The sequence below is a fragment of the Phytohabitans kaempferiae genome, assembly GCF_042433955.1.
GTDB classification, from domain to species: Bacteria; Actinomycetota; Actinomycetes; order Mycobacteriales; family Micromonosporaceae; genus Phytohabitans; species Phytohabitans kaempferiae.
Map to the genome: position 1 here is coordinate 1 of NZ_JBHLUH010000007.1, position 109466 is coordinate 109466.

Annotated in this window: 120 protein-coding genes, 1 tRNA gene and 1 pseudogene (1 of these 122 running past the window's edge); 67 read left to right on the plus strand and 55 right to left on the minus strand. The window is 70.7% G+C overall.

The genetic code is table 11. The features are described 5' to 3' along the window. The 5 genes and pseudogenes from ACFFIA_RS05700 to ACFFIA_RS05720 form a co-directional block, all read right to left on the minus strand. Positions 1-215, minus strand: a 215-nt coding sequence (locus ACFFIA_RS05700) for a hypothetical protein (RefSeq protein WP_377246494.1), incomplete at its 3' end; no start/stop codon positions are given. Positions 216-1016: 801 nt separating this feature from the next. Further along, positions 1017-1271, minus strand: coding sequence for a discoidin domain-containing protein (locus ACFFIA_RS05705; protein WP_377246497.1), 255 nt, complete (start codon positions 1269-1271; stop codon positions 1017-1019). Then, positions 1268-1540, minus strand: coding sequence for a hypothetical protein (locus ACFFIA_RS05710; protein ID WP_377247048.1), 273 nt, complete (start codon positions 1538-1540; stop codon positions 1268-1270). The genes ACFFIA_RS05705 and ACFFIA_RS05710 overlap by 4 nt, the downstream gene beginning before the upstream one ends. 80 nt (positions 1541-1620) lie before the next feature. Then, positions 1621-1965: pseudogene (locus ACFFIA_RS05715) on the minus strand (DUF1996 domain-containing protein); the annotation flags it as partial. 140 nt (positions 1966-2105) lie between these two features. After that, entirely contained in the window at positions 2106-2636 is a 531-nt protein-coding gene (locus ACFFIA_RS05720; RefSeq protein WP_377246499.1) for a discoidin domain-containing protein, read from the minus strand. A gap of 301 nt (positions 2637-2937) precedes the next feature. Between ACFFIA_RS05720 and ACFFIA_RS05725 the strand changes: the two genes are divergently transcribed. The 3 genes from ACFFIA_RS05725 (at position 2938) to ACFFIA_RS05735 (ending at position 4425) form a co-directional block, all read left to right on the plus strand. Further along, positions 2938-3132: a hypothetical protein gene (locus ACFFIA_RS05725; RefSeq protein WP_377246502.1), complete on the plus strand. Its 195-nt coding sequence runs from the start codon at positions 2938-2940 to the stop codon at positions 3130-3132. Further along, a complete protein-coding gene (locus ACFFIA_RS05730; protein ID WP_377246506.1) occupies positions 3129-3788 on the plus strand; it encodes a response regulator in 660 nt (219 codons plus the stop codon). Before ACFFIA_RS05725 ends, ACFFIA_RS05730 begins: the two co-directional genes overlap by 4 nt. Before the next feature lie 136 nt (positions 3789-3924). Further along, positions 3925-4425 carry a hypothetical protein gene (locus ACFFIA_RS05735; RefSeq protein ID WP_377246509.1) on the plus strand — a complete coding sequence of 167 codons (501 nt, stop codon included), beginning with the start codon at positions 3925-3927 and terminating at the stop codon, positions 4423-4425. On the opposite strand, the gene ACFFIA_RS05740 is transcribed toward ACFFIA_RS05735, so the two are convergent. From ACFFIA_RS05740 to ACFFIA_RS05755, 4 genes are all read right to left on the minus strand, one after another. Then, positions 4420-4656, minus strand: a complete 237-nt coding sequence (locus tag ACFFIA_RS05740) for a sigma-70 family RNA polymerase sigma factor (RefSeq protein ID WP_377246512.1) — start codon at positions 4654-4656, stop codon at positions 4420-4422. The two genes, ACFFIA_RS05735 and ACFFIA_RS05740, sit on opposite strands and share 6 nt — an antisense overlap. 14 nt (positions 4657-4670) lie before the next feature. Then, complete coding sequence (locus tag ACFFIA_RS05745) at positions 4671-5945, minus strand: hypothetical protein (protein WP_377246515.1); 1275 nt, start codon at positions 5943-5945, stop codon at positions 4671-4673. A gap of 79 nt (positions 5946-6024) precedes the next feature. Then, on the minus strand, positions 6025-6360 hold the full coding sequence (locus tag ACFFIA_RS05750) for a discoidin domain-containing protein (RefSeq protein WP_377246518.1): 336 nt from the start codon (positions 6358-6360) through the stop codon (positions 6025-6027). Positions 6361-6522: 162 nt separating this feature from the next. Next, positions 6523-7839, minus strand: coding sequence for a hypothetical protein (locus ACFFIA_RS05755; RefSeq protein WP_377246521.1), 1317 nt, complete (start codon positions 7837-7839; stop codon positions 6523-6525). 207 nt (positions 7840-8046) lie between these two features. On the opposite strand from ACFFIA_RS05755, the gene ACFFIA_RS05760 reads away from it, so the two are divergent. Beyond that, positions 8047-8790: a carbohydrate-binding protein gene (locus ACFFIA_RS05760; RefSeq protein ID WP_377246524.1), complete on the plus strand. Its 744-nt coding sequence runs from the start codon at positions 8047-8049 to the stop codon at positions 8788-8790. A 64-nt stretch (positions 8791-8854) separates the two neighbouring features. Beyond that, positions 8855-9529, plus strand: a complete 675-nt coding sequence (locus tag ACFFIA_RS05765; protein ID WP_377246527.1) for a hypothetical protein — start codon at positions 8855-8857, stop codon at positions 9527-9529. Between the two features lie 47 nt (positions 9530-9576). Here ACFFIA_RS05765 and ACFFIA_RS05770 read toward each other — a convergent pair whose 3' ends face one another. From ACFFIA_RS05770 to ACFFIA_RS05785, 4 genes are all read right to left on the minus strand, one after another. After that, positions 9577-12318, minus strand: coding sequence for a right-handed parallel beta-helix repeat-containing protein (locus tag ACFFIA_RS05770; RefSeq protein WP_377246530.1), 2742 nt, complete (start codon positions 12316-12318; stop codon positions 9577-9579). Between the two features lie 7 nt (positions 12319-12325). Beyond that, positions 12326-13084 carry a S8 family serine peptidase gene (locus ACFFIA_RS05775; RefSeq protein WP_377246533.1) on the minus strand — a complete coding sequence of 253 codons (759 nt, stop codon included), beginning with the start codon at positions 13082-13084 and terminating at the stop codon, positions 12326-12328. Between the two features lie 128 nt (positions 13085-13212). Beyond that, complete coding sequence (locus ACFFIA_RS05780) at positions 13213-13767, minus strand: sigma-70 family RNA polymerase sigma factor (RefSeq protein ID WP_377246536.1); 555 nt, start codon at positions 13765-13767, stop codon at positions 13213-13215. A 92-nt stretch (positions 13768-13859) separates the two neighbouring features. Next, positions 13860-16910 carry a hypothetical protein gene (locus tag ACFFIA_RS05785; protein WP_377246539.1) on the minus strand — a complete coding sequence of 1017 codons (3051 nt, stop codon included), beginning with the start codon at positions 16908-16910 and terminating at the stop codon, positions 13860-13862. Between the two features lie 160 nt (positions 16911-17070). On the opposite strand from ACFFIA_RS05785, the gene ACFFIA_RS05790 reads away from it, so the two are divergent. After that, complete coding sequence (locus ACFFIA_RS05790) at positions 17071-17688, plus strand: LuxR C-terminal-related transcriptional regulator (protein WP_377246542.1); 618 nt, start codon at positions 17071-17073, stop codon at positions 17686-17688. Positions 17689-17839: 151 nt separating this feature from the next. On the opposite strand, the gene ACFFIA_RS05795 is transcribed toward ACFFIA_RS05790, so the two are convergent. The 9 genes from ACFFIA_RS05795 to lepB all read right to left on the minus strand — a co-directional run bounded on the left by ACFFIA_RS05795 (position 17840) and on the right by lepB (position 26790). After that, positions 17840-20593 (minus strand): discoidin domain-containing protein, encoded by a 2754-nt coding sequence (locus ACFFIA_RS05795; RefSeq protein ID WP_377246545.1) that lies wholly within the window; start codon positions 20591-20593, stop codon positions 17840-17842. Between the two features lie 64 nt (positions 20594-20657). Beyond that, complete coding sequence (locus ACFFIA_RS05800) at positions 20658-20969, minus strand: WXG100 family type VII secretion target (protein ID WP_377246548.1); 312 nt, start codon at positions 20967-20969, stop codon at positions 20658-20660. Between the two features lie 36 nt (positions 20970-21005). Next, on the minus strand, positions 21006-21341 hold the full coding sequence (locus ACFFIA_RS05805; protein ID WP_377246551.1) for a WXG100 family type VII secretion target: 336 nt from the start codon (positions 21339-21341) through the stop codon (positions 21006-21008). 505 nt (positions 21342-21846) lie between these two features. Beyond that, a complete protein-coding gene (locus ACFFIA_RS05810) occupies positions 21847-22050 on the minus strand; it encodes a hypothetical protein (protein ID WP_377246554.1) in 204 nt (67 codons plus the stop codon). Further along, positions 22047-23252, minus strand: a complete 1206-nt coding sequence (locus tag ACFFIA_RS05815; protein ID WP_377246557.1) for a sensor histidine kinase — start codon at positions 23250-23252, stop codon at positions 22047-22049. The genes ACFFIA_RS05810 and ACFFIA_RS05815 overlap by 4 nt, the downstream gene beginning before the upstream one ends. A gap of 9 nt (positions 23253-23261) precedes the next feature. After that, positions 23262-24011 carry a carbohydrate-binding protein gene (locus ACFFIA_RS05820; RefSeq protein WP_377246560.1) on the minus strand — a complete coding sequence of 250 codons (750 nt, stop codon included), beginning with the start codon at positions 24009-24011 and terminating at the stop codon, positions 23262-23264. Positions 24012-24478: 467 nt separating this feature from the next. Beyond that, on the minus strand, positions 24479-25084 hold the full coding sequence (locus ACFFIA_RS05825) for a hypothetical protein (RefSeq protein WP_377247051.1): 606 nt from the start codon (positions 25082-25084) through the stop codon (positions 24479-24481). Next, a complete protein-coding gene (locus ACFFIA_RS05830) occupies positions 25071-25640 on the minus strand; it encodes a hypothetical protein (protein WP_377246563.1) in 570 nt (189 codons plus the stop codon). The genes ACFFIA_RS05825 and ACFFIA_RS05830 overlap by 14 nt, the downstream gene beginning before the upstream one ends. 733 nt (positions 25641-26373) lie before the next feature. Continuing rightward, on the minus strand, positions 26374-26790 hold the full coding sequence (lepB, locus tag ACFFIA_RS05835) for a signal peptidase I (protein WP_377246566.1): 417 nt from the start codon (positions 26788-26790) through the stop codon (positions 26374-26376). A 320-nt stretch (positions 26791-27110) separates the two neighbouring features. On the opposite strand from lepB, the gene ACFFIA_RS05840 reads away from it, so the two are divergent. The 3 genes from ACFFIA_RS05840 (at position 27111) to ACFFIA_RS05850 (ending at position 29075) form a co-directional block, all read left to right on the plus strand. Further along, a complete protein-coding gene (locus tag ACFFIA_RS05840) occupies positions 27111-27659 on the plus strand; it encodes a YceI family protein (RefSeq protein ID WP_377246569.1) in 549 nt (182 codons plus the stop codon). 322 nt (positions 27660-27981) lie between these two features. Beyond that, the gene (locus tag ACFFIA_RS05845; protein WP_377246572.1) at positions 27982-28374 is read left to right on the plus strand and encodes a VOC family protein; all 393 of its coding nucleotides are present in this window, start codon (positions 27982-27984) and stop codon (positions 28372-28374) included. A gap of 116 nt (positions 28375-28490) precedes the next feature. Next, positions 28491-29075 carry a hypothetical protein gene (locus tag ACFFIA_RS05850; protein WP_377246575.1) on the plus strand — a complete coding sequence of 195 codons (585 nt, stop codon included), beginning with the start codon at positions 28491-28493 and terminating at the stop codon, positions 29073-29075. A gap of 274 nt (positions 29076-29349) precedes the next feature. Here the strand turns inward: ACFFIA_RS05850 and ACFFIA_RS05855 are convergent, their stop codons facing one another. Together ACFFIA_RS05855 and ACFFIA_RS05860 are read right to left on the minus strand one after the other, a co-directional pair. Then, positions 29350-29862: a hypothetical protein gene (locus ACFFIA_RS05855; RefSeq protein WP_377246578.1), complete on the minus strand. Its 513-nt coding sequence runs from the start codon at positions 29860-29862 to the stop codon at positions 29350-29352. A gap of 61 nt (positions 29863-29923) precedes the next feature. Then, complete coding sequence (locus tag ACFFIA_RS05860; protein WP_377246581.1) at positions 29924-30205, minus strand: hypothetical protein; 282 nt, start codon at positions 30203-30205, stop codon at positions 29924-29926. A 128-nt stretch (positions 30206-30333) separates the two neighbouring features. Between ACFFIA_RS05860 and ACFFIA_RS05865 the strand changes: the two genes are divergently transcribed. The 6 genes from ACFFIA_RS05865 to ACFFIA_RS05890 all read left to right on the plus strand — a co-directional run bounded on the left by ACFFIA_RS05865 (position 30334) and on the right by ACFFIA_RS05890 (position 35897). Beyond that, a complete protein-coding gene (locus tag ACFFIA_RS05865; protein ID WP_377247033.1) occupies positions 30334-30828 on the plus strand; it encodes a YcxB family protein in 495 nt (164 codons plus the stop codon). Between the two features lie 308 nt (positions 30829-31136). Next, the gene (locus ACFFIA_RS05870) at positions 31137-31760 is read left to right on the plus strand and encodes a M15 family metallopeptidase (protein WP_377246584.1); all 624 of its coding nucleotides are present in this window, start codon (positions 31137-31139) and stop codon (positions 31758-31760) included. Positions 31761-31900: 140 nt separating this feature from the next. After that, the gene (alr, locus tag ACFFIA_RS05875; RefSeq protein ID WP_377247036.1) at positions 31901-32995 is read left to right on the plus strand and encodes an alanine racemase; all 1095 of its coding nucleotides are present in this window, start codon (positions 31901-31903) and stop codon (positions 32993-32995) included. Beyond that, the gene (locus tag ACFFIA_RS05880) at positions 32992-33951 is read left to right on the plus strand and encodes a D-alanine--D-alanine ligase family protein (protein WP_377246587.1); all 960 of its coding nucleotides are present in this window, start codon (positions 32992-32994) and stop codon (positions 33949-33951) included. Before alr ends, ACFFIA_RS05880 begins: the two co-directional genes overlap by 4 nt. Positions 33952-33960: 9 nt before the next feature. Beyond that, entirely contained in the window at positions 33961-35229 is a 1269-nt protein-coding gene (locus ACFFIA_RS05885; RefSeq protein WP_377246590.1) for a sensor histidine kinase, read from the plus strand. After that, entirely contained in the window at positions 35226-35897 is a 672-nt protein-coding gene (locus tag ACFFIA_RS05890; RefSeq protein ID WP_377246593.1) for a response regulator, read from the plus strand. Before ACFFIA_RS05885 ends, ACFFIA_RS05890 begins: the two co-directional genes overlap by 4 nt. A 141-nt stretch (positions 35898-36038) precedes the next feature. Here the strand turns inward: ACFFIA_RS05890 and ACFFIA_RS05895 are convergent, their stop codons facing one another. After that, positions 36039-39368 (minus strand): endo-1,4-beta-xylanase, encoded by a 3330-nt coding sequence (locus ACFFIA_RS05895; RefSeq protein WP_377246596.1) that lies wholly within the window; start codon positions 39366-39368, stop codon positions 36039-36041. A 216-nt stretch (positions 39369-39584) separates the two neighbouring features. Between ACFFIA_RS05895 and ACFFIA_RS05900 the strand changes: the two genes are divergently transcribed. Both ACFFIA_RS05900 and ACFFIA_RS05905 read left to right on the plus strand, forming a co-directional pair. Continuing rightward, entirely contained in the window at positions 39585-39956 is a 372-nt protein-coding gene (locus ACFFIA_RS05900; protein WP_377246599.1) for a hypothetical protein, read from the plus strand. A 63-nt stretch (positions 39957-40019) separates the two neighbouring features. Beyond that, a complete protein-coding gene (locus ACFFIA_RS05905; protein WP_377246602.1) occupies positions 40020-41945 on the plus strand; it encodes a S9 family peptidase in 1926 nt (641 codons plus the stop codon). A 218-nt stretch (positions 41946-42163) separates the two neighbouring features. Here ACFFIA_RS05905 and ACFFIA_RS05910 read toward each other — a convergent pair whose 3' ends face one another. Further along, entirely contained in the window at positions 42164-43801 is a 1638-nt protein-coding gene (locus tag ACFFIA_RS05910; protein ID WP_377246605.1) for an ABC-F family ATP-binding cassette domain-containing protein, read from the minus strand. A 333-nt stretch (positions 43802-44134) separates the two neighbouring features. Between ACFFIA_RS05910 and ACFFIA_RS05915 the strand changes: the two genes are divergently transcribed. Further along, positions 44135-45595 carry an RICIN domain-containing protein gene (locus ACFFIA_RS05915; RefSeq protein WP_377246608.1) on the plus strand — a complete coding sequence of 487 codons (1461 nt, stop codon included), beginning with the start codon at positions 44135-44137 and terminating at the stop codon, positions 45593-45595. Between the two features lie 93 nt (positions 45596-45688). Here ACFFIA_RS05915 and ACFFIA_RS05920 read toward each other — a convergent pair whose 3' ends face one another. The 4 genes from ACFFIA_RS05920 to ACFFIA_RS05935 form a co-directional block, all read right to left on the minus strand. After that, positions 45689-46345 carry an ABC-2 transporter permease gene (locus ACFFIA_RS05920; protein WP_377246611.1) on the minus strand — a complete coding sequence of 219 codons (657 nt, stop codon included), beginning with the start codon at positions 46343-46345 and terminating at the stop codon, positions 45689-45691. 1 nt (position 46346) lies between these two features. Next, entirely contained in the window at positions 46347-47189 is an 843-nt protein-coding gene (locus ACFFIA_RS05925; protein WP_377246615.1) for an ATP-binding cassette domain-containing protein, read from the minus strand. Then, on the minus strand, positions 47186-47560 hold the full coding sequence (locus tag ACFFIA_RS05930; protein ID WP_377246618.1) for a GntR family transcriptional regulator: 375 nt from the start codon (positions 47558-47560) through the stop codon (positions 47186-47188). Before ACFFIA_RS05930 ends, ACFFIA_RS05925 begins: the two co-directional genes overlap by 4 nt. Before the next feature lie 131 nt (positions 47561-47691). After that, positions 47692-48405 carry a MerR family transcriptional regulator gene (locus ACFFIA_RS05935; protein WP_377246621.1) on the minus strand — a complete coding sequence of 238 codons (714 nt, stop codon included), beginning with the start codon at positions 48403-48405 and terminating at the stop codon, positions 47692-47694. Positions 48406-48460: 55 nt separating this feature from the next. Between ACFFIA_RS05935 and ACFFIA_RS05940 the strand changes: the two genes are divergently transcribed. Further along, a complete protein-coding gene (locus tag ACFFIA_RS05940) occupies positions 48461-49186 on the plus strand; it encodes a hypothetical protein (protein ID WP_377246624.1) in 726 nt (241 codons plus the stop codon). On the opposite strand, the gene ACFFIA_RS05945 is transcribed toward ACFFIA_RS05940, so the two are convergent. Together ACFFIA_RS05945 and ACFFIA_RS05950 are read right to left on the minus strand one after the other, a co-directional pair. Then, positions 49154-54283, minus strand: a complete 5130-nt coding sequence (locus ACFFIA_RS05945; protein WP_377246626.1) for a trypsin-like peptidase domain-containing protein — start codon at positions 54281-54283, stop codon at positions 49154-49156. The genes ACFFIA_RS05940 and ACFFIA_RS05945 overlap by 33 nt on opposite strands. A gap of 22 nt (positions 54284-54305) precedes the next feature. Then, complete coding sequence (locus ACFFIA_RS05950; protein ID WP_377246629.1) at positions 54306-54629, minus strand: trypco2 family protein; 324 nt, start codon at positions 54627-54629, stop codon at positions 54306-54308. 158 nt (positions 54630-54787) lie between these two features. Here ACFFIA_RS05950 and ACFFIA_RS05955 point away from each other — a divergent pair, with 158 nt between their 5' ends. Further along, entirely contained in the window at positions 54788-55120 is a 333-nt protein-coding gene (locus ACFFIA_RS05955; protein ID WP_377246632.1) for a hypothetical protein, read from the plus strand. Positions 55121-55154: 34 nt separating this feature from the next. Beyond that, entirely contained in the window at positions 55155-55319 is a 165-nt protein-coding gene (locus tag ACFFIA_RS05960) for a hypothetical protein (RefSeq protein ID WP_377246635.1), read from the plus strand. A gap of 252 nt (positions 55320-55571) precedes the next feature. Here the strand turns inward: ACFFIA_RS05960 and ACFFIA_RS05965 are convergent, their stop codons facing one another. The 7 genes from ACFFIA_RS05965 to ACFFIA_RS05995 form a co-directional block, all read right to left on the minus strand. Next, positions 55572-58250: a fumarate reductase/succinate dehydrogenase flavoprotein subunit gene (locus tag ACFFIA_RS05965; protein ID WP_377246638.1), complete on the minus strand. Its 2679-nt coding sequence runs from the start codon at positions 58248-58250 to the stop codon at positions 55572-55574. Positions 58251-58262: 12 nt separating this feature from the next. Then, a complete protein-coding gene (locus ACFFIA_RS05970; RefSeq protein ID WP_377246641.1) occupies positions 58263-58988 on the minus strand; it encodes an ABC transporter ATP-binding protein in 726 nt (241 codons plus the stop codon). Then, entirely contained in the window at positions 58985-59845 is an 861-nt protein-coding gene (locus ACFFIA_RS05975) for an ABC transporter permease (RefSeq protein WP_377246644.1), read from the minus strand. The genes ACFFIA_RS05970 and ACFFIA_RS05975 overlap by 4 nt, the downstream gene beginning before the upstream one ends. Continuing rightward, complete coding sequence (locus ACFFIA_RS05980; protein WP_377246647.1) at positions 59842-61251, minus strand: ABC transporter substrate-binding protein; 1410 nt, start codon at positions 61249-61251, stop codon at positions 59842-59844. The genes ACFFIA_RS05975 and ACFFIA_RS05980 overlap by 4 nt, the downstream gene beginning before the upstream one ends. A 14-nt stretch (positions 61252-61265) precedes the next feature. Then, complete coding sequence (locus tag ACFFIA_RS05985) at positions 61266-61493, minus strand: 4Fe-4S dicluster domain-containing protein (protein ID WP_377246650.1); 228 nt, start codon at positions 61491-61493, stop codon at positions 61266-61268. Positions 61494-61506: 13 nt separating this feature from the next. After that, positions 61507-62256, minus strand: coding sequence for a GntR family transcriptional regulator (locus ACFFIA_RS05990; protein ID WP_377246653.1), 750 nt, complete (start codon positions 62254-62256; stop codon positions 61507-61509). 473 nt (positions 62257-62729) lie between these two features. Continuing rightward, positions 62730-63524: a hypothetical protein gene (locus ACFFIA_RS05995; protein ID WP_377246656.1), complete on the minus strand. Its 795-nt coding sequence runs from the start codon at positions 63522-63524 to the stop codon at positions 62730-62732. 159 nt (positions 63525-63683) lie between these two features. On the opposite strand from ACFFIA_RS05995, the gene ACFFIA_RS06000 reads away from it, so the two are divergent. Together ACFFIA_RS06000 and ACFFIA_RS06005 are read left to right on the plus strand one after the other, a co-directional pair. Further along, a complete protein-coding gene (locus tag ACFFIA_RS06000) occupies positions 63684-64097 on the plus strand; it encodes a cellulose binding domain-containing protein (protein WP_377246659.1) in 414 nt (137 codons plus the stop codon). 270 nt (positions 64098-64367) lie between these two features. After that, positions 64368-64697, plus strand: coding sequence for a hypothetical protein (locus ACFFIA_RS06005; RefSeq protein ID WP_377246662.1), 330 nt, complete (start codon positions 64368-64370; stop codon positions 64695-64697). Positions 64698-65386: 689 nt separating this feature from the next. Here ACFFIA_RS06005 and ACFFIA_RS06010 read toward each other — a convergent pair. Next, positions 65387-65767, minus strand: coding sequence for a hypothetical protein (locus ACFFIA_RS06010; RefSeq protein ID WP_377246665.1), 381 nt, complete (start codon positions 65765-65767; stop codon positions 65387-65389). Positions 65768-66721: 954 nt separating this feature from the next. Here ACFFIA_RS06010 and ACFFIA_RS06015 point away from each other — a divergent pair. Then, positions 66722-66901, plus strand: coding sequence for a hypothetical protein (locus tag ACFFIA_RS06015; RefSeq protein ID WP_377246668.1), 180 nt, complete (start codon positions 66722-66724; stop codon positions 66899-66901). Positions 66902-67664: 763 nt separating this feature from the next. On the opposite strand, the gene ACFFIA_RS06020 is transcribed toward ACFFIA_RS06015, so the two are convergent. Continuing rightward, on the minus strand, positions 67665-68204 hold the full coding sequence (locus ACFFIA_RS06020) for an NUDIX hydrolase (RefSeq protein ID WP_377246671.1): 540 nt from the start codon (positions 68202-68204) through the stop codon (positions 67665-67667). A gap of 4 nt (positions 68205-68208) precedes the next feature. After that, positions 68209-69300, minus strand: coding sequence for an NsdA family TPR-like regulatory protein (locus tag ACFFIA_RS06025; RefSeq protein WP_377246674.1), 1092 nt, complete (start codon positions 69298-69300; stop codon positions 68209-68211). Between the two features lie 758 nt (positions 69301-70058). Here ACFFIA_RS06025 and ACFFIA_RS06030 point away from each other — a divergent pair. The 10 genes from ACFFIA_RS06030 to ACFFIA_RS06075 all read left to right on the plus strand — a co-directional run bounded on the left by ACFFIA_RS06030 (position 70059) and on the right by ACFFIA_RS06075 (position 75792). Further along, complete coding sequence (locus ACFFIA_RS06030; RefSeq protein WP_377246677.1) at positions 70059-70991, plus strand: helix-turn-helix domain-containing protein; 933 nt, start codon at positions 70059-70061, stop codon at positions 70989-70991. Continuing rightward, positions 70988-71200: a hypothetical protein gene (locus ACFFIA_RS06035; protein ID WP_377246680.1), complete on the plus strand. Its 213-nt coding sequence runs from the start codon at positions 70988-70990 to the stop codon at positions 71198-71200. Before ACFFIA_RS06030 ends, ACFFIA_RS06035 begins: the two co-directional genes overlap by 4 nt. A 155-nt stretch (positions 71201-71355) precedes the next feature. Further along, positions 71356-72084 (plus strand): GntR family transcriptional regulator, encoded by a 729-nt coding sequence (locus tag ACFFIA_RS06040; protein ID WP_377246683.1) that lies wholly within the window; start codon positions 71356-71358, stop codon positions 72082-72084. Between the two features lie 124 nt (positions 72085-72208). Then, positions 72209-72631 (plus strand): hypothetical protein, encoded by a 423-nt coding sequence (locus ACFFIA_RS06045; protein WP_377246686.1) that lies wholly within the window; start codon positions 72209-72211, stop codon positions 72629-72631. Between the two features lie 97 nt (positions 72632-72728). Continuing rightward, the gene (locus ACFFIA_RS06050; RefSeq protein ID WP_377246689.1) at positions 72729-72911 is read left to right on the plus strand and encodes a hypothetical protein; all 183 of its coding nucleotides are present in this window, start codon (positions 72729-72731) and stop codon (positions 72909-72911) included. After that, a complete protein-coding gene (locus ACFFIA_RS06055; protein ID WP_377246692.1) occupies positions 72911-73120 on the plus strand; it encodes a hypothetical protein in 210 nt (69 codons plus the stop codon). The genes ACFFIA_RS06050 and ACFFIA_RS06055 overlap by 1 nt, the downstream gene beginning before the upstream one ends. Continuing rightward, positions 73117-73281 carry a hypothetical protein gene (locus ACFFIA_RS06060; RefSeq protein WP_377246695.1) on the plus strand — a complete coding sequence of 55 codons (165 nt, stop codon included), beginning with the start codon at positions 73117-73119 and terminating at the stop codon, positions 73279-73281. Before ACFFIA_RS06055 ends, ACFFIA_RS06060 begins: the two co-directional genes overlap by 4 nt. Further along, complete coding sequence (locus ACFFIA_RS06065; protein WP_377246698.1) at positions 73278-73682, plus strand: hypothetical protein; 405 nt, start codon at positions 73278-73280, stop codon at positions 73680-73682. The genes ACFFIA_RS06060 and ACFFIA_RS06065 overlap by 4 nt, the downstream gene beginning before the upstream one ends. Then, entirely contained in the window at positions 73682-75091 is a 1410-nt protein-coding gene (locus ACFFIA_RS06070; RefSeq protein WP_377246701.1) for an FtsK/SpoIIIE domain-containing protein, read from the plus strand. Before ACFFIA_RS06065 ends, ACFFIA_RS06070 begins: the two co-directional genes overlap by 1 nt. After that, on the plus strand, positions 75088-75792 hold the full coding sequence (locus ACFFIA_RS06075) for a DUF2637 domain-containing protein (protein WP_377246704.1): 705 nt from the start codon (positions 75088-75090) through the stop codon (positions 75790-75792). Before ACFFIA_RS06070 ends, ACFFIA_RS06075 begins: the two co-directional genes overlap by 4 nt. Here ACFFIA_RS06075 and ACFFIA_RS06080 read toward each other — a convergent pair. After that, positions 75774-76274 (minus strand): CPCC family cysteine-rich protein, encoded by a 501-nt coding sequence (locus ACFFIA_RS06080; protein ID WP_377246707.1) that lies wholly within the window; start codon positions 76272-76274, stop codon positions 75774-75776. The genes ACFFIA_RS06075 and ACFFIA_RS06080 overlap by 19 nt on opposite strands. Between ACFFIA_RS06080 and ACFFIA_RS06085 the strand changes: the two genes are divergently transcribed. The 6 genes from ACFFIA_RS06085 (at position 76181) to ACFFIA_RS06110 (ending at position 80889) form a co-directional block, all read left to right on the plus strand. Further along, entirely contained in the window at positions 76181-77887 is a 1707-nt protein-coding gene (locus ACFFIA_RS06085) for a replication initiator (RefSeq protein WP_377246710.1), read from the plus strand. The genes ACFFIA_RS06080 and ACFFIA_RS06085 overlap by 94 nt on opposite strands. Further along, complete coding sequence (locus ACFFIA_RS06090; RefSeq protein ID WP_377246713.1) at positions 77884-78171, plus strand: helix-turn-helix domain-containing protein; 288 nt, start codon at positions 77884-77886, stop codon at positions 78169-78171. The genes ACFFIA_RS06085 and ACFFIA_RS06090 overlap by 4 nt, the downstream gene beginning before the upstream one ends. A 3-nt stretch (positions 78172-78174) precedes the next feature. Continuing rightward, positions 78175-78660, plus strand: a complete 486-nt coding sequence (locus ACFFIA_RS06095; protein ID WP_377246716.1) for a hypothetical protein — start codon at positions 78175-78177, stop codon at positions 78658-78660. A gap of 46 nt (positions 78661-78706) precedes the next feature. Further along, on the plus strand, positions 78707-79510 hold the full coding sequence (locus ACFFIA_RS06100) for a tyrosine-type recombinase/integrase (RefSeq protein ID WP_377246719.1): 804 nt from the start codon (positions 78707-78709) through the stop codon (positions 79508-79510). 508 nt (positions 79511-80018) lie between these two features. Further along, a complete protein-coding gene (locus tag ACFFIA_RS06105; RefSeq protein ID WP_377246722.1) occupies positions 80019-80534 on the plus strand; it encodes a hypothetical protein in 516 nt (171 codons plus the stop codon). A 16-nt stretch (positions 80535-80550) separates the two neighbouring features. After that, positions 80551-80889 carry a hypothetical protein gene (locus ACFFIA_RS06110; protein WP_377246725.1) on the plus strand — a complete coding sequence of 113 codons (339 nt, stop codon included), beginning with the start codon at positions 80551-80553 and terminating at the stop codon, positions 80887-80889. A gap of 266 nt (positions 80890-81155) precedes the next feature. On the opposite strand, the gene ACFFIA_RS06115 is transcribed toward ACFFIA_RS06110, so the two are convergent. Together ACFFIA_RS06115 and ACFFIA_RS06120 are read right to left on the minus strand one after the other, a co-directional pair. Further along, the gene (locus ACFFIA_RS06115) at positions 81156-81512 is read right to left on the minus strand and encodes a hypothetical protein (RefSeq protein WP_377246728.1); all 357 of its coding nucleotides are present in this window, start codon (positions 81510-81512) and stop codon (positions 81156-81158) included. An 11-nt stretch (positions 81513-81523) separates the two neighbouring features. Then, on the minus strand, positions 81524-81730 hold the full coding sequence (locus ACFFIA_RS06120) for a hypothetical protein (RefSeq protein WP_377246731.1): 207 nt from the start codon (positions 81728-81730) through the stop codon (positions 81524-81526). 120 nt (positions 81731-81850) lie between these two features. On the opposite strand from ACFFIA_RS06120, the gene ACFFIA_RS06125 reads away from it, so the two are divergent. Then, complete coding sequence (locus tag ACFFIA_RS06125) at positions 81851-82066, plus strand: winged helix-turn-helix domain-containing protein (protein ID WP_377246734.1); 216 nt, start codon at positions 81851-81853, stop codon at positions 82064-82066. Here the strand turns inward: ACFFIA_RS06125 and ACFFIA_RS06130 are convergent. Continuing rightward, positions 82063-83232 (minus strand): helix-turn-helix domain-containing protein, encoded by a 1170-nt coding sequence (locus ACFFIA_RS06130; RefSeq protein WP_377246737.1) that lies wholly within the window; start codon positions 83230-83232, stop codon positions 82063-82065. The genes ACFFIA_RS06125 and ACFFIA_RS06130 overlap by 4 nt on opposite strands. Before the next feature lie 198 nt (positions 83233-83430). Here ACFFIA_RS06130 and ACFFIA_RS06135 point away from each other — a divergent pair, with 198 nt between their 5' ends. The 16 genes from ACFFIA_RS06135 (at position 83431) to ACFFIA_RS06210 (ending at position 94599) form a co-directional block, all read left to right on the plus strand. Continuing rightward, complete coding sequence (locus ACFFIA_RS06135; protein WP_377246740.1) at positions 83431-84297, plus strand: hypothetical protein; 867 nt, start codon at positions 83431-83433, stop codon at positions 84295-84297. A 74-nt stretch (positions 84298-84371) separates the two neighbouring features. Continuing rightward, positions 84372-84830 carry a single-stranded DNA-binding protein gene (locus ACFFIA_RS06140; protein WP_377246743.1) on the plus strand — a complete coding sequence of 153 codons (459 nt, stop codon included), beginning with the start codon at positions 84372-84374 and terminating at the stop codon, positions 84828-84830. After that, positions 84823-85026: a hypothetical protein gene (locus tag ACFFIA_RS06145; protein ID WP_377246746.1), complete on the plus strand. Its 204-nt coding sequence runs from the start codon at positions 84823-84825 to the stop codon at positions 85024-85026. The genes ACFFIA_RS06140 and ACFFIA_RS06145 overlap by 8 nt, the downstream gene beginning before the upstream one ends. After that, entirely contained in the window at positions 85026-85883 is an 858-nt protein-coding gene (locus ACFFIA_RS06150; protein ID WP_377246749.1) for an FtsK/SpoIIIE domain-containing protein, read from the plus strand. The genes ACFFIA_RS06145 and ACFFIA_RS06150 overlap by 1 nt, the downstream gene beginning before the upstream one ends. A gap of 66 nt (positions 85884-85949) precedes the next feature. Beyond that, positions 85950-86327: a hypothetical protein gene (locus tag ACFFIA_RS06155; protein ID WP_377246752.1), complete on the plus strand. Its 378-nt coding sequence runs from the start codon at positions 85950-85952 to the stop codon at positions 86325-86327. Between the two features lie 15 nt (positions 86328-86342). Further along, positions 86343-86675, plus strand: a complete 333-nt coding sequence (locus ACFFIA_RS06160; protein WP_377246755.1) for a hypothetical protein — start codon at positions 86343-86345, stop codon at positions 86673-86675. 241 nt (positions 86676-86916) lie between these two features. Beyond that, the gene (locus ACFFIA_RS06165) at positions 86917-87570 is read left to right on the plus strand and encodes a DUF6197 family protein (RefSeq protein WP_377246758.1); all 654 of its coding nucleotides are present in this window, start codon (positions 86917-86919) and stop codon (positions 87568-87570) included. Then, complete coding sequence (locus tag ACFFIA_RS06170) at positions 87567-87791, plus strand: hypothetical protein (protein ID WP_377246761.1); 225 nt, start codon at positions 87567-87569, stop codon at positions 87789-87791. The genes ACFFIA_RS06165 and ACFFIA_RS06170 overlap by 4 nt, the downstream gene beginning before the upstream one ends. Then, entirely contained in the window at positions 87788-88093 is a 306-nt protein-coding gene (locus tag ACFFIA_RS06175; RefSeq protein WP_377246764.1) for a hypothetical protein, read from the plus strand. The genes ACFFIA_RS06170 and ACFFIA_RS06175 overlap by 4 nt, the downstream gene beginning before the upstream one ends. Continuing rightward, positions 88090-88755, plus strand: a complete 666-nt coding sequence (locus ACFFIA_RS06180) for a hypothetical protein (protein ID WP_377246767.1) — start codon at positions 88090-88092, stop codon at positions 88753-88755. Before ACFFIA_RS06175 ends, ACFFIA_RS06180 begins: the two co-directional genes overlap by 4 nt. Continuing rightward, on the plus strand, positions 88752-88967 hold the full coding sequence (locus ACFFIA_RS06185) for a hypothetical protein (RefSeq protein WP_377246770.1): 216 nt from the start codon (positions 88752-88754) through the stop codon (positions 88965-88967). Before ACFFIA_RS06180 ends, ACFFIA_RS06185 begins: the two co-directional genes overlap by 4 nt. A gap of 6 nt (positions 88968-88973) precedes the next feature. Next, a complete protein-coding gene (locus tag ACFFIA_RS06190; protein WP_377246773.1) occupies positions 88974-90035 on the plus strand; it encodes a MotB domain-containing protein in 1062 nt (353 codons plus the stop codon). Next, positions 90032-90904, plus strand: coding sequence for a deazapurine DNA modification protein DpdA family protein (locus tag ACFFIA_RS06195; protein WP_377246776.1), 873 nt, complete (start codon positions 90032-90034; stop codon positions 90902-90904). The genes ACFFIA_RS06190 and ACFFIA_RS06195 overlap by 4 nt, the downstream gene beginning before the upstream one ends. Next, positions 90901-92649, plus strand: coding sequence for a replication initiator (locus tag ACFFIA_RS06200; RefSeq protein ID WP_377246779.1), 1749 nt, complete (start codon positions 90901-90903; stop codon positions 92647-92649). Before ACFFIA_RS06195 ends, ACFFIA_RS06200 begins: the two co-directional genes overlap by 4 nt. 72 nt (positions 92650-92721) lie before the next feature. Then, positions 92722-93075 carry a helix-turn-helix domain-containing protein gene (locus ACFFIA_RS06205; protein ID WP_377246782.1) on the plus strand — a complete coding sequence of 118 codons (354 nt, stop codon included), beginning with the start codon at positions 92722-92724 and terminating at the stop codon, positions 93073-93075. 3 nt (positions 93076-93078) lie between these two features. Next, on the plus strand, positions 93079-94599 hold the full coding sequence (locus tag ACFFIA_RS06210) for a LacI family DNA-binding transcriptional regulator (RefSeq protein ID WP_377246785.1): 1521 nt from the start codon (positions 93079-93081) through the stop codon (positions 94597-94599). A 106-nt stretch (positions 94600-94705) separates the two neighbouring features. Here the strand turns inward: ACFFIA_RS06210 and ACFFIA_RS06215 are convergent. The 3 genes from ACFFIA_RS06215 to ACFFIA_RS06225 form a co-directional block, all read right to left on the minus strand. Beyond that, positions 94706-94777 (minus strand) — tRNA-Val (locus tag ACFFIA_RS06215). A 153-nt stretch (positions 94778-94930) separates the two neighbouring features. Next, the gene (locus tag ACFFIA_RS06220) at positions 94931-95347 is read right to left on the minus strand and encodes a TIGR02611 family protein (RefSeq protein WP_377246788.1); all 417 of its coding nucleotides are present in this window, start codon (positions 95345-95347) and stop codon (positions 94931-94933) included. Positions 95348-95373: 26 nt separating this feature from the next. Beyond that, complete coding sequence (locus tag ACFFIA_RS06225) at positions 95374-95592, minus strand: hypothetical protein (protein WP_377246791.1); 219 nt, start codon at positions 95590-95592, stop codon at positions 95374-95376. A gap of 416 nt (positions 95593-96008) precedes the next feature. Here ACFFIA_RS06225 and ACFFIA_RS06230 point away from each other — a divergent pair, with 416 nt between their 5' ends. From ACFFIA_RS06230 to ACFFIA_RS06250, 5 genes are all read left to right on the plus strand, one after another. Beyond that, positions 96009-96440 (plus strand): SsgA family sporulation/cell division regulator, encoded by a 432-nt coding sequence (locus ACFFIA_RS06230; protein ID WP_173032702.1) that lies wholly within the window; start codon positions 96009-96011, stop codon positions 96438-96440. A gap of 215 nt (positions 96441-96655) precedes the next feature. Continuing rightward, entirely contained in the window at positions 96656-97567 is a 912-nt protein-coding gene (locus ACFFIA_RS06235) for an alpha/beta hydrolase family protein (protein WP_377246794.1), read from the plus strand. Beyond that, on the plus strand, positions 97459-97767 hold the full coding sequence (locus ACFFIA_RS06240) for a CocE/NonD family hydrolase C-terminal non-catalytic domain-containing protein (RefSeq protein WP_377246797.1): 309 nt from the start codon (positions 97459-97461) through the stop codon (positions 97765-97767). Before ACFFIA_RS06235 ends, ACFFIA_RS06240 begins: the two co-directional genes overlap by 109 nt. A 62-nt stretch (positions 97768-97829) precedes the next feature. Continuing rightward, positions 97830-98681 carry a helix-turn-helix domain-containing protein gene (locus ACFFIA_RS06245; RefSeq protein WP_377246800.1) on the plus strand — a complete coding sequence of 284 codons (852 nt, stop codon included), beginning with the start codon at positions 97830-97832 and terminating at the stop codon, positions 98679-98681. A gap of 7 nt (positions 98682-98688) precedes the next feature. Next, positions 98689-99144 carry an RrF2 family transcriptional regulator gene (locus ACFFIA_RS06250; RefSeq protein WP_377246803.1) on the plus strand — a complete coding sequence of 152 codons (456 nt, stop codon included), beginning with the start codon at positions 98689-98691 and terminating at the stop codon, positions 99142-99144. A 107-nt stretch (positions 99145-99251) separates the two neighbouring features. On the opposite strand, the gene ACFFIA_RS06255 is transcribed toward ACFFIA_RS06250, so the two are convergent. Both ACFFIA_RS06255 and ACFFIA_RS06260 read right to left on the minus strand, forming a co-directional pair. Continuing rightward, a complete protein-coding gene (locus ACFFIA_RS06255) occupies positions 99252-100124 on the minus strand; it encodes a hypothetical protein (RefSeq protein ID WP_377246806.1) in 873 nt (290 codons plus the stop codon). A gap of 17 nt (positions 100125-100141) precedes the next feature. Continuing rightward, entirely contained in the window at positions 100142-100663 is a 522-nt protein-coding gene (locus tag ACFFIA_RS06260; RefSeq protein ID WP_377246809.1) for a VOC family protein, read from the minus strand. Between the two features lie 56 nt (positions 100664-100719). Between ACFFIA_RS06260 and ACFFIA_RS06265 the strand changes: the two genes are divergently transcribed. Together ACFFIA_RS06265 and ACFFIA_RS06270 are read left to right on the plus strand one after the other, a co-directional pair. Next, a complete protein-coding gene (locus ACFFIA_RS06265; RefSeq protein ID WP_377246812.1) occupies positions 100720-101184 on the plus strand; it encodes a MarR family winged helix-turn-helix transcriptional regulator in 465 nt (154 codons plus the stop codon). Between the two features lie 28 nt (positions 101185-101212). Continuing rightward, on the plus strand, positions 101213-102634 hold the full coding sequence (locus tag ACFFIA_RS06270; protein WP_377246815.1) for a tetratricopeptide repeat protein: 1422 nt from the start codon (positions 101213-101215) through the stop codon (positions 102632-102634). A gap of 1 nt (position 102635) precedes the next feature. On the opposite strand, the gene ACFFIA_RS06275 is transcribed toward ACFFIA_RS06270, so the two are convergent. Both ACFFIA_RS06275 and ACFFIA_RS06280 read right to left on the minus strand, forming a co-directional pair. Beyond that, positions 102636-103952 (minus strand): sensor histidine kinase, encoded by a 1317-nt coding sequence (locus tag ACFFIA_RS06275; protein ID WP_377247039.1) that lies wholly within the window; start codon positions 103950-103952, stop codon positions 102636-102638. A 41-nt stretch (positions 103953-103993) separates the two neighbouring features. Beyond that, positions 103994-104650, minus strand: a complete 657-nt coding sequence (locus tag ACFFIA_RS06280) for a response regulator transcription factor (protein ID WP_377246818.1) — start codon at positions 104648-104650, stop codon at positions 103994-103996. A 97-nt stretch (positions 104651-104747) separates the two neighbouring features. On the opposite strand from ACFFIA_RS06280, the gene ACFFIA_RS06285 reads away from it, so the two are divergent. The 3 genes from ACFFIA_RS06285 to ACFFIA_RS06295 are packed head-to-tail and all read left to right on the plus strand — an operon-like array spanning position 104748 to position 107627. Next, a complete protein-coding gene (locus ACFFIA_RS06285) occupies positions 104748-105830 on the plus strand; it encodes a LolA family protein (protein WP_377246821.1) in 1083 nt (360 codons plus the stop codon). Beyond that, on the plus strand, positions 105827-106759 hold the full coding sequence (locus tag ACFFIA_RS06290) for an ABC transporter ATP-binding protein (protein ID WP_377246824.1): 933 nt from the start codon (positions 105827-105829) through the stop codon (positions 106757-106759). Before ACFFIA_RS06285 ends, ACFFIA_RS06290 begins: the two co-directional genes overlap by 4 nt. Further along, a complete protein-coding gene (locus ACFFIA_RS06295) occupies positions 106746-107627 on the plus strand; it encodes an ABC transporter permease (protein ID WP_377246827.1) in 882 nt (293 codons plus the stop codon). Before ACFFIA_RS06290 ends, ACFFIA_RS06295 begins: the two co-directional genes overlap by 14 nt. Positions 107628-107706: 79 nt before the next feature. Here the strand turns inward: ACFFIA_RS06295 and ACFFIA_RS06300 are convergent, their stop codons facing one another. Next, positions 107707-108450, minus strand: coding sequence for a methyltransferase domain-containing protein (locus ACFFIA_RS06300; RefSeq protein ID WP_377246830.1), 744 nt, complete (start codon positions 108448-108450; stop codon positions 107707-107709). Then, on the minus strand, positions 108447-109466 hold the 3' portion of the coding sequence (locus ACFFIA_RS06305; RefSeq protein WP_377246833.1) for an ABC transporter substrate-binding protein. The gene runs 48 nt beyond the window's last position; only the last 1020 of its 1068 coding nucleotides appear in the window; its start codon lies beyond the right edge, outside the window — the gene reads right to left on this strand; it ends in the stop codon at positions 108447-108449. Before ACFFIA_RS06305 ends, ACFFIA_RS06300 begins: the two co-directional genes overlap by 4 nt.

The following is a 109466-nucleotide window of genomic DNA, read 5'->3' on the forward strand; positions in this document are numbered from 1 at the left end:
ACGCTGGCCTCGTTGGTCACCGACGGCGCCAGTATGGTCGTGGCCCCGAACACGATGACGGTCGGCACCCAGGTGAAGACAAATGCGTACGTCGCTGCCAGCGCAAGCGTCTTCGGCAAACTGACCTGCGGCCGGACCTGCTGTTCGATCCGAGCCGTCACCTCGCTGGAGGCCCACACCAACTTCCGGCCCGTGCCATGCTCTAGGTCCGACATGCGGGCAAGCCTAGTGGTCGGTCGATCGACGGCGAAAAGTGGTGTACGACGTCGTCTCGTCTGTTGTTCGCGCGGTCCCCTGTGGACGGTATGGGGGAAGGTCGGGTACGCACGGTGGCCGGAGCACGGCACGCCGGCGGACTGGGTGATGCGGGCCCGGAAGCCTTCGCCCCGGCCACCATCTCCTGCACGGCCGCGATGTGGCCGGCCTCGGCGTCCTCCTCGTACAGCTCGCGCAGCGTCGCCACCAGCTCCGCGAAGCTGCCGGGCGGAAGCACTCTCCCGGTCGCCAGGCGTGGAGACCGAGACGAGCATGTTGTTTGCTGTCGCCCAGCGGCGACCGGTAGTCCTCCAAGATCCGATGGTGGGGTCAGCTCCCGCCCGTCCACTTCGGACTCGGGCACGCCGTGGCACACCACGGCACCGCCGAGCGCGCCGGCGTCCCGCTCCAGGTAGGGCGCGAGCCGCCGAGCCAGCACCGGGCTGAGCGCCGCCGTGGTCGCCGCCGGCCGCGCGCTGACCACCTGACGCGCGGTGACGGACCCTCGCTGGGTGTGCATCTGGTACGCACCCCGCGGTGCCGGTCACCCGGGCGACCCGGTGCGTGGCGCGCAGCTGGCGGCCCGAGGTCGCAGTAGTGCGCGACCAGGCGCCGCCAGAAGCCGCCCATCCCCTCTCGCTGGTACGGACCAGGCGGTGGTGCCGGTTCGCTCGCCGGCGAAGACAGCAAACTCCGCCACCGACCACCAACTGCTGGCCGTACCGGTCTGGACCACTCTGATGTAGCGGGCACGGCGCGGCTCAAACGTCGCCGTGGTCTGCGTTCGGTGCGCCGACCCCGACGGCGACCGGTGTGCCCCAGCTAACACCGTCGGTTGAGAGGTACACCCGGTACCCGCGGGCGTGGTCCGATCCGGTGGAGAGCAGCGAGAACCCGCCGACCGAGCGGACCGCCCGCATGTCGACGGTGATCGACTGGCCGGCGACCATCGGCGTGCCGGTGGTCCATCGGGTGCCCGCGTCACCGTCGAGCATCCTCGCCGGCACGTCAGTCACCGCCGCCGGTATCGGACGTGGTCGCGGTCCAGCCGGTCCGGTCCAGGACCTGGCGGCTGCCGGGGACCCAGTAGTACTCGTCCAGCGCCGCGCCGGCGGCCGGCGTCGCACTGCCGGCCGGCGTTGATGCAGTGCCGCACCAAGGCGGCCAGGGGCGCGGTGTCCCACGCGTTGTAGAAGTCGTAGTGGAACGAGTAGCCGCGCCCGCTGGAGAGCCGTACCCCGGACATGTCGCCGCTGACCGGGAACGCCATCTTGAACTCGACCATCGGCACCGCGACCGGATGGGCGTCGGGCAGACGCCGTCGATCGGGTACCGAAGGTGGCCCTTGTGGTCGGGCGTGTCCGGGTGCAGCCCGTCCCAGCAGCTCGGCGCCTGCATCCGGGTGTTCAGCTGGGTGCCGGACGGGCAGTTGGCCGGGAAGTCGACGTTGTCGTAGCTGTCGCCGCACTCCCAGCCCTTCTGGTAGCTGGGTGCCGACGCGAACTGGGCCGCGGTCGTCGCCGGGCTGCCGACCAGGAATCGCAGTCCCACTGGGAACGGTCGCACGCTGGTGTAGTCCCGGACCCCGCTCTTGTAGTAGACGACCTGGGGACCATCCGGTACGACGGCGCGGTCGCCGTCAAAGACGGTCGGCAGCCAGTAGCCGGACCTGTCACCTGGTACCCGGCACGGCGTCCCGCCGGCCAGCAACGACTCGGTGGTGCTCGCCGCGTTCGTCGTGGTGTGCCCAGGAACGTATGCTCGTGCGAGGCACCCGGCTGCCCGGGAAAGACGATCGGGTCGTCCGACCTACGGCGGGACGGGGCGCAGTTGGCTTGGAACTCGCGATGCTACCGGTCCGGCGGGCGCGCCGTCGAGGGCACCACCCCGGTCACCGGCGGCTCGGCCATCACGTAGCCACTGCTCCCGGAGCCGTGCCCCGGCGGGTGTGCCGAACCGGGGCTCCCGCCGCCCGGGGCGGGCGCGGACGAGGTCGGGGCGAACGGAGCGGACGGCGTGCCGGTGGCGGTGGCGGTGGGTCTGCCGGCCGCGCCCGAAGTCCCGTACACCTGGAACTCCCAGAGGGACTGGAACTCCCAGAGGGAGTAGCCGTAGCCGGTGGCTCGCTTCGTTCCATACATCCGCACGTACCGGCCCTGGCCGGACAGGTCGAGTCGCTGGGTGCCGCCAGTGCCCGCCGTGGTGCGGTACAGCGTGGTCCAGCTGGTCTCGTCCACCGAAACCTGGATCTCGAACGCGGTGGCGTAGGCGGTCTGCCAGCCCAGTACCACCTGCTCGACGCTTGCCGTGCTGCCCAGGTCGACCTGGATCCACTGCGGATCCTTGCCGGATCGCGCCGGACCGGCGTTGTCCGCGCCCATTCCCCTGTGTACGGTGGGCGCGTCACGCCCGGGGATTCATGGCTCAGTCCGTGGGGAGTCGAACGGTGCCCAACGAAGCGGTCTCCAGCGCCGCCGATCCGATCCCAAGCATCCTCGGCGGGCCGCCGGAGCCAGGGCGCTCGACCAGCCCGTGGCACTGGGTGGAGATCAGGGCACTGGCCGGCGTGATCGCGCTTTCCGCGATCCCGGTCCCACCACCGCTGAACCCGGACGACGGCCAGCCGGGCGGAACCCCGGACGGAGCCGCTCCCCCCGCGGCCACGCCAATGCGGGCTTCACCGTGCCCGGCGAACTGACCGCGCTCTCCGCAGCGGGGCGCTTCGGCAACATCGGGATAACCGAACGCGCCCGCGCGCTCGGTGGCACAGTGCGACTCGACTCCCGCAGCGGTGCGGCTACCTCGGTGGTGGCCCAGGTCCCCCGCTCCACCGCCACGGACGCCGCGACGGCCCGCCCCGGGCTGGTGAAGCGGTGATCGACGTCATGATCGTCGACGACAACCCCATCGTACGGATGGCCCTGCGCGGCTACCTCGCCGGCGCTGAGGACGTGACGGTGGTCGGTGAGGCCACCGACGGACGAACCGCGGTGACCACGGCGCAGCGGCTGCGTCCGGACGTGACCCTGCTGGACCACCGAATGCCGATCGCCGATGGGCTCAGCGTGGTCAGCCAGCTCGCGGAGCACTCCCGCGTCCTCGTCCTGACCAGTGACGCCGCCGACGAGCTGATCGCCGGGATGCTGCGCGGAGGTGCCCGCGGCTATCTGGTGCACGGCGAGTTCGAGCCGGCGGAGCTGCTGCGCGCGGTCCGGGCCGTGGCCGCCGGCCAGGGCTGGCTCTCGCCGCGCAGCGCCTCGGTCACCATCTCGGTGCTGCGCGAGCAGGCCGCCCGCGAGCGGGAGGGCGCGGACCGGGCGGAGAACGCGCGCGCGATGCGCGAGGGGTTCGGTCTGACCCGGCGTGAGGAGGACGTGATGACGTTGCTCTGCGCCGGGCATTCGAACGCGGCGATAGCCCGCCGGCTGCTGCTGACCGAGAAGACGGTCAAAAACCATCTCGCACACATCTTCGCCAAGCTGCACGCCAGAAACCGCACCGAGGCGGTGGTCCGGTGGACCGGACGGCAATAGGCCGCCCAGTGGGTCCCCATCCGTGCGCCACCGGCTGAACGCGTCGGCCCGCGCCGTCGTCGTACTGGCGGTGGCGTCCTTCCGCCCAGCGTCGCCCGGATGGGGTAGCTATGAGAGACGGATCGGCGGTCAGCCGATGAGCGACGCCAGCGAAGGCACGCACGGCCGGAGCGTGACGATCACCACGCTGGTCGCACACCCCGAGGCGTCCGAGCGGGCCGCCATCCGCGCGGTGCTCGAATCCGGCGAGCGGATCCGCGTCGTCGCCCTCACCGGTGACGGCGGCGAGGCGGTGAGCCTGGCACACCGGCTACGTCCCGCCGTGACCCTGCTGGACGACCAGGTCACCGCGCCGGGAAACCGAGATCTGGTCCGCGCCCTGGCCCGACGCTCGCGGGTTATCCTCCTGACCGGGGCCACCGACCGCCGGGCGATCGCGTCGATGCTCTGCGCGCCGGTACGCGGCTGCCTGGTGTACGGGCACTTCGAGGCGCCCGACCTGCTCGCCGCCGTCCGCGCGGTCGGCGCCGGACTGGGCTGGCTCTCGCCGGTGGCGGTGGCGGCCGCGAGCTGGGAGTTGCGTACGCGGGCGGCGGGCCGGAACGGACGACCCGGAGCGGCGTACCACCGGTCATGACACCAGCTCGTCGACGCTGACGAGGATGCCCCGCGCGGCACGCACGGCGTAGAAGGAGCGCGACCGTCCGTCCTCCGTGATCCCGATCCGGGTGGCCGCCTCGGCGACCGAGGCACCGCCGTAGTAGAGCTCGACCAGCACGGCGCGGTGCTCGGGGCTGAGCCGGCACAGCGCGTCAACCAGCGCGGACCAGTCCACCAGCTCCTCGAACGCGTCGTCCGTTGACGGCATCCGCGCGGCCCCGCTCAGGCAGGCCCGGCATCGACTTCCCCGGCCGGCGTCCCCACCCGGACGCACCAACGCGACGGTGTCACGCCGCCGAGAATCACCGGTACCTGTGCCCCGGCCAGACGCAGCTGGTGCACCACCTGACCGTCGCCGGGGTCGAGCCGGGCGCACAGCACGACGCCAGGCGTGCGCGACGGTTCCACCTCGGAGAGCGCCCCGGCCCGGGTGCAGCCGGCAGGGAGCGTCCCGCCGAGGATGTCGCCGACCACGGTCACCTCGTTGCCGGCGGCCAGCACCTGCCGGACCAGGCGGTGGGCGTACGGCTGCCCGTCGGTCGCGCGCTCCACGACGGTCAGCACGTCCGGGCATCGGGCGAGGTCGACGAAGAGGCGCCGGCCGTCTCGCTCGCCGACGAGCAGCGGCAGGGCGGCGTCCGGCAGCGCCTGCCCGGCGCGGCGCCACGCGAAGGGCGGCTCGCTCCCCCTGCCCCGGACCCCGTTCAGGGACACCGTCACCGACAGGCCCTCGGCCCACACGTCGGCGGTCAGCTCCTGCTGGCCGGCGGGCTCCGGCTGCTCCGGACGGCACGGTTCGTCCGGCGCGGTTGCCGGTGCCGGGACATGCGCCGGCGCCATGGCGCCCGGTAGGTCGGAGTCTGTCGGTGCCACTGTGCCTGGTCGGTCGGGCGCGGCTGGTCGCTGCTGCCGCCCCAGCGGCTGGAAGCGGCCGGCCAGCGACGGCTGGGCCCGCCACCCGGTGCCTCTCGCCGGCGCCGGGGCGGTGCCAAATCCGATCCGTGGTGCCGCCGGCGTCCGCGAGGGCAGCGGCGGCCGGTGAGGCGCCGGTGGCGACCGGCGTGGATCGTCCGGTCGGACCGGCGGCCCGGACCGGGGACGGGTGGCATCGGGTGGCGCCGGCTCGGCATCCTGGCGCGCGATCCGGGAATCGGCGAGTACCAGGATGCCGTCCCGGTCGGACGGTGACAGGCCCGACAGAGTGCCGGACGGTGGCCAGTCCGTGACGTCGCTCCGGCGGCCGCGCAACACCGCGATCGCGGCACCGAAGAGCAGGACCGCCACGCCGACCCCGATCGCCTGGACCACAGGTGCCTCCGGCCGGTTCGGCGGCGCCATGTGCCGATCCGCCGGCGCGGACTGCCCCAGCGTGGACAGGGACGGTATGGACTGAAACGGCGTGGATGGGGACGGCGCGGCGTGGGCCGCCGCGGTCGGCCCGGCCATAGCGAGAACCATCAGCCCGGTCGCCCCGATGCGACGCAGACTCGGCACCATCGTCCTCCTCCTTCCGGCCGCCCGGGCGGCCGCGTTATCGGCTTGACCCGGACCGCCCCGAGACGGGCACGCGGGCCTGTCAACGCACCTCGAACTCGTGGATCGAGTACCCGTACCCCGGCATGCCACGTCCGGTGCCGACCATCCGCACGTACCGGGCCGGTGTCCGGATGAACGTGATGTCGACAGCGCCGCCGGAGCCGCTGCTGGTCCGGTAGACGGCTTTCCACGTCTGCCGGTCGGTGGAGAGTTCGACGCGGTACGCCGTCGCGTACGCCCGTTCCCACAGCAGCCTGACCTGGGTCACCTGCCAGATCTCGCCGAGGTCGATCGCGAGCCACTGCGGGTCCGGGGCGAAGGCGCTGGCCCACCAGGTGCCCGATCCTCGTCGTTGGCACGCTCGGCGCCGAGCCATCCCGCGGATTCGACGCTGGAGGCGCTGGCGGTGCCGGTGACCGCAAGGTTCCGCCCGGAGCTGTTGACCCGGCCGGGCATGACGGACGACGGCGCCGGTTTCGCCGCCTCCCTGGACGGGGTGGGTGTGGGACGCCGGCTGTTTCACGCCGTCTGTCTTCGGTTAGGACCACCGCACCGAGTGTCGTGCCAGTACCCGGAACGGGGATGGACGGACCGGCGGCGGACCGACCGGCAACGGCACGGTCGTCTCTCCCAGCCATGCGGTCGCGTCCGGCGCCCCCGCACCGCTCGACGACCTCGGACCAACCGGCAACCGCACCAGGTGAACCGCCTCCGCACCCGTCCCCGGAGCAACCGGGGACGCGGGACCGTCTGGGGCGGAGCCGCCGGGCTCGAACGCCACGGACCCGGATCCACCCATTCCGGCGGCAGGCGGCGCGGGACCGTCTGGCAGCGCGGACCGCGAGTCGGCATCACCGGCCCTGGTCGGCGGTTCGCGCAGTACCAGCACCCGCTGGATCGCCGGCACAGGCACGCCGGTCGTACCTTCGACGGGATCCGCTGGGGTGTTGCCCTCGGCCGCGATGGGCGGGCGGGTGCGCACCGCTACCGGGTGATCCACCTCGCGGGCCAGTTTCGCCGCGACGCGGGCCGTCACAGTGGCCGATCCGTACGGTGCCAGGACCAGGTGCCGGCGCAGCCGGGGCGGAAGCCCGTCCAGCACGGCACTGAGCACCTCCTCGCCCGGTTCCGGCTGGCCGGGCCGGCCGACCAGCAGGAGCGGTCGGGCCGGATCCACCGGTACGCCGTAGGCGATGTCGTCCAGCTCCGGCATTGGCGTGCCGGCCGGGTGCCGGAACAGCCACATGCCCGCCGGTACGGGGAGCAGGACCAGCTCGCCGGGTGCCGTGGCGGCGGCGGCACAGCACGCGTCGACGTCCTCCTCCCAAGGGGGCCGGGGGATCCGGAGTCCGGCCGGGGCGGTTACACCGTCCGGGGTGTGACGCAGCCAGCCGTCCACCGCGAACAGCGAGCCGCCGGGCACCAGCAGCAGCTCCGTGCGGGGCGCGTCGAGGGTGGCGGTCAGCTCCCGGGCGAGCCGGCCGGCCAGACCTCCGGCCGTACCGGGCACCGCGACGCGGGCCCGGCTGCCGGGCGGTACCGCGATCGGCAGGACCGTCGCCACGACCGACCAGTCGTCGAAGGCGTCGAGCGGAGCGATGACGGTGACGACGTCCTGCTCCGACCGGATGCCGGCGGCCATGGCGGCGACCGCCCCGGCGGGATCGGCACCGACGACGACCACCCGGTCCGCCACCCAGTTCAGGGCGGAGCCAATCCGGCGAAACCGGCCGCTGTCGGTGAGCCACCCCGGGGTCGTCGCTCCGCCCGACTGCGCGGCCTCCTCGGGCGTGTCACCGGAACCGCCCGCCGGGACGCGGTCGTTGCCGGCCCGGCCTCGATCTCCACCAGTCATGCCACCACGACGTGCCCGGGCGGTGATGCGTTCACCTGCCCCACCGCAGCGGCGCGCAGGAGACCAGCTCGCCACCTCCGTACCGGCGCCCGGTGCCGCGCCGTGAACTCAACTGGCCCCCGCGATCCTGTGTGCCGTACCGCCGCTGGGCCCTGGCTGGGTCTTTCGACTCATGATCACGGCGGCGGCCGTGGCTACTGTCTGGCCATGCCCCTGGCGAACGTCGAACAACCCGGTCGGGGCCGGCCCGGGCCGTGGCGGTTGGCCGCCAGCGCGGCCCTGGCGTCCCTCGGTGTGGTCGTGCTGGTCGGCGCCGTGCGGTACGGCGCGGCCGCCACCAGCGAGCGGACGCCGGTGGCGGAGGGCGGGCCGGCGCCGACGACGCCGTACGTCCGGCCGGTGTCGCCGGAAGGCACGGTCACGCCGGTCGCCACACCGACCGGTGCGCCCGGCACCGCCGCAGGCAGCCCGCCGGTGGCGGTGTCGCCTTCAGCGGCGGCACGGCCGAAACCGTCGAGCCGCCCGGCCGGACCGGGAAGGGCTCCGGTGCCGGCGGCGTCGCCGAGCTCTCGCACGCCGGCACCGTTCACCCCGGTCAGCGTCCAGGCCGAGCACCCGGCCAACGTCCTCGACGGTGGCGCGGCCGTCACCGCCTGCGCCAGCTGTGACGGCGGTGGCCGCGTACGCTTCCTCGGCAGGGTCGTGGTCTACCTGGACGTGCCCGTCGCCGGCACCCGGACCGTCACTGTCACCTATGAGTCCGACGGCTCGCGAGAGATGAAGGTAGCCATCAACAACGGGTCACCCCGGACCTTTCCTGTCAGTGGCACCAGTTGGGAGCTTCCCCGCACCTTCCGGTTCACCGCGGCGATCCCGGCCGGACGCGTTGCCATAACGCTCTACAACGACACCTCCCCGGCCCCCGACGTCGACAAGGTGACCATCGGTTGACCGGTTTCGGCCGGCCCGCGGGACGGCGCGGTCCGGCCTCCTCACCGGCTCGTCCGGTCGCGGTGTGGCGATCGACGTCGCCAATGCGACCGGATCTTCTGTCTCGGTCTTCGCACCGGTCGCCACGCCCAGGCCAGGAACGACCTTGATATCCTTGCACACGTTCAAGCCGGGCACGGGATACCTCGCCTCGTCGCCGTTCCGTCAGAAAATGCCCCTGCCCACCTCGACCAGGTGCCGGAAGGCTCCGAGCACCCCCAGCGCCAGCGGCACCATGAGCAGGCTGGTGATCACCCCGGACCACCTCGGCCCGGCTGCGCCGACGGCCCGACGGGTGGGTGACCGGCCCGGTGCGGGGCGGCTCGGGCGCCGACGGGCGCAGCAGGCTCAGCCCCACCCCGGCTCCGGCGACGGCGATCCGCACCACCTCCCGGTGCTGGGTGAGGCTCCACGCTCCGGCGAGCAGCGCCATCCCGGCCAGGGTGAGGCCCGTCACGGTCCCGGCGCCGCCGTCGAAGCGGAACCCGGCGCTGATCGCGGCGACCGTCGTCCAGAGCAGTCCCAGGCTGAGCACGATCGCCCCGCCCCGGAGCCGTCGCTGGCGGTGCCGGTGGGTCTCGTCGGCGACGAGTTCCTCGATCTCCTCCACCAGCGGGGCGTCGCTCGGCTCCTGGGCAACGTCCCGCAGGTACAGCACCTGCCCGTCGACCACCCCGCCGGCGGCTGCCGACCACCGTGATGCGGCTCCGCTCACCGCTCATCGGCCCTCCCTCGACCGGCTCCGCCTCATCCGACCACCTCCAGGTCGTCGACGTGCAGGTCGTGGGCCTCCAGGCTGCTCAGCTCGGTGGTGCTGGGCGTGTCCAGCTCCGCGACCCGGGCGGCGTGCCGCTCGGTCATCATCTGGAAGACCTTGCGGGCGAACCGGCCGTTGCCGAAACCCTCGCCCCGGTAGATGTCGCCGAAGTACGTCAGCAGCGCGGCCCGAGCGCCCTCCGCAAGCTGGTACTGGTGCCGGCTCGCCTGCTTCTCCACGATCTCGACCAGTTCGCCGGCCGAGTAGTCCTCGAAGGTCAGCGTGTGGGAGAAGCGGGAGGAGAGGCCGGGGTTGGCCGCGACGAACTGACGCATCTCGTCCGGATAACCGGCGACGATCACTACCACCTCGTCCCGATGGTCCTCCATCAGCTTCACCAGGGTCGAGATCGCCTCCTGGCCGAAGTCGGTGCCGCCAGCGGCGGGCACCAGCGCGTACGCCTCGTCGATGAACAGCACTCCGCCCAGGGCTCGGCGGAAGGCCGCCTGGGTCTTCGGCGCGGTGTGTCCGACGTACTCGCCGACCAGCGTGCCCCGGTCCACCTCGACCAGGTGTCCGCGTTCGAGCATGCCCAGCGCGGCGAGCAGCTGCCCGTAGAGCCTCGCCACCGTGGTCTTGCCGGTGCCAGGGTTGCCGGCGAAGACCAGGTGACGGGACATCGGCGGGGGCGCGAGGCCGGCTTCCCGGCGCCGTTTGACGGTCTGCACCAGCTTGACCATCGTGCCGACGTCCCGCTTGACCCGGGCCATCCCGACCAGGTCGTCGAGCTGGCCGAGCAGCTCGGCCAGGTCCGGCGCCCGGGCGCCGGCGCCGGATCGGACGGCGGCTGTGGGCCGGCGCGGCCCGGGGCCGGCGGGTGCGGACCGGGCGGCGACCGGGTCGGTCGGCAGCGTCGCGTTGGCGACGTCGGTGCTCCAGCACTCGTCGAGCGTCGCCCGGCCCCGGCCGGACTGGTCGACATCAGCCGCGGCATCGTGGACGTGGCAGCGCAGCAACACCGGATCGGCGTCGCCCCCGACCTGCACCGCCGGGTAGTCGGTCCGGGAGATGTCGCAGTCGGTCAGGCTGCCGTGCGCGCCGTCGCCGACGTACACGCCGTTCTTGCGGCACTCCCGCACCGTCAGGCCACGGATCACCGGCGCGGCGCCCTCCCAGAGCACCAGCCCGCTGCCGCCGATGTCGGTGATCTCGCACTCTTCGAAAGTCGGAGTGGCGTACGCGTCGACCAACACACCGGCGGCGCCACAGGAGGCGATCCGGCAGTGCCGTGCCAGCAGAGCGGCGTGCGGGGCGACCTCGATGCCGGTCTGCTCGACGTCGCGGATCTCGCAGTCGGTCAGCAGCGGCCGATGCGGGGTGTCCACGCGGACCCCGGCCTGGCAGTCGGCGACGGTCAGGGTATGCAGGTCGGCGTCGGCGCCGCCGTCGATCTGCACCCCGCCGAGGCCGGCACCGGTGATGCCGCTGCCCCGCATCCGCAGCAGGGCACGGTCGGAGGCGCGCACCCCGAACTCCGGGGTATCGGCGATGGTGCATTCGACCAGCGCGACGCTCGCCGTGCCGGTGATGTGCACCGCGCTGTACTCCGAGCGACGTAGCTCGCAACCCCGCAACAGGACGCGGCCCTCGTCAGCGGCGTAGAGCCCGTTGGCGGCCGAGTCGGCGAGGACGCCGTCGGCGCAGCGGACCTCGGCACGGTCGCGGACGGCGAGCGCGGTCTGGCCGGTGTGGTTGATCCGGCTGCCGGCGATGGCCAGCCGGCTGTCGCCGCCGGCCAGCACCCCCGGCCCCCCGGCCGCGTCCACGGTCGACCCGTCGAGGTGTAGCTGGCCGTCGCCGGCGAGGAGAACCCCGGCGGAGGCCGCGCGACTGATCGTGCAGCGTCGGACGAGCACGCCGCCGGCCTCGCCGGGCTCGCCCGCTGAGGTGGCCCCGTCGTGTTCGGGCCGCAGCGGTGGCCACCAATCCGGGCCGAACGCCGCGCTGCCGCCGACCCGGACTCCGTCTCCCGCCAGGTCGTGCAGTTGGCAGTCGGTCAGCCGCGCCTGCCCACCGCTGGCTACCTCGACGCCCGCCCCGCCGGTCGGGCCGATCTCGCACCGGGTGAGCGTCAGCGAGGCGTTCTCGGTCACCACCGCGCCCCCGCCGCCGCTGCCCATCCGGCTGTCGACGAGCGTGACCCGGGCGCTGCCGCCGGCCTCGACCGCGGCTCCGCCGGTCTCCCTCACCTCGACGGAGCTGCCCTCCACCACGGCCTCACCGTCGACCGCCAGCCCGGGAGCGGCTCCGGTACGCAGGATGGCGCAGTTGCGCAGCACCGCCGACGCGTCGCCGCCGACCTGCACCGTGCCACCGGTGACCGTGGTCGACTCCAGGGCGAGCCGACCGGTGGCGGCGACGACCACGGTGTCGAAGCCGCTCAGGACGAACCCGCGGACCGTGGCCGCCCCGGCCCGGACCGCGAGCGCCGGCCCGTGCGCAGCGACCAGTTCGACGGTACCGCCGTCGTCCTCCGCCACCAGGGTGACCGTCTTGTCGACGGTCAACGATTCGCGGTACACCCCGGCCACCACCGAGACCACACCGCCGTCCCGGGCCGCCTGGATCGCCGAGCCGATGGTGCGGTGTCGGCTCCACGGTCGGGTGGAAACCCGTTCGACCCGGCCCGGCGGCACGCTGGCCGGGGCGGCGGCCGCGCGGTGCGACGTCACTCGGTGCTCACCTCATCCGCTGCGGATCGGAGGCGTCGGGCGGGCGGTTGGCGGGCAGGTCGAACTCCGGGTCGGGGTCCGGCGCGGGATCGGAGCGCAGCACGGTGCGGAGCCGGAACACCGCCAGCACCGTCACGACCAGCAACACCAACCCGATGAGGACGAGGATCGCCAGCCGGCCGCCGCTGGTCGACGACGTTCCATCACCGCTGGCGGGCGGGCCACTCGACGCGGCGGCCGGCGCCTCGTTGTCCAATACCGCGTTCACCGAGGTGAACGGGTCGATGACGCCGCTGCCGTAGGTGGCCGGGTCGGCGGTGTCGGTGGTCTTGTTGGCGGTGGTCCGGATTCGGTCGGCCACCTGGCTGGCGGACAGGTTCGGAAACGCCGACCGGACCAGGGCAACCTGGCCCGCCACGTAGGCCACCGCGTACTGGGTGCCGCTGCCGACGAACTGGCCCGCGCCGGCGCCGACCGCGTCCCACGGCAGGACCAGCCGCCAGCCGGCGCGTAGCGTGGCCGGGTCGGTGAGGGCGCCGCCGCCGGGCTGTTCCCGGCCCACGTTGAGGTTGAAGATCTCTTCCGCCCGGTCACGGTTGCCGAGGAAGCGCTCGGCGATGTCGCGCAGGCTCTCCGCCTTGCCCGCGTAGGCGGACTCCACCGTGTAGTACTTGACGTACGGTGCGGCGTGGGCGTGGGCGTGGGAGGGCAGGACGGGCAGCGCGGCCAGCAGCACGCCGAGCACCACCACCACGTACCGCCCCACCCGTGGCCACGGGGTCGGCTGACCATCATCTCCCTCGCCCCCTCGTCGTGTCCGTTTCGGTACCGGCTCACGACTCCACGACGGTCCCGGTCGCCGCGATGTTCAGCCACCGCGTCGGAAGTTTCCGGTCACGCGGCCAGTTCGCCGGAGTCGCCGATGACGCTCCGCGCGGCCCGCAGGGCGTAGAACGAACGCGACCGTACGGTGCCCTCCGGGACGCCGATCCGGGATGCCGCCTCGGCCACGGACACGTCGCCGTAGTACAGCTCGACCAGCACCGCCCGGTGCTCGGGGGTGAGCTTGCGCAGCACGTCGGCCAGGGCGAACCGGTCGAGCAGTACGTCGAACGCGTCGTCGGGTGCATGGGCCCAGCTCACGTCCACCCCATAGACCTCGGCCGGCCGGACGGCCCGGGCGCGAGCCACATCGATCGAGAGGTTTCGGGCGACGATGAACAACCACCGGCGGACCGTGGCCTCGTCGGCGGGCAGTTCCGCCAGCCGGGACCAGGCCCGCAGCATGGTCTCCTGCAACAGGTCCTCGGCGAGTTGGTGCTGTCCCCTGGTCAGCCGGAGGAGGAAGTAGTACAGCGGTTGGGCGTTCGCCGCGAAGATTCGCCGCATCCGGTGGTCGAGGTCGACGTCGGCCTCGACCCGGTCCCGCACACCAACGCTGGCATCCATCGCTGTCGTCCTCCCTGGCCCCGACGTTTCGCCCGCACCGATCAAGACGGGACGCTAGTGACCGAGCAGGCGGGCAGCGTGAGCCAAAGGACTCAGTTGGGCCCAGGTCTGGTCCCGGCCGGCGCCTCGTCGTGCCCCGGGCCATCGGCACGGCCGGCGAGAAACTCGGCCAGCGGTACCGCCGGCTCGCTCACCGTCCGCCAGCCGAGCCGCCCGGCCGCGAGCACTCGCACGACCTCGACCTGTTCGTGGGCGTCACGCGGCAGCAGAAGTCCCGCCCCCGCCGCCGACATCGGGCCGGCGGTCGAGCGGACCTGGGGCAGGTCGGCGATCTGTGCCGCGGTCGCGCGTACGTCGATGGCGCACCGCCACCGCACCCGCAACTGCACCAGCAGTCGGCCCCGACGGGCTCGCGGCCGGCCGCGCAGCAGCACCATGGCCCGCTTCGGGGCGGTGGCCCGGGGATCGCGCAGCAGCGCGTAGGCGGTCGCGTCGGCGTCGTACGGCCACCGGGGCAGGTCGGCCGGCAGCCCGTCGATGCCGTGCGCTGCCCCGACGCACCGCAGTGCCAGCGGCGGGCCGGTCGGGAAGGTGGCCCGGACCGCGTACTCGCCGGACGCGTCGACACCGTAACCGGCGACGAGCCGGGTACGCCCCAGCAGACCTCCCGGGAGCAGGTACGACTCGTCCCGGTCGAGCAGCATGTCGTGCAGCGCCGGTGGTTCGTGGACGGTGATCGAGGAGATGTCCACCGCGCCGCCCGCGAGGATCCGTACCCGAAGCAGATGCTCACCCTCGCGGAGCGCGGCGGGCACAGGCGGTCGGAGCGTGCCGACCAGGAACAGGTGCGGGGTGGGTACGCCGGTGTTGGCGGCGTCGGCCGGTGAACAGCCGCCGACCACGTAGAGCTCGACCGGTTCGGCGTTCACCGTCGGCCGCTCGGCGAGCCAGTAGATGCCGTGCCGCACGGGACGCCGGACAGTGCCGAGTCGCGGAGCGTCGCTGACCGGAAGGTCGACACCGGCCGGCGCCAAGGGACGCGCGCCGATCTCGGGACGGGCAGCCGCGGGCCGGGCAGCGGTTCCCGGCGCCCCGAGCGGCCTCGGCCCGACGACCGGTCGGGGCTCCGCGATCGGCCCGACAACCGGTTGGGGCTCCGCGATCGGCCGGACGACGCGGGTCGGCTCGGATCGGCCGGACAGCCAGCCGCCTCCCCGATCCGGGACCGGCTGAGCCGCTGCCGACGAGGCCGTGGACTGCTGCAAGGGCGGGGCCGACGCGCCCGGCGACGATTGGGTCCGCGACGGCCGAGCCGTGGATGGCCCGGCCGGCGGGGCTGGCGGGGGGAGTGCCGAGTGCACTGGGACCGGGGAGACCGGACCGGAGACCACCGTCGGCGTCCGCCCGGCTGGCGGCGGATGCGGGCGCGAGCGCGCGGCGCCTGGCGACTGTGGACCCGACCGCACCGACTGGGGCGGCTCACCCGCTCGCCGCCGCCACGCCACGGGCGACGCCGGTACGGAGGCGGCGGCCTGCTCAGCCGCGGACGATCCGGCAGCCTCAGCCACGGACGGTCTGGCTGCGGCCGTCAGATCGGCGGCGGGCGACCGCCCGGACAACGGTTGCCGGGGCGCGGGCCGCTGGGGCGCCGGTTGCCGAATTGCCGCCGTCGGCGCAGGGGTCGGCTCGCCGGTGACGGCTGGACGGCCGCCGGGGTCTGCCGCCACCAGCACCCCGTCGTCGCTCTGCCAGCGCCACTGCGAATCGTCCGGATCCAGCCGCTGCCAGGCGACCGGCCGACCACGGTCGTCGACCGCCCGGGCCACTCCGTCCGAACTGTCGAACCCGGCCTCCGGTGGCAGCACCCACACCTCGGCACGGAGCCCTTCGACCAGCCGGCTGCCGTAGCGGCGGACCCCGGCCTCGGCGCGCGCCGGATAGCTGGCCAGAAGCAACAGATCCTCACCCTGCCAGCCGGCCGTCCGGAGCATCCGTTGCAGCACGCGCGGCCCCAGCGCGTGCGGCCCGGAGTCGGCGTACTGCACCGCCCATCGACCGTCGGGAAGTATGGTCAGGTCTATCCGGAACAGCCCGTGCTGCGCCCGCAGGCCGCTGTAGCGCGAACTCATCGCCCGCTGACGCGCGGGAGCGACGCTGACCAGCGGTGCGCCTGGGTAGGTGGAGACGACCATCCGCCCGGCCGGTGACAGCCGGCCATCCTGGTCCGACTCGAAGCGCGGCGTTCCGGCCATCGGGGGCAGGTAGGTGCGCCACGCCGCCGGGCCACCGGCGCGGTCCACCGCGCTCAGGTCCTGGCAGCTGTCCAGGATCTCGACAGCGGCGGTGCGTTCCGGTGCCCAGACGATCGCACCGGTGTTCTCGGCGAACGCGGCCAGATTCCCGTGCAGTCGCTCCCGTTCCTCCGGGTCGGATGGCCAGTGCAGCCACATCCGGACCTCGCCGCCGTAGAGCGGCACCGTGGCGAGTGCCGCGGCGAGCTGGCGCCCACCGGTGACCTCGTACGAGCCGGTGTAGTCGCCGACCACGAACCCGCCGCCGCGGACCGACACACCGATCGTGGTCAGCTCGGGATGGCCGGCGGCAAGGTCCACCGCGGCGGCCCGGCGGGCCACGAAGTCGGCCCGGGTGGCCAGCGTCAGCCCACCGGGCAGGGGTGCGGTGACGACACCGGAGCGGGGGCGGAGCACGCCGTTCGTCGTCTCGTACCAGCCGGGCAGGTCGGTAGCCATCGCCGGGGGCTGGACGACGAGCCATTCCACCGGCCGATCGGTGCGCGCGTCCACCAGGGTGGGCTCCAGGGCCGCGTCGCCGTCGTAGCGCAGTCGGCTGCCGACCGGGCTGATGTGCACGTCCCGGCCGAGGATCCCGGCCAGCTCGGCGAAGATCCGCACGTGCTCCTCGGCGCCGTCCATCATGATGCGTACGTCGTCGCCGGCCCCGCCGCCGCGCCGGACCAACGCGGCGAGCTGCCCGGCGTCGAGCGGGGCGCCGGTGCCCCGTACGGCCACCGGCCGGCCATCCGCCCCGGTCCGCAGCCAGATGTCGAACAGCCCGTCGATGCGCCGGTGATCCGGGCGCCCCTGACTCGCCGTGCTCGCCGGTGGCGGCAGCCTGCCGTTCATGACGCCCGTCCGTTCCTCGATGGCCCCTTGCACACCTTCTCAACGGACGGCGGTACCTGGTTTTCTCAACGCGGTAGCCGATCATCGCCGCCGCCGGACCGCTGAACACCACGCGGCTCGCGTCCGTCTGAAGACACGGGGGCCAGAGAAGAGAACGGCCATGAAGCAGGATCTGGGTACCGTCGCGATCGTGTGCGACCAGCCGTTGTCACGGGTCGGGATGGAGCGGCTGGTACAGGACGAGCCGGGACTCGACTTCGTTCTCTCGGTCGGCTCGGTCGGTGAGCTGGAGCAGGCCGGACCAGCCGACTACCGGGTGATTTTCATCGACCTGCCCGCCCTGCCCAGCGCGGCGGTGCTGGAGCTGATCGGAAAGCTGGCCACCCATGGGGCACCGCTGGTCTGTGCCACCTGGGAACAACCGCCGGGTCTGCTCTCCGCCATGCGCGCCGGGGCCCGAGGCGTGATCACCCGGTACGCCGAGCAGCCCGCCGTACGCCTGGCGTTGCGGGTGGTCGCGGCCGGCGGGCTGCACGTCGGCGCGGAGCTGGCCGACCGGTTCGCGGCGGACCTGTCCCGGCCGACGGACGCCGACGAGAACGGCCTGGCGCCGCGCGAGGTGGAGACCCTGCGCTGGATCGCGCTCGTTCTCACTCACGCGCAGATAGCCAGCCGGATGGGCTTGTCGCAGGCGACCGTGAACACGTACGCCAAGCGCATTCGGGCCAAGCTCAACGTGAATAACAAGGCGGAGCTGACCCGGATGGCGAGCAGGTGACCGAGGTGCTCAACGACGCGATCCGGCGCATGCGGCACACGCACAGCCTGTACGTCGACGTCGAGGAGAAGAACACCCAGAACCTCACCAACAACGCCAGCTAACCGATCGATCAGGTCCACGGTTCAAGCTGGCGGCCGATCTCGCCGCCTCACCGCACCTCGAACTCGTGGATCGAGTACCCGTACCCGGTCATCGCCTTGGCGGTACCAACCATGCGCACGTACCGGGCGGGGGTCCGGGTGATCGCGATCTCGACGGATCCACCCGCGCCGCTGTTGGTCTGGTAGACCGTCCGCCACGTCCTCCCGTCTGTGGAAACCTCCACCCGGTACGCGGTCGCGTACGCCCGCTCCCATAGCAGCCGGACCTGCGTCACCTGCCAGAGTTCGCCGAGGTCGACCGCGAGCCACTGCGAGTTCGGGGCGAATTCGCTGCCCCACCTCGACTCCTGATCCCCGTCGATCGCACTGGCGGGTACGAATACCGTCTCGAAGCTCGACGCGCTGGCCGTGCCGCTGCGCGCCAGATTCCGGCCAGAGCTGTTCACCCGGCCTGGCATCGCCGACGACGCCACCGGCCTCGGCGACGGAGAAGCCTGAGCCGGAGCCTTGGGCTTGGGCTCAGCTCCTCCCGCCGTCGCGCCCCGCGTCGACGCGGCCGAGTCGGGCGGGGCACCCGTGGGGCCACCCGGTTGCGGAAGGAAACTGCCCGGTGCGGAAGCGGCTTCAGTGGGGGTGCCCGTAGCGACCGGACCGGAGATGTCCACGGCTGGTGGGCTGGGGGGAATGGCAGCCTGGACCGACGGTGGTGAAGCCTGAATCCGATCCGCGTCGACGTCGAACGGCTGAGCGGTCGGACTTAGCACGTGCCCGGTGGCGACCGCAACCGTCAGCACTCCGACCGCCGCCAGGATCTGGGCCGACAGCCGGGGCACCCGCCTCCGGCGCCCACCCTCCTGGCGTGACGAGCCGGCCGACGCGGCGACCGACGGCTGCCACTGCGGGTCGCCGTCACCCGGCGTGCCCGGCCGGCGGGACGGTACAGACACGGCGTCGTGCCGCTTCCGCGGCCAGAGGGCGAGCACGGGGTACTCCGCCGTCCGCTCGCCGGCCCGGTCGGACTCGACCGGGCCGGGCCACCCGGTCACTCGCCGCACGGGCAAGTCCGCCAGCGGTACGGTCTCGTCGTCCGCCGTCCCGGTCACGTCTGCCGTCCCGGTCAGGTTCGCCGTTCGCTCGGAGGAGTCCGGCCGCTCGGCATCGTCCGGCCGCTCCGACAGCCTTTCTGCCGCAGCGGTCGAGTCCACCGTCGACTCCACATCGACAAGCCTGGCCGAGGTGTCGCCGGCCGGCACGGGATCGGGCAGCGCGTCGCCCGCTGCGGCCGGCTGTACCTCGTACCTCGATACCGCAGCGCCACCCGGCACGGCCGGAATCCGGCCTGTCGCGCCGGACCGATCCACCAGCGGGCGCACCGGCCCGGTCGACTCATCACCAGACACACCATCCGCCGCGGGCCGTGGCTCACGCAGTACCACCGCCTGCTGGACCGCCAGCACCGCCGGTTCAACCTTGTCGGGGTCCGGAGTCGGGGCGACATCGTCCCCGGCCGCGACGGCGAACCGGGCCGGCGACAACTCCACCCGTCGGCGGGTCTCGGCGGGCATTCGGCCGAGCAGCGCCCCGAGTACCGGCAGCACGTGGTACCGAGGCGGCTTGCCGGGCAGCCCGACGAAGATCCGCACCTTGCCGGACGTCCACGAATGCGACCGCACCAGTCGGGCGCCGTGCTCCTGCTCGGGCGGTCGCACCCACAGGCCAGACTGCGTCACCTCGGCGACCCATCGCTCCCCGAGCCGGAACACGTGCTCACCGAGGTTCGGATACCCGTCAAGGCCGCGCACCGGCCCGATGGGCCGGGCCGGGCCGTCGGGTGGGAAGCTGAGGGCGGTCGCCACCGGTTCCCAGGCGGCGGCCGAGTGGTCGATCGCCAGGCTGGTCGGCTGGCCGTCGAGGGTGAGGGCCGGCAGGCCGGTGTGGACCTGGACCGGGCCACCCGACTCGCGGGCGAGGCTCGCCGCCGCCGCGGCCGTCGTGGCCGCCGATCCGTAGGGGGCCAGCGCCAGGTGCCGGCGCAGCTTCGACGGAAGGCGGCCCAGGACTTCGATGATGGCCTCCGCCGCCGGCTCCGGCTGGCCGGGCCGGCCGATCAGCAGTACCGGCCGAGCGGCGTCCATCGGGACGCAGTAGGCGGAATCGTCGTATTCCGGCATCGGCGTGCCGGGCAGTCGCCGAAACAGCCACATACCGGCTGGTACGGGAAGGAGCACCAGCTCACCAGGCCCCATGGTGGCGCACAACCCGTCGATGTCGCTTTCCCACGGCGGCCGCGGGATCCGATGGCCGGCCGAGGTGACCACCCCGTCCGAGGTGTGCCGCAGCCAACCGTCCACCGCGAACAGCGAACCGCCGGGCACCAGCAGCACCTCGGCACGGGGAACCTCGAGAGTGGCGGTCAACTCCCGGGCCAGCCGACCGGCCAGGCCCCGGTCGGCGGCCCCGGCCACGGCCACGCGGGCGTGGCTGCCCGGCGGCACCGCGATGGGTAGCACCGTCTCTAGGAACGACCAGTCTTCGGCGGTGTCGAGCGGCCCGATGACCGTCACGACACCAGGCTCCGCCGCCAGGCCGGCCGCCGCAGCGGCGACCACCCCGGCGGGGTCGGCCCCGACAACGGCGACCCGGTCGCCGACCCAGTTCAGCGCCGACCCGAGCCGACGGAACCGGCCAGTGTCCGTGAGCCAGCCCGGAGACGTCTCCCCACCGGGCTTGGCCTGCTCCGGCGGGGCGCCGTTCACCGGCGGCTGCTCGTCGGGGGTACGCCCTCGCTGCTCACGGCTCATGCCCGCTACGACGGGCCGGAAGGCCGCCGTGTTCACCGACCCCGCTTTTCGCCCGCGGCGGGCGTCAGCGCCGCCAGTTGCGGACGTTCGCCCACTCGGCGTCGGAGTAGTTGTTCCAGGCGATGTTGGCGGCGTTCGCTATATCACCCAGAGCCCCGTCGGTGCCGAACAGTCCGCGTGCCCCGGCATTCCACTGGGCTTGAAATCCCTGGTACTCGTCTTTCGCATCGCCCTGCCAGCTCTCATCGAGTGGCACCAGCCTGGCGAGCAGCGCGGCTAGCATGTCGGTCAACTCGTCAGCCGTGCTCTTGAGCCTGGCCCCGGCGAATTCCAACTCCGGCGGAACCCTGATTCGGCTACCCATGCTGTCTGACACGGAATCTCCTCTCGTCGGACGCGCTACCGATGTCGGTCAGGCGCCGGGCTCGGGGCCGAGGCGGATCGGCGGTAGCCCCGTGAAGTCGGGCATGCCCTGCACCGTTGATTCGTCGGCCCCGGCATAGTTCCCGGCGTTGCGCGTCAACCCCTCGGAAATCCCCGTCAGGGCGTCGTTGAGCATCTGGCCACAGTGGTCGTACTCTTCCATGGTCTCCTTGTATGCCCGAGAACCCGGCCCCAACCAGAACGTCGCCAGGTCGTCCACGTCCCGGCGCAGCACCGCGAGTCGCGCCTCCAACTGCGCCGCAGTGTCGGCGCAGGACTGCGAAGCCTCCAGCAGCATCTGCGGCGTGATATCAACTAGCTTCATCGACTGCTCCCGTTCGATGCCGATCGGCCTCCCGGCCGTCCGGACGGCGGTCCCGTCCCAGCTTGCCCGGTCAACGCGGGACCGGCCCAGTCACCAGTTCAGGACACCGGTCGCACCGGCCGGCGAGGACGCCCGGCGAGGACAGAAGAGGGACTACCGCCGGTCTGGTGGGCCATGTCACGGTGCGGCGGAGATGTCGTAACCACAGGCGCTCGAGTCATACCAAGTCGGGCGGCCGAGGTGTCCCGGCTCTGACGGTCCGGAGCGAACACAACCCAGCGGTGCGCCGCAGGACGTCCAGAAGCTGTCCGATCTGGTCTGGGTGGTTCGCGTAAGAGGCCAGTAGTCACCACAAAGCAACAGGTCAAAGGCGGGTTCTCGGATGATCGAGAACCCGCCTTTGGTCAGCTGACCGTTAGGCCGGCAGACGAAGCTTCGCTGTCGTTACCGCAGTCGGTGTCCATCATGGACGCGTCGAGGTCGGTGCCCGGCACCGCTTCGGGGACTACCGGCGTCCTGCCCGGGCTGACAGGATCTGGGCCCCGTACGGCGACAGTGTCGCGTCTGAGCTAATGCGGCTGCCATCCGGTTCCCGTTCCTGTGACCTCCGACGGTGCGACAGCAGCACCGTCAACACAACGATGCGCAGGTGGTTCGTGACCTGGAGCTTGGCGAAGATGTGGTTGAGGTGGTTCAGAACGTCGATCATCGGAACGCCGCCCGGTGCGGGTGGGCGGTCGGTACGGCGCCGGAGAGCGGAATCTGTGCCACCACCGTCGTGCCCGTACCGGGCCGCGACTCGACGCGCAGGATGCCACCGAGCGCCTGGGCACGCTCGGCCATGCCGATGATGCCGAAGCTGCCACTGCCCGAGAGTTCGGTCAGGTCGTCGGGCATCGGGAAACCGTCGCCGTCGTCGGTGACGGTGAGTTCCACGTGTGCCACCGACCGGCGGAGTCCTACCAGGACCAGCGTCGCCTTCGCGTGCCGGGTTACGTTCTGCAGCGCCTCGCCGAGGATCTGGGCCAGTTCGTATCGGGCCGCCACCGGTGGTTCGACCGCGACCGCGGTTACCTGGACCGGCACCCCGCTGCGCTCCGACCACGCACCGCAGATGTCCCTTACGTTGTCCGGGAAGGGCCGGTCGGGTAGGTCGCGGCGCAGCCCGGCGAGCAGGTCGCGGGCTTCCCGTACGGCGGCGTCGGCGCCCTCGGAAACGGTGCTGGCGAGCTGTTCGGCCAGGTCCGGCTGGCGGCGCAGGAGGCCGGGGAGGGCGACCGCGGCGAAGGAGACGCCGCGCAGTGTCTTGGCCACCGAGTCATGCAGCTCGCGGGCGAGCCGGGCCCGCTCCGACGCGGCCGCTAAGTGCTGGGCAGCGGTCACCGCCGTCACCGTCGCGTCGATGTACCGGGCGAGCGCGGCTGTGGCGACGGCGGCGCCGAACCCGCAGACGATGTCGATCATCGGAAAGGCGAGCATGAACGGGGCGGCGATCGAGGTGCCGGCCTCCCCGCTCTCCACCCGCAGCAACTGCGTCGCGACGGCGAGGCCGAGCGCCGCGTTGACGCCCCAGAGGGGCAGCCCGTGGGTGCCCAGCAGCGCTCCGGTGAGGGCGGCGTGACCGGCGGCGTAGCAGAAGAAGGCAATCCCTCCGCCACTCGTGACCAGCACGGTGATCATCAGAGCGGCGTCCAGCACCAGGAAACTCAACTGCCATCGGACCGCGCCCGGCCATTTGCTCAGCACCGTGACCTGTACCGCTGTGGTCACAGTGATCAGGACCAGGGTGCCGACCGTGGACCAGGTGTCATCGACCAGCCGTAGGCCGACACCGACGGCGGCGATGGTCACGACGAGCCGGCCGAGCAGCAGTGCCCGACATAGGGCGGCGTACGCGACGAACCGGCTCATCTACTGCGGTCAGCTGATGGTGACTTTGTCGATATCGGGTGCGTTTGCATGATTCGCACCGTAGAAGCGCATTGCGACACGACCCGCCGGGATGGTCGCGTCGAACTCGATGCTCTTCGGCGATTCCCAGTCCGCGCCGTTGACGTCGAAGGTTCCGACGGCGTCGTCGTTGATGGCAACCGAGAGCTCCCGCGGTTGGCCCGTGGTGTAGTACACGGTTACGGTCCGGCGGCCGGCGACGGGCACGTCGACGTAGACAGTGAGTCTACCCAGGTAGCGGACCCGAGCGCCGCCGTGACAGGCGGCACAGTCGGCGATCTGGGCGCCATCACCGGTGAGGTTGCCGGAAGCCTCCGCCTCGACATTGATCGGCCGGAACGGCACGGCCGGACCTGTCTGCGGTGGGTCGCTCGGCTTTGGCGACGGGGCGGGGCGGCCGGGATTCCGGGGCGGGCTCGGGTCCTGGCTCGCGGTCTGATTCGCTTCGGGGGAGGCCGCAGGGCTGGTACCGGCCGGATTGACCAGGGTGGGGGTGGGCAGGGCGATCGACGGGATGCGGTTTTCCTGGGCCATCTCGGGTCCGCTGTCGTCGGCCGAGAGGATCAGAGGCGGGACCACGACTGCGGCCAGGGCCATGGCGCTGGCCAGGCTCCCGATTCCGGCCCAGAGGGGCACCCGCAGGGAGCGCGCCGGATCCGGCGGGGTGTCGAGGAATCGCTGGTCCTGGTCGCCGCTGCCGGTAGGCGGGTCAGTCTGCACCGCTGGACTCCCTGAACCAGGTGTCGTAGGTCGGACGTTGGGTCCGCGTCTCCGTACACACGGCTGCGAATGTACACAACACTCAGCCGGAAATAGCCGCCGTTAGCTGACCGTGACTTTGTCGGTGTCGGGCCGCCGACCGAGACGCGGCGATCCTGTACACCCGCCGCAAACGCGCCGCGTTTCCCGCCGGTAAACCTTTGGCGACTGGGATGAAGCCGCGTCCTCGATCCCACGACCCACCCAGGACGCGCTCAAACCCTCGAATGGGTGGCACCGCAAGGGAGGGAACCGGTCCATCTGCAGCCCTTCAGGCACCGGCAAGAGCCACTTCTGTGAGGCCTCGGCCAAGCACAGGCCGTCATCCGCAAGATCAATCCGATTGTGCGGGGATGGACGGCCTACTACCGGACGGTGGTGTCCAGCCAGGTCTTCAGCGCGCTGGACCACTACATGTGGAAGCTCACCTACAAGTCGGCATCCTCCCGGATCGCCGTGCGACGCTCGCCGTCCACGACAACTCGGAACCGGCTGGGCGGCTCACCGCTCGGGTCGTCGATCCGCAACGCGCCACGGTAGGAGTAATCAGGACCGAGGATGTCGACCAGACCTTGCACGTCGCCCACGATGGCCTCGGATCGGTTGGTCTGCCGGTCGTGGTCGCGCGGGACGATACGGCTGTGGTCGCCGTGGTCGATGACGACAACTTCGCTGTCGCTGTCCGTGTCATCGGCCAAGTATCTGGTGCCGGGCAGCGTGTGGGCCGGCACCAACGGCCGGATCTCGATCTGGGCGCCGATGTAGTAGGACCCCATCTGGGTCAACTCCCGGTCGGATGTTGGTCGGCACCGGTCGGGGTGGGCTGTCTCATGTCGGTGGCGGCCTGGTCGGGGCTGGTGAACGCGATCCCGAACAGGGCGAACAGGTCGCCGGGCGCCTTGGGTGGTGTCGCTGGACCATTCGCCACCGGGTCGGCCGTTCACGTCGTACTCCAAGACCTCGAAGACGTTGCGCAGCAGGCACGCACGCTGCTCGGCGGTGAGCGCGGCGAACGCCTGCTCAGCGGCGCTCACGACGATTCACCGGTCCTTTCTGGATGTTCGTTGTACGGGCTGGCAGCCCGACCACTACGCCTTGGCACGGCTGAGCTGACGCCGCTGCACGTGGTTCGCCCGTCGGCAAGGTACTGGTAGACGCTGGCCGCGGACAGCGGATCGCCGGACCGGTTAGCCGGCTCGTGATCAGCCGCCATCCGACGGGCTCGCAGGCCAGCCATCGGCTGCCCTGTCCTGTCTGGACATGAATGACATCGCCGACTGACAGCGATCGGTGTCCAAGCAGCCGGTAGACGCAGGCAGCGAGGAAGGCGGTTCCACCGCCCGCGTGGCGCCGCCAGGTTTCCAGCTGGTCGAGGTCGGCATTGAAGGTCTGGAAGACCCATTCGCCGATGGCGACCAAGTCGTCGCCATCGGCGGGGATGTCGAGCCAGTGGCCGGTGACCGCGGTGAGCAGGTGCCCGTCCTCGTACGGCATGAACCGGGCCTCATCGTTGTGGTAGACCGTGACTTTCGCCGGCGCCGGCCGCCGCGACGCGGGTTCGCCGGCGGCTACGGTATCGATCGTGGACATGTAGAGACGACCTTCCTTCGAAGGCGTTGAGGTGTCCGGGTACAGCCTGGCTTGGCCGGTGCCCGGACGCGTAGGGTGGCCGGGCTTCGGCCGGGTGAGGTGGTGCGTTGAACCGCGTCACGAAGCGCATCGGGACGTGACAGAGGTTGCGCCGCGGGATGCGCTGTCCGATTCCGGCCGGTGTGCTAATTAGAGCGTGGAACACCGGCATCCAGTACACGCCGGTGGACTCCATCGCCACGTGGGAGACGCCTTCGGCAAGCAGCCAGGCTGTCATCTCTCGCAACGCCGCCTAGAACGTCGCGAACCGGCGTACCTGAGTCCGGCGTTTGGTTCCCTGGCCCGGGCTACGCACCGCAACCGTGATCTGTCTCTTGTGGACATCGATTCCCGCGACCCGCTCATACACGATCTCCATTAGGCCCTCCGGCAACGCGCCCCGTAACAACACCAACGGCGCGTCGCCCGCGGAACCCGCGATCAACATCAAGAAACTGACATCCGCGCTCGCAGGCGGCACCCAGGGTTCCTACCGGGCGGGTTCCAGCGTCACTCTCTCATCCGGACACGAAGTGCCAAATACGTTCGACGTCGGCGGGCGACGCATCCACCAGTTTCAGCCCCTGCGGGCGCCTCCGCCAGGAGGCATGATCTCTCTCATGCCGCCGTCCGAGCGCGCTTACGTCGAACACCTCGAACCATCTGTAGCGGGTCTCGTGGTGCGCCCTGGTCATCAGTCGGTCATGACGGCGAACACCGACGACGCCGGCACCGGCCCGGCACACCGAGAGTCGTTCGACCGGGCGCGGCTGTCGCCCATGACAAAGACGGAGTCGGCCGGCACGGTAACCGCGGCGAACCGGCGCGCCCCGCAGTGATTCGGGTCCGGCGGCTCGTCCAGCGACGCGTCCTCGGCCACGTACGGCTCGTCCAGCAGCCTACCGTCGACCGTCACCGTCCCCGCAGCACCGCAGCAGGCGACGGTTTCACCGCCGACCGCGACGACACGTTTGAGCAGCGGCACCTTGTGGTCACCCCAGAGGCCGCCAGGAGAACGGAACAGCACGACGTCGCCGCGCCGCGGCTCATACCTGCCGGTGACCGTCCGCGCAGTGATGACCTGGCCGGACCTGACCGGTCGGCTCCACACTGACGCCGCCCTGGGTGAACTGCTCGGTAGCTCCCGTCTCGGTCGCGTCACCATCGCCACAGCCAGCAACCACTATCACGAGAAGGAGCACCATCAGCCTGCGCATCCAACGGATGCTGCCAGAAACGGTGGTGCCGTGCGGTCCGCCGGGCGCGGTCCTACCCGGCACCGTCCCTACACCAAGGTCACATACGCTGTCATGCCGCTGTTCGGGCGTCGTGGGTCGTGATCGCGAGCCCTGGGCTGAACGCGCGGAGGAGTCGGTGTGAGGATGTCCTTTCGTGATACGGGCGGTGGTGGTTGCGCCTACGCTGGGCGGGGTGACAATCAGGACCGGCGAGCTGCGGTTCGGCCCGGACAACGGACGCATGCTGCTGCGCACCGGCCGTAAGGGTGTCGGCTCGACCGTCGGCCACGACCTCACGATCGAGGTGACCGACTGGTCGGTGCAGGTGAACGTTCCCGAGACCGGGCCGGCGGATGCCACGGCGACGGCTCGGGTCGAGTTGGGGTCGTTGGCCGTTCGGTCGGGTACCGGTGGGGCCCGACCGTTGACTGACAAGGACCGGGGCGAGATCGTCAACAACGCCCGGCGGACGCTGGATGTCGATCGCCACCCGACGGCAACCTTCGAGTCCACCCGCGTCGTCACCGGCGAGGACTCCGCGACGATCAGCGGGACGCTTACTTTGCGTGGGGTCGCCGCCTCCATCGACGTCGAGGTGCGTGAGGTGACGCCGGACCGGTACCGGGCCACCACAGTGGTGACCCAGTCGGCATACGGAATCAAGCCGTACTCGGCCTTTCTCGGCGCGCTCAAGGTCCGTGACGATGTCGAGGTGGAGATCGAGGTCGAACTGGGACGCTGAGCTACGGTCAGTTGGGGTCAGAACCGCCGCGACAGTCACAGATGGTGCCCTGAGTCCCGGGTCTGCCCGACTGCGGCGGGCCCAGACGACCGCCCGCACCGGACGCCGCCTGGACTCTGCCTCGGCTCGATCGACCCTCATGAAACATCAGCAGCCCGGAACCGGCAGCAGGACACGCTCCAGTCCGCCGAGAAAGTCAAGCGTCCGCCCCGTCACAACAATCCGGTCGCCGCCGGCCTCACGACGCGTCCGGCTGGCTGGCGCCGGGATGAAGCCGAGATGCGTGCAGTGCGGCGGACCTCCCGGCCGGTACATTTCGTTGATGGCGCAGATGAAGGTCTGGCTCGACCACTGCGTGATCGCGGTGAGCAACTGGGAACGGTCGACGAACTTCTATCGAGACGTGCTGGGAGCGGAGGTCGTCGACCACCCCGACGGTCGTGTCGCATTCAGGTTTGGCGATCAGCAGCTCAACGTCCACGGGCCAGGTTTGGACATCGGCACGCTGGTGGCAAGCCCGCCGGTGGTGCCGGGCGGTAGCGATCTCTGTTTCGTGTGGTCAGGGTCCGTCGAGGAGGCCACGGCCCATCTCCTCCACCATCAGGTGCCGGTGGAGGAAGGACCAGTCGCCCGCTGGGGCGGGCGTGGCCGGGGTACGAGCATCTACTTTCGCGACCCGGACGGGTCTCTGCTGGAACTGATCGTCTACGCGTAGCAAGCCGGTGACCAGGTCACGCGTGGATACCACACCGCATTCGACGGATCCGCCGGGACACAGAAGAATGTACACGGATGGATGTCCTGACCGTATGATCATGACGTGGTGGGCACGTGACCAACTGGACAACGCCGTATAACGATCCCTTGCGGATCGTTCCGTACGGCATGGCGGTCATCGGCACGGTCTTTGCTGCGGCTGGTATCGGCATCGTGGCAACGCAGACGCACAGTGTTGTCGCGGTGCCGATCGTGCTGCCCTTACTGGGGATATGGCTCACGTTCATGTGGCGGTTTGCGCGAATTGGACTCGTCATATCTGACGTGGGCGTACGTATCCGGTGGCTATTGCGAACACGAACATTCGGCTGGAACCAGGTGCAACGGTTCCATACGGCCCGAGACATCCTCGCACCAGCGAGGTTGTGGATCGAGCTAACAGACGGCAGCCAAATCCGGACACCGATCCAACGCGTGAGGTATCTGCTCCCCGGAGCGACGCTGGCTGACGGTAGCGCCTGGCTGACGCCTGACCGATACAAGGCCCTTCTCCGAACTCTGTACAGTCGGCTCGCCCAAGCGCAGTCGGCGGCGCGGCCGACTACCTCGTCGAAAACGGCCGCGACGGCGAAGACGAAAGCTTCGGACAACTCGTCGAAGCCATCGGCGCTGTCCCTGCGACCGGCGGCGCCGCCATAGCACTACGGTAGTGGGGCTCTCTGACATCAGCGTGGAGATGATGTTCACCGAGGTCGCTCCACACCTCCGGCTCATTGCGATCGAAGAACATCCACGTGTTGTGGCCACCTGTGCCGGTGGGGCTAGTCGAATCGACGCCGGCGGCTGAGGGACCATAATTCTGCCGTCGCATCTCGTGCCGCGAGCCGGGATTCCCTTTCGTCGTGGTGGTCCGGTGGCCCGGCCAAGCGGGCGCTCAGGCTGAGTTCCGGATGTTTGGCATGGGATCGCGGTGTCACCGGGAGGTCAACGTCGCCCACTCCTCGGTCCATCGACACCGGTTCAAGCCTGCGGCGGCAAACTCGTCGATCTCGCCCATCCGCCGCACCCCCAGCCATCGCAGCAGGACGTTGATTGCCATGTCGATGCGGTTGGACACGACCGTGTAGCGGGCTTCCGCCTCGTCGGCCGAGGTGGCCGTGAACAGCGGTCCCCACGCGACGGCTCCGCCGCGCCAGGCCACCGCCGCGTGGGAGCCGTCGCCGCCGAAGAACTCGGCATGCAGGTAGGCGACGACGCCTTGTAGTGAGAGTTGGCGCGCCCACTCGGCCACCCCGCTCGTCAGGTTGTAGAACCCGGCCACGAGCACGCCATCCACCGCAGTCGTCATAACGCTCGCGACGATCTCATCCGACAGCGGCAAGAGCGCCAGCTCAGTCTCTGGGACCAACGGCGCCAGCGGCAGCGCTGCCCGCACACGGCCATGCTCGGAAGGGTTCAGCAGCAGCGCCTCCACAGTTCCCGCCACGCCGCAAGCGTATCGATCGAGAGCCGGTCCAGCCGCACTCATTTGTCGCCGACAGGGCGGCTCACAGCTGCCTGTGCGACATGTCCTCGCACCCGTCGCAACGCAGCCATTGCGCGAGTTCACCCCAAGGAGGTTGTCCGGGCACAAGAACCAGGGCTTCCCAGGGATAGCCGCACAGAGCGTTGTGGTTGTCGCGTACCTGCAGGTGGCAAGTGGCTGTGGGCGTCTCCGGTTCGAGGTCGTAGCGCAGCCGCGTCTGCACCTCGCCGAAGAACACCGTTAGGACATGCCACCACCGACGTCGAGGCCAGCCCAGGCGCTCGGCGGCGACGAGATACGGCATACGCGCATGATCGCAGGGCTGTCCAGAGACTTACTCACATGCCGCTGAGGATGCGTCGCTCTGGCGATGGGGCTGGCCGGCTGCGGGTCGGGCGCTGTCGCGGGGACGCGGGCCACTATCGTTCTGGCGTGCGTATCCGATTCGATGTCCCGGCCGATCCGGCTTATCCGGGCCGTGTGGCCGCCGTACTCAGCAGGGCTCGGCTGCGCAGGTACACCGCCATCGGCGCTGTACTGATGGCAGTGGCGGCGATCGGTCTGGCTGTCTCACGGGCTGTCGACTGGGGTGACCGGATCTCGCCGTTGTTCTACACGCTGGCCCTCGGCGGCCTGCTGTCCATGCTGTTCCCGCCATGGGTGCGATCCAGGGCCCGACGCCGCTCCAGCCGCTACGCCGTGGAAGGCGGCTACGACATCACCGACGACAACATCATGATGCGCAGCGGCTCGCAGTCCAGCGGCATCGCCTGGGACGGAGTCGCCCGGGTCGTGGACACCCCTGAATTCTGGATCGTGTACGTCGGACGGATGCCGGCAACCGTGATCCCACGCCGCCTCATGACCACCGAAGACGCCAAGACGTTAGAGACCTTCATGGCCGAGCGTGGGCTCCTCAACTCCTAGAACGAGCCCCACGCCCGGGCTGTGAACCTCTACCACCGCCGACACCACCAAAGACCACCTGCACGGACCTGCCGCTGCGACTGTGCTGGCGGGCATCACCGCTACTGACGCACAGGCTCCCTCTCCGGCTTCGGCCGTGTCCCACATGGCAGCGATCCCTTCCCGCGCGCGGCGGTGTCCGCCTACCCCGGCCACCACCGCGATGCCCCAGGCCGGCTGGCTCCAGGTGCCGGTCCTTCGTACCCGAGGACCGCCCGCCGGCACCTGAGACCGAGGCGCGCCGCTGCTCACGCAGCCACCTTCGGACCATGACAATCTTGCTTTCCGATCCTCGGGTGGCGGCCGTGCCGGTGCGCGACGCCGGCGAGGCGCTGGTACGCCTCGACGCGGACTTCGGGCCGGCACGGGCGTGGGTCCGCCGGGGTCTGGGCGAGCGGCTGGCCGCCGCTCGGGACGCCTTGCCGGCCGGCCTTCGGCTGCGGGTGGTGGAGGGTCATCGTCCGGTTCGGCAGCAGCGTTCCATCATCGCCACCTATTCGACGCAGCTTCGCCGCCTGCACCCGGGGCTGCCCGACGCCGAGCTGCACCGCCTGACGAGCAGGTTCGTGTCACCGGTCGAGGTGGCTCCGCATGTCGCGGCCGCGGCGGTGGACCTGACGCTGGTCGACCCGGAGGGCGTGGAGCTGGACATGGGTACGCCGATCGACGCGACGCCGGAGCAGTCCGGCGGTGCCTGTTACTTCGCCGCGGAGGGGATCGACGCGGACGCCCGGGCGCGCCGGGAGCTGCTGGCGAAGGTGCTGGGCGGCGCCGGCCTAGTGAACTACCCGACGGAGTGGTGGCACTGGAGCTACGGCGACCGGTACTGGGCCTTGATGACAGGCGCGCCCGCCGCGCTGTACGGCCCGGTCCCGGCGGAGCCGGCGGCGTGATGCCCCCCAGGAAGACGCTCAGCTTCGAAGATGCTCCGCTTCGCTCCACATCCACGCGAGGACCCCGACTTCCCGGGGACTCCGCGACCGCGCTCGCTCGTCGCGAGGCGCCTGGCGAGGGGGCGCGGCTGACCGTCGACCTGACCGCGGTCACGCACAACGTCCGACTGCTCAGGCGGCGTACCGAGGCTGGGCTGATGGCCGTGGTCAAAGCCGACGGGTTCGGCCACGGCGCCGTCGACGTCGCCCGCACGGCCATCGCCGCCGGCGCGGGCTGGCTGGGCGTGACCAGCGTTCACGAAGCCGTCGCCCTGCGCGACGCCGGGCTGCGGGTACCTGTGCTGAGCTGGCTCAACCCCGTCGACGCCGACTTCGGCACGGCCGTGCGCCGGGGCGTCGACTTGGCGGTACCCAGCCGCGATCACCTCGACGCGATCACCCGCGCGGACGGCCTCGCGCGCGTGCACCTGCACCTGGACACCGGCATGGCCCGCGACGGCACGCCACCAGAGGCATGGCTCGACCTGTGCCGGCGGGCGTCTGCCGCCGAGCGGGACGGGCGGATCCGCGTGGTCGGGGTGATGGGACACCTCGCGTGTGCGGAGACGCCGGGGCATCCGGCCAACGCGGCGGGCCGGCGGCTGTTCGAGTGGGGCGTGGCCACGGCCCGCGGCGCGGGTCTGCGGCCGGCCGTGCGCCACCTGGCCGCCTCGGCGGCGACGCTCACCGAGCCGCGCTCCCATTTCGATCTGGTACGGGTCGGCGCGGCGCTGGTCGGCATCGACCCGACCGGTACCAACGCCCTGCGTACCGCGCTGAGGCTTACCGCTCCCATCGTCGCCGTGCGCCGCGTCCCGGCCGGGACTCCGGTCGGCTATGGGCACGCCTGGCACGCGGCGGCCGCGACCACGCTCGGCCTGGTGCCGATCGGGTACGGCGACGGCCTGCCCCGCAACGCCTGGGCCCGGGCGGAGGTGCAGGTTCGCGGCCGGCGGCGCCGCCTCGCCGGCCGCATCTCGATGGACCAGTTCGTCGTCGACCTCGGCGACGACCCGGTGCGGCCCGGCGAGATCGCCACCGTGTTCGGCCCGGGTGACGCCGGCGAGCCGACGCTCTCGGAGTGGGCTGGCTGGGCGGACACGATCGCGCACGAGCTGGTCACCGGGCTCGGCCCGCGGCTTCGCCGCCACGTCATCCCCGCCGGCCACTCCGACTCACACGGGAGCCTGACATGAACAGACGCCGTACCCGGGTCGCCGTCATCGGCGGCGGCCAGAACTGCGAACACGAGGTCTCCCTCGCTTCCGCCGCCGCGGCCACCGCGGCGCTCGATCCCGCCCGGTACCAGGTGATGGCCCTGACCATCGGCGTCGACGGTGGCTGGCGGGACGAGCGCGACCGGCCGATCGGTCTGGCCGCCGCGGTCGAGTTGCTCCGCGACTGTGACGTGGCCCTACCGCTGGTGCACGGGCCGCGTGGCGAGGACGGCACGCTGGCCGCCCTGCTCGACCTCGCCGGCGTGCCGTACGCCGGCTCCGGGCTGACCGCCGGCGCGGTCGCGATGGACAAGTGGGTGACCAAGCTGGTGGCGGAGGCCATCGGCATCGCGACCGCGCCGGGCGTCCTGCTCACCGAGGCGACCGCGGCCACGTACGCCTGGACCCATCCGGTCGTCGTCAAGCCGGTCGCGGCCGGTTCGAGCCGGGGCGTGCGGCGCGTGGACCGGCCCGGAGAGCTGCCGGAGGCACTGGAGGCCGCGCTGGCGCTGGACCGGCGGGTGCTGGTCGAGGACGTGATCGAGGGCCGGGAGGTGGACCTCGCCGTGCTGGCCCGCCCGGACGGTACCCGGATCGTCGCACCGGCGCTGGAGATCGTGGTCGCCGGCGGCCTCTTCGACTACGCCTCCAAGTACGACGGGTCGGCTGTCTTCCGGGTGCCGGCTCCGCTGGCCGAAGCGGACCGCAAGGCGCTCGAACACGCCGCGCTCGCGATGTACGACGCGCTGGGGTGCCGCGGCGTCGTCCGGGTCGACTTCTTCGTCACCGCGGACGGTCCGATCCTCAACGAGGTCAACACCACGCCCGGCTTCACCGGACGGTCGCAGGTGCCTCGGATGTTCGCCGCCGCGGGCATCCCGTACCCCGAACTGCTCGACATCCTGATCCAGGATGCCCTGGTCGGCGCGGCGTAAGGTCGCTGAGTGAACGTGCCCCGACCCGCGTGGCAGGAATGGCTGCCGGACGCCGCAGCCGGGCTGATCGTCGCGGCCCTCGGGTTGGTCATCGCGATCTTGAACTACGGCGGGTTCAACGAGCACGCCCCGGTACCGCTCGGGATGCTGAGCCCTCTCCGGGAGCTGGCGCTGCTCGCGGTGGTGGCGGTCGTCACCGGTGCGGCGGTCGGCGCCAGCCGACCCGTCCCGGGCGCCGCGCTCGCGCTGGTGTGGATGCTGGCCGGGATTCACGTCGTGGTCGGCGTCCCGATCCTCGTCACCGAGCTGGCCATCGCGGTGGTGGCGTTCGGGACGGCCCGCTGGGGCAGCAGGGCGGTCGTCTGGCTCAGCGCGCTGTCCATCCCGGCCGGCGCGGCCGTCGCCGTCGTGTTCCTCGCCCCCGACATACGGCGGGTCCTGTCCGGCTTCCTCCGCCTGAGGGCGCTGGTGGACCTTGGGGAGACATGGCAGCCGTTCGCCGCTGTCATCGGGGCGGCGCTGCTGGGTGTGCCCTGGATGGCCGGCATGGTGCTGCGCGTGGCCGCACGCGCCCGAACGACGGTCGACCTGGCCTCGGCCGACGTCGCCCGGGCCGAGGCCGACCGGGCGCAGGCGCGGCAGATCGCCCGGCTGCGCGAGGACCAGGCCCGGCTCGCGCGCGACGTGCACGACGTCGTGGGCCACTCCCTCGCGGTGATCCTCGCCCAGGCCGAGTCGGGCCAGTACCTACCGGACGGCGACCCGGCAGCGCTGAAGACGACCTTGGCGAACATCGCCACCTCGGCCCGCACCTCGCTGCAGAACGTCCGGCAGGTGCTGTCGGCCACGCAGGAGGGCCTCGCGGCCTCGACACCGGATCTGGACAGCCTGGTCGAAGGGCTGCGCACGAGCGGCCACAAGGTGGTCTCGACACAGACCGGCGCGCCCCAGCCGATGCCGCCGGAGCTCGACCTGATCGCCTTCCGAACGCTGCAAGAAATGGTGACAAACGCGATGAAACACGGCAGGCATGATCACCCCATCACCGTGGAACGCCGCTGGCCGGACGGCGACTGGGAGGCCACGCTGCGGATCTCGGTGAGCAACGCCGCGGCGGCCGCCCAGGCGGCGGACTGGACCGCCGGCCAGGGCCTGACCGGCATGCGGCAACGGGTGGAGTCGGTCGGCGGCCGGCTCGACGTGGACCGACACGAGGTGGCCGGCGAGCCGAGGTTCACCGCGACCGCGTGGATCCCTGTGCGGCGGCCCCTGGCATGACCGAGCCGATCAGCGTGCTGCTCGCCGACGACCAGGAGCTGTTTCGCTCGGGCGTGGCGGTCATCGTGGACGCGCAGGTCGGCATGTCCGTGGTCGGCACCGCCGCCGACGGCAGCGAAGCGGTCCGCCTCGTCGACGAGCTGGCGCCCGACGTCGTGCTGATGGACATCCGCATGCCCGGCATGGACGGCGTCGAGGCGACCCGCCAGATCTTCCTGCCCGAGCGGGTCAACCGGCGCCCCAAGCCGGTCCGCGTGCTGGTGCTGACCACCTTCAACCTGGACGACCGGGCGGCCACGGCCATCCGGTACGGGGCGAGCGGCTTCCTGCTCAAGGACACCACACCGGTGATGCTGCGCGACGCCATCCGCACCGTCCACAGTGGCAACGCCGTCCTCGCACCGCCCGACCTGACGACGCTGATGGACCACCACTTCCGGGCCCCCGTCCCGGTACCCGAGGCGTACCTCGCCCTGACCGACAAGGAACGCGAGGTATTCACCGCCGCCGCGCGCGGCCAGTCCAACGCCGAGATAGCCGCCCAGGTGTTCGCCAGCGAGTCCACCGTGAAGACACACATCGGGGCGATCCTGCGCAAGCTCGGGCTGCGCGACCGGGTGCAGATCGTCGTGTTCGCCTACGAACACGGCCTTGTCCCACCCCGCTAACCCAAGCCCTCGCCGCACCGCGATATCGCCATCTCGGCCGCGGACACCTGGTCCGCCGGCGCCCGATGGTTTCGCCGCGTCGGGCTCGGGTCGTGCTCGCTTGAGCGCGACCCGAGCCCAGGCGCCGGGTTGATCGATGTGCTACCAGCGTCTCTTCTTGATGACCCTCGGGTCAGAGGCCGCCGAGGCCGGGGCGTACCCCGTGGCGCGGGCGGTGACCACGAGCCTGATCTCGTGTCCCGCGTCGCCCGGCCTGACGATGTAGACGGGCAGGGTCGCGTGCGGGATGTCGACGCCGTCGCGCTGCCACTGGTAGCTGAACCTCGCACCCTTGACGGACCATTCGCCCGGGAGCCCGATCAGTCCGATGTCCAGCAACGAGATGATGCGCGGCCGCTCGATGTTCCTGATCGGAGCGGGACCGACGAGCTGACCCACGCCCCAGCGCGCCGTGGTCTGGTAGCCCAGGCTGGTCGGGTCGGCCCAGTTGTGGATCGCCGTGCGCGCCCCTGCGGTCGCGTCGTTGACCTGGAAGTCGAGGCCGTGGAAGGTGCCCGGGCCGCCATATGTGAGCAGGCTGATCGCCGCCTCGACGACGTAGCCGCCCTCGACGTGGGTCGTGGCGGACCGCAGGCGCGCTGCCTGGGCAGCCTCGTCACCCGTGCCGAAGGACGTCACGTTGTTGGCGTTGATGCGGATCTGAGTGTCGTCGCCGCGGTAGGCGCCGTTTTTGACGTTGCCGGCGTCCACGAAGATCTCCACCGAGTCCTGCACCCACGGGTCGGATGCCGACACGTCGATCACCGGGTCGGCCACCTCGGCGAGGACGTAGAGCGTCTGGTCCTGCCAGAGGGTGCGTACCGTCGCGATCGCACCGCCGTCTCCCTCGACGGCCTTGGCCGTCGTGACCGCGCTGGCGTCGGCCCACACCGGGTCGATCGCCCCGTCGATCGTCACCGGGGTACGGGCCTGCGGGACCTCCAGATAGGACAGATCCTCGACGAGGGCGAGCGTGCCGGTGAGTCCGGGGCTGTTCCAGCCCGCCGTGCTCGCACCGTCGGTGGCCCGTACGTCCAGGGCGAGCGTGTCGCCCAGCGCCGCCTCGGAGAGCGGAAGGTGGGCCACGACGGAGTACCCGCCGTCGCGGGCGGTGACCACAGCGCTCGCGCCGCCCGTGGTCGAGCCGTCGCGGCGGACCGCGTACGTGGCACCGTCGAGCTCGAACGTCACCGCGTCCGCGGCCTCCACGTCGCCATCGGTGACGGTGACGTACGCCGTGAGGTGGTCCGGCGCCCAGCGGAGCTGGAAGCCCGCCACTTCCTCGATGGGGTGCAGCGGCAGCTTGGACCACTCCAGTGACTTCGTCGCGACCGCGTCCAGTGCGACGGTGCCCGCGAACACGTTCCCGGTACGGAGCCGGGGCGGCAGGTCCTGCCCGCCGACCGCGCCGTAGTAGGCCGGCTTCGCCCGCAGCGCGTCGTCGAAGACGAGCGGCGCTCCGCTGGAGGACCGCCAGCTACGGCCGTCGACAAGGCCCCACACGGTGACGGCGAACAGGTCGTCGGTGTACTCGCGGAAAATGTTGAACGCGTCCCGGAAGTAGTAGCCCTGTTCGATGCGGAGCGCCTGGCTGACGGGCGTGCCCGTCGGTACGTCGAACTCGGTCACCGCCTGCGTGACGGGCATGTCCTCGAACGCGGCCAGCGCGGCGTCGAGGGCCGAGACCGGCATCGTGAGGTTGACGTGGAACTGGTGCCCGACGCCGTCGACTGGTACGCCACGTGCGAGGAGCCGCTCGACCAGCGACAGGTAGCGCCCCCGCTTGCCGGCCTGCTCGGTGTTGTAGTCGTTGATGAACAGTTTGACCGGGCGGGCCACACCTTCCGCGGCGTAGACCTCGTTGAATGCCTCGTCGGCGTACTGGAAGGCGAGGTCGATGTACTGCTCGCCGAGGATGTTGTACCAGTTGCTGCGGCGCAGGCCGTCGGCGAAGTCGCCGGTGTCGGCGACCACCTCGTTGACCACGTCCCACGCGTTCAGTGGATTGGTGTCGCTGCCGAACGGGCCGTAGGTGTCGCTCAGGTGCTCGGCGATGGCGAAGACGTGCGCCCGCAGCCGGTCACGCATGACCTGCTGGTCGGCGGGTGAGTTGGTCAGCGGCTGGCCGGCCTCGTTCTGGAAGAACCACGCCGGCGTCTGGCTGTGCCAGACCAGGACGTGTCCGTACACCGCCAGGTCGTTCTCCTGGGCGAACCGCATGATCGCCCCGGCCTGCTCGTGCGGGGTGAAGGCGCGCTCCGCGTTGTACCAGGACTCGGGCTTCATGTGGTTTTCGGCCGTGACCTGGTTGAAGTGGCGCAGCAGGAGCTGCGACGGACCGCCAGCGGTCTCGCGGCTGTCGATGGCGACTCCGAGCGGGAAGTCGACGGTCTCGCGGAGCCCTGTGAGGTCCTCGATGACCGGAGGCTCGGGCACCCGCACGAGGATGTCGTCGACGACGAAATCGCTCGTGTTGCCGGTGGCGCCGCTCTGGTAGCGGGTCTCGAAGTAGATGAACGCGCTGTCGGCGACCGGCGCGGTGAAGCTCGCCGTCACCTCGGTCCAGCCCGTGTTCGTGACCGTGTCGAACCGGGCCAGCGTGCTGAACGACTGGCTGCCGCCCGAGCTGCTCTGCAGGCTCAGCCAGACCTCGTCGGTCGGCTGGCCCTCGGCGAACCGGAGCCAGGCGCGCAGCTCGTACGTCACGCCGCCCTCCACCAGGCCGGTCACGTCGTATCCGATGCCGGCACCCTGGTTTGCCCGGTTGGTCACCAGCGCGGCGGCCGCGCCGCCGTGCGCCACACCGCTCAGCTCCAGCGTCGGTGCGCCCTGGCCGCCGTCGCGCGGCACCCAGCCGTCGAGCCCGTCCTCGAAGTCGGTGTCGACGACGACGGTGCCCGGCTCGGGGCCGCCGCCGCTGCCGGCGGGCGCGGTGATGAGGATGTCGTCGACGATCAGCGTGTACGGCGCGGCGAGGTTGTCGCTGCCGATGTAGATCTGGAACTGGGTCGGGTCGGTGTCCTCCGGCGCGGTCCAGCTGCCCGTGATGGTGGTCCAGTCGGCTGCGCTGATCGATGCGTTCCCGATCCAGGTGTATGCCGGCTTGGCGACGAAACGGACGCCTGGCGTGCCCGCGGTGCCCTCGGCCAGGCGCGCCCGCATCGACAGGGTGTACGTGGTGCCGGGCTCGAAGATGCCGACTGGAGACTGGATGCCTTCGAAGTCGTCGTCGCGGTCGACGATGCGCAGTGCCTTGCCGCCCTCGGGCAGGTCAGCCACGTCGAGCGTGACACTGCCGCTCTGGGTCCAGGTGCCGGTGGTGGAATCCTCGAAGTCGACGGCGCTCACCGTGAGCGTGTCCGCTCCGGCGGCCAGGCCGGCCACGACGACCGAACCGGCAGCGGCCAGACAGACCGCGATAACCGCTCTCAAACTTCGCACAAACGTATGTCTGCGGCGCATGGGAAATGCTCCTTGGATCGGGCCATTGGGCGCACCAACGCCCCGGTGTGCCCAGGCACCAGGAGATGGAGACGAGCGCATCCTATCGATGTCTCCTACACCCGTCGATATGGCGGTCCCATCGCAGGCCCGCGCGCGGGCATCTGGTCGGCACCGTCTGACCTATCGGCCTGCCATACTCCTGCCGTGCTTCTACGGACCGAACACCTCCACCTCGCCGCCGACCACCTCGACGACGCGGTACGGCGTCTCCAACCGTATGGCGAGGCGGGCGTCAACTACGAGGTCGGCTTTCTCGACACCTACCTGCCGGAGATCCGCGCCTGGCTGACCGACCTGGCCGAAGACGACGACTGGGCGGACGGCTTCTACAACTCCTATGTGGAGTTCGCGCTGGCACTCGCCCTCGCCCTGCCCCCAAGCGACCCGGTCGCGCCCTGGCTACCAGAGGACTACGCCACAGTGGACGACGGCGAGGTCGATGTGGACACCTGGCGCCTGCTCACCGAGGCCGCCGCCGGCCACTCCCCCGTCCTGGCGAGCCCACGCCGCACCTGAGAGACCTGACCGCAGCGCGCGGCGGCGGTTGGCCGACGTGGTGGTTGGTCGTTACTGTGCCTCGTGGCCCGTGCACAGCTCAGCGCCGAGTCGGTGGTTGACGGTCGTGTTCCACAGGCATTGGCGCTGTCGCCGGACGGCAGGTGGGTCGCCTACGTGGTCGCCCCGGTCGGGCGGGCTGCTGATCACCCGGTCAGCGAGCTATGGGTCGCCGCCGTCGACGGGGCCGGGTCGCCGCGACGATTGACCTCGGGTGCGGCGCACGATTCGGCGCCGCGGTGGGCCACGGATTCGCTGTTGATCTACTTCCTCTCCGACCGGGCCGAGCGTGGCACCGCGCAACTGCACCGGGTGGGGCTGGTCGACGGTGTCGTGGAGGCGGTCACGTGCTGGGCCGGTGGGATATCCGGTCACCTCCCACTGGCCGATCCGGACCTGGTCGTGGTGATCGCAGCCGACGAACCGTCCGCTGAGGACGAACACCGGGACGCCGAGCGCGACGACGCTCGAGTGTGGGGCGAACGCCTACGGCCGGACCGGCTGCGGCTGCTCGACGTACGCAGCCGCGAGGTCCGTACACCGGAGGCCTTCGGCGATCGCCATGTCGCCGAGGTGGCCCAGCGGCCCGACGATGGAATCCTGGCGGTACTGACCTGGTCGACCCCCGACGTGGACCCGGGCCTTCTGGAGCCCGGTCTCCACCTGCTCGACCCGGACAGCGGCGTGACGCGGGACCTCGGCCCGGCCGCGGCGGACGCGTCGTCGCTGGTCTGGTGGCCCGCCGACGACGGCTGGCACCTGGCATATGTCGCGAAGACTCCGCCCACTCTGGTGGGCGGACACGCGGTTCTCGATGTCGCGGTGCCGCTGAACGGGCCGGTGGGCGAGCACCGCAACCTGACCGCCGGCACGACCTTCTGCCCGAGCGCCCTGGTGCAGGTCGACGCCGGTCCGCCGCTGGTGCTGGTCGCCGACGGGCTCGATACCGCGATCCACCGGCTCGATCCGGTCGGGCCCAACCTCGTCGAGGTGTCCCGGGTTGACGGCCTCGCGACGTCGTTGACCACGAGCCGGCACGGTGACGCCGTCGCGGCAGTGGTGAGCACGCCCTACGAGCCCGGCAACGTCCACGCCGGCCCCACTCGCGGGCCGCTGACGACGCTGACCGATCTGCGGCCCGAACTCCGTGGCATCCGATGGGGTGTCCAGGAACGCCTGTCATACCAGGCAGCCGACGGGCTGACGCTGGACGGCCTGCTGATCCTGCCCGCCGGCCGGTCCCCCGAGGACGGGCCGTTTCCGCTGGTGACGCTGGTCCACGGCGGCCCGTATGGACGGTACGCCGACGGGCTCCAGCTCAGCTGGTACCCGTCTGGTCAGTGGCTGGCGAGTGCGGGCTACGCCGTGTTTCTGCCAAACCCGCGCGGCGGCCAAGGGCACGGCCACGACTTCGCGGTCCGTGTCGCCGGCGCGGTCGGCCTCGATGAGTGGACGGACATCCGCACCGGCATCGACCTGCTCATCGCCGATGGCGTCGCCGACCCCGACCGGTTGGGCATCGGCGGCTGGAGCCACGGCGGGTTCATGGCCGCATGGGCGGTCGGGCAGACTGACCGGTTCAAGGCCGCCGTGATGGGCGCCGGAATCAGCGACTGGGGCATGCTGGCCGCAACCGGCGAAGAGGGGCTGTTCGAGGCCGCCCTCGGCGGCAGCAGCGGCTGGGAAGGAACGGGTCCACACCGCCACGACCGGCTCAGCCCGATCTCGTACGCCTCCAAGGTCCGCACGCCGGTGCTGATCCTGCACGGTGAGAACGACACCAACGTTCCGGTGTCACAGGCGGAGTACTTCCACCGCGCGCTACGCAGATTCGGAGCCGAGCACCAGTATGTCGTCTATCCCCGGGAGAACCACTCGATCCGCGAACGCAACCACCAACTCGACGTTCTCCGCCGTACCCGCGCCTGGTTCGACCGGTGGCTCGGATGACCCCGAGGTCCGACCGCCACCTACACCCCGCGAACAGCGAGGTGATGTCGTCGGCGAGGGCCACCACCGCCGCGGCGAGCGCGTCGGCGCCGACCGCGACCAGGACACCGGCCAGGCGCGGCGAGGCGGCCGGTAGCTGCCCGCCGGCCAGGCCGAGCACGGCGGCGGCGAGGAGCGGGGGGCGGTCCGCATCGGGCGCACGATTGAGGCGGCGCCGGTCAGTGTTCGGTGATCTGCCCGTCGGCTACTTCGAGGCGGCGTGTGGTGGATACGGTGTCCAGCATCCGCCGGTCGTGGGTGACCAGCAGGAGTGTGCCGGGATAGCCGGCCAGCGCCGACTCCAGTTGTTCGATGGCTGGCAGGTCGAGGTGGTTGGTGGGCTCGTCCAGCACGAGCAGGTTGACGCCGCGGGCCTGCAACAGTGCCAGCGCCGCCCGGGTCCGTTCGCCGGGTGACAGGGTCGCGGCCGGCCGGAGCACGTGTGTGGCGTTCAGGCCAAACTTGGCCAGTAGCGTGCGGACCTGCGCGGGTACCAGGTCCGGGGTCGCGGTGCCGAAGGCGTCCAGGAGTGTGTCGTCGCTGTGGAAGAGCCGCCGTGCCTGGTCGACCTCGCCCACGACCACGCCCGGCCCGAGCCAGGTGCGTCCCGCGGCCAGCTCGATGCGCCCCAGCAGGGCCGCCAGCAGCGTCGACTTGCCGGAGCCGTTGGCACCGGTGATCGCCACCCGGTCGGCCCAGTCGATCTGCAGGTCGAGCGGGCCGAGGGTGAACCCACCGCGGCGTACCAGCGCGGCCTGGGCGACGGCGACCACGGCCCCGGCTCGCGGAGCGGCGGAGATCTCCATCCGCAGCTCCCACTCCTTGCGGGGCTCCTCGACGACCTCCAGGCGCTCGATCAGCCGCTCGGTCTGCCGGGCCTTCGCCGCCTGCTTCTCGCTCGCCTCGCTACGGAACTTGCGCCCGATCTTGTCGTTGTCGCTCGCTTTGCGGCGGGCGTTACGGACGCCCTTGTCCATCCAGGACCGCTGGGTACGCGCCCGTTCCTCGAGACCGGCGAGCGTCTCGGCGTACTGCTCGTACTCCTGGCGGGCGTGGCGCCGGGCGACCTCCCGCTCCTGCAGATAGGCGGCATAACCGCCGCCGTAGGCGCGTACCTGTCGCTGGGCCAGGTCGAGCTCGACCACCCGGGTCACCGTCCGGGTCAGGAACTCGCGGTCGTGGCTCACCACAACCGCGCCGGACCGCAATCCGGTGACGAACGCTTCCAGCCGCTCCAGACCGTCGAGGTCAAGGTCGTTGGTGGGCTCGTCCAACAGGAAAATGTCATAGCGACTCAGCAACAGCGACGCCAGGCCGGCTCGGGCCGCCTGCCCACCGGACAGCGCCGTCATCGGCCGGTCCAGGTCGACCGCCAAGCCCAACCCGGCCGTGACCTGACTCGCACGCTCGTCGAAGTCGGCCCCGCCAAGGGCGATCCATCGCTCCAGGCCGACCGCGTACCCGTCGTCGGCGCCGGCCCTCCCCGCCACCAGCCCTTCAGTCGCGTCGTCCAATGCGGACTGAGCCGCGGCCACTCCGGTGCGCCGCCCCAGAAACTGCCCGACCGTCTCACCGGGCCGCCGCTCGGGCTCCTGCGACAGGTATCCGATGGTCGCGGCAGGCGGGCTCACCAGCAGCGTGCCCTCCGCGGCACTGCCCAGGCCGGCGAGGATGCGCAGCAAGGTGGACTTGCCGGCACCGTTGGCGCCGACCAGCCCGATCACGTCGCCAGCGGCGACGACGACGTCCAGCCCCGAGAACAGGACACGGTCACCGTGCCCCGCCGCGAGACCTTTGGCGACGAGTGTTGCGGTCATCAGGATGCGATTACCTCGAAGACAGGACCAACTGACAGGACTGGATCACCGTACCGCCGCCTCGGACAAGACCCCCACGTCTGGCGTCAATCTCCCGTGCCGGCCACGACGGTCCGGGACGACCCACGGTCATGACGTGTTCGAGCCTGAATGTTCCTGAACGTGTCGGTTCGAATTCTGGTGTCTCGTTGTCGTTTCCGTTACCGATGTACCCAGACGACATCAGCCTTGATGTCCGGACCAGTGGCGCTAAGTTCAGGGATTGGACATTTCATGACACGGACTACGTCGTCCGATGGTTACGTATCAGGACCATCGCGGAGCAATCGGTCGTTGCGCGGGTTGCTGATCGCCCTGGTGACCGTGCTGACAGCGCTGGGTAGCACCGTCGTCATCTCGTCCCCGGCCACCGCGGCCACCCGCCAGTTCCGAGGCATGAACTGGGCGGTGCTGGGAGACAACTTCAGCACCGGCCCGCTCGTCCTGCATGGCCTGAGCTCGTCCGACAGCAATGCGACAGTGCGTGCCAAGGCCAACGCCCTCTACGACGACATGGCCACCATGGGCGTCAACACCGTCCGGCTGCCGATCAACACCCACACGGTGGGGACGACGTGGTGGAACGCCTACCGCGGCACCATCGACGCCGCCACCGCCCGTGGGTTCAAGGTCATCCTCGCCTATTGGGAGGACGGCGCCGCCTCCGGTGGCAGGATCACGAACCTCGCCGCGTGGAACACGATGTGGTCCAGTGTGACCAACATGTACGGCTCGAACACCAACGTCTACTTCGAGCCGATGAACGAGCCACACGGCTACAGCTCGGCGGAGTGGCGCGACGTCGCGGCCAACTGGCTCAGCTACCACTACTCGGCCGTGCCCGGCCGGGTGCTCATCGGCGGCACCGGCTACAGCCAGGACCTGCGGGACGTCTGCAACGACAGTCGCTTCAACTCGACACTGCTCTCCTTCCACCACTACGCCTTCTTCTACAGCGCGATGACCTACGACGCCTTCCGAAGCCACATCCAGACCCGCCTCGGAAACTGCGCCTCCCGCGCGGTCGCGACCGAGTTCGGCGCGCCCATGGACAACGGCCTCAACTACGGCGACGCGAACAGCACCGACAACTTCGTGCGCCACATCCGCGCCATGGCCCAGGTGATGCGTGACAACCAGATGGGCGGCACGTACTGGCCGGCTCTCGGCGGCAAGCCCACCGGCAGTTCCGGCTACGACTGGTACTCGATGTTCTCCCTCAGCGGCAGCGGCACCGACCTCAACCTGACCATCCGCAACACCTCCGGTGCTGACCGGATCCGGTATGCCTGGGGCGACACCATCGGCAGCCCCACGACACCTCCGCCATCATCGGGAACGTTCTACCGGATCAACGTGCGCCACAGCGGCAAGGCGATGGACGTCCAATCACCGAACACCGAAAACGGTGCGCGCGTCGGCCAGTACACGTACGGCGGCAGTGCGTGGCAGCAGTGGCAGTTCCAGGACGCCGGCAGCGGATACTGGCGCGTCATCAGCCGGCACAGCGGAAAGTGCCTTGACGTGGTGAGCGCTTCAACCGCCGACGGCGCCGAGCTCATCCAGTACACGTGTGGCACCGGCACCAACCAGCAGTTTCAGATGGTCGCCAATGGCAGCTACTTCCAGCTCCGGGCACGACACAGCAACAAATGCGTGGACGTACCCTCCGCGTCGACCGCGGACGGCGTGATCCTCAAGCAGTATCCGTGCAACACCGGCACCAACCAGCAGTGGTCGCGCACGGCCGTCTAACGGCAGCCCGTCGAGCAGAAGGAGGAACCGGTGGCGCCGGTCCCCGGCGACACCGGGGCCGCATGCAGGCAGGTCTTCCGAAGTGGTCCGGAGCTACAGGTCGCGCCGGGCGTACAACCGTACGGAAACCGCGGTGGAGGCAGTTCCGAGGGCGCCGAGGATCGCGAACGCGGCGAGGGCGAGCCATATGAGGTTCGCGTCGCTGAGCCACGACAGCAGCGCGGAGCGGACATCGGGGACCGCCGATACGAGGAAGACAGCGGTCAGGATGATGGCGTGAAGGGCGGCGACGACGACGCGGACTGGGCCTGGGCCGGTCCCGAAGTAGGCGGGCAACCCGACGGCGAGAAGGATGATGACGAGCGCGACGGTGCCCGCGGTGAGGGCGGCGGCGATCGCCCAGTCGAAGGCGGCGCCGAAGGCTAGCGCGACGACCGGAGCCAGGATGACCCCTGCGATGGTGAAGGCGATCAGCAGCAGCAGACAGGTCGCGTAGCGGCCAGCGACGACCTGGCTGCGCCGGATGCCGAGCGCGGTGTAGAGGGTGTCGAGGCGACCGCGTTCGTCGTTGGCGAACAGGGACGACGGGGCGCTGAGGACCGCTAAGCCGGATATCGCGGGGATCAGCAGGTACGGGCCGAGGAAGAGCAGGAACGGGACGACGACGATACCCACGGGGATGATCATGTATTTCGCGTTGGGCCGGATGGATCGCAGGTCCAGGCCGACGAATCGGGCGATGTCGCGCATGTCAGTGCTCCTCGTCGTTGCGCCGCTCGTGGTGGACGACGACCTGCTCGATCGTCGGGGTCTCCAGATGGATGCCCGGGCCGAACGCGGCGGAGTCGGCGGTCCGGATGATGCCGTCGAAGCTGGCCTGGCCGCGGCGAAGGCCCCGGATCAGCGGCGCGGTCTCCGCGGTGAGGTCCTCCAACGCCCCCTTGACGTAGGCGAAGTCCTCGACGAGCTCGTCGAGCGCGCCCGAGTAGACGATCTGGCCACGATGGACGAACACGAGGTAGTCGGCGAAGTGCTCCAGGTCGCTGGTGATGTGCGTGGAGAACAGCAGCGACGCATCCTCCCGGCGCATGTGCTCGCGCAGCAGGTCGACAAGGTCGGCCCGCGCCGCCGGGTCAAGGCCGCTGGTGGGCTCGTCCAGGATCAGCAGATCGGGATGGTTTCCCATCGCCAGCGCGATCATCAGCTTGTTTCCCTCGCCGCGTGACAGCTCCTTCACCCGTACGTCGGCACGCAGCCCGAACCGGCGACACAGCCGGTCGAACCAGTCCTGATCCCAACCGGGTCGGGACGCGGCATAGACCGCCGCAGCGTCGCGGATGCGCCATTGCGGATACACGAACGGCTGGTCGAACGCGATCCCGACCTCGGCCATCGGCGGCATCGCGATGCTCCCCGCGTCCGCGCGGATGAGACCGAGCAGCGTGCGCAGCGTTGTCGTCTTGCCCGAGCCGTTGGCCCCGACCATCCCGGTGACGAATCCCCGCGGAACGCGAAGGTCCAGCGGGCCGAGCGTGAAGTCCCCGCGGCGCTTCACGAGCCCGACGGCTTCCACCACGTGCTCTGTCGTGTTCATCGTTTCCACTCCTCCGCGAGCATCGCGGTCAGCTCCTCCAGCGAGACCAGCCCGGTGTCCCGGGTACGAGCGACGATCTGCCGCAAACCCGTCCGCGCCCGCTCCAGCGAACTCCGGCGGGCCTCGTCCGGGTCGATCTGCGCGACGAACGAGCCCTTGCCCGGCACGTTCACGATCAGGCCCTCGGCGGCCAGGTCGTTGTATGCCCGCGTCGTCGTGATCAGGCTGACCCGCAACTCCCCGGCCAGCGCGCGCAACGACGGCAGCGCCGCCCCCGCCGCGAGCTCCCCGGCCATGATCTGCTGCCGAACCTGCTCCACGATCTGCTCATACAGCGGCACCCCGGATGCCGGCGAGACGATGACACGCATTCGCGAAGCCTCCGCATATCTACTGTCTATGTGCAGTATAGACAGCAGACGGCGCTTAGAGTCAACAGGCAGCCGTGGCGCCGTAGACGTGCGCCGGGGTCTGACCGCGGGGGCGGACACCAGATCGGCTATCAGGTTGTCGCGGGCCGCACGGGTATCTCCAGGACCGTCGCGACGGCGTGGTCGGCGTCGACCAGGTGCTCCTCCAGAGTGGGACCGGCGACGGTCATTCCACGACGGCGCAGCCAGTCGAACAGGTCGAGGCCGGCGCGGACCACTCCTGTCGCCGGTGGGACGACGGCTCGCACCACCGTACGGGCGGGCAGGTCGAGCCGTTCGCCTCCGCGGTCAGCGGTGACGGCCACGACGAAGTTTCCGGTGGGTTGCCCGCTGAGCCAGGTGAGCAGGGTCATCGGCGGTGGCGGGCACAGGGCGGCCAGCGCGGACGGGTGGGCGATCGACAGGTGGCGCACGTGCAGGCGGCGCGCGCCGACCGTGGCCTTTTGGGGCAGGACGGAAGTCGGTGTGGTGAGCCGGTCCTCGACCACGGCCACGGCTGCGGCCTTGGCCGCGATGTCGCGGCGAAGGGCGGCCACGGTTTCGGCCAGGGCCTGCTGTAGGTGCGTGTCGGGGGCGTCGAGGACGTCGGCGATCTGGCGTAGTGACAGGCCGAGGTGCTGTAGTCCTCGGATGCGTTCGAGGCGGGCCAGTTCGGTCACCCCGTACCACCGGTAGCGGGTGGCGCTGTCCACTGTGGCGGGAACCAGTAGACCGATCTTGTCGTAGTGGCGCAGGGTGCGTTCGGATACCCCCACCATCCACGCCAGCTCCCCGATCCGCCACACGCCGCCTTCCTCCTGTCTTGACCTTCTCCCTGTGTCAGGGTTTTAGCGTGCCGCCATGAGTTGCGCTGACCGTCGCTCGGCGGCCCGGCTGACGGGCATGCTGCTGTTGATTTCGTTGTTGGCCATGCTCGCTGGCGTGGCCGTCGTCGTGCCATCGGGGTTGACCCTGAATCCGGCCGATCCCGGCGCCGTGTTGGCGGTGGTGAACGCCCGGGTCGCGTGGCATCTGATCGGGTTGGGTCTCGATGTCGTCGGCTGGCTCGCCCTACTCGCGGCCGGGCTCGCGATGACCGCCCGCCCCACCGGCCCCAGGTCGCACCTGGTGACGCTCGCCGGCGGGCTGCTGGCCTGCGCCGGCTTGGCGGGTCTGCTGCACGACGCCGGAAACCTCGCGTTGACCCAGTTGGCCGCCGATCCCACCGATCCGTCGACCGCCATCGTGGCCCGCGCAGTGCTCCTCACTGCCAAGTGGGCTGTCAACCTGGCCGGACTGCTCTGGGTCGCCGCGACCGTGACGACCGCGCTCGGCGTACCGCTGCCCACCGCGCTTCGCCGCACCGGCCTGATCGCCGCGGCCTCCGGCCTCGCCGCGGTTCTGCTGCCATGGACCACCGGGATCGACGGCCCGTCGGCAACGCTGGAACAGCTCGGCTACGGCCTGCACCTGCCGGTCATGCTTTGGTACGGCGTGCTGGGCTGGTACTGGTGGACGGCAGGGCGCCCCTTCCGGAACCCACCTGCGGCGGGCCTAGACGTCGTACGCGTCGGCGATGGCGTTTAGCACGGACGGTTCGAGCTGGTATGCGACCAGCAGGGAGTTTGTCCACTTGCCGGCCGCCAGGGCGGTCGCGGCGAGCCGCACGGCACGGGCCGTCTCGCCGGCGTCCGCGCATTCGGCCGCCAGCGCCGCCAGGGCCTGGCTCCGTTCATCGGGATCCGGGATCTTCTGGATCTGCACCTCGGCGGCCGCGAAGTCGGCAGTCGCCCCCGAGGTGAGGGCTCGTTGGGGCGGCTGGTTCATGCCCGCCGCGGCGAGGAGGTCCTCGCCCGCCTTGACCAGTTCCTTCGACTCGGCGGCGGCGCGCAGCAGCGCACCTGAGCGGAGGTGGTCGCCGGAGAGCGCGGCGACCGACGCGAGGTCCTCTGTCGCTTGGCGCCGTTCATGCTCGTTTCGGATCGACAACGCCAGACGTTCGATGGCTGCGAGCAGGCCGTGCTCGACGTCGACATGGCCGGCGAACACCAGGCGCCGGGCGAGAGCTGTCAACTCGGCGGTGACCCTGGGCACCGCCCAGGTGCGGTCGGAAAGGTCTTTGAGAGCGTCGACCGAGCGGGCTGCCTCGACACCGAGCGCGTACGCCCGGCCGTGGTCGCCCCCGGCGGCAGCCGAGTCCGCCAGAGCCGTCAAGGCCCTGGCGCGCTCGTGGTGCCCGGGAATCGGACGCACCACGCTGAGGGCCAAGTCGTGGTCTCCCTCGGCGGCGATGGCCAACGCGATCTCGCGCAACGCCTCGGCGTGGTAGTAGGAGGCGTTGATGGTGTGCGCCAGCGAGACGGCACTGGTCGAGTCACCGGCGACCGCGGTCGTACGAGCGAGCTCGACCATCACCTGGTCGCGGCTGTTAGGCCCGTGGATCTGCTCGGCGGCCGACCGGGCCGCACCGGCCATTGCCCGGGCGTGACGACCGTCGCCCGTGTCGATGGCGGCCACGGCGAGTTCGATCAGGGAGCGTGCCCGGATCTCGGGGTCGGTGATGCTGACGGCCGCCTTCTCCCCCACCGGGAGTTGCCGCGCCGCGACGGCCAGGCGCACGACCTCCCGGAGCGGTTCGTTGAGGGGCGCGAGGATCCGGGCGCGCGCGACGGGCTCGTCGGTTGAGGCCGCGGTCCGCTCGGCGGCGGCGGCCAGGTCTGCTGCCCGCCCGAAGTCGCGAGTGCGGGCCCATGCCGTCATCGCGCTGGCGTACGCGCTGACGCGGTCCGTGGGGTCCGAGATCGAACGGGCGATCGCCTCGCCCTTGGTCAGGATCGCGGCCGTGTCGCCGTGCGCTGTCCGGGCGGCGTACCCACACAGCTCGGCCACGACCAGGGCGAGCGCGCCGTCCCGTTCCAGGGCGGTCTGGATGCGCCGGGCGAACGCCTCCGCCCGTTCGGCGTCGCCCGCGGCGGCCGCCGCGCGCGCGACCTGACGCCACGCGGCCGGAACCAGCAGCGAATCGGTGACCTGCGCCGCGAGCGGCTCCGCCTGCCGGTAGTGGCCGAGGCCGGCCAGGACCGACACCAGGTCGACGATGGCCCTCCCGCGGCCCCAGCCTTCGGGGACGGCGCGGGCGTGCGGCTCGGCCGCGGCCGCGATGAGGCGGGCCCGGCCTGGATCGCTGGCCGCCAGCGCCCGGGCGAGGCCGGTCAACGCCGCAGCTTGTTCCATCGGGTTGGCGATCCGTCGTGCCACGTCCTCGGCCGCTGTGGCGAGACGCATGGCGTCGGCCTGTCGACCCTTGGCCCGCGCCAGCTCTGCCAGCCCGGTCAGCGCCTCGGCCTTTCGATCCGGCTCCGGGATGGCCCCGGCGATGCCTTCGCCATGGTCGAAACGGCCCAGACCCGCCATCACGGTCGCGGCCTGGGCCAGGACGGCGCAACGCTCGTCGCTTCTGGCGATCGCCACCGCGGCTGCCTTCACCTCCTCGGCCAGCGCGTCGACGAGGCTGTGGTTGCCGGCTGCGGCCGCGGCGCCGACCGTCTCGACGAGGGCGAGGCAGCGCACGCTCCCCGAGGTCGACTCGCGGGCCTGCGCCGCGGCGTCGTCCAGCCACCCGGATGCCCGGTCCGGCTGGCCCGCGGCAGCGGCCACGCGGACGAGTTGGACCAGGAGGCGGAGCCGGACCGGACGGCTGACGACGTCGGGAAGCAGCCGCGCGGCGGCGTCCGCCCACGCGGAGGCCTGGTCCGTCGCTCCGGCGTCGGCGCCCACCTGGGCCATCCCGGCCAAGGCCAGTGCCCTCGGCTCGGCTCGGTCGAGCGTGTCGGCCAGCGCCGCCGCCCGGTCGTACTCGCCCAGTCCGGCCGCGTCCACCGCCAGCGCGGTCACCGTGTCGCTCCGCGTGTGCGGCACCGGGATGGCTGCCGCTGTGGCGTCGGCCCGGGCCCGGTGGCCGAGGGAAGCGGAGACCTGTGCGAGCTCGGCCAGCGCGCCGCCCTGGCCGTACTGGTTGGGATTGGCGTTCGCGGCGGTCACGGCGGCGTCCAGAAGCTCAGCCACCGCTGGCGGCGGGGCTGCCCTGCCGACGGTACGCAGCAACGCGGTGAGCGCCTTCGCGACGAGGTTCACGTCATCGACGGCGTCGATCGCCTGGCGCACCTCGGCCACGGCCACCGGGCTGGTATGAACCCCGGCGCGCAGCACGCTGGTCAGCGCCACCGCCCGCCAGTACGGATCGCCGATGCTCCGGGCCACCGCCGCGCCCCGGGCCACGGCGCCGGCGTCGGTCAGCGCGCCGGCGACGTCGGCCAGTGCTCGTGCCGCCCAGTACGCGTCGGTGACGCGCCGCGCCACCTGCTCCGCGAGTTCGAATCGGCCGTGCCGCGCCGCCGTACGGGCCACTCGCGCGCTGGCCTCGGCGGCATGCCGCGGATCGGCGATGGTGTCCGCGATCGCCACCGCGCGTTCGTGCTCACCGAGCAGCGCCACGGCCTCCGCCAGGTCACGTTGGGCCTCGGCTCGGTCGCGGGGCGACGTGATGCCGCCGGCCGCCGCCTCGGCGATCGGGAGCAGCGCCGCCGCGTGGTCGGCGTCGACGGTGCCCGCCCAGGCGGTGAGCAGGTCGGTCATCGCGCGGGTCTGGCGTTCCGGGCTCGACATCCCCCGTACGAGGGCCTCGGCTCGGGCAGGCAGGTGAAGGCGGGCCCAGATCGCCGGCAACCGCACCGGGATGTTGGCGTTACGCATGGCCAGCTGGTCTCGGTGTACGGCGAGTGCGGCCGCCGCAGGGAGGTCCGGCGGCTCCGCGGCGAGCACCATGCCCTGCGCGATGCCGATCTCGGCGAACGCGTTCGCGTCACCGCCGGTGACGTCGAGCATCCGTTCGTGGCGCCGGCCGTCGGTCGCGTAGGAGACCAGCCGGTCGCGGTCGCGTTCGTCTTGCAGCATCCGGGAGTAGCCGCGCAGCAGGTACAAGGGCGTATGCGCCGGCCATCCGATCTGCCGGTAGTGGTCGGCCCAACCATGGATCCGGGCCCGGTACTCTCCGCGCAGCCGTGCCCCGAGCCGTTCGATGGCCTCCTGCCGAAGCGTCTCGTGCGCCAGCAGGAAGACACGGCGGGCGTCCCCACCCGTGGCATCGGCGCGGCCCGCGACGGTGCGCCCGAACAGGCCGCCCAACATACCGTCCAGCTCGAAGCGCGGATGCCCGGTCAACTCCTCGAGCTCGTCCAGGCTCAGGCCGCCGCCGCAGGCGGTGATCAGTCCCAGCACGTCCCGGTGCGCCGGCGGGCCGGCCAGCAACTCGGTCAACTCGAGCCGGGCCCGGTCCGCCACCTCCAGCGCGTACGGCGATGGGTCCAGCTTCCGGATCCGGCACCGGCGCAACGGGTGGTCGGCCGGTACGTCGTTCGGGATTGGCGGGTTCGGGCGGCCAGAGACGATTACCCGCAGCCCGCCGTCCACCGACTTGGGTAGCAGCGAAGCGATGCTCGGCAGGCCCGAGCCCGGCGCCGTCCCACGGTCCTCGTCGAGGCCGTCGACTACGAGCACCAGGCGGCGACCGGCCGCGGCGGCCCGCGCGGATGCGGTGCGCAACAACGCCCGGCGCTGGCCATCTCGCGCGGACGGGGTCAGCACGGGCGGCAACGTCTCACCAGACAACAGCGCCAACTGCTCCAACAGCGCATCGGTGAACGCGGCGCTGTCGCCCTGCGCGGCCAGCCGGGCGGTGACGAAGAACGAGAGGACGTCAACGCCTGGCGGCGGGTTGAGCACGAACGTCGACATCAGCGCCGACTTGCCGGCCCAGGGACCGGCCTGCCACCAGACGTACGGCTCGTCGCCGAGGCAGAACGCGGCCAGCTCCGCCAATTCGGCGCCGCGCTCGACCAACCCGCCGGCCGGGGCGATGTCGCGTACCTGCTCGACGTAACCGGATCGGGTCAGCCAGCCGGCCGGAGGTGGCACCGCGTCCGGCAACCGCGCCGGGTCGGCGAGGCCGAGCAGCCTCGCGAACAGCTGCGGCGCCGGTGCCAGCGCGAGGCAGCGGTCGATCCGGGTCGCGCTGAGCCGGCCCAGCCCTTCCCTGCGGTGATGCTCGGCGACGACGCCGACGATGCGGTTGTCCGCCCAAACCGCCGCGCCGGACATCGCCTCCCACGGGGACACGTCCTGATCGGGATCTTCGGCCGGCGCGGGCACAGTGATCTCCAGCGTGCCCCCACGCCGGTTGGACAGCACCGATACGGTGCCGTGGGCCGAATGGAGCTCCCGGTGGATCCGGCCATCGGACCGGCGGCGTTGCTTCCAGCGCGGAAACCCGGCCAGGCGTACGTCGAGCACCGCGTCCCGGTCGCCGAGTCCGGCGTACTCGACGGTGTCCACCAAGGCGTGCTCTGCCGGCGGGTCGATGGCCAACACGGCGACGTCCGCCTCGTCCAGGCCACACGCGACGGTCGCCGATGCCGTCCACTGGGTGGGCCGGTCGGCGTCGAACCTGACCTGGATCGTCTCGGCATCCGCCACAAGGTGGGCGGCGGTGAGCACCGTCGTACCCGTCACCCGGTATCCGGAGCCGCGCCGCTGCGGCCGGCCCCGAAGGGTGACGATCACCTCGGCGATGCGGCCCGGATCCAGACCACGCGTCGGCGCGAACGAGAGTGCTGCGATGCCCGTCATAGCTCGATCCGTCCGGGCGGCCTCAGTCCTCGCCCGGCAGCGCGTCTCCGCCGATCACGGCTGGCCTGTCCGGCTCGTCCGGCCGTATCGGGCGCATGGACAGCCGGATCGTCTGCGTGGACGTGGCCGCGCGCTTGGCCGTGGTGCCGGCATCGAGCACCCACAGGCGCGCCTTCACGCCGGGCTCCCTGGACCGCTCCACCGCGACGCTCAACTCCAGCTCGACAGACTCGGCGACGAACCGGATGTCGCTGTGCTCGCCGGCCCACATCGCCCGGCTGAGGTCATGACGCAGCTGCCAGATCAGATCCGCCAGCTCAACCGCGTCATCCACCATCTGCTCCATTCCGGACAGTGCTTCGCGCCCATCATCGCGCCACCCCGGCACGGCCGGCATAGCGACAGTCCGCAATACGACAGGTTTCGAAGATCCGCCGTCGGGCCCGGAGCGCACTCAGGGCTGAGGCTGCCTGTGTGTAGAACCAAAGCGACGGTGCGCCGGCCATGGCCCGGCTCGGGCTGTCACAGGCTTGTGTGAGGATCGTCGCCGTGACTGGATGGATCTACAACGATCGTCCTGAGGGCGTCAGGTTCCTGGCCGAGCGGATCGCGGAGCCGGGTCGTGGGGATATCGAGGACGAGATCTGGGGCTGGATCGTGCGTGGCCAGGATGCCGCCGATGAGTTCGTGGATTTCTTCGACGTGGAGGAGCAGCGCCACGGGGCCACCGACGAGGAACTGCGGGCGGCCTTCATGAAGGCACTGGCCGCTCGGCGCCGGCAGCAGCGGGAGTGGGGTGAAGTGCGCGGCACCCTCCGAGGGCTGTCCGCTCGCTGATGCGTCCTCGCTGCCCTTCGGGCAGTTGGTCGGCGTGGCTGCGGACGTGCCGGCCGAGGGCAATCTCGAGGGCGGTGGCTGCGTCGCTTGGGCCCTCGACGTCGGTCACGGTCACGCGATGAAGCGCGGTGGCTGGCCGAAGCGACTCGGGAATGTGGGCGCCGTACTCCTGCACCCATACGACCTGCTCGCCGACTAACCTGAGGCCCGACTCGACGCTGGGTACAGGAGGGGGCCCGCCGACGGGTGGCCGGCTCGCCCCCGCCCCGGGTTCTCCGGCCGGGTCAAGGCTCGCCACAGGCGACCCCGAAGCGGCTCGGCCTTGGCGCGGCCGGAGGTTCTCGGGCAGCCGTCCCGGCGCCCGACCGAGGAGATCCCGCCGGGGTGACCGACCCTCCCCCGCGCCGCTGGCTGCGCGCGACCCGCGGACCATGTGCCGATCTTCAGACCATCAGGCCAGCGCGGTGAGCGCGCGCCGGGCGTAGGCGCGCACGTCGGCGTCGCCGTCGGCACTGGCGGCCGCCCGCAGCACCGCTGCCACGTCGTCGCGGTCAGCCCACCGCGCGAGCGCCTTCACCGCCGCTCGCCGCACATCGTGGTTGCGGTCCGCGACCGCGCGCAGCAGTGGCTCCACCGCGACGGCGGGGGCAGCCGCCAGGCCCGTCGCCGCCCCTTCGCGTACCTGCCACGCAGGATCGTCGAGCGCGGCCACGGCGACCTCGGTGAGCGTGCCCGCGCAGCCCACCGCGCCGGCGGCGGACAGCGCGGCCGCACGCACCAGAGGGTCGGGGTCGCGAGCCAGTCGCAGCAGGTCGGATACGCCGCTGGGCGAGCCGATACGCCCGAGCCCGTGCGCGACGGCGACGCGTACCGCGCGGGACGGGTCGGCGGCGGCGGTGGCGAGCGGACCCGCCGCGTCGAGCCGGACGAGGCCGCTGATCGCGGCGAGCCGGACGCTGGCGTCCGCGTCGGCGAGCCCGGTGGCGAAGTCGTCCACGGCGCCGGCGCCGGTCACCCGCAGCAGTTCGAGGACGACGGCGCGTACGGCCGGGTCGGGGCTCGCGCGGTGTGCGCGCAACGCGGGTGCCAGAGCGTCGGGCAGGACGTCGGCCAGTTCGCGCAGCGCGGCGACCGCCGCCGCCCGCACGCCAGCGGAGACGTCGGCGAGTACCCCGACCAGCGCCTCGGGCCCGCCATCCGGTGTGAACTCGGTGAGCACGGCGACGGCGGCGCGGCGTACACCGTCGTCCGGGTCGGACAGGTACGGCGCCACCTCGGCCAGGCTCGGCTGCTCCTCGGCCAGGCGCAGCACCGAGAGCAGCCGGCCGCTCGCGACCGGCCGCGGCCCCCTCGCCACGCCCTCCACAGCGGAGGCACTGACCGTGGTGAGCACCGGCTGCACCACCACGTGCGGCTCGAACGCCGCCGGTTGCGGCGCGAACTCCGGGACAGGCACCACGTAGGGTGCCACCGGGCGCCTCAGGAACTCCATCTTCCCGGCTGAGTCGCGGCGCAGGTTGAGGTGACAGAACCACTCGGCGTCATCGCGCTCCGGCAGGTCGGCCCGGTCGTGGTAGAGCCCCCAGCGGCTCTCCGCGCGCACCAGCGACGCACGGGCGGCCATCTCGGCGCAGTCCCGGATGAACGACACCTCCACGCAGCGCATCAGCTCGTGCGGCGTGCGTGCCCCGAGCGCCGCGATCTCGCCGCGCATCCGCTCGAACGACTCGATCGCGATGTGCAGCTTCGCCGCCGTCTTCGCCGGCGCGACGTAGTCGTTCACGAAGCGGCGCAGCTTGTACTCCACCTGCTGCTGCGGCAGGCCGTCCGGGTTGGACAGCGGCCGGTAGACCAGCGCGTGTGCCTCGGCGATCTGGTCCTCCGGAAGCGAAGCTGAGGGCTCGAAGGCGCCTGCGGCGTGCGTGCCGGCCAGCTCGCCGAAGACGAACGCACCGATCATGTAGTTGTGCGGCACACAGGCGAGGTCGCCGGCGGCGTACAGGCCTGGCACCGTCGTGGCGCCGTGCTGGTCGACCCACACGCCTGACGCCGAGTGCCCGCCGCACAGCCCGATCTCGGAGATGTGCATCTCCACGTCGTGGGTGCGGTAATCGTGCCCCCGCCCAGAGTGGAACGTGCCGCGGGTGGGGCGCTCGGTGGTGTGCAGGATGTTCTCCAGCGCGCTGATCGTCTCGTCCGGCAGGTGGGTCAGCTTGAGGTAGATGGGGCCGCGAGCGGAGGCGATCTCCCGGGCGACCTCGGCCATCATCTGCCCGGACCAGTAGTCGCAGTCGACAAACCGCTCGCCCCGGTTGTTGACCTGGTAGCCGCCGAACGGGTTGGCGACGTACGCGCACGCTGGCCCGTTGTAGTCCTTGATGAGCGGGTTGATCTGGAAGCACTCGATGCCGGAGAGCTCGGCGCCGGCGTGGTACGCCATCGCGTAACCGTCTCCGGCGTTGGTCGGGTTCTCGTACGTGCCGTACAGGTAGCCGCTGGCCGGCAGGCCCAACCTTCCACAGGCGCCGGTCGCGAGGATGACCGCGCCCGCGGCTACCGTCACGAACTCGCCCGTGCGGGTATGCAGGCCGGCCACTCCCACCGCCCGCCCGTCCCGGGTGAGAACACGCACGGGCATGACGCGGTTTTCGATGCGGATCCGCTCGCGCATGCGGCGCTCGCGCAGCACCCGGTAGAGCACCTTCTTGATGTCCCGCCCCTCGGGCATGGGCAGCACGTAGCTGCCGGAGCGGTGCACGCGGCGGACCGCGTACTCGCCGTACTCGTCCTTCTCGAACTTGACGCCGTATCGCTCAAGCCGGCGCACCATGTCGTACCCGCGCGTGGCGGTCTGGTAGACGGTGTGCTGGTTGACGATGCCGTCGTTGGCGCGGGTGATCTCCGCGACGTACTCCTCCGGGGTGGCCTTGCCAGGGATCACGGCGTTGTTGACGCCATCCATGCCCATGGCCAACGCCCCGGAGTGGCGCACGTGTGCCTTCTCCAGCAGGAGCACCCGCGCACCGGCCTCGGCCGCGGCGATGGCCGCCATTGTGCCGGCGGTGCCTCCGCCCACCACGAGCACGTCGCAGCTCAGCTCCAGCCGGTCGGTCAGCGAGGGAGTGAACAATGGAGACACCCTTCAGGACAGTGCGGCCAGGACGCGGTTGCGCGCCGCCGCCACCTCCGGCGCGTCGCGGGCATCCATGTCACGCGGGTACGGGACGTCGACGAGTTCGCGTACGCCGTCCGGGGCCAGCACGGCCACCCGGTCGCCGAGTAGTACGGCCTCGTCGACATCGTGGGTGACGAAGACGACGGTGGCCGGCGTGGTGGCGAGCACGTCGACCAGCAGCCGCTGCATCGCGGCGCGGGTGTGTGCGTCGAGGGCGCCGAACGGCTCGTCCATCAGCACCGCCCGGGGCGAGCCGGCGAGCGTACGGGCGAGTTGCACCCGCTGCCGCATGCCGCCGGAGAGCTGGCCGGGCAGACGCCGTTCCTGACCGGCGAGGCCGACCCGGGCCAGCCAGTCGTCCGCGCGAGCGCGGCGCTCGGCCCGGGCAGTGCCGCGGATGGCCAGCGGCAGCTCGACGTTGCGGCGCGCGGTGCGCCATGGCAGCAGGGCGTCGTCCTGGAAGACCAGGGCCCGGTCGGATGACGGGCCGCGCACGGGTACGCCGTCGGCGAGGATCGTGCCGGCCCGGGGCGGCAGCAGGCCGGCGAGCGCGCGCAGCACGGTCGACTTGCCGCACCCGGATGCCCCGGCCACGACGAGGACCTCGCCGGGCTTGACGTCGAGGTCGAGCCCACGCACGACCGGCCCGCGATCGTAGCCGAGGTCGACGGCGTCCATCCGTAGCGGGATCATCGCGACCGCCTCCGGTCGCGCGCCGGCAGCCAGCGGGTGGCCCGCCGCCCGGCGAGTTCCACGAGGCCGGACGTGACCCACCCGAGGACGCCGATGGTGGCCATGCCGACCAGGACCCCGGGGTAGTCGACGATCGTGTAGGACTGCCAGGTGCGGTAGCCGATGCCGAAGTCACCGGAGATCATCTCGGCGGAGATGACGCAGATCCAGGCGACGCCCATGCCGACCGAGAGGCCGCCGAAGACGCCGGGCAGGATGCCCGGCAGCACCACGTTGAGCAGCACCCGGCCGCGGCTGCCGCCCATGGTGCGCACCGCGTCCTCCCACACCATCGGCAGTGCGCGCACGGCGTGCCGGGTGCTGACCAGGATCGGATAGAACGCGGCGGTGAACGTGATGAACACGATGCCCTGCTCGTTGGTGGGGAACAGCAGGATCGCCACCGGCACCAGCGCGATCGCTGGGATCGGGCGGAGCACTTCGAACAGCGGCTGCGCCAGGTCGGCCAGGACGCGGGAGCGGGCCACGGCGATGCCGGTCGCGACGCCCGCGATGGTGGCCAGGGCGAAGCCGGACAGGATGCGGACGAGGCTCTGCGCGATGTCCAGGTAGTACTGTCCACTCGCGAGGTGGTGGCCGAGCGAGTCGGCGAGCTCGGTGAGCGTGGGCAGCCGGTCGAAGCGGACGCCGAGGTTGACGTCAGCGGCGGTGACCCACTGCCACAGGGCGAGCGCCGCCGCCAGCGAACCGCCGCGCACCAGCCACCGTAGCCAGGTCGGATACCGCCGGCGGGCGGGCCCGGGTGCCGGGCGGCTGGGCGCCTCCTCGGCGGTGCCGGCCAGTGTGAGCGTGCTCATGCCGACCGCACCGCCTCGCCGTAGGGTACGACCGCTGCGCCCGTGTGGGAGTCCACGTAGGACGCGGCGGCCGAGGCGGTGGCGAAGGGCTTGAGCCGCTCCCCCTCCGGTGCCTTCGGATCCCGCACCCACACCGACTTGTCCGCGAACCACCGGGTGCCGGTGGTGGCGTCCGGCACGTACACCGCCCGAGGGGCGGTGCCCAAGGCCCGCACCGCGCGGAGGGCGCAGGTTGGTGTGGCCGCCGGTTGGGTCGCTTCGGCACCGGCCGGCCACACCTCGCTGGCGAGCGCGGAGTCTTCCACCGGCCGGCCGCACGCCTTGTCGGTACCGGTGATGGCGGCGGGGTTGGTCGTGGTGGCCGAGTCGCGGTCCAGGTCGGCGCCGTACACGGCGCGCAGGTGGCTGTCGTCGACGAAGGCGGACAGGTCGACGTTCTGCAGTACCCCGATCGAGGTGAGGAACGGGATGTCCTGCTCCAAGGCCGCGCGCAGCACCGGCTTGAGCGTGAGGTCGAAGGTGGCGATGCCGTTGGGTCCGTTGTAGAGGTAGACGACCTCGGGTGGCAGGCCGGTGGCGTCGGCGACGATCCGCGCGGCGGCCAGGGGCTCCTTGTGGAGGTAGGTGGTGGCGTCGAGCTGGGCGCGGAGGAACGCCCGCACCACGTCTGTGTGGTCGGTGGCGTATCGCTCGCGGACGACCGTGCCGTGCAGGGTGGGCACGCCGAGCGCGCCACCGTCGTAGAGCAGGGTCGCCTGTCCACGGTGGACGAGCAGCCCGGGCCAGGCGACGAACTGGGAGAGCGCTGCCACCGCCCCCGACTCCAGGGCCGAGGCGCCGACCTGCGGCTGCTGGTTTTCCGTCTTGAAGTCTCGCTCGGGGTCGACGCCGGCCTTGCGGGCAGCCTGCACGAGCAGGCCGTGCCCGGCCGATCCGACACTGGTGGAGACGGTGCGTCCCGTCAAGTCGGCCAGGGAGCGGACCGGTGAGCCGGGTGCCACGACGATGCTGTTGAGGGCGCCCCGCACGTTGTACCCGGTGACGGCCACCAGCTTGGTGTGCGTCTCGGCGTCCTGCTGGCCGCGGGCGGCGTTGATGAGCAACGGGTAGTCGCCCATCGAGCCGATGTCTATCTTCCCGGCCATCATCTGGGCGGTGATGGGCGCTCCGGTGTCGTAGTCCTGCCACGTGACGGCGTACCGCTTGCCCGTCTGCCGACCCAGCTCCTCCAGGCGCTTCTCGAAGTACCCCTGTGCGCGCAGCAGCGTACCGGCGGTGACGGTGTTGATGGTCTTCGACTGGTATCCGACGACGACCCGTTCGGCGTCGGTGTCGGTGGCCCCCGCGACCGAGCAGCCGGCCGGGACGACCACGAGTATGGCGGCCAGCGCCGTGAAAGCGCGCACGCGATGCATTCCTCTCACCTCAGCAGGTAGGGCATGTTGATGGTCACGGCACCGGTCGGGCATCGGGCGGCACACGGCCCGCAGTACCAGCACTCGTCGACGTGCATGTACGCCTTGTCGGTCTGCGGGTCGATGGCGAGCGAGTCGAGCGGGCAGACGTCCACGCAGAGGGTGCAGCCGTCGATGCAGAGGCTTTCGTCGATCGTCACCGGTACGTCGACCCGGTGGTTCACCAGTGCCATGGCAGGAGCCTCCTCAGGTGGTCGCGGAGTCGCGGCGGAGCTGGCCGTGCATGGTGACCCGATCGCCCCGGAACCGGACCCACTCCAGGTCGACGGGACGGCCGTCGGCGAGGTGGGTGAGGCGTTCAACCATGAGCAGCGCGGCGCGGTCCACTGTGTCCAAAAGCGCGGCCGTGTGCCGGTCGGCGTTGACCGCCTCAACGGAGATGTCCGCAGCGCCCAGCGGCTGGCCGGCGGTCTGTTCGATGAGGACGAAGATGTCGCGGCGGGCGAGGTCCGCGTCCATGAGGGGCTCGCCTATGTCGCGGGGCAGGTAGGTCAGGTCGAGGGAGAGCGGGAGCCCGTCGAGGTGCCGGACCCGTTCGACGTACACGACCGGCTCCTCCGGCGCGAGCCGCAGCCGCCGCGCGACGGCCGAGGGCGCCCGGGCCAGCGCCACGGTCCGCACCTCGTTGGTGATCTCGCCATGCTCGTGCAGCGTCTCGGCCAGCCCCATCAGGCGATGCAGCCCGTGCGGGTACTTGCCGGTGACGACGGTGGTGCCGATGCCCGGCACCCGCTCGACCAGGCCCTCACCGACCAGGAGTGCCAGAGCCTCGCGGACCGTGTTGCGCGAGACGCCGAACTCCCGGCAGAGCTGGCCCTCGCGGGGCAGTTGCCCACGCGGGAACGCCGCGGCGAGCACCTGGTGGCGCAGCACGTCGGCGACCTGGCGGGCGCCGTCGGCGCGCCGCCGCCGCGCCTCGCTCAGTGTCAGACCCATCGCCCCTCCAGATGGCTCGATCGGACCCGGCCGGCCCGGTCCCGCGTACCCTATAAAGCAGGTGGGAATAGTGGGAAGAGAATCGGCGATGCGCCACCTCCGCGACCCACAAAAGCCGAGTTGACCTGCACAGATGCACACCTACCCCGACCATTGCGCCACATCCTCAGTCCACATTTCAGGACAGCACCGGGTTGTGGCGACCACCGGGCGCGGCGATAGGGGGTCACCACGACCGACGAGCCGAGGGAGGCCAACGCCGTCGACGCGGCGTTGGCGGCCGATGGCCAGGCCCGGGTCAGTTGGGCGCGCTCAGCGGCGGCTGACGGCGTGCGGGGACCAGGGCTGCCCTGCCGCACGGCACCGCGGCTGGCCCACTGGTCTGCCTCGCCGGACAGGTGCCCGTCGTCGGAAACGGCCCGGCCCTGGCGTTATGCCGCCCGGACCAGGCCGCGTGTTGTGGTGACCGATCGTTACAGGTTGGTGATGCTGACGCTGCCGAAGCCCGGTGCGCTGATGGTGAGCTTCGTCGCGTTCGCCGGCCGGAGCAGCGGCAACGTGACCCGGCCGGTCCCCTCGTGGGCCGGCAGCGTGGTGCTCCAGGTCCGAGGCTGGTTGTATGACCAGTCGGTGCCTGGAACGGTTACCCACACGTAGTAGTCCCAGCGGACGTCGAAGCGGGTCTCGCCAACGACATTGTCGTCGAACGCGATCATCCACTGCTTGGCCAAGGAATCGTAGGACGACACAATGTTCGTCACCACCGGCATGTTGTATGTCTTGCAGCCCAACTGGTGGTTGGGCAGCGGATTCGCGCCGGGCGGCGCCACGTTGATCGCCCAGGCGCAGACGGTGTGCGCACCGTGGCGGGACGGCACGAAGGCGTCGTAGCCGCGGTAGGCGCCAAAGCTTGGGTGCGCCGCGGCGACGTCGGGTCGATAGGTGTTGGCGGTCAGCGTCTGGGTGAAGACATCGTCGATGTAGATGTCGACCAGCAACGAGTTGCTGGTGTCGATATCGGCGGCCCAGCCGCGGACGCGGACGCCGTTACCGACGAACGACACCTCGTCGAGCGCGCCCCTGGCCGCGTGGTCGACCGGAACAGGGTCCGGGCCTTCCCCGCCCCCTCCCCAGCAGCTCGGCGGCGGTTCGGGCCGATCACACAGTGATGTTGCTTGAGCCGGTGCGGCGAGGATCGCGCTGGCGAACACCCCCGCCATAACCCCCGAGGCGAGACCAAGTAGGACCGATTTCATTCGCTGTCGCACGTAGACAGTCCTTTCCCCCACAGAGAACGTGCGACGAGGCTAGGAGCACACCGGCGGTCATGTCGTCAGCAACGGGACACCTCACCATCCGCCTAGATGACGACTGGTCCTCCCCCACACGACGGACGACCCGAGACCATGCTTTAGCGGCCCACCGGTTTGCGCCGGGGACGCCCAATCTGGCGGTACCCCTCTGCGGCCCCGTGGCTGTGTCGGTCTACGGACTCCCCAAGGCGAGCACGAGTCCGCGCACATCGCGTCGACCAGGCGCTGATCGGCTGCCTCGTCCAACGATCATCACCCGGCTTCGTCGCCCGGGTGACCGTCCAGAACACCAGCGGCAACGCCACCGCCGGCTGGCAGGTCGACTGGACGTGGCCCCATGGCCAGGCGCTCACCGCCATCTGGAGCGCGGCTGCCACGAGCACGGGCGGCACGGTGTCTGCGGCGAACACCGACTACAACGGCAGCCTGGCGGCCGGCGCGAGCACGACCTTCGGCTTCCTCGGCACGGGCGCTGCGCCCACCGACCTCACCCTTGCCTGCTCGCCTACCGCTTTGGCTGAGCAGTAGGAGTGGTCCGGTGTTCAGCAAGATCCCGGTGCGGCCGCCCTCGGGGCGGGCCGAAATGTTCGGACAGCCGGTGATCTCAAACCACGGTGGCTCGCCGCCCTGCCAAGGGTCGTGTCGGGCTTGGCAATCGTCCGTGGGCTTGTCGGAGCGCACGGCCGCCCGCGTAGACGCACACAACACCCCCGACGGTTGCCGCTTTGGCCATCGAGCCCGGATCGGCACCCGTTGACGCAAACTCGCGCCGGGACGACAGGGCGCTGCTGGTCCAAATTGGTGCTCGCGCGGAAATTGGTGCCGCCGCTGGGCCAGGTCGGTGATGCGGTCGGTGACTCGGCGGGACCGGACCCGTCCGGCGATGTCGAGTGCGTCGTGGCCGAGCTGGCTGGCGTGCTCGGGCTCTGCGGAGGAGGCGGTGGCGTAGAGGCTGGCGATCAGCGCGGTATGCAGGGCTCGAGTGCGTACGCTGCCCTCGCCCAGGTCCAGGGCCTGTTCGGCGTATCCGATGGCCTGTTTGGTGCGGCCGAGGTCGAGGAACTGCTGCTGGCAGGCGCGCAGCGCGTCGACGTCGGACAGGGTGACCCGCCGGCCCCCGCGATGTGACGCGTCCGGGTCGCGCGGGTCGAAATGCCAGCGCCAGCCAGCCTCGGCGGTCGCGGCCGGGATGAACGGGATCGAGCTGAGCGCGTCGTGCCGGGCCACCGCCCAATCAACTCACGGGAGTTGGGACAGGCTGGCCGAACGACGGTCAAACGATCTTCAAGCCAGGTCCCGATATCGGGAACCTGGCTTGTGACCTGCGGCGGAAGTGTGGGCGATACTGGGATCGAACCAGTGACCTCTTCGGTGTGAACGCTGGAAGTCCGCATGATCCAGTGTTGTTGAATGTCGTTCCGTGCGGTCGAGTGCGGCGCTGGTGACATCCAGCATGGTCGAAGTCGACCGCGCGGTACGGCGTCTGCTGACTTTCTGCTGACTCCCCTATTCCGCGCGGCTTCCGCTGTCGTGCGGCTGACCGCCCCGGGCGAAGGTACGGGGCGGCTTTCCGTGGCGGCGGCCTGCCGCGCGCAGTTCGCGGCGGTGGACGGGATCTCCTCGGTCGGGCAGGCTCGCCCCTGCCCGAGGTTCTCCGGCCGGGTCAAGGCTCGCCGAAGGCGACCGCGCAGCGGCTCGGCCTTGGCACGGCCGGAGGTTCTCGGCAGCCGTCCCGGTGCCCGACCGAGGAGATCCCGCCGAGTGACCGATCCTCCCTGATCTTCGAGGGAGGGCCGGGGTCTGGGGCGGAGCCCCGGTCACAGGTCGTCTGGATAGGCCAGCCTCAGCGCTGTGGCTCGCTCCAACTGACCCTGATGAAACTCCCAAAGATGTGGGCGAACGCTCTCAACAAACTCAGCGACGGTCATGTTTCGCTTACTGGGTAGCCGCGCCGAATGCTCCTGCTCGACAGACTTGTACCTCGCTGCGGCCCAAATGTACACCTCGCCGAGTACCGGAGACTCGAAGACGGTCAGCGCGTTGTCGTGGGTGATCACGTCGAGGACGCGCTCGATCACCGCCTTGAACTGAGAGACCGCAAGCGCCGGGTCACCGCTCGGGTCCCACTCGGTCTCCAAGGCGGAACGCATCTGCGCGGCGATCTGACGTTCAGGCGAATCCGAGCCGCCGGCATCCATGGCCGCATGGTGTCATGCGCCATCCAGCATCTGCGCGGTGCGCCGCGGGCGCCCGAGGACGGGCCGGAGGCCCGCCCGCAGGGCGATCCGCGAGCGCGCACCGTGCGCCGCGCTCGCGCGGCGCCTTGATCCAAAAGAGACGGAATCGGCAGACAAGACGCCGGCAAGTCCCTGGGCACCGAACATGCATCTGCGACGACAGTCGACCATCTGTTTAGAAGACGTCTTGACCATAACGGAGTGTCGTCCCTGTCGAGGCGCAACCTCGGTGGCGTCACGGTCGGTGGTGACGGACTGTCCGCTGTTGACCCCTGCTGACCGTTGGATCGGGCACGCAACGGGCACGATCGGTGATAGACGCTGGGCTCAGCCCGCCGCTGCCGAGAGGTTGACCGCGAACGCTCCGAGGACGGAGGTTGTGGCCAAAACTGCCAGCTTCAGAATCTTCATAGGCTTACCTCCCAGTCGGTCGATGCCCCAATCGAGAGCGATCGTGACGAGTGCGAAGAGCCAACCGGCGATCATGAACAAGAGCGACGGAACCCGCAGCTGCGGGCTCAGCCCAGCGTACCGCTCGTCATGCTACACAATGGCCCGAGCATTGGTGCATCTTGACCCCCAGTCAACGATCATGGCGGGATTGACCATGGCTCCATGTGCCGTGACCTGGATAAAGAAGTCCACTGGCGTCCACGGATGTCCCGTCAAGCTCTTCCCCGTTGTCACTCAGTTGGTCACCCACGACCCCTTGTCTGCGAGCGGTCGGCGGTCCCGGTCCGGCGTGCTCCGGTACATGCTCAAGCGCGTCAGCGGGCCTCGTCCAGGTCGTTATCACGTAAGATGCTGCGTGGTGATATCCATCGACCGATCACTCGGCGTATACCTCGGCGGCCCGTACGGAGCGCGCCCTCTACGGGTTCCCGTGGAGAGGTATCCCGACCGAGAGAAGGCGCGATGGAGGAACCCGAGGAAGAGGATCAACAGAGAACGACCCACCTCACTGAGGTGGTTCTAGTCTGCGAGACAGTGGTTGCACTCCAGCAGCTACTGACGAGCGAGGAGCCCGCCTTGATGGTCGGGCTCCTCCTGCTGATCTTCTGGCTTACGATGAGCGGCCACTCGCGTAAGCAGTAACAACCTCGCACCCGGGGCGTCGCTGCTCAGCGGCGCCCCGGACTCGACTTCGTGTAGTCCAGACTACACCAAACTTGTATAGCGCCTTTACGTTTGCGCCCTCAAAACGTATAGGCGCTATAGCAAGTGCGCGGCGCCGTTGCGGACCGCGACATCAGTACTCGCCGGGAAGCCATCCCGTCTGCCGTCGACCCGCACCGTTGGTGGAGCGGGCCGCCGCCCCGGGGCGCCACGTCAAGCGGGACCTTGACGGTCGGACGGCGGCTGGCGCTCCGGGCGGCGGTCTGCTCGGCTCGCCCGGGTTGATGGCAGAGGGGACGGCTAAGTGCCCACCCACGGACCGCGACCCGCCGACGGTCCTCCGGCATCCCGGAGCCGGAGCGCCCCCGCCGGAGGCGCAGTAAGCCCGACCACGACGGCGGCCGACCACGCCGACGATGCCCGCGCGGCGACCACGCCGCGCGTCCAGCTCGCCGGCCGGCTGCCGGCCCAGCAACACCACAACGAAACCCTCGGCTCTGTCGATCTTCGGCGGCCCCGAGGGTTTCGCTCTTCGCGCCAGCCGACGGGCGTTTGGCGTGCCCGGCCGCGTGCGACAGCTAAGCGGTCGGGTGCGCGCCCAGGCGGCGGCGCGAGCGGCCCGTTTCGGGCCGCCTTGAAGATTTACAGAAAGCTCTCACGGGACACGCCGATGTCTGTCCAGCCCGGCCCGTCCGATAACTCCACGGGCTCGATCAGCCTTTCGGCATTTCGGAACTGCTTGTCAGCGTTGGTGCGAGCGATAGATGCCGAGGTAGTAAGAAAGGGCGGTCAGGGAAGGACCATCGGTGATCTGTCCAGCTGCGGCCAGCTTTGGGACTTCCGGGAGCGGTATCCACTCGATGCGGGTCGACTCGGACTTGTCCACCGGTTCGCCGGTCGGGATGACTTCGGTTGCGAGGAACGCGTTGAAGCGCATGGTGCTGATGCCGCTCAGTGCGTTGTAGCTGGTGAGCGGCTCGATGCTCCGCGCTTCGTACCCGGTCTCCTCGCGGACTTCGCGAGCTGCTGCCTCCGCGAGGTCTTCGCCGGGGTCGGCCCAGCCGGCGGGGATCTCCCAGCCCCACGAGTCGGTGATGTGGCGGTGTCGCCAGAGCAGGAGCGTCCGGTCTTGGTCGACCACGACCGCGGTCACTGATGGTCGTGGGAACTTGAGGTTGTGGTGCTGGATGCGCTGGCCGTTGGGTAGCTCGACGTCATCGATCCACACTTCGACCCATGGGCTTTGGTAGGCCGCCTGGGTGCCGTGTACCAACCAGCGCATGGGCTCACTTTCCCTGGTCGAGGTCTCGGAGCGTGGCTAGGCGCGCGTCGAGCGCCTTGACCGCTGCGGTGTCTCGCCAGGTTCCCATGCGTGATCGCAGTTCGCGGGATCGCATCATGATCGGTCTCACGATCTGACCGTCCGCAATGTCGAGGGCGTCGGCGACCAGGGCGACTACCTCGTCGGGCTCCTGGTCGATGAGGCGGCAGGCGGCCATGTCGAGGGTCAGCAGGGCGCGGCCCTTGGCATCCGCGTACGGGCGTCGCTCGGTGGCGGCGCTGATGAGGGTCATCGCGCGGTCGGTGTCGCGCATCAGCAGGTACGTCGTGCCGGCGATGCCGTCGAGGCGGTCGCGGTCGAAGAAGTCGGTGCCGTTGCGCCTTGGCTCGGCCTGGTCGATGGTGGCGTACGCGGCTTCGAGTGATCCGGCGGCGGTCGTCGCGTTGCCGGCGGCCGCGTGTGCCCGGGCTCGTAGTGCGGCGATCCAGGCACGGCGTCGGGCGCTTGACTCGGAGTCCGCGAGGTCGGTTGCTCGGTCGAGCAGGCTCGCCGCTTCGTCGCCGTACCCCCGGAAGAAGGGGTCGATGCTCTGGAGCGCGAGGGACCATGCCGCGAGATCGTTGTTGCCCGCCTCGTCGGCCGCGACCCTGCTGACGTCGAAGTACTCAAGGGCGCGAGTCTGCCGGCCGAGGTCGACGCTCAGGTTGCCGGCGAGCCCGGACAGCGTCGCGATCACGTTGACGAGTCTGCGTTGGATCGACAGCGTCTGCCGTTCCGCCAGGGCGGCCTCTGCCCGCTGGAGTTCCTGGCGGATCGTCGGCCACATCACGGTTGGCGGCGTCGACGGATATCGCATGGCCTGCACCAACACCAGGCGCTCAAACCGATCCATGATCGCGGCGTCGATGGACGAGCGGGTCAGCGCTGCGGCCAGTGACCAAGGGTCCGGGTCGGCTTGATCACCGTCAGCGTCTATGGCCTGTGGTGTTGCGAGGCCGAGCATCTGGCGTCCCTGGTTGGGAATCTCCAGGCCGTCAGCGATGCGCTCCAGGACGGTGTACGCGGAGATCCGCCGTTGCCGCGGACCGGTGCTCATGATCGTGCTGATTTGGCCTTGAGGCATCCCCACGGCGGCGCCGATAATCGTCTGGCTTGCTCCGGTGTGCTGGCGCACGAGTCGAAACAGTCCCCCGATATCGCGGGCCGCCAGCGCTCGCTTGACCTCGTCGCGATCCCAGAACCCGGCTGGGATTTCCAGGCGCCCGGTCGAGCGTGGTGGCACGGCACCCCCTGATACGGAAGATGTGGGACCAACTTCGAGGCTACGCGTGCCATCGGCATCCGTCGAATACCTTGGACGTGATCACGTATTCGGCTCATGAACTCGGCGTTGCAGGCGGGGAGCGTATCGACTCGCCCCCTTGAGCGGCCCGAACGTCCATGGTGGCCGGTGGTCTGGTTGACCACCGGTCCCCTGTATCTACTGCTTGTATAGCGCCGCGTAATGGTTTGCTGCTGGCTGCCACGGGATTGTCGTTGGTATGACCGAGCCGAACGTGTCGGGCCAATGCCGTTCCTGTGAGGGGCGTGGTTGGCGGCTGTCCAGCATGCGGGGTGTGGTGCGGGCGGGTGAGTCGCGGGTGAGTTTGCGGCGGCGCCGTTGCCCGGACTGCGCCGGGGTGCCGGCGTCGGCGGGGTCGTAGGTCGGGCGCCGGGCGGGTGTCAAACGGTGTGTCGGGACATGGGGTTGCCGGTGGCCGCGATGTTGCCCTGGCCCGCTCCGGTGCCCTTTCAGGTCCGGGAATGTTGGGACGGTCCCGCCGTCCGACGGTGATGTAGGAGGAGAGGAGTGCGGTGCCGACGAAGCGCGAGCATTTTCATTATTCGGTTCGGGCTCAGTTTCTGGGCGAGCGGATGCGGATGATGCGGGAGGATCGGGGTTTGACGTTGAAGTACATCGCCTCCTACCTCGGCGTGGAGTTCTCCACCCTCGCCCGGTACGAACGCGCCGAGTGGCCCTTCCGGGCGGATCATGTGGCGGCGTTGTTGGACGTGTACGGGGTGTTCGAGGAACGCGAGCGTGAAGAGCTGGTGGCGCTGGCCCGGAACGCGTGGCGGGTGTGTCACTGGCAGGTGGCCGGGGTGAAGGATGTGGGGTCGGCGGGGATCAACGAGCTGCCGGTGATCGACCCGTGGTGGATCCAGTCCCGGGCGGAGGAGGTCTGCGTTTACGCGCCGGTGTTGGTGCCGCCGTTGGTGCAGTCGCGGGACTACGCCGAGGCGCTACTACGTTTCACGGATCCGCATCTGCCGGTGACGATGGCGGACCAGAAGGTCCGCCGGTTGCTGGAACGGCAGATGGTGTTGGACGCCAAGCCGCCGGTCCGGTTGACGGTGATCCTGGACGAGTCGATGCTGTCGCGTCGGCTGGGCGGTGCGGCGGTGTCGGTGGCGCAGTGGGAGCACCTGACCCGCGTGGTCGAGTCGCGGCCGCACGTGATGATCCTGGTCCTGCCGACGGTTGCCGCGATGCACGCCGGGATGGAGGGCGGGTTCACCGTGTGCCGGATGCGGGCGCCGTTTCCGCCGGTGGCGCTGCTGGACCAGTTGACCGGCAACGCCGTCCTGGAGGCCGAGGCCGCCCACCGGTACGACACGGCGTTCGACAAGCTGAAAGACGCCGCGCTGAGCCGGTCGGAGTCGATGGCCCTCATCAAGGCCGCCATCGAAGAACAGGGCGGCAGGTCGGAGCGTGCGGTGGCGGGGCGGGAGGCGGTCGCGGCATGACAACTGTTGCGTTCGACTCCGATGCCGCTCGGGCCGCGGTGACTATCGCCAGCCAGCAGATCGCCGCCTACGCCGACAAACACGCCATCACCATCACGCCGGCCCAGTGTGAGGACCTGGCAGAGGTGCTGGTGAGCCACTACCAGGCGTTCTTCGCCGGCGTCCGCTACGCCACCACGCAAAGGTCCACGCCCGAGCCGGGCCAGTAGCACAACCCGGAATGGTCTGCCGTCGCCCGCTCAAAGGGGCGGCGGCAGATCCGCATTTGAGGGCCGGTCACTGGATCGGTACTTCCTCGCCACACTCGTTTCCGGCTATGGTCTTGACAAGACGAGTGGTCGAGCTGATGAGGGGTGGTGCGCGGATGCCGATCGAGGTTGCGCCGCCAAAGTACGTGCTGGTGGTCAACGCGATCCAGCAACGGATCCAGGACGGCACCTACCCGCCGGGTAGTGCGATCCCGTCCGAAGCGCAGTTGACCGCCGAGTTCGACGCCTCCCGCCCGGTCATCGTCCGCGCGTTGGGCATCCTTCAGCAGGACGGCTGGATCGAGTCGCAGCAGGGCAAGGGCCGCTTCGTCCGCGCCCGCCCCGGCGCGGCCGCACGACGCGCACCGGAACACGTGGCCGGTTTGTTGGAGCTGGCCGAGGATGCCGGGGTGTCGGTGTTGCGGGTCGGGCCGGTGATGGCACCCAACCGGGCCGCGGTCGCGCTCGACCTGGACCCGCAAACGCCGGTCATCGCCCGCCGCCGCTTGGTCGTGGCCGAGGTCGGACCGGTCGAACTGTCCACGCTGTACGTGCCGGTCGAGCTGGCCGCGGGCACCGACATCGGTAGGCCGGAGCCTGTCACGGAGAGTGTGTTGCGGTATCTGGGGCAGCGCAAGGGTGTGCAGTTCGACCACGCCAGCGAACGGATCTCCGCCCGACCCCCGACCGTCGAGGAATCGGAGCTGTTGAAGATCGGCCGCCGGGACACCGTTCTCACGGCGCTGGTGACCGTGTTCGACATCGCCGGTAAGCCACAGCTCGCGGTGGACGCGGTCCTGCCCGCCAACCGGCATGAGTTGGAGGACTCGTTCCCGCTGCGCTAACCGGCGCAGAGTTTCTTTGAGATTCGTCGATCGACTTCCTTGACGGTCACCGATGCCTAGCTATGCTTGATGTCAACATGACAAGTCAAGTTGCCGCTTTGGTGGCAAGCTGGGAGGTTGATCAGTGGTTCCTCTGTCGTTGAAGGTTCCGGTCCCGTTCGACTACGTCTTCCCGCACGGCGCGCTCGGCCTCGGCGTGGACGCGCAGTTGGATTTCGACCGGCGTGGTCAGGCGGATGATCAGGCGCGGGACAAGGACTCCGGTGAGCGTGTCTGGGTCGTGCGGGTGATGGATCTGGACCCGGAGGCGGGGCGGTTCGGCCGGTCGACCGAGGTCAAGGTCAAGGTGATCGCGCCGCATCGTCCGGTGCTGCCCACGTCCACGGTGCCGGGCTATCCGCCTGCGGTGGCGTTCGACGGGCTGACGTTGACGCCCTATGTGGACTCGCAGCGGTGCAAGGCGACCGGCGGCTGTAAGGCGCGGATGGCGTACTCGTTGCGCGCTACCGCTGTTCTGCCGGCTGCCGTGTCGGCCCCGGTTGCTTGATCGCAAGGACTGTTCGCGGGGCGGGTCTTCCTCCGCCAAGAAGCCGGCCCGCCCCGCCCCAACCCCTTGTTCCCCTCGTTTGGAAGGGAGGGCCGTGGTGCCCACCGTAATCCACGTCCTGCGGCAGTCGATGGGTCGTGGGGAGGTGTGGCGGCACTGCGAGATCTGCGACGACCTGGTCGCCATGCCACCGCACGCCACCACCTGCGACGCCTGCACGGTTGTCGCCACCCCCGCCTACGGCCTCCGACTCGTCAGCGACGCCGAGGGGTGGTCGTGATGGCCTCGTTCGCCGCTGAGTTGTCCGCGCTGCTGCGGACGATGCCCGGCCTCAACTCCTCGGACGGCGAGCGGGCCGACTGGTTCGACCGCAAAGCCGACCTGCTCCAGCGCATCGCCGCCACGGACGGCCACCTGTCGGCGGAAGCCGTCGAGCTGGCCGGGATCGCCCGGCAGCACGCCGCTGCACTGCGGGAGGGACGGTCATGAAGCTGCCTCGCCTGTTCCGCCGGTCCCGGCCAGTGCTGGTCGATGAGATCCGCTGCCCGCACTGCCGGCGTTGGGTCAAGCCCCGCCGCTTCGACCTGCAACACATGGCCTGCAAGACCTGCCGCCGCACCCTCGCCCGCCCGGGGTGGTGGGTGCTGTGACCGCACCCCGCATCACCACCGTCCATCGGCTCGCCGCACCGGGCATCCTGGCCGCCCGTGAGCTGTACACCGGCTGCCCCGTCGACGTGCTCCGAGTCGCCGCCCTGGTCGAGATCGCCGCAGCAGCAGCAACTCTCGCCCGCACCGTCGTGCGACTGCGTCACCTGGACCCGGCCTCGATCATGCCGCACGTCACCGACCCGACCGACCTACGGGCCGTGCTGGGCCGGGGACAGTGGTTGCCCACCATGACCGGCCACGTCCCCGCACCACCACACGACCGGCGGCCCGCTGCCTCAGTGTCGGCGTCGGTCCGTCGCCGGCAGGCAAGGCGGGCCAGTGCGACAGAACAGCTCCCGCCGCTGCCGGCCAGCGGCAACGGCTCAGGTGGTGGCCGCTGATGCCACTGATCAACGTCATCCCCGGGAACAAGATCCCCACCGCGCCCCTCAACGTCCGGATGCCGATGTGGCACATGCCCGGCTGGCTCCTACTCATCGTCTGGACCGTCCGCGGGCTGGCCCGCCTCGTCGTGCTGTCGGTGCGCTACTGGTGGCTGACCATGCCGGTCGGTGTGGCGGTGTGGTTTCGGGCCGAATACGGCTCGTTCGTCGTTCTCGGCCTGGTCCTCGTCATCACGGGCGGCTGCCTGGCCTGGTGGCGGCTGCATCCCGCGTCGTGGCTGCGGTTCGGCTGGCACCCGATCGTCGGCCGGTGGCGCAGGCTCTGGGTCTACCGGCGGCGGTGGGCGTCGGCGATGGCAACCTGCGGCTTGGCGACCGTGTTCGACGGCGACCGGTACATCCCCCGCCTCGGCCGCGTCCGCTCCAGCCGCTACGGCGACGAGGTCACCGTGCGGCTGCTGCCCGGTCAGATCCCCGACGACTGGGCAACCGCCGCCCCACGTCTGGCGTACACGTTCCGGCTCCGCGACGGACGCGCCTACGCGACCAGCAAACCGGACCGGGTCACGCTCCGGTTCCTACGACGCGACCCGCTCGCCGGACTCATCCAACCGCTACCGATCCCGGCCATGCCGGACTTCACCGCCCTGCCCCTCGGCGTCCGCGAAGACGGAGAAACCTACCGACTGCGGCTGACCGGCTCACAACTGCTCATCGCGGGGGCGACGAACTCGGGCAAGGGCTCGGTCATCTGGTCCCTGATCCGAGCCCTCGCCGGCGGCATCCGCTCGGGTCTCGTGGAGCTGTGGGTCTTCGACCCCAAAGGCGGCATGGAACTCGCCGCCGGACAACCACTGTTCACCCGGTTCGCCTACGAAGACCCCGACACCATGGCCGGCGTCCTGGAAGAAGCCGTCAAACGCATGCGCCAACGCGCCGCACGCCTACGCGGCATCACCCGCCAACACATCGCGACGCCGGGAGATCCCACGATCGTCATCGTCGTGGACGAGCTGGCCGCGCTCACCGCCTACATCACGGACCGGAAGGTCAAGGAACGCATCCGCGAAGCACTCGGCCTCCTGCTGTCCCAAGGGCGAGCGGTCGACGTCCACGTCATCGCCGCCCTCCAGGACCCGCGCAAAGAGGTGCTGCCGTTCCGCGATCTCTTCCCGACCCGCATTGGTCTGCGCCTGACGGAAAAGGAACAGGTGGACATGGTCCTGGGCGACGGCTCCCGCAACCGCGGCGCCCGCTGCGACCAAATCCCCGAAACCACCCCCGGCATCGGCTACGTCGCACTGGACGGGGTGCGGGAGCCGGTGCGAGTGCGGTTCTCCTACCTCACCGATACCGACATCGCCCAACTCGTCCGCGACTACGCACGCCCGGGAGGTGCCGCATGAACCGGGCCGAACGCGTCGAGGGCATGGTCCTGGTCCTCATCCTCCTCGTAGTCGGCGGGCTGGCCGGGGCGGCGTCGTTCACGCACGTGCACGACTGGACCATGTACAACTCGCCCGCTGGGACCGGGGACTGGTTCGGCTGGGCCAACGCCGCCATCTCCGAACTCATCCCCCTCGCCGCGCTGCTGACCATCCGACGCAGACGCCGGACCGGCGGCAGCATCGGCTACCCAATGTTCCTCCTCGTCGCCGCCGTGTGCCTGTCCCTGGCGGCACAACTCGCGGTCGCCAAACCCGGCCTATCCGGCTGGCTCCTCTCAGCCGTGCCAGCGCTGGCGTTCCTCGGCCTGTCCAAACTCGTCCTCACCGTCCCCGCCCCACCCTCCACACCAAACCCCGCCAGGACGGACGAGGACGGCGACCGTCCCGAGGCCGTACCCGCGCAGGTCAACCCCGAGGACGACCAAGACGGCGTCACCGTCGACCTCATCCAAACCGCCCGCCAAATCGCAGACGACCACCAGGCCGCGACCGGACGACCGATCACCCGCGACGAACTCCGCGCCGCCCTGCGCGTCGGCAACAGCACCGCATCGGAGCTACTGCGCCAGATCCGCCACGTCGGCCGATCGGCACTGGTGCCGGTGACCGGGTATCCGTCCCGCAACGGCGGCCAGCCAGATCAGGAGGTGCGCCCGTGACCGGTTGGTGGCATCTCCTCCAGACGCGGGGGACGCACGTGCTGGACGTACCTTGGGTCGCTCGCGCCGTACCGGGCGAAGTTCCGGCGGGCATCAGTCAGACTCAGGTCTCCGTTCGGGCCGCCAAGCACCACGTCGGCATCCGGGTCGTCCTGACCGTCATCCTCCCACCAGCACACCGGGCAGCACTCGAACCCGCCACGCTCGGCCAACGTGACGGAGCCACAGCACGGGCAGACATACGGACCACCCTCGGGTCCGCGCTGCACCGGGTCGTTACGCAACTCCACGGCAAAGAGCTTCACACGACCGTCAACGACTCGCGGGTGGTGGGCCGGTGACGCAACCTCACACCGTCGACCCACGACCCGGCTCCCGCGCCGCCCGCATGCGCCAACCACTCGCCAAAGACGCACTCCGGCTGCTCGCCGAACAACACGGCGTCTGTACCCGCCCCCTCGCCCTACGGCGCACCGACACACACACCGGCCTGACCGAGGTGGTCGAGGTGCCGTGCGGGGCGCGACTGGCCGCCAAATGCAAGCCCTGCGCCGAACGCAACCGACGCCTCCGCATCCAACAAATCCGCGAAGGCTGGCACCTGGCCGACGAACCCGCCATCCAACCCGACCGGCCCACCGGTGAGGTGTTGGAACTGATCCGGTACCGCGCGCACCTGGAATTCGCCCGCGAACAGCTCGCCTATGAACCGATGGCACCCGACGAGCGGGTTGCACAGATAGCCGACATCGATGGCGCCATAACGGAGATTGACGAGCACCTGGCGCAATCCGACCTGCGCGGGCACCTCACCCCACGCGACCGGGACGACCACCGGCCACGCCGCAAACGGTCGACCAAACGGCGGCAAGACTCCCCGGACCTGCCCCGCCTCCCGGTCGACAACCGGACCGTGGGCCGGGTCTACGCCGGCAGGACCGGCAAGACGCACCGGCCGTCGATGCTGGTCACGCTCACCCTCGACTCGCATGGGCCGGTGCACCAGCACATACGGCGCGGCGCCTACGTCCTGCCCTGCGAATGCGGGCAACGGCACAACCAGCGAGACGACGTGCTCGGTACGCCGATCGACCCCAACACCTACGACTACCGGCGGGCCGCGCTCGACGCCATCCACTTCGCCCGCGTCCTGGACCGCTGGTGGCAGAACCTACGCCGCGCGGCCGGATGGAACGTCCAATACGCCGGCGCCGTCGAGCTCCAACGCCGACTCGCGCCACATGCACACTTCGCGATCCGTGGCACCCTACCCCGCCGACTCCTCAAGCAGGTAGCCGCCGCCACCTACCACCAGGTGTGGTGGCCGGCCTTCGACCGACCGAAGTACACAGTGGACCGGCCGCCGGTATGGGACACCGACCAAGCCGCGTACGTCGACCCACGCACGAAGCAACCGCTACGGACCTGGGGCGAAGCGCTGGACGACCTGGAAGAGGCGGATGCGGAACCGGCCTACGTCGCCCGCCTCGGCCGGATCGACGCGCGCGGCATCGAAGCCGGCGGCAAAGACACCGAACGCGCCATCCGGTACGTCACGAAGTACGTCACCAAAGACCTGACCGAGCACGCCGCACCACAGTCCGACGCGCAGCGCGCGCACTTCGACCGACTCCACGCCGAGCTAGCCATCCTGCCGTGCTCGCCGACGTGCGCTAACTGGCTGCTCTACGGCATCCAGCCGGACGGCGTCAAGGCTGGCCTGACGCCTGGCCGCTGTTCCGGCAAGGTGCACCAGCGGGCCACCCTCGGCTTTACCGGACGGCGCGTGCTCGTCTCCCGGCAGTGGTCAGGCAAGACACTCGCCGACCATCGTGCGGATAACCGGGCGTGGATTCGGGCCATCCTCGGTGGCGGCCTGGCCGACACCGAGGACGAGGGCCAGGAGCACGCGGGCCGGTACAGCTTCGAGCTGGCCCGCCCAGACGACCCCGACATCCCACCACTCGAACACCGCATCCTGCGCGCCGTCTCCGCACGCATCCGATGGCGAACAGAGCTACACCAAGCCAGACAACGCCTTTCGGCAATCACGACTGCGACAGCAAGCCACGAGCGAGCGGAGCAGACCACATGACCCAGCGAAAGGAACGAATGACCAACGTCATCCCCCTCATTCCCCGCCAGACGCGCGGCGAAGCGACCCCGACCCGCGCGGTCTACACCGTCAAGGAGGCGGCACGCCTGCTGTCCATCTCGGTCAGCTCGGCGTACGCCCTGGTCCGCTCCGGCGGCATCCCCGCCGAACGGCTCGGGCGGCGCTGGGTCATCCCCCGCAACCGATTCCACGCCTGGCTCGACGGCGACAACGCTCCCGCGATCCAGGCGACCGGCACCGAACACACGAGAAAGGGTTGGTGAGCCATGGGCCACGTCGTGAAGACGCCGGCCGGCACCTACCGCGCGAACTGGCGGGACGACGCCGGCCGGCAGAAGGCGAAGACATTCCGCACCAAGAAGGAGGCGAACGCGTTCCTGGCCGACGTCGAGAGTGCGGTCAACAAGGGCGCGTACGTCGACCCGCACATCGGCAAGGTGAAGTTCGGCGAGTACGAGAGCCGATGGACCCCGTCACGGGTCCGCGAGCGCACCACGGCTGCCCGGGATGCCTCGATCATGCGCACACATGTCCTTCCCCGGTGGGGCGGTGTGCCGTTGGTGAAGATCGACCACACCGGGGTTCAGACCTGGGTCTCCGAGCTGGGCACCCGCCTCGCCCCGGCCTCCGTGGCGGAGTGCTTCCGGCTGCTTTCGGCAGTGCTGCGCAGTGCGGTGCGGGATCGGCTTATCGCGTTCAACCCGTGCGAAGGCGTCAAGGTCCCCCCGCCGCCGGAAGAAAGACACCGATGACCAGACCATCACGTTCGCGGAGCTGACCGAGCGGCTTCTTCCGGCAGTGCCCGACCGCTACCGCGCACTCGTGGCCCTGGCCGGCGGCACCGGACTCCGCTGGGGCGAATGCGTCGGCCTCCAGGCGAACGCGGTCAACTGGGGCGGCTGGGACGGCGCCTGCAAGGAGCACAAGGCAACGCACTGCCTGGCCTGCTTCGACACCTACGAGGTCACCGTCTCCGTCGTCAGGACCGCAGTGGAGGTGGCCGGCACGGTGAGCATGAAGCCCTTCCCGAAGTCGCGGGCGGGCCGGCGCGTCGTGCCGGTCCCCCGCTTCGCCGCCGAGCTGCTGGCCGCGCATCGTGAGGCGTTTCCCGGCGGCCCGGCCGGCGCGATCTTCGCCAACCAGAGCGGCGGGCCGATGCGGCGGACGCTCTTCCGGTCACGGGTCTGGCGGCCGGCGCTCGTCCGCGCCGGGCTCCTCGGCCGGGTGACCGAGCCGCGCCCGTTCAAGTTCCGGGCCACCTGGGCGGACGCGGACGGGGTCGAGTGGTCGGCGGAGTTCGCCACCGAGCGGGAAGCCGTCGCCCACGTCGTGAAGATGCACGCGGGCGGTCTTCGCTTCCACGACCTGCGACACTCTTACGCGACGTGGCTCGCCGACGCGGGCGTCCCGGTCAACAACCTCGCGAAGATCATGGGGCACGAGAAGCCGTCGACCACGCTCAACCTCTACGCCGACCACGCCCGCGAGGCTCAGAAGCGGGTGCGCCGGGCGTTCGCTGACGATTTGCTGATTTTGATCTCTAACGACGGCCAGGGCAACGAGAAACGGCCCTCAAACGAGGGCCGTTACCTGGGCACATAGATGTGGGCGATACTGGGATCGAACCAGTGACCTCTTCGGTGTGAACAAGGTCAAGATCCACTCGTCACCAGCACACACGCCGCGCTACCTGCATATATCGCTGGCCATCGTTGGTCTGATCGTGCTTGCTGGCGTTCTGTTTCAGAAGATCGTCTCCCAGATTTCTCCCAACCCGCGAGCGGGCTGGTGTTGGTGGTCGGCTGAGGCTTCCCGTCGCGCAGGCTTGCCCCGGCCGGGCCGCGCCCGCCTGGTCCAGGTGGAGCGCCCCACTGGACGTACGACCTGGACCAGGCGGGCGCGGTCTGGCTGCCTGTGGTGTGCGGCGGGCGAGCGGTGCGGCTGGGCATCCCGGAGCTGCCCGGGTCCAGGGCGGGTAGCCCTGGCCGCCGGAGGCCGGTCCCGGGTCGTAGGGCCGTATCGGACTGCGACACAACCCACTACGATGCGGTTCGTGGCTTGCGGTGATCAACGTCCGTTCCCGCGTGGGACTTTGCAGGCAGGAGCACCGTTGGACTTCTTCGATGTTGCGGGACGAATAGCAGACGTGACTGCCGTGCCGGGTCTCGTGACTGGCTTCGTCATTACGTACCGGCAACTAAGGAAAACTCGAACGGCCGCAGACGCCGCTCGCGACGCGGCCCATAATGCGCAAGCATCCATCGGTCGAAGCAACCTCCTGGTACTCATACCCCAACTTCAGCGTGTCGAAGAAGAGCTAGATCGAGCGGTGCGGCAAGGAGTTGAAGAGGTAGTCGTCTCTGCCCTTCAAGGTTGGCGGTGGCAGGCCGGTCAGGTGCGTGGCCTGCTAGAGGCCGGAAGACTGGGAAACCAGTCATTGCTAACAGACATTCAGCATTCGGTAACTGCCGCAGCGGTGGCGCAGCACAACCTACATGGGCCTTCAAAGAATCTGGTGTCAACCACCCACAAGGTCCGTCAAGCAATTGCGAAGGTGACTAACGAACTGGGCGCGGTTGCTACAGTCCAAGGCATTCAGGCGGGAGACAGCCATGTCAACGCATAGTACAGATGACCGCCTTATGCGCCTGTTGACGCTCCTTGTTGAGCAAACAAGGCGTGGCCTTATCCGTTGGGATCTACTGAGCAGCAGTACCGATGCACAGTCGTTCAGCACTGGCGGCCCTAGCTCGTCGGTCGTCGTTTGGAAGTTTGACCACCGCATTGATATGGAGATATACAACGCGAGCGGTAGCAAGGTACTTGAATTCTCCACTGATTACAGCCAGAAGAAGCCAAACACTTTGACGCAGACCCTATCGGAACTAGCCAGTTTGCTGAATGATCCGTCGCTTGATCCGATTCCGGTGCTGGACGACCTGATCCGCAACCTTGAGGACGAGAAACCGGGTAAAGAGTAAATCGTCCCGCTCGGCGGACTTCTTTCCACCATTCTGACACTTCGAGGGTGCTACGACCGCACCCGGGCCTTCTCCTGGTGACGATGCCCGGGGCTTCGTCGTGTCGGCCGGCAGTCCCGCCCACCGCTGCCGGCTCGCGCCGGGAGCGAAGCGGCAAGGCGCGACCGGCCGGCACAACCGCGTGGCAGCGGCCCGCAGGGCCGCCTTGAAGACGTACAGAAAGTTCTCACCGGGTGCGCTACGCGTCGCGTACGAATCGGCCGTGATCAGATGGGGATGACCGGGAAGCCGGGATATCCGTCCTGTTCGGCTGTGATGATGTAGAGGGCCTGTCCGTGGGCGATCGGTAGCGCGACGCAGGCGCGGGCAATGGTGCCGAGTAGGTCGGCGGCTGCGGCTATCTCGCGCCACTGGGTGCCGTCGAGCGGCAGCCATTCGGCGTCGGGGTGTTTGCCGAGGATGGTTAGCCGCGAGCGGGCCTCTTCGTCGGCGCCCTTGGCGGCCTCGACCAGGCACAGGACGGGTAGCCCGAAGCGGGCGCCCTCGTCGCTGAACTCCCCGATCAACTCGCCAACGGCTACGGACTTGGCGGCGTATGCGCGTATCGCGGTGGTGTCGAGCACCGCCCGGATGGTCACGCGGCGTCGAGCTGGCGTAGGAACGCGTTGCGCTGCTGCTCGCGGTCCTCTGCGGTCCAGCGCTCGTCGGCGGCGGCGAGTTCTGCCCGCATGTGTTCCCGGATCTGGTCGACCTGCTCCGGCGTGGCCTGCTCGTAGGTCAGGTCGCGTAGCTCGTCCGGCAGTGTCGGTACCGGGTGGGCGGAGCGGTCCGGGGTCGCCATACCTTCACCGTACCGGGTTTGTGGCATTCGCCGCCAACGCCGTGGTTCTGCCCGGTAACAAGTTTGGGTCGCTCCTGGGCGTACGCTGGTACACACCAGGTGAGCAGCGGAGGGACACAAGTGGGTGAGGTAACGGAGCGCGCCGAGAATGCCGTGCGGCAGCTTGTCGGCGAGCAGCTCGCGCCGGGTGACCGGCTGCCATCCGAGCGAACCCTCGTTGACGACCTCGGTGTGAGCCGGACGACGGTGCGCCTGGTGCTCCTCAAGCTGAGCGCTGAGGGCCTTGTACGGGCGGAGCACGGGCGCGGCTACTTCGTCAGTGAGAGGCCGGGCTAGCGGATCGCGCGTAGAGCCTCGCGGAATGCTTCGGTCGCAGCCTCGTCCGGGTAGCGGCGTTGAAGCTCGACGTCGAGTTCGCCCGCCACCATCATGAGCGAGGGCAGCGAACGGCGGGGAACATCCAACGCCTGGATGCCGTAATTGACGGCCTGCTCCAGTTCGCCGGCCCTCGCCGCGACGACAGCGAGGGTCAAGCGAGCCTCTGCCAGTCGCATTGGCCAACGCGCGGTGCCGTCCGGCGTGGTGCCGCCTGCGATGACTTCGGCGGCGTACCGGCCGGCGTTCTCGTTGTCGCCCGCGAGCCGGCTCGCGTCCATCGCGTAGAAGTCCCACTTCGCGGGGTCGACCACGAAGTGGTTATCCACTCGCGCGGGCACCGGCAGGCGGTCAAGGATGGTTCGTCCTCGCTCCAGGGCGGCGCGCATGCCCGGTACGTCACCCATCCGGGCACGGGACTTCGCCTCCTGGGCCGCGAGCTGGACGAGGACGCTGTGCCCTCGGTCGGCGGCCTGGCCGCCTTCGACCGCGTCGACCACGGCCGGGTACCGGCCCTGGGTCAGTGCGAACCAGGCCGACATCTCGAAGGACCAGCCGACGATCTCTGTGGCTCCGGCTTCGGCGCCGAGCTGGGCGGCCGCCGTTCGGGTCGCTTCGGCACCGGCACGCATGCCTAGGTCGTATTCGAGGCAGCCTACGAGCAGCGCGAGCCACCCGGCGGCCGTCAGCAGCTCGCGGTGTTGGTGCAGGCCCACCGGCTGTCGAAGGACCCTGGCGACCTCCCGGAGCCAGTCGTGAGCCTCAGTGCGAAGCTCCATGGCGTCGCGGTAGGAGTACTGGCAGCACAGCTCGTGAACCGTCGCATGGAGGGCGCTCAGCGAGCCTTCCGTGATATCGCTGGCTTGGATGCGGCGTAGTAGCTCGGTGGTCGCGGACGGCTTAGTGTCCCTCGCGGCGGCAATGTCGATGTGCGCGGCGGCGATGAGGTCGCCTCGGGCCTGTAGGGCGTCGTCACAACGGCGGGCCAGATCCTCGGAGGGTTGGCGCTGCCCGCTCTCGACCCGGGAGAGGTACCCCTTGTTGTAGTGGACCATGCGGCCAAGCTGGGACAGCGACAACCCACGCTGAGTCCGAAGCTCTCGGAGCATTCCGCCGAACATCGCCATATCCCCATCATCCGCGTTGCCACGTTGTCCCGTCGCCCTTGGCAACGACGCAACTCTGTCCGGTCCGTCACGCGCTCGGTTTCCTTGAGACGTAAGCGTAGATCGCCGGTTGAGCTGGCACTTCTACGACATTGACAACTGGTGTGTACCAGTTCCACAATCCTAACTGGTACACACCAGTTGTGCTATCGAGGTGAGGTGATCTCGTTGTTCGGAGGTAAGTTGTTCGGTCCCCGTCCGGGGATGGTCACGGTGGTTGAGCCGCCGGTGTCGGCGTCGTACGCGAGGAAGGCGCGGGTTGCGTTCTTCGCGGTGACGGCGGCGGTCGGTGTGCTGACTGCGGCGGTGGCGGCGGTGTTCGCGCATCCGGTGTTGGCTGTGGTGCTGGGTATCGCGGTCGGTCTGGTGTGCGGGGTTTCGGCGTCGTTGCTGGTGTTGGCGTGGCCGGTGCTGCGGGTGCTGTGGTGGTGGTCGTTCGAGGCCGTCGTCGTGGCGTTCGCGGTGTTGGTGCCGACGTTGGTGGCGGACGTGACGCATCCGGTTGTGGCGCTGGTGCTGCTGTTGGTCGTGGTTGGGGCGTGTGCCCTGGCCGGTCCGGTGCGGCGGCGGTTGGTGTCGTGGTCGTGGTGTGTGGTGGTCCGGCATCGGCTGCGGGTGTGTTTCGCCGAGGTGGTCCGCGCGGCCACGAAGACCCGTTCTGGGGCGTTGCCGCTGATTTTGTGGGCTCGTCCGACTCCGGCTGGTGAGCGGGTTTGGGTGTGGCTTCGCCCGGGTCTGGATCTGGTCGATCTGGAGGGCAAGACCGGGAAGGTCGCGGTTGCCTGCTGGGCGGGTGAGGCCCGGATCGTTCGCGCGTCGACGCGGTTCGCCGCGTTGGTGCGGGTGGATCTGACCCGGCGTGACCCCCTGGTCGCAACGATCGCGTCTCCGCTGGCCGGTCTGGTCGCGCACCTACGCGCCAACAGTGTTGCGGCTGTGCCGGTGTCACCGGCTGTGCCGCCGGTCGGCCTGGATTTGGCCGATGTTCCTGAGCCCGAGGTGGAGACGCGTGGGGGTCGACGGTGACCGCCCGCAGTGTTCTGCCCGGTGTCTGTGTGTCCGTTGTGGACGAAACCAATCAGTGAGGGAGTGAGCCGGTAGTGGCTAACGAAACGATCCTGACCGTGGTGGGGAACCTGACCGCCGATCCGGAGTTGCGGTTTACGCCGCAGGGTGTGGCGTTGGTGAAGTTCACCGTCGCTTCGACCCCGCGCACGTTCGACCGGGATTCCAACCAGTGGCGTGATGGTGAGCCGCTGTTTTTGACCTGCACGGCGTGGCGGGACATGGCCGAGAACATCGCCGAGTCCCTGACCCGGGGTACCCGGGTGGTGGTGTCCGGTCGGCTCAAGCTCTCCCGCTGGGAGACCCCGGAGGGTGAGAAGCGTTCGGCCTACGGCCTGGACGTGGATGAGGTGGGGCCGTCGCTGCGGTTCGCTCAGGCGAAGGTTTCCAAGATGTCCCGTAACCGGGCCTCGGACGGATTCACCCCGGATGAGGCGCCGGATGACGCCTGGTCGGTCGCCGCTCCCGCTTCGGCTGGGGCGCGTCATGGCTGAGCTGTCCGTGGCCACCTCGGACGCGGTCGTGACGGTCGTGTCGCGGGATGCGGAACTGATCCTGCGGCACGTGCTGTCCGGCGGTGAGCCGGGGTCGGACACGTCGTGGCGGGCGGAGCTGGTCGCGCTCGCGGCCGGCTACGACCAGACCGACGTGTCGGCGGTGTCCTACCGGCGGCCCGGCGGTGGTCGGTGATGCCGATGCTGGTCGCCACCACCCCCGGTGACGAGGTTGTGCCGCTCGGCCCGACCCTGTCGATCTTCGACCCGGTGCATATCGGGATCGATGAGTTCGGCCACCCGGTCCGGGTACCGATGATCTACCGCAACATGCTCATCGGTGGCGAGCCGGGAGCGGGTAAGTCCGCGCTACTCAACGCCGTCGTGGCGCATGCCGCGTTGTCGTTGGACTGCCGGCTGTGCCTGCTGGACGGTAAGCAGGTCGAGTTGGGCCAGTGGCGCCACTGCGCTGACGCGTTCGTCGGTCCGAGCCTTGACCGGGCGTTGGCGCTGCTGCGCCGTCTGTCGATCATGATGGATCGGCGGTACGCGTACCTGCTGGACTGTGAGCGACGCAAGATCCAGCCGGCCGACACGTTCACGGCGTATCTGGTCGCGGTCGATGAGATCGCCTACTTCTCGGCCACGGCCGGCAAGAAACAGGAGCGGGAGGAGTTCTCCTCGCTGCTGCGTGACCTTGTGGCTCGTGGTCGGGCGGTCGGCATCATCGTGGTCGCCGCGACCCAACGCCCCTCGTCGGACATCATCCCCACGTCGTTGCGGGATTTGTTCGCGTGGCGGTTCGCGGGCCGGTGCACGACCGACTCCTCGTCGGACATCGTGCTCGGTCACGGCTGGGCTGCGCAGGGCTGGTCCGCCAACACCATTTCCCCGACCAACCCGGGCGCCGGGTTGCTCATCGATGAGGGCGGCACGCCCCGACTGGTCAAGACGGCCTACCTCGATGACGCCACCTGCGCCGCGATCGCCCGCTACGCGGCCACCCTGCGCGGCACCGTCCGCCAGGCCCAGCCGCTCAAGGCGGTCGCCTAACCACCCATCCCTAGACCCCCGGAATCCCGGGACGGAAACACACCCAAATTGAAGGAGGGCCATCACATGGCCAAGCCCTACCTGCCGGCCCAGCCGGCACCACGGGTCATCCACTACGCCGACCCCGGCAACCCGACCAGCGGCCTCGCGCCGCTGTCGAACCGGGAGCTGGCCATCAAGCGGCAGCGGGACCGGGTCCTGTACGCCCGCTGGGTGGCCCGTCAGGCCCAGATCGCCGAGCGGGACCGCAAGGTTCGCCGCTTCTGGCTCGGCTTCGGCATCGTCGCCGGCCTGACCGTCGTGGCGGTCATCGCCGGCGCCGTGGTCGCGGTCGCCTCGCTCGGCCTCGGCCTGATCCTCGCGATCCCGGCCGTGCTCCTGCTCCTGGGCGGCCTCGCGGTCGGCGGCCACAAGTGCGTGACCGTCGTGCAGCACTGGCACTGACCGGAGGTGCACGAGATGACCACCGATCAGAGCACAGGGCGCCGGGAGTTCTACGCGGCGGTCGCGTTGACTGACCTGCCGATGCCGATGCGCATCACGTTCAACACCGACGAAATCCGGATGGTCTTCGACACTCTCGCTGCGGTCCGAATGTGGGCGCAGGCGCTGGGCGTCGAGGTCCGTACCCGGCACCACGTCGAGGCCAACGAGCAAGCGGCCTACGCGGACGGCACGTTCGCCGGCCACCCCGTGTGGCTGTGCGGCCGCCCGCCGGCACCGGTAACCGAACCGCCTGTCACCGGCGCGATCCGCGACCGGCTGACGGACCTGGTTCGGGAGGTGGCGTAGACCGATGCGCATCGACAGGTACCGCTATCGCGGCCGGCACCGTCGCCTCGCGACGACGCCGCGCCGCCTGTCCCGGCCCAACGTCACGGGCCTTCGCCGGTCGGACTTCGCGCTGGCCGCGTAGCCGACCGATCCCATCCCTACTGGATGGGCCGGCAACACCGGACACAACGCCCTGGAAAGCGATCCGGCGCGGCCGACCCAAACACCGATCCCTCTTCCAACGAAAGGAGGCGGCGTAATGCAGCCTACCCAAAACCCGATCGCCGGCATGGTGATCACCCCGGCTGACACCCTGCGGGGTGCGGCCCTGTACCTGATCCGGCACGGCTGGAATCAGGGTGACCTGTTCGACCGGGCCGTACTGGCCGACCCGGACGTGGCGTTCCCGCCCGCGTGCGGGCTCGGCGCCATCCGGATGGCCACGATCGGCTCAGCCGAGGTCATCGCCGACCTGGTGACCGAGGAGGCGGTTGACGCCTTCGACCAGGCGGTGACGGCGTTCGCCGATCACCTGGTGCTGTCCTACGGCGTCAACGCCGACGTGTGCGACCCGGTCGCGGTGTCGCTGATCGACCAGACGGCCCGGGAGCAGTTGGTGGCCGACTGGAATGACGACTCGTCCCGGATCGGCTCCCACGTCATCGCTGCCCTGAAGGGTGCCGCTGACGAGTGGGACCGGCTCCACCGGCCGTTGACCTGCTGCGGTCAGCCGATGCGCGAATGCGACACCTCCCCGGACGTCTGGGTCTTCCCCGGCGATCCGGTGAAGGTCGAGCGCGTCTACGGCTGCGACGCCTGCAACAGGTGGGAGCACGTCGAGGTTACCGACGCCGACGAGAAGGACCGCCTGTTCAGCATCGCCATGTCCGGCAACCCGGGCGGTGACGCATGAGCACCGGTCTGGACTGGAAGCCGGCGCGGCTGATCGACACCGGTGACGTGATCGTCGGTGACGGTGGCCGGTTCGAGGTCGCCGAGTGGGACCCGACGATGCCGTGTGTCCGCATCGTGATGACGCTGGTCGACCTGGCCAGCGGTCGCGAGTTCGAGTACACGGCCCGCTGGGACGACGAGTACGCGGTCGCACCCCGAACCCTGGGGGTGGCCGGATGAGCAAGAACACCGTCAAGCCCGGCTTGACGCGCAACCGCCGTAACCGGCGCACCCGTGGCCGGATGTGGCCGCGGGTGGCCCGGCTGGTGCTCCGGTTCCTGACCGGCCGCCCGCTGGACGGACGCCGCCACTCCAATGGCACGTTCTGGCGTGCCGGTACCCGCCGGGTCGGCTACCCGCCCTACCTGTTCACGTGGGGCTGGTGGAACCTCGCGGCTGGCTGGCAACGCGCCACGGTCCGTCTGCTCGCCACGTTCCTCACGGCACTGGCCGTGTGGACGCTCGTGGGGGTGGTCGCATGACCGCCATCCGCAAGCCCGTGCGGCGGAAGCGGCCCGCTGAGCCGGTGGAGAACACCAAGTTCGACGCGTTCGTACGCCGCATCCTGCGGGCCTACGGGCGTCGGGTTGCCGCCGGTGACATCGAGGCACTTCGGTCCCTGGCGATGTTGTCGTCGGAGGTCGACGCGACCACCCGGCTCGCTGTCGCGGGTCTGAAGAACGGACCACACAAGTATTCGTGGCAGGAGATCGCCGACCGGCTGGGCACGTCCCGGCAGGCAGCGCAGATGCGCTACGGCGACAAACCCGCCACCGGCGGCGCCCTGGACCGCCGGCTGATCGAGGCCGGCATGGGTGTCACCGTCGCGACCCTGGTGGAGGTCTTCGCCGACCACCACCCGGGTATCCCGGCCGCCTCGGTCTGTCCCGGGTGCGGCTTCCGCTACACCGACAAAACCACCGCCTGCCCCAGCTACGCGACGGTCCGGCCGCTGCTGTACCGGCGCCGCAACGAGGACCCACGGGCGGTCAACCGTTTGACCCCTGACCAGACCGACGACCTGCACGGCCGCAACAACGCACGCAAGCGCGCGGCGGCACGGCAGGCGCCCTACCAGGCACCGCCTCCGCCCAGCGCGATCCCGAACCTGTTCAACCAGCGCGAAACGGAGACCGTGCCATGACCAACGAATACCGGTACCTGATCGGCTACATCAGCCCGAGTAACGGCGGCATCCGCTACGGCGCGATCGACGTCGGCCGGACTGAGCCGATTCTCTCGGCCGACGACGTCCGTCACGTTCAGCGGGACCTGCGGGAGCACCTGCGGGACCCGAACGTGGTCGTGATGTCGTTCAGCCTCTACGCCGACCCGGCCTCTCCGGACGGGCGGTGAACGGCCGTGTCCACCAACAAGCCAACCACCGGTGAGCCCCGGCTCGCCTCGGTCGCCTCATGGGCGGTCCTGGCGGCCTCGTTCGGCCTGTCCGCTACCACCTGGGTAGCCCTGGCCGTGCTGGCCGGGTTCACCGCAACCGCATCCCTGTTCGGGCTCACGCTGCACATGGCGTGGCTGATGCCGGTCGCGGTCGACGGCTACGTCGTCGTCGCGCTGGTGCTGTGGATGTCACCCGTCCCCGAGAAAGTCGCCAAGTTCGCCAAGTGGAACACCTACGGTGCGGCCGGTATCGGTATCGCCGCTCAGTCGGCCTACCACCTGCTGCACACCGCATCCATCACCGATGAAGTCTGGCGCGTCGTGCTGGCCGCGATCGTCGGCGCACTGCCACCGGCCGTTGCCGGCTTGGCCGTGCACATGCGCGCCCTGATCCGCCGGGAAAGCAACACCAAGCCCGGCACCATACCCGCGCCGTCGTCACCGACGACCCACGGCATCAACCAACCGTCCACCATCGACACCGTTCCGGCGACTCCGGTCACCGGCACGCCTACTCAACCATCCATCTCGGACAGTCGACCGAAGGCCGCTCCGGTGCCGAACCTGGTGCCGGTCGTGGTCAAGGTTCCGGCCGGACCGGTACCGACCCCGGCGACCGTCGCTGCCCGGCTCGCCAAGACACCGACCACTAGCCCGACTGATCCGGCGCCCGTGCCGGCAAAGTCTGCCCCACCTGCGCGTAAGCCCCGACCGCACCACCCGGCGGCCACGTCAGAGAGGTTGGCACCGTCCACCACCGACACCCCTGTCACCGAGTCGGACCGTGCACAACTCACCCTGCCCGTGGTCCCCGCCGACGTGCTCGCAAAGGCTGACCGCGTAGCCCGGCAGTACCGCACCGAACACGGAACCCCGATCACCGCCGGGCAACTGGCCGTGCGTCTGAAGGTGACCTCCGAGGAAGCGGCGCAAGCCCTGGCCGTACTCGACCTCGGCCCGAACACCCCAACCAAACCCGCACCGACCGTCAACGGCAACCGCCCCAAGGGTGGCCCGACCCGGTGACTGTCTCGACGCTGACCGTCGTACCCCAAGCATCCGCTTGGGGTACGGCCCCGTGCGCCGAGCCAACCAGCTTCTACCTCGGCACCCACATGCCGCACTGGCTCACCCTGCCCACGGTGCGGGTGCCGCTGTTCGTCTCCGACCGGCGGCTACGCCGCTACCGCACCCTGCCCCACGCAAACACCATGTGGGCGCTGGACTCCGGCGGCTTCACCGAACTGTCCCGCTACGGCACCTGGGACCACGGCCCCACCCCGACCGCTTACGTCGCTCAGATCCGCCGCTACCGCGACCAGATCGGCCGACTCGCCTGGGCAGCCCCGCAGGACTGGATGTGCGAACCGGCCATCCTCGCCAAAACCCGGCTCACCATCGCCGACCACCAAGACCGGACGGTCGCCAACTACCTGCGGCTGCGCGAGCTGGCGCCGGAGCTGCCCATCATCCCCGTCGTGCAGGGCTGGTCCACCGGTGACTACCTGCGCTGCGTCGACCGGTACACCGCCCACGGCGTCGACCTCACCCAATCGGCGCTGGTGGGTGTCGGGTCGGTGTGCCGTCGCCAGTCCACCAACCAGGTCAAGGACATCCTGACCGCGCTGCACCGAACCGGCCTCACCCGACTGCATGGCTTCGGCGTCAAAACCCTCGGCCTCGCTCGCTACGCCGAACTGCTCACCTCGGCCGACTCGATGGCCTGGAGCCGGGAAGCACGCAACCGCCCACCCCTACCCGGCTGCCGGCACCGCTCGTGCGCCAACTGCCCCCGCTACGGCATCCAATGGCACGGCACCGTCCTGGCCACCATCGACCACGCGACCGCACGCCCGACCCTGTTCGGCCCCTCGCTCGCCGGGTGGGCCGCATGACCGCACTCGCAACCACCCCCACCACCCCGGGTCGACCAGACAGCCTAGGAAGCCTGGTCGACACCGGCGGCAACGTCCCGGCCTGGTGGTTCCGCTCACCCGACCAACAGCTACAGGCCCTCGCGCGTACCAGCCAACCGGACTACCTCGACTGGCTCCAGCATGTGCAACCGGCCGCCGGATGCATCCGGCCGATCCGGCTCGCCGGCACCAGCCTCACCATCGAAGCCGACACCGGCCGCGTCCTGAACCGCGTCGACACCGCCGGCATGCCGGATGGGGTGATCTACAAGCCCTGCGGCAACCGCCGCGCCACGGTCTGCCCCACCTGCTCCAAGCGCTACCAACGCGACGCCTACCAGGTGATCCGCGCCGGGCTCGTCGGCGGCAAAGGCGTCCCCGAACACGTCGCCACCCACCCGGCCCTCTTCGTCACCCTGACCGCACCCTCGTTCGGGGCCGTGCACAGCCGGCACGTCAAACGACACACCTGCACCGAGCGTCGGCGTTGCGACTGCCGGGCCGAACCCTGCCACGCCCGCCGCGACCAGCCGGTCTGCCCACATGGCACTGCGCTGGTCTGCTACGCCCGCCACGAAGACGGCGATCGCCGGCCCGGTACCCCCTTGTGCGTCGACTGCTACGACCACGACGCCCAGGTGGTCTGGAACCTGCAAGCCGGCGAACTGTGGCGCCGCACCACCGAACACCTCCGCAAGCGGCTGCGTCGCCTGGCCAAGCAGCGGGGGATCGACCCGAAGCGGGTCAAGCTGTCGCTGGGCAAGGCGTCCGAGATGCAACGTCGGGCCGTCGTGCACTTCCACGCCATCGTCCGCCTCGACGGCGCCGACCCCGACGACAAGGCGGCCATCCTCCCGCCTCCGACCGGGATCGACGCGGTCGACCTGGTGGAGTTGGTCGAGCAGGCGGCGGCCACGGTCGCGTTCACCACACCCGCCCACCCGGCGAAGCCGACCGGGTGGCGGGTCGGCTGGGGGGACCAGGTCGATACCCGGATCATCACCGTCGCGGCGGACGGTGAGGTCACCGATGGCATGGTCGCCGGCTACCTGGCCAAGTACGCCACCAAATCCACCGAGGTCACCGGCCACACCTCCGCCCGACTGACTGACCAAACCGTGCACCTGTACGCCGACCCGGACGGCACGCACACCGAACGACTCATCGACGCCTGCTGGACCCTCGGCGGTCCACGCTGGCCGCTGCACGGACCGGTCTGCGAACGCGTTTGCCGGCACCGTAGCTGTGCCGCGATCGCCAGCCCACCGGCCTGGCGCCCCACCCTGTCCGGACCGACCTGCGGCCGGGCATGCCGGCACCGCAGTTGCGCCGAAATCCTCGTCGCCACTACGGACCCGGCCAAACCCTGGCGGCGGCTACGCCGCTGGGCACACATGCTCGGCTTCGGCGGCCACTTCCTCACCAAATCCCGCACCTACAGCGTCACCTTCACCATCCTGCGCCACCAACGAATCGTCTACCGCCGCACCATCACCGGCGCACTACACGGCATCAACCCCAACCCGAACCTCGTGCCGCACCTCAACGCCGGTCCCGGCCCACAGACGAACATCCACGACACCGGGCAAGACACAACCCTGGTCGTCAACTTCCTCCAATTCGTCGGCGCCGGATGGCACACAACCGCAGACGCGATGCTCGCCAACACATCCGCCGCACTCGCCCGCGAACACGGCGACGCCCCGGTCCTAGCAGCCGCCTAGGACCGACCCGCGTTCGCAAGAACACCGTCAAGCCCACCTTGACACCAAACCGCGCGAGGAGGATAGGGCGCCATGACCGGCACAACCCCACCCGGTGACTGCTTCTACCGGCCCGCAGAGGTCGCCCGGAAGCTGCGCTGTTCTGAGTGGTGGGTCAGGGAACAGGCTCGGCGTCGCCGTATCCCGTACCGCTGGATCGGTGGTAGCTACCTGTTCACAGACGAGGACATCGCCGAGATCAGCCGCTTGTTCAAGGTCGAACCGACTGCGTCCGTGCCGGTGATTCCCGCACCACGACGCTCGCCGGAGCAACCGTCCAGTGTGGAGATAGCGGCGGAGTCTAGTCGGCCGAGTGGGCGGCTGACGGCTCGCGTACCGCGTCGGGCGCGCGCCAGCGCAACGCAAGAACACAGAGAGGGGAGGTAGCCGATGGGATACGCGGAAAAGCGCGGCGACTACTGGCGCGGCCGATACAAGATCGCGTCCGGCAAGTACGGCACCGTCAAGAACGAGGCTGGCGCGGTCATCCGCTTCCGCACCCGGCGAGAGGCAGAGCAAGCTGCCAACGACGCGGAGGCCAAGGTACGCGCCGGAACCTCGCGCAACCCGAGTGCGGGCCGGATCACCTTCGGCGAGTACGTGAACCGCTGGTACGCCGCGCAGGATCTCGCGCTGTCGACTATGCAGAACTACCGACGACACATCGAGGAGCACCTACTACCGGAGTTCGAACCGGTGCCCGTGAGGGACATCCTGGATGTTGACGTCATCGCATGGGAGCGGAAGGAGCGGGCGGCCGGCTACGCGGAGTCGAGCATCAGAACTTGGCGATCCACGCTTCATCTGATCCTCGCCGATGCGGTGGCGGAAGGGCTCCGGGAGTCCAACCCGGCGTCCCGCCGTCGCGGTCGCGGCAAGCGGGCCGGTCGCTCCCGCACCCGGGCGCCGGAGAAGACGGTCACTACGGCGCTCGGCATTCTGCTCATCGCAGAGCGGGCGGCTCTGCTGTCCGGCCGTGATGACGAGTTCGTCGCGGTGGTGCTGGCCGGATTCACCGGCCTGCGGTGGGGTGAGCTGGTCGGCCTGGAGACCGGGTACGCCCGCACGGGCGGCATCCGGGTGGAGTGGCAGCTCTACGAACTGGACACGGGCGAGCTGCACCGGTGCCCACCGAAGGACGACTCGTACCGCACCATCGACACACCGGACTGGCTCGCCCGGCTGGTGGCCGAGCACATCGCACGCACCCAGCCGAAGCCCTGCCCGTGCCATGAACTGACCTACGTGTTCAGCGGTCATCGGCCACCCAACGGGGCGGCTCGCCGGCCCGGGGCGACGCTGGTCGACGTAGCGCGACTGGCGGGCGTCTCCCCCGCTACCGCCTCGGCGGCGCTCAACCACCCGGAGGTTGTGGCCACGGAGACGCACGAGCGGATCGCCAAGGCCATTGCCGACCTCGGCTATGTGCGGGGCGGCGCGTCCGGGGAGCTGGCCGCGCACTGGCGGCGGTCCAACTTCGCTACCTGGCTGTTCCAGCCGGCGGCAACGGGCTGGTACCCGACGAAGGGTCAGCGCCTTGCCGTGCGCCCGGTGCCGATCCTCGGCGAACCGTGGCCTGGAATCCCGGTGCGGGGTCGGAACGCGGCCGGCCGGGCGGATGCCTGCTGGCTACCGATCGCCCGGGGCTTGACTCCGCATGGGCTGCGGCACACGCACAAGACACTCATGGAGGAGCTGGGCACGCCGGGCAAGCTGATGGACGAGCGGATGGGTCACGCGGACGGCTCGGTCCAGGCGCGGTACTCCCACGTCACGCCGGTGATGCGGCGGCGGCTCCTCGACGGCCTGACCGGGTCCTGGTCGACGGCGATGGAGGAGCGGCGGACGCTCGCCCCGGGCTCGCCGGTGGCCGTCCTGGACAGACTCCTACGGGAGCGGGGGACGCAGTGACCACGGTAGAGATCGTCTCCCAGAATTCTCCCGACACGGCCCGGGAGAGTGAGAAGAGGCCAGGCTGGCTATCTGCCGCATGGCCTCTGAGCTGGGGAAACACGTGTGGGCGATACTGGGATCGAACCAGTGACCTCTTCGGTGTGAACGAAGCGCTCTCCCGCTGAGCTAATCGCCCTCAGCGCGGACGACTGTACCCGATCTGCTCCCCGTCGCGCATCTCAGCCCCCCGCGCGTCGCGCTTCCGCTTCGTGCGGAGGACTCGGCGGCAGCCACGGCCGGGCGGAGAAGCGGGGCCGCGGGCCGCCCAGCCCTCACAGGCCGGGCCGCCTCACAGGCGGTCGAGCACCTCGGTCACCAGGTTGACGTCGAAGCTCAGCAACACCGACGCCCACACCACAGTGCTGACGAAGACCATGCCGAACAGGCCGATGGTGAGGCGGACGGCCCAGGACTGGCGGGTCACCCACCTGGTCCACATGCGGAGGTTGCGTCGCGTGAAGCCGAGGAGGCGCTTGGCCCACGAGAACTCGATCGCCCAGATGCCGAGTCCACCGAGGACGATCAGCCAGCCGGGGCCGGGCAGGGGGATCAGCAGCGCGCCGAGTACGACCACCAGCAGGCCGGCCAGGCCGACGGCGACCTTCAGGGTCACCCGGCCGGTGGGGTTGGCGCGGATGAGTTCGAGGGTCGTGCTCACCCGGTCTCGCCAGCGGGGCTTGCGGAGCAGGTCGGTGTCGACCGCCACGCCGCCGCCGTCCGGCTCGGCGTCACTCAGCCCGACGCCGCCCGAAGCACTACCGCCCGAAGCGGCACCCCGCGAGACAGCGCCGCCCGAAGCGGCACCACCGCCACCGCCCGAAGCAGCACCGCCCGAAGCAGCACCGCCCGAAGCAGCACCGCCCGAAGCGGCACCACCGCCGTGCGAAGCGGCACCGCCGCCCGAAGCGCCAGCACCGCCGTCCACGCCGGCGCCTGCCGAAGCGCGGTCACCCCGCGCGGGGTCCTCTCCCCTGGGAGGACCCGTCCCTGTGGCGTCCACCACGTCTGTCCCCGTCATCGCTTCGCACCCCCCGGAACGGGCTGCCGGGCGCTGGTCTCGCGACCCAGTATGGCCTCTTTTGGGGCCATTTTGCCTCCGCAGTCTCGTCCCGCCCGTCACTCATACGGACCACTGGACGTTACCGGAGTGAGTCGACGTCTGAGCCACACCCGACGCCGGGCGGCAACCACCACGAAAAACGAACCGGACATCTTATCCGAAAGCGGTTCATTCTTGTGGCAAATCGGGGCCGTCTTCCCACTACTGGGTGAGATCAGCGTATGGCGGAGCGTAATCAGGAGTATCCACTGAGTATGGGAGACGCGGGGCAGATGCGTCCCGCAGCGGTGCCGGGGGGAGAACGTCCATGAGTGCCATCCGACCGACGACCGTAGAGGTCGAGACGTCACTACGGCTCGTCGCACCGGATGCGACGGCGCTGCCGGTACGGGCCAGCTTGCGCTACGACCCGGCCGATCCGTACGCGGTCCACGTACTGTTCCACGCCGAGTCGGCGGGAGGCGAAGCGGTCAGTTGGTCCTTCGCCCGCGAGCTGCTCGTCACGGGACTGGACGAGCCCGCCGGGATCGGCGACGTGCGCGTGTGGCCGTGGGCCACGCCGCGCGGGGACTTCGTCGCGCTCGCGCTGTCGTCGCCCGACGGCAACGCCCTCTTCGAGGTGCCGCGCAGCGTGCTGGTGCGGTTCCTACGACGCACCTACGTCGTGGTGCCACGCGGTCGCGAGACCGACCACCTCGATGTCGACGCGGCGGTCAACCGCCTGCTGGCGGGGCGCTGACGCGCCACACAACAACCCGAGCGCCGCGCGGAGCTGCCGACTCCGCGCGGCGCTTTTTGATGTCCCTGGCACGAGGGCCGAAGACATCGACGTTCCCCTCTTGTGACCTGGCTAACACCTACGCTACCGTTCGGTAACTTCTTCGTGGCGCCACCGCGGCTCGCTCGCCGGACCCGGCCGTCCTCCGGGCCCGGCCACTCCCCCGCGAGGTCACCATGGCGCTGTCCCACACTCAGCTCGTCCTGTCCGGACGAGCCAGCCCTCCGCACACGACCGCACCCCCGCACACGACCGCCGCACCGGCCGCCCCACGCCCAGCCGCAGCCAGCCCCACCGGACCACGCCACCGCCCAACCCGAGCCGGCCGCGCCGAGCCACACCGCCGCCGGGCCGCAGCCAGCCAACCCGAACCACACCACCGCCCAACCGGAGCCGGCCCAACCGCCGGCCACCCCCAGCCACACCACCACCGGCGGAGCGCGCGCCTGCTCGCCGCCGTACTCGGGAGCGTCTGCCTGCTGGCGACGGCGCCGGCACCGGCGCACGCGGCGCCGACCACGGCGTTTCGTCTGGTCGACCTGCCCGCGCGCGACGGCGCGGTCCTCAAGGCGAACCTCATCTCCCCCACCACCGCCGGCCCGCACCCGGCGGTCGTCTTCATCTCGAGTTGGGGCCTCAACGACGCCGAGTACCTCGCCCAGGCGAGATCACTGGCGACCGCCGGGTACGTGGTGCTGTCGTACACGGCGCGCGGCTTCTGGGGCTCGGGCGGGCGGATCGACACGGCGGGGCCGGCCGACGTCGCCGACGTCTCGGCCGCCATCGACTGGCTGGACGCCAACACGACCGCCGACCCGGCTCGCGTGGGGCTGGGCGGTGTCTCGTACGGTGCCGGCATCGGCCTCATCGCCGCCGCCCACGACCCCCGGGTACGCGCGGTGGCCGCCCTCTCGGGGTGGAGTGACCTGGTCGAGTCGCTGTACGCGAACCAGACCCGCCACCCCCAGGCGGTGCTGCGGTGCGCGGCAGCCCGCGGGTTCACCTCACGGTCACCCCGGCCGCGGCGACCGGCACGCTCGTCGCGTACCTGTACGACGTGGACCTGCTCGGCACCGGGCGGCTGGTGACGCACGCGCCGTACACGTGGCTGTCCGGCGGGCGGCAGGTGCTCGACCTCGCGCTCCCGGCCACCGCGTGGAACGTGCCGGCCGGCCACCGGCTCGCGCTCGTACTCGACACGGAGGACCCGCTCTACTTCGACGCCAACCCGTACGGGGCATCGATCTCGGTCAGCGGGCCGAGTTGGGTGGACGTGCCGTTGCGGTGAGCAACCGGCAGCTTTGCCCTGATGGGATGCGAGGTCGCGCGGCTGCGGCTACGGTCGAGTGGATGGTCGGTTCCGGTCTGCCCCCGAGTCTCGATGGGGATGCCGGGATCACCACCGGCACGCTGCGTGACCTCGCACCACACGGAGCGTCCATCTTGGACGAGCACCAGCTCATGCTGGTCACCAAGGGGCACGGCACGCACGAGGTCGACTTCGAGGTGCACCAGTGCCGGCCCGGCACATTGGTGTGGGCGAACCCCGGTCAGCTCGTCCGCCCCGGCGGCCAGCCCGGGCTCGACGCCACGCTGCTGTGCTGGAGGCCCGGCCCCGATCTGCCGGACGCCGGCCCCACCTACCGCCAGCTCGCCGGCGAAGACGAGGACGCGGTCATCAACGAGGTCAGCCAGCTCGTGGTCGACTGCGAGCGGGAGCTCGCGCCGCAGCTGCTGCGGCAGCAGCTCGCCACGCTCCTGCTCCGCGTGCGCCTGCTGGGGGCCGAGTCCGCCGACGGCACGGCCGACGAGACCTTCGCCCGCTTCCGGGAGGAGGTGGAGCGGGGATACGCGGGCAGCCGCCGGGTCGAGGACTACGCGGACCGGCTCGACTGCTGCGTACGCACGCTGACCCGGGCCAGCCTCGCGGCCACCGGCCGCACCGCCAAGCAGGTCATCGACGACCGGGTCACGCTGGAGGCGAAGCGGCTGCTGGCCGGCACCGACCTGCCGGTCGCCGAGATCGGGCGGCGGCTGGGGTTTCCCGAGCCGACCAACTTCGGCCGTTTCTTCCAGCGCGAGGCAGGGGTCAGCCCGGGCACGTTCCGGCAGGAGTGGACCGGCACGGCCGAGCCCGCCTGGCGGCCCGTACCCGCGCCACGACCACCCCTCGACCCGGTTCCGGGTTTCGTGCAGGCATGATGTAGGGGTGCAAATCTCCGCCCGCGGTGACTACGCGGTGCGAGCCGCGCTCAGTCTCGCTGCCGCCTACCCGTCCCTGATGTCCGCACAGGCGCTCGCCCACGAGCAGGAAATGCCTCGCAAGTTTCTCGAGGCGGTCCTCGCCGATCTGCGCCGTGCCGGCATCGTGCGCGCCCAGCGGGGGGCGGAGGGCGGCTACACGCTGGCCCAGTCGCCGAAGGAGATCACGATCGGGTCGATCCTGCGCGCGGTCGACGGCCCGCTCGCCGGTGTGCGCGGGCTGCGGCCGGAGGAGACACGATACGACGGCGCGGCGGAAAACCTCCCCCGCCTGTGGGTCGCCGTGCGGGCCGCGGTGCGCGAGGTCGTCGACGAGGTCAGCCTCGCCGAGATGGTGAGCGGCAAGATGCCGGCGCACGTCCGCAAGCTCACGACCCGCCCCGACGCCTGGGAGCCCCGCTAGCCCGCAGATTCAAAGAGACAGATCCGGGCTGCCGCGCTGTCCGTCGCGGTCCCGACCGCTGCTCCCGCGGCCTCACCCGCCGCGATTCACAACCCCCCGGGGCGCCCTCACGACAGGGCGATCACCACGTCGCCGCCGAGCCGGCCGCGCTCGGGGTCGCGGGTCACCGTGCCGGCCGTGAGCAGCGCGCTGAGCACGCGCACCGTGTCGGCGGCGCGGTAGACGGTGTGAGTCAGCGTGAACTGCCGCAGGTCGGTCACCGTGCGCGGGCCCGCCGAGGCCAGGTGTGCGAGCAGCTCGCGGCGCAGCGGGCCGGGATGCGGGCTGAGCGAGATGTCGAGCAGGTGCCCCTCGGGGTCGCGGGGGTCGCGGTAGCGGACTCCGGCATACTCGTCGACGGCCCAGAGCGCGTTCTTGAACGCCTCCAGCCCCTTGCCGACCGTGGTCGCGAAGGTCACCAGGCGGGCCGCGCCGTCGCCGCCGACCAGCTCCACGTGGGCGGTCAGCGGCATCGGCGGGGTCGGCAGCTGGCCCGTACCAGAAACGAGCAGGACCTCGGCGGGCTTACCGGTGCCGGCGGCGGCCAGTGACGCGGGCCCGGCGCTGTCCAGGAAGGCCAGGAGCGGGGCGACGGCGGCGCCCGCGGCCTTGAGCGCGGCGGGCAGGCGGGCGTCGAGGTCGCCCTCGACGGCGTGGACGCTCAGCTCGGGCGGGGTGCGCAGCTCGGCCTGGACGGTGTCGAGGCGGCGGGCCAGTGTGGCGGGCGCGGGGCCGACCAGCACGACCGTGAGGCGGCGCCCGCGCAGCCGGTCGGCGAACTCGGCGAAGACCCGCACGGCGGCCTCGGCCGCGTGCTCGTCGGGCGAGTCGCTCCAGCCGTAGGCGAACGTGGCGCCCCGCGCGCTGTGCAGCGCCACCGGGGTCCAGGCGTCGAGGTAGCGCACCAGCAGCTCCCGGAGGGCACCGGCAACAGCGCTCATGAATAAGTTGTACCGCGTCACGCCGTGACGGAGATACCCACACCGCCTCGGGTCCGCGCGCCGTACCGCTGCTTCTCCCGCGCGATGTCGAGGGGGCGGATGCGCTTGCGCGCCTCGATGGCGGCGGAGTCCAGCAGGTCGGCCGGGATCAGCCAGACGACCTCGAACTCCAGACCGTCCGGGTCTTTGCCATAGAGGCTCTTCGTGGTGCCGTGGTCGGAGCTGCCGACCAAGGCGCCGGCCTCGGCCAGCTTGCCGGCGATGCGCTCGAGCTCGTCGAGCGTGTCGACCTCCCAGGCGAGGTGGTAGAGGCCGACGGTGCTACGGCCGGCGGGCGAGGGTCCCGCGCCGTCACCGATCTCGAAGAGCCCCAGGTCGTGGTCGTTGGTGGAGTCGGGCGCCTGGAGGAAGGCGGCGCCCTTGAAGCCGTCCGGGGTCATCGCGATCGGGCGGAAACCCAGGACGTCCCGGTAGAAGGCGACGCTACGGTTGACATCGCGGACGAAAAGGACGGCATGGTTGAGCCGATGAACACCCATGACCTGCACGGTACCCCGATGGTTGAGCGTTCAACAAGCTCGTTAGGCTTTCCGGCATGACCCGGTGGCTCAACGACGAGGAGCAGCGCACCTGGCGGGCCTTCCTGCACGCGTCGCGGGCGCTCTGGGACACGCTCGACCGCGAGCTGCAGCGCGACGCCGGCATGCCGCACGCGTACTACGAGATCCTGGTCCGCCTCTCCGAGGCGCCCAGCCGCCGGCTGCGCATGAGCGATCTGGCCGAGGCCACCTCCTCCTCGCGCAGCCGCCTCTCGCACGCGGTGGCGCGGCTGGAGGAGCACGGCTGGGTACGGCGCGAAGACTGCCCCACCGACCGCCGCGGCCAACTGGCGGTGCTCACCGAGGAGGGCTTCCGCGTGCTGGCCGAGGCGGCGCACGGGCACGTCGAGGGCGTGCGTACGCACCTGTTCGACCAGCTCACGCCCGAACAGGTGGCGCAGCTGCGGCAGATCAGCGAGGCCATGTTGGACCATCTCGATCCGGGCAGGCCCTTGTACTGATCGTCGCCGGTCCAGCACGATGAGGCAGATGTCTACAGGGTTGGCCGAAGTGACCGCGCGGGCGTACGACCTCTTCGAGGCGGGCGATCTCTCCGCGGCGCAGCTGCTGCTCGCCGACGCGCTGTCGGCGGCCGACACCGATCCGGAGCGCGCCACCACGGCCCTGGCCGACGCCGCGAGCCTGCACTCGCGCGTGCTGGTGGGGCTCGGCGAGCCGCACTCGGCGCGGGCCTGGGCCGCGTTCGCCCACGAGGCGGAAAGCCGCCTCTACGGCCCCACGCACGAGCGCACCATCCGGGCGGCCGCCACCCTCGCCTCGGTGCTGCACCGGATCGGCAACCACGCCGACGCGGCCGCCCTCTACGGCTCGGTGATCGAAGGACTCACCGCGCTGGAGGGGCCGGAGTCGCCGCAGGTGCTGGCCGCGCACGCCGATCTGGCCACTGTGGAGTACGCGCGGGGCGAGTGCGACATCGCCCGGGCCCGGCTCGCCGAGGCGTGGGACATGACCCGCGAGGCGTACGGGGACGCGCACCCCGCCGGCATCCGCATGCTGGCCCGGCTCGGCGCGATGGAGCGCGACTGCGGGCAGTTCACCGAGGCGCACCAGCACCTGGCCCACGCCCGCGAGCTGTGCCGGGCCTACCTTGATCCGGATCATCCGCTGGTGACCCAGATCGCCTCCCTCTCCCGCGCGCCGGCCAACCCGCACCACAACTGCGGCGGCCCCGCGCTGCCCACCGCACCGGTCTCCGGCGACGACGACGCCTACCCCGGTCTGCGCGATGTGGACGGTTCGCCGCTCGACCTGCCCCCGGCACGCGGCGAGGCGCCGCCCAACCGGCCGCAGTCGCCGGTGCCACCCGACATCGCGGAGACCTGGCCGCCCGGCGACCGCGCGGCGAAGCTGCCCGTGCACGTGCCGCGCGAGCACAGGCGCCGCCGCGGCCGGGGCGGACCGGCGCCGCTGGTCACCGGCGCGCTGGTCGCGGCCGTGATCGGCGCGGTCGCGGTCGTGGTCGGGCTCGCCGCGGTCGAGCAGGGCCAGGGCGGCGACGAGACCGCCCCGCCGGCCGCGAGCTGGCCGCCCCCGCCCGCCACCAGCGCGCCCCAGGCGAGCGCGCCGGCCACCTCCGCGGCCCCGCCCAGCCCCACCGCGGCCGCGCCGGCCCGCCCCGGCACGCCGCCCAGCCGCGTGACCATCGACGACGGCGGGCAGAGCATCGAGCTGCGGTGGGCCTACCCGGTGGGCGCGCAGGGCAAGGTGCGGGTCTCCGGCGCGCCGAAGGGGCAGCAGCAGCGCCCGTTCGAGGATCTGCCGGCGGGCTCGACCAGCTACGTGGTGCACGGGCTGGAGCAAGACCGCGACTTCTGCTTCGAGATCGCCGTGGTCTACTCCGCCGAGACGATCGGGCGCGCCAAGCCGGTCTGCACGACCCGCCAGGGCTGACCTACGGCGCCGGTGCCGCCGGGAGGCGGATCTCGGCCCGCAGGCCGGGGCCGGGAGTGGCGTCGGCCAGGCGGACGGTGCCGCCGTGGCGGCGCACCAGCTCGCGCACGATCGCCAGCCCCAGCCCGGCGCCGCCCGCGTCGCGCGCCCGGGCGTCGTCGAGGCGGGTGAAGCGGTCGAAGACCCGCTCGCGGTCCGCGGCCGGGATGCCGGGCCCGTCGTCGGTCACGGTCACCAGGTGGTACCGGCCGTCGCGGCGGGCCGCCACCCTGACCGTGGAGCCGGTGTGGCGGGCAGCGTTGTCGATCAGGTTGCCGATCGCGCGGGCCAGCGCCTCCGGCTCCCCCGTGGTCCAGAGCGGATCGGCGGGGGCGGTGACGGTGACCGGGGGCGACGGGAAGCGCTCGGCCACCGTGGCGATCAGCTCGCCGAGCTCGACCGGCAGCGAGCGCAGCGCCCGGCTCCCGGCGTCGTCGGCCCGGGCGAGCAGCAGCAGGTCGTCGACGAGGCGGCTGAGCCGCTGCGTGTCCAGCAGCAGGTCGTCGGCGACGGCGGGCCAGTCGGTGCGGTCGCCGAGGCGCTGGGCGACCTCGAGCTGCGTACGCATGTTGGTCAACGGGCTGCGCAGCTCGTGCGCCGCGTCGGCCACGAACGCCCGCTGCTTGGCCCGGGCCGCCTCCAGCCGGTCGAGCATGCCGTTGAGCGTGACCGCCAGCCGGTGGATCTCGTCGTGCGAGTCGGGCACGGGCAGCTGGCCGGGGCGGGCGCCGCCGGTGATCTCCTCGGCGCCGCTGCGCAGCGCCTCGACCGGGCGCAGGGTGAGCCCGATCACCCGCCACGCGACCGCGGCCAGCCCCACGAGCAGCAGCGGGAACGTGATCAGCAGGATGTTGCGCAGCAGCCGCACGCTCTGCGTGAGGTCGGACATCGACTTGGCCACCAGTACCGTCTCGGAGCCCGCCGTCGCCGCGACGACCCGCACCGGTCCGCGCATGCCCAGCCGGTCGCCCTCGATGTAGAGGCTCTCCCCGGCCCGGGCGCGGGGCATCTCGTCGCGGCGGAGCACCGGCACCAGCCGGTCGGCGTCGATCGAGGCGGCCAGGACCCGGTGCTGGGCGTCGACCACCTGCACCCGTACGTCGCCGACCACCGGCAGCGGCTCCGGCACGCGGTCTTCCTCGACCAGCGCCGCCACGCCCTCGGCGCTCTGCCGGGCCTCGCTGTCGGCGGTGGCCTGGAGCGCGAGGCCGAGCGCGAAGACCATCACCACGCCGCCGACCGCGAGGCCGACGGTCAGCCCGGTGACGCCGATGAGCATCAGCCGGGCGCGCAGGCTGATCCGGCGCCACCATTTCGGTCTCACGGGCTCAGCCGGTAGCCCGCGCCGCGTACCGTCTCCAACACGTCGCGGCCGAGCTTGCGCCGCAGGTAGCCCACGTACACCTCGACGGCGTTGGGCGCGGTCTCGATGCTGGCGTCCCACACGTGGTCGAGCAGCTCGGTCTTGGAGACGACCTCGCCGGCGCGGCGCATGAGGTATTCCAGCAGGGCGTACTCGCGGGCGGTGAGCGCGATCTCGGCGCCGTCGAGCGTGACCCGCCGCTCGGCCGGGTCGAGGCGCAGCGCGCCCACGGTGAGCACGGTCGGCCGCTGCGGGGCGCCCCGGCGCAGCAGGGCGCGCAGGCGGGCCAGCAGCACCACGTACGAGAAGGGCTTGGTCAGGTAGTCGTCGGCGCCGCAGTCGAGGCCGTCGGCCTGGTCGTACTCCCCGTCCTTGGCGGAGAGCATGAGCACCGGCAGCCAGTGCTCCTCGGCGCGCAGCTGGCGCACCACGCGGTAGCCGGAGAGCCCGGGCAGCATCACATCGAGGATCATGGCGTCGTATCCGCCGTGCCGGGCCATCTCCAGCCCGGTCGGGCCGTCGGCGGCCACATCGACGGCGAAGCCCTCGCCCTGCAGGCCCCGCTGGAGGGCCGTCGCCAGGCGGGCCTCGTCTTCCACCACCAGCAACCGCACGCCCCCAAGCGTGCCATCCTGGCTGAGTGAGGCCACAGGTACTCTCAGCGCGCTCACAGGGCGGGTTGCGCACGATGAGTGCCAGGAGGTGCGAAACATGTCAGTAATCAGTTCCCGACCCGCGCTGCGGTGGCTCGTCCCCGCCGCGGCGGTGGCGGTGGTGGTCGGCGGAGGGGCCGCCGTCGGCACGTTCGCCGCGTCGGCCGAGCCGAGCCTGCCGCCGCGGACCGCCCAGCAACTGCTGGTCGACCTGCAGACGGCCCGGCTCGACGGGTTGTCCGGCACGGTGGTCCAGTCGGCCGACCTCGGCCTTCCCGCGCTGCCCGCCCTCAGCGGCGGCGGCAGCGGCTCGGCCGACATCGCGTCGCTGGTCACCGGCACCAACACGCTGCGCGTCTGGTATTCCGGGCCGGACAAGGCCCGGGTCGCGCTGATGGGCACGCTGGGCGAGACCGACGTGATCCGCAACGGGTCCGACCTGTGGCTGTGGTCGAGCCAGGAAAACAAGGCCAGCCACCGCAAGATCAGCGAGGCGGACACCGAGCCGCACGCGCTGCCGATGACCCCGCAGGAGGCGGCCGACCGGGCGCTGGCCGCGGTCGACCCCACGACGGAGGTCACCGTGGGGCGGTCCGCGACGATCGCCGGGCGCGACGCGTACGAGCTGGTGCTCGCCCCGCGCGACAAGACCTCGCTGGTGGGAGAGGTGCGGATCGCGATCGACGCCGCCGAGTACGTGCCGCTGCGGCTGGAGGTCTTCCCCAAGGGCACCGACCACACGGCGTTCCAGATCGCGTTCACCCAGGTCGAATTCGCCCGGCCGGACGACGAGCAGTTCGAGTTCAACCCGCCGCCCAACGCGAAGATCGAGGAGTCCGACGACACGCCGAAGGCCGGCGAGCAGCCGAAGGCACCGGAGGAGTCGAGCTTCACGACCGTGGGCGAGGGCTGGACGACGGTCGCCGTGATCAAGGGCACGCCGCCCACCCCGGCTTCCGACGCGGAGGCCAAGCAGGAGGCGCAGATGCTCGGCGCGCTCCCCTCGGTCAGCGGCGCGTGGGGCAGCGGTCGGCTGTTCACGAGCAAGCTGTTCAACGTCCTGCTGACGGACGACGGGCGGCTGTTCGCCGGGATGGTGGCTCCCGAGCGGTTGTATGAGGTAGCCCAGGAGCACAAGTGACCGCCTTCGCGGTCGAGACCAGCGGGCTCACGAAGCGGTTCGGACGCCAGGTCGCGGTCAACGCCGTCGACCTGGCGGTCCCCCGCGGGGCGGTCTACGGATTCCTGGGCCCCAACGGCTCGGGCAAGACCACGACGATCCGCATGCTCCTCGGCCTGATCCGGCCCACCTCGGGCGGCCACGCCCTGCTCGGCGAGCGGATGCCCGGCGGCGCCGGGACCGTGCTGCCCCGCGTGGGCGCGCTGGTCGAGGGGCCGGGCTTCCACCCGTACCTGTCCGGTTTCGACAATCTGCGGCGGCTCGACGCGGCCGACCGCACCGCGCGGCGGGACACCGCGCAGGCCCGCATCCGGACGGCACTGGACCGGGTCGGTCTGGGCGCGGCGGCCAGCAAGCGCTTCCGGGCGTACTCGCTGGGCATGCGGCAGCGGCTCGCGCTCGCCGCCGCGATGCTCGCCCCGCGCGACCTGCTGATCCTGGACGAGCCGACCAACGGGCTCGACCCGCAGGGCACGCGGGAGGTGCGGGCGCTGATCTTGGCGCTGGCCGCCGAGGGCGCGACGGTCATGCTCTCCACGCATCTGCTGTCCGAGGTCGAGCAGGTGTGCAGCCACGTCGGCGTCATGCACCAGGGCCGGCTGGTCGCCCAGTCCACATTGGAAGACCTGCGCAGCGGGGCCGCGCCGCGCGCCCAGGTCCGCACCGACCGGCCGGTCGACGCCGCCCGTGTCCTGCGGGAGCTGGGCCTGTCCGAGGTGGCCCACGACGGCGCCGGCGCCAGCGGCCTGCTGGGCCCGGTCGCGCCGGAGAAGGTGGTGGCCGCGCTCGTGCACGACGGCGTGCCGGTACGCGGCTTCGCGGTCGTCTCGGCCGACCTGGAGGAGCAGTTCGTCGGCCTGACCGGGGAGGGCTTCGATGTCAGCGGTTGACACGGCGGTGCCCGCCGCCACGACCGGCACGCGCCGCGCGGGCGCGATGCCGTTGCGGTTCTTCGCCTCCGAGCTGAGCCTGATCGGGCGGCGCCGCCGCAACCAGGCCGGCCTGGCGGTGCTGGCGGCGGTACCGATCATCATCGCGGTCGCGGTGAAGATGGCCAACCCGGACCCGTCCGAGTTCGCCGAGGGCGGGCCCAACTTCGTCGGCTCGATCACCAGCAACGGCCTCTTCGTGGCGCTCGCCGCGCTGGCCCTGGAGATCCAGCTGTTCCTGCCGATCGCGGTGGCGGCCGTCGCCGGTGACTCGGTCGCCGGCGAGGCCAACGTGGGCACGCTGCGGTATCTGCTCACCGTGCCGGTGCACCGCACCCGACTGCTGGCGGTCAAGTACGCCGCGATCGTGGTCGGCGCCTTTATCGCCACGGTGACGGTCGCCGGCACCGGCCTGCTGGTCGGGCTGGTGCTCTTCGGCGGTGGTGACCTCACCCTGCTGTCCGGCACGACGATCGGGCTGGGCGAGGCGCTGCTGCGGCTGCTGGCGATCTGTCTCTACATGACCGTCTGCCTGTCCGCGCTCGGCGCCGTCGGGCTGTTCATCTCGACGCTCACCGAGCAGCCGATGGGCGCCACGATCGCCATCACGATGCTGACGATGGCGAGCTGGATCCTCGGCGTGATCCCGCAGATCGACTGGCTCCATCCGTACCTGATCACGCACTGGTGGAACAGCTTCGGCGACCTGCTCCGCGACCCGGTGGCGTGGGATCCGCTGCGCAGCGGGCTGCTGTCCGCGGCGGCGTACATCGTCATCTTCCTGAGCGCGGCGTGGGCGAGGTTCGGCTCCCGCGACGTGACCTCGTAAGAGCCGTGCCACACGGCCGCGTCGGCGCCATGCGCGCCCGGCGTGGCCGCGTGGCATCGTGTGGCCGCCCGCCCCGGGGTCAATAGAAGCCGGCGCCGCCGCAGGTGGAGTAGAGCAGGTGACCGCGAAGCACCAGGCCGGAGCCGGGATCGGTGACCAGCTGCCGCACGCGGTCGAGCTCGGCCGGCGCCACACCGGCGGCCAGGTAGCGGCGGTGGTGGCGGGCCAGGTCGACCGCGAGCAGCAACGCGCCCGGCTCCCCCGCCGCCCAGACCGGCGCGTGGATCGCGGTGTCCACTGTGGTCAGGCCGGCGGCGCGGGCGGCGGTGTGCGCGCGGGGCGCCCAGCCCGGATCCACGCCGAGGGCGGGCAGGACCTGCTCGGCCAGCAGGCGCAGGCAGCGGTCGACCAGGTGGGCGTCGCGGGCGCTCGGCGCGGCCAGCACCGCGTCGTCCGGCCACAGGTGCCAGTCCTCCACGACCAGCGTGCCGCCGGGCGCCAGCGCGGCGGCCAGCCGGCGCAGCAGCGCCTCCGGATGCGGCGTGCGCATGAGCAGCAGCCGCGCACGGATCAGCGCGTACCGGCCGGGAGCGAGCAGGCCGGGCGGCAGCGGTTCGGCGTCCGCGACCACCACCTCGCCTTCCGTGCCGACCCGGTCGGCCAGCCAGACGGGTACGGCGCTGCCGCCAACACCGAGGTCCAGGCAGCGCGCGCCGGACAGGTGCGGGAGCCCGGCCAGCCGCCCGATGCTGAACGCGTCGAGGGCGGCGGCCAGGTACACCTCGCGGCGCACGTCGAGGTCGGTGTCGCTGGCCGTCCTCATCGGACCGAGCCGGTCACGAGGTCGAACGCCACCAGATCGGTGGTGGCGAGCTCGCCGGATCGGACCGAGCCGGTCACGAGGTCGAACGCCACCAGATCGGTGGTGGCGAGCTCGCCGGTGACGATGCCCGTACCGCGCAGGATCGCGACCGCGCGGGCGACCCGGGCCGGCTCGAAGACGCCGACCAGGCCGTTGGCGCGGATGTAGGGCGCCATCAGCTCGATCTCGGCGGCCGCGGTGACCGGGTCCGCCGTCGGCACGTACCTGCGCAGGATCTGGCCCGCCTCCGCCGGATGCGCGACGGCGTACACGAGGCCGGCCAGCAGCGCGTCGGCGAAGCGGCGCACCAGGTCGGGATCCTCGCGCAGCACGGTGGTGGAGGTGACGAGCGCGTTGCCATACAAGTCGGTGAGCACGTCGGAGTACGGCAGCACGACCGCCGGCCGGCCGCCCGCCGCCTTCTCCACCGCGGGCCGCGCCACCACGAACTGCCCCACGCCGTCGACCTTCCGGACAGCGAGAAGCTTCGGCATCTGCGCCGCCTCCACGCCGATCCACTTCACCGAGGCCGGGTCGATGCCGGCGAGCTTGGCGTACGCGGGGAACAGCAGCCATGGGGCGCCGCCCCGCACGCCGCCGATGGTGCGCCCGGCGAGGTCCCGGGGCGTCTCGACGCCGGTGCCGGACAGCGCGGTGACGGAGTTGAGCGTGCGCTGCTGGATCGCCGCGACCGCGCGCACGTCCTGGCGGTACTTGCCGTTGCCAAGCACGATCATCACCGCGGACAGGTCGTTGGCCGAGAACTGGGCCCGACCGGAGGCGAGCAGCCCCAGGTTCTCGACGGTGCCGGAGCCGGGCCGGATCTCCACCTCGATCCCGGCCTCGGCGAAGAAGCCCTTCTCCTTGGCGACCCACGCGTACGCTTCGCGGCCGAAGGCGCCGACCGCGGTCAGGTAGGTCACCTTGTCGGGCGGTGCGGTCTCCGGCTCCCCGCCGCTGTCGCAGGCGCCGGTCGC

Excerpts from the sequence above, each read along its gene's own strand:
- ACFFIA_RS06205 (WP_377246782.1), top strand. The coding sequence starts at position 92,722 with ATGACCGGCACAACCCCACCCGGTGACTGCTTCTACCGGCCCGCAGAG.
- ACFFIA_RS06255 (WP_377246806.1), bottom strand. The coding sequence starts at position 100,124 with ATGAGCGCTGTTGCCGGTGCCCTCCGGGAGCTGCTGGTGCGCTACCTC.
- ACFFIA_RS06170 (WP_377246761.1), top strand. The coding sequence starts at position 87,567 with ATGAGCACCGGTCTGGACTGGAAGCCGGCGCGGCTGATCGACACCGGT.
- ACFFIA_RS06145 (WP_377246746.1), top strand. The coding sequence starts at position 84,823 with ATGGCTGAGCTGTCCGTGGCCACCTCGGACGCGGTCGTGACGGTCGTG.
- ACFFIA_RS05790 (WP_377246542.1), top strand. The coding sequence starts at position 17,071 with ATGAAGCAGGATCTGGGTACCGTCGCGATCGTGTGCGACCAGCCGTTG.
- ACFFIA_RS06155 (WP_377246752.1), top strand. The coding sequence starts at position 85,950 with ATGGCCAAGCCCTACCTGCCGGCCCAGCCGGCACCACGGGTCATCCAC.
- ACFFIA_RS06295 (WP_377246827.1), top strand. The coding sequence starts at position 106,746 with ATGTCAGCGGTTGACACGGCGGTGCCCGCCGCCACGACCGGCACGCGC.
- ACFFIA_RS06235 (WP_377246794.1), top strand. The coding sequence starts at position 96,656 with ATGGCGCTGTCCCACACTCAGCTCGTCCTGTCCGGACGAGCCAGCCCT.
- ACFFIA_RS05785 (WP_377246539.1), bottom strand. The coding sequence starts at position 16,910 with ATGAACGGCAGGCTGCCGCCACCGGCGAGCACGGCGAGTCAGGGGCGC.
- ACFFIA_RS06085 (WP_377246710.1), top strand. The coding sequence starts at position 76,181 with ATGCGCCAACCACTCGCCAAAGACGCACTCCGGCTGCTCGCCGAACAA.
- ACFFIA_RS05735 (WP_377246509.1), top strand. The coding sequence starts at position 3,925 with ATGAGCGACGCCAGCGAAGGCACGCACGGCCGGAGCGTGACGATCACC.
- ACFFIA_RS05710 (WP_377247048.1), bottom strand. The coding sequence starts at position 1,540 with ATGGTCGAGTTCAAGATGGCGTTCCCGGTCAGCGGCGACATGTCCGGG.
- ACFFIA_RS06020 (WP_377246671.1), bottom strand. The coding sequence starts at position 68,204 with ATGCGCTGGTTGGTACACGGCACCCAGGCGGCCTACCAAAGCCCATGG.
- ACFFIA_RS05925 (WP_377246615.1), bottom strand. The coding sequence starts at position 47,189 with ATGAACACGACAGAGCACGTGGTGGAAGCCGTCGGGCTCGTGAAGCGC.
- ACFFIA_RS05975 (WP_377246644.1), bottom strand. The coding sequence starts at position 59,845 with ATGAGCACGCTCACACTGGCCGGCACCGCCGAGGAGGCGCCCAGCCGC.
- ACFFIA_RS05890 (WP_377246593.1), top strand. The coding sequence starts at position 35,226 with ATGACCGAGCCGATCAGCGTGCTGCTCGCCGACGACCAGGAGCTGTTT.
- ACFFIA_RS06185 (WP_377246770.1), top strand. The coding sequence starts at position 88,752 with ATGACCAACGAATACCGGTACCTGATCGGCTACATCAGCCCGAGTAAC.
- ACFFIA_RS05985 (WP_377246650.1), bottom strand. The coding sequence starts at position 61,493 with ATGGCACTGGTGAACCACCGGGTCGACGTACCGGTGACGATCGACGAA.
- ACFFIA_RS06060 (WP_377246695.1), top strand. The coding sequence starts at position 73,117 with ATGAAGCTGCCTCGCCTGTTCCGCCGGTCCCGGCCAGTGCTGGTCGAT.
- ACFFIA_RS06130 (WP_377246737.1), bottom strand. The coding sequence starts at position 83,232 with ATGGCGATGTTCGGCGGAATGCTCCGAGAGCTTCGGACTCAGCGTGGG.
- ACFFIA_RS06090 (WP_377246713.1), top strand. The coding sequence starts at position 77,884 with ATGACCCAGCGAAAGGAACGAATGACCAACGTCATCCCCCTCATTCCC.
- ACFFIA_RS05970 (WP_377246641.1), bottom strand. The coding sequence starts at position 58,988 with ATGATCCCGCTACGGATGGACGCCGTCGACCTCGGCTACGATCGCGGG.
- ACFFIA_RS05845 (WP_377246572.1), top strand. The coding sequence starts at position 27,982 with ATGGCGCAGATGAAGGTCTGGCTCGACCACTGCGTGATCGCGGTGAGC.
- ACFFIA_RS06035 (WP_377246680.1), top strand. The coding sequence starts at position 70,988 with ATGACAACTGTTGCGTTCGACTCCGATGCCGCTCGGGCCGCGGTGACT.
- ACFFIA_RS05815 (WP_377246557.1), bottom strand. The coding sequence starts at position 23,252 with ATGAGCCGGTTCGTCGCGTACGCCGCCCTATGTCGGGCACTGCTGCTC.
- ACFFIA_RS05780 (WP_377246536.1), bottom strand. The coding sequence starts at position 13,767 with ATGGATGCCAGCGTTGGTGTGCGGGACCGGGTCGAGGCCGACGTCGAC.
- ACFFIA_RS06245 (WP_377246800.1), top strand. The coding sequence starts at position 97,830 with ATGGTCGGTTCCGGTCTGCCCCCGAGTCTCGATGGGGATGCCGGGATC.
- ACFFIA_RS05860 (WP_377246581.1), bottom strand. The coding sequence starts at position 30,205 with ATGCCGTATCTCGTCGCCGCCGAGCGCCTGGGCTGGCCTCGACGTCGG.
- ACFFIA_RS05760 (WP_377246524.1), top strand. The coding sequence starts at position 8,047 with ATGCCCCTGGCGAACGTCGAACAACCCGGTCGGGGCCGGCCCGGGCCG.
- ACFFIA_RS06270 (WP_377246815.1), top strand. The coding sequence starts at position 101,213 with ATGTCTACAGGGTTGGCCGAAGTGACCGCGCGGGCGTACGACCTCTTC.
- ACFFIA_RS06010 (WP_377246665.1), bottom strand. The coding sequence starts at position 65,767 with ATGGATGCCGGCGGCTCGGATTCGCCTGAACGTCAGATCGCCGCGCAG.
- ACFFIA_RS06150 (WP_377246749.1), top strand. The coding sequence starts at position 85,026 with ATGCCGATGCTGGTCGCCACCACCCCCGGTGACGAGGTTGTGCCGCTC.
- ACFFIA_RS05910 (WP_377246605.1), bottom strand. The coding sequence starts at position 43,801 with ATGACCGCAACACTCGTCGCCAAAGGTCTCGCGGCGGGGCACGGTGAC.
- ACFFIA_RS06175 (WP_377246764.1), top strand. The coding sequence starts at position 87,788 with ATGAGCAAGAACACCGTCAAGCCCGGCTTGACGCGCAACCGCCGTAAC.
- ACFFIA_RS06095 (WP_377246716.1), top strand. The coding sequence starts at position 78,175 with ATGGGCCACGTCGTGAAGACGCCGGCCGGCACCTACCGCGCGAACTGG.
- ACFFIA_RS05950 (WP_377246629.1), bottom strand. The coding sequence starts at position 54,629 with ATGGAGCAGATGGTGGATGACGCGGTTGAGCTGGCGGATCTGATCTGG.
- ACFFIA_RS06025 (WP_377246674.1), bottom strand. The coding sequence starts at position 69,300 with ATGAGCACCGGTCCGCGGCAACGGCGGATCTCCGCGTACACCGTCCTG.
- ACFFIA_RS06075 (WP_377246704.1), top strand. The coding sequence starts at position 75,088 with ATGAACCGGGCCGAACGCGTCGAGGGCATGGTCCTGGTCCTCATCCTC.
- ACFFIA_RS06160 (WP_377246755.1), top strand. The coding sequence starts at position 86,343 with ATGACCACCGATCAGAGCACAGGGCGCCGGGAGTTCTACGCGGCGGTC.
- ACFFIA_RS06285 (WP_377246821.1), top strand. The coding sequence starts at position 104,748 with ATGTCAGTAATCAGTTCCCGACCCGCGCTGCGGTGGCTCGTCCCCGCC.
- ACFFIA_RS06230 (WP_173032702.1), top strand. The coding sequence starts at position 96,009 with ATGAGTGCCATCCGACCGACGACCGTAGAGGTCGAGACGTCACTACGG.
- ACFFIA_RS05940 (WP_377246624.1), top strand. The coding sequence starts at position 48,461 with ATGAGTTGCGCTGACCGTCGCTCGGCGGCCCGGCTGACGGGCATGCTG.
- ACFFIA_RS05920 (WP_377246611.1), bottom strand. The coding sequence starts at position 46,345 with ATGCGCGACATCGCCCGATTCGTCGGCCTGGACCTGCGATCCATCCGG.
- ACFFIA_RS06180 (WP_377246767.1), top strand. The coding sequence starts at position 88,090 with ATGACCGCCATCCGCAAGCCCGTGCGGCGGAAGCGGCCCGCTGAGCCG.
- ACFFIA_RS05745 (WP_377246515.1), bottom strand. The coding sequence starts at position 5,945 with ATGGTGCCGAGTCTGCGTCGCATCGGGGCGACCGGGCTGATGGTTCTC.
- ACFFIA_RS05740 (WP_377246512.1), bottom strand. The coding sequence starts at position 4,656 with ATGCCGTCAACGGACGACGCGTTCGAGGAGCTGGTGGACTGGTCCGCG.
- ACFFIA_RS05955 (WP_377246632.1), top strand. The coding sequence starts at position 54,788 with ATGGCCCGGCTCGGGCTGTCACAGGCTTGTGTGAGGATCGTCGCCGTG.
- ACFFIA_RS05810 (WP_377246554.1), bottom strand. The coding sequence starts at position 22,050 with ATGATCGACGTTCTGAACCACCTCAACCACATCTTCGCCAAGCTCCAG.
- ACFFIA_RS05945 (WP_377246626.1), bottom strand. The coding sequence starts at position 54,283 with ATGACGGGCATCGCAGCACTCTCGTTCGCGCCGACGCGTGGTCTGGAT.
- ACFFIA_RS06275 (WP_377247039.1), bottom strand. The coding sequence starts at position 103,952 with ATGCTCATCGGCGTCACCGGGCTGACCGTCGGCCTCGCGGTCGGCGGC.
- ACFFIA_RS06260 (WP_377246809.1), bottom strand. The coding sequence starts at position 100,663 with ATGGGTGTTCATCGGCTCAACCATGCCGTCCTTTTCGTCCGCGATGTC.
- ACFFIA_RS05930 (WP_377246618.1), bottom strand. The coding sequence starts at position 47,560 with ATGCGTGTCATCGTCTCGCCGGCATCCGGGGTGCCGCTGTATGAGCAG.
- ACFFIA_RS06265 (WP_377246812.1), top strand. The coding sequence starts at position 100,720 with ATGACCCGGTGGCTCAACGACGAGGAGCAGCGCACCTGGCGGGCCTTC.
- ACFFIA_RS06110 (WP_377246725.1), top strand. The coding sequence starts at position 80,551 with ATGCGCCTGTTGACGCTCCTTGTTGAGCAAACAAGGCGTGGCCTTATC.
- ACFFIA_RS06200 (WP_377246779.1), top strand. The coding sequence starts at position 90,901 with ATGACCGCACTCGCAACCACCCCCACCACCCCGGGTCGACCAGACAGC.
- ACFFIA_RS06300 (WP_377246830.1), bottom strand. The coding sequence starts at position 108,450 with ATGAGGACGGCCAGCGACACCGACCTCGACGTGCGCCGCGAGGTGTAC.
- ACFFIA_RS06210 (WP_377246785.1), top strand. The coding sequence starts at position 93,079 with ATGGGATACGCGGAAAAGCGCGGCGACTACTGGCGCGGCCGATACAAG.
- ACFFIA_RS05870 (WP_377246584.1), top strand. The coding sequence starts at position 31,137 with ATGACAATCTTGCTTTCCGATCCTCGGGTGGCGGCCGTGCCGGTGCGC.
- ACFFIA_RS06055 (WP_377246692.1), top strand. The coding sequence starts at position 72,911 with ATGGCCTCGTTCGCCGCTGAGTTGTCCGCGCTGCTGCGGACGATGCCC.
- ACFFIA_RS05795 (WP_377246545.1), bottom strand. The coding sequence starts at position 20,593 with ATGAGCCGTGAGCAGCGAGGGCGTACCCCCGACGAGCAGCCGCCGGTG.
- ACFFIA_RS05720 (WP_377246499.1), bottom strand. The coding sequence starts at position 2,636 with ATGGGCGCGGACAACGCCGGTCCGGCGCGATCCGGCAAGGATCCGCAG.
- ACFFIA_RS06070 (WP_377246701.1), top strand. The coding sequence starts at position 73,682 with ATGCCACTGATCAACGTCATCCCCGGGAACAAGATCCCCACCGCGCCC.
- ACFFIA_RS06015 (WP_377246668.1), top strand. The coding sequence starts at position 66,722 with ATGGAGGAACCCGAGGAAGAGGATCAACAGAGAACGACCCACCTCACT.
- ACFFIA_RS05755 (WP_377246521.1), bottom strand. The coding sequence starts at position 7,839 with ATGACTGGTGGAGATCGAGGCCGGGCCGGCAACGACCGCGTCCCGGCG.
- ACFFIA_RS05750 (WP_377246518.1), bottom strand. The coding sequence starts at position 6,360 with ATGGCTCGGCGCCGAGCGTGCCAACGACGAGGATCGGGCACCTGGTGG.
- ACFFIA_RS06040 (WP_377246683.1), top strand. The coding sequence starts at position 71,356 with ATGCCGATCGAGGTTGCGCCGCCAAAGTACGTGCTGGTGGTCAACGCG.
- ACFFIA_RS05990 (WP_377246653.1), bottom strand. The coding sequence starts at position 62,256 with ATGGGTCTGACACTGAGCGAGGCGCGGCGGCGGCGCGCCGACGGCGCC.
- ACFFIA_RS05805 (WP_377246551.1), bottom strand. The coding sequence starts at position 21,341 with ATGAAGCTAGTTGATATCACGCCGCAGATGCTGCTGGAGGCTTCGCAG.
- ACFFIA_RS06120 (WP_377246731.1), bottom strand. The coding sequence starts at position 81,730 with ATGGCGACCCCGGACCGCTCCGCCCACCCGGTACCGACACTGCCGGAC.
- ACFFIA_RS06165 (WP_377246758.1), top strand. The coding sequence starts at position 86,917 with ATGCAGCCTACCCAAAACCCGATCGCCGGCATGGTGATCACCCCGGCT.
- ACFFIA_RS05880 (WP_377246587.1), top strand. The coding sequence starts at position 32,992 with ATGAACAGACGCCGTACCCGGGTCGCCGTCATCGGCGGCGGCCAGAAC.
- ACFFIA_RS05830 (WP_377246563.1), bottom strand. The coding sequence starts at position 25,640 with ATGTCCACGATCGATACCGTAGCCGCCGGCGAACCCGCGTCGCGGCGG.